This window comes from Streptomyces sp. NPDC002669, assembly GCF_042889165.1.
GTDB lineage: Bacteria > Actinomycetota > Actinomycetes > Streptomycetales > Streptomycetaceae > Streptomyces.
This window is the reverse complement of the sequence record NZ_JBIAQQ010000005.1, coordinates 1-114,473: the sequence shown is the minus strand read 5'-3', so window position 1 is coordinate 114,473 and position 114,473 is coordinate 1. Positions and strand designations below refer to the sequence as shown.

The following is a 114,473-nucleotide window of genomic DNA, read 5'->3' as shown; positions in this document are numbered from 1 at the left end:
GAGCGGCAACGGCGAAATCGACGTCCGCAGCGCGAACTAACCGGCCCGTGTGTTCGTCCTTACCTGGTGGGAGAATGTACCGGGCAGGGCGAGACGGCACGGGAGAGGGATGTGACGGCGACACACGCGCAGCCGCGGACGGGAGCGGGTGGGAATTCCGCCGTCAGGGATGTCCTCGGGCTGATGCTGTTGCCGGTGCCGCTGCTCGTGGCCGCGCTGCCCGCCGCCTTCGCCGGGGGTGGCACGAGACGGTGGTTCGGCGGGCGCGGGGAGGGCCAGCGCGCCGACGCGCAGGCCGCGAAGGACGCCGCCGCGGCGGCCTTCTACGAGCTGGACACGGCCCAGCGCGACCTGCGGATCTCCATCGAGACGATCACCGCGGTCGACAGTTCCCCCCGTGCCCGCAAGGCCGTGGACGACTTCGCCGCTCTCGGGCAGCGGATCGACGCGGTCAGTCATCTGTACATCACCGCCGTCGACGCGTACGACCTCGACCGGGACGATCTCGAACCGTCGGTCGCGGCCCGCGCCCGGACCGAGCTGACCACGGCCAGGGACGAGCTGATACGGGTCAAGGGCGAGCTGGACCGGTTCGCCCAGGGGCTCGGTCCGCTGCTGGGCAGTGCGGAGACGCAGCTCGCCCGGCTCGCGCCCGCCGTGGAACGGGCCCGGCAGGCGCTGCTCGGTGCGAGCAACGCGCTCGACGCGGTGCGGGCCTCCGGGCTGCGGGCGGATCATCTCGCCGCGCGGCTGGCCGCCCTCGCCCCCGAACTGACCAAGCTCAACGAGGGCGCGGGCCGGCACGGCGTCCAGGAGACCCTGCAACGCGCCGACCGCGTCCTGCGCGACGCCGAGGCCGTACGGGCCGAGGCGGACGAGCTGCCCGCGCGGGCCGCCGAGATCGACCACCGGCTGGTTTCGCTGCGCACCCGGGCCCAGGCGCTGACGAACCGGGCCGGCTCGGTGGAGCCGGTGCTGAGCGAGCTGCGACGGCGGTTCTCCGCGGCCTGCTGGCAGGACCTCCAGCCCGTTCCGGAGCAGGCGGTCGTCAATGTGCGGCGGGCCGAGGAGAAGCTGGAGGAGGCCGCTCGGGCCAGGGACGAGCAGCGGTGGGCCGACGCGACCTCCCGGCTGAGCACGGTCCGCGCCCTGCTGAACGCCACGGACGAGGCGGTGTCGGCGGCCGGTGACCGGCTGCAGCGGCTGGACGGCGTGGCCAAGGACCCGCAGCAGGAGATCCAGCGGACCCGGTTCGCGGTCCGCGACGCCCAGCGCCTCGCCATGGAGGGGCGCAGCACGCCCGATCCGCGCCATGCCCGTCCGCTGGACGACGCGGTGGCCCGGCTGGACCGTGCCGTCACCGCGCTGGAGGGGCGGCACCCCGACTACTGGCACTTCCTGACCGAGACCGAGACGGTACGGCGGACCGCCGCGCGGGTGGTCTCCGAGATCCGTGAGGAGCGCGGGGCCGGGACCGGGACCGGGGGCTGATTCCGGAACCTGATGTCGAGGTCCGGTCCTGGGGCCGGTTCCGGGACCCGGTTCCACGGGCCGGTTCCGGAGCCGGATTCCCGGGGCTGAACTCCTGGGGCCGAGTTCCCCGGGCCGCGTCTCGGGCCCGGGACCGGGGCTCTGATGTGCGGCGGCCGAGGCGTGGGCGGATCCTGGTGGTAGTACGCCCGAAGGAGGCCGGCATGGCCACCCACGCACTGCACCTTCCGGGGCGGCGCACTCCCCGTCGCCGCAAGACCACCGCGCTCGACAAGCACCTGCCGGTCGACCACCGGCTCAGCCGGGTCTACCGGGTCGGGGCGGGCCTGATGGGGCTGGTGCTGTTCGTCTTCGGGGTCCTGGGGCTGATCGACAGGATCGGCTTCTTCAGCACCGGCGGGGCCACCGTCGCGGGCCTCAACACCAACGGCGCCCTCAGCGTCCTGTCCATCTGCGTGGGCCTGCTCCTGTTCATCGGGATGGTGATCGGCGGCAACTTCGCCTCGACGCTCAACATGGTCCTGGGCGTCGCCTTCCTCCTGAGCGGCTTCGTCAATCTCGCCCTGCTGGAGACCGACTACAACTTCCTCGCCTTCCACCTCCAGAACGTGCTGTTCAGCTTCGTGGTCGGGCTGATGCTGATGGTCTTCGGGATGTACGGGCGGGTCAGCGGCGGTCTCCCGCACGACAACCCGTACTGGCGGGCCCGCCACCCCGAGGAGGCCGAGCGGGAGATGCGGCTGAGCCGGCGGGCGGCGACCTCGATGCCGGTGGTCCGTCGCCGTTAGCCTGGGGCCATGCCTCGTTACGAATACCGCTGCCGCTCCTGCGGAGACACGTTCGAACTCAGCCGCCCGATGGCGCAGTCCTCGGACCCGGCCTCCTGCCCCGCCGGGCACGAGGACACCGTGAAGCTGCTGTCCACCGTCGCCGTGGGCGGGTCGTCCGCCAAGTCCGCGCCCGCCGCTCCGTCGGCCGGTGGCGGGGGCGGGGGCGGTTGCTGCGGCGGGGGCTGCTGCGGCTGAGAACGGGTGGCCCCGGGGTCGCTCCCCGACGCGACGGCTCCGGGGCCGCGTGCCGAGGCGACGGCTCCGGGGTCGTCACCGTTCGCCGTTCGTCACCCGTCCGCTCACTTCCTGCGCGAGAGCGTCAGGCCGTCGGAGACGGTCAGCATCACACTGTCCATCCGCGGATCCGCGGCCACGTGCTCGTTGAATTCCTTGATCGCCGCCGCTCCGCCGGTGGCCCGCGGGTCGGTCACCCCGCCGTGGAAGAGCACGTTGTCCGTGACGAGCAGGCCGCCCTGCCGCATCCGGGGCACCAGCTCCTCCCAGTACGGGATGTAGTTGCCCTTGTCCGCGTCCAGGTAGGCGAGGTCGATGTGCGGCTCGGCCGGCATCGCCCGCAGCGTGTCGAGCGCGGGGGCGATGCGCAGCTCGATCCGGTCCGCGACGCCCGCCTTCTCCCATGCCTCCCGGCCGTACGCGGTCCACTCCTCCGAGATGTCGCAGGCGATCAGCCGACCGTCGGCGGGCAGCGCCTGCGCCATCGACAGGGCGGAGAACCCGGTGAACGTCCCGACCTCCACGATGTGCCGGGCCCCGGTCAGCCGGACGAGGAAGGCGAGCAGCGGGCCCTGCTCCTGCGCGGACTGCATGCCGGCCTGTTCGGGCAGGCGTGCGTACGTGGTCTCGATCAGTTCGCGCTGCACCGCGTCGAGCGGCGGGTTGTGCGCCAGCATGTAGGCGTACAGCTCGTCCGTGATCTTGGTTTCGTTGCCCTTGGTCATCCTGTGCTCCTCGTGCCTCGATCGGCCGGTGTGCCGGTTCCCGGCGCCAGGATGATCTTCCCTCCCCGGGGCCCGCAACGCCGCCTACACCCGGCGCGCCGCCTGTCCCCGGAGCGCCTCCGGTTCCTGGAACTCTTCCGGCACCCGGGTCCCGCCCGACGTCCGGAACTCCTTCGCCGTACGGAGGAAGCGCCGCAGGATCTCCTCGCCCGCGGCCACCCCGCGCTCGTCCGTCACCTCGACGTGCGGGGCGCTCCAGCCGGTGTCGGCCAGTTCGCCGTGGGCGGGGCGCCAGGCGCGGTCCGCGGCCAGGAGCAGATCGGCGTCGAGGAGGCTGTCGCCTGCGGCGAGGGTGAGCGCGGCGCCGGTTCGGCGGGCCACCTCGTCCATCGCGGCGCTCTTGGTGAGCGGTCCCGGTACGGCGTAGATCTTGCGGCCCTGGAGGGAGACCGTCCAGCCGCGGGTCCGCGCCCACTCCCCCAGTTCCTCGACCCAGCCCCCGGGCAGCAGCGCGCGTTCCACGACGAGGTAGGCGAAGAGGTCCTCGGCGACCCGTTCCTTGAGCAGCCAGGCGGGGTCGGCCGCGGCCAGGAGGTGTGCGCGCACCTCGGCGAGCGGGGCGCATTCGTCGGCGAGCCCGCGGGTCACCCGTCGCTGCCAGTCGGGGTCGGACTCGCCGTCGACGAGGAGGTGCCCGCCGTTGGCGCAGATCGCGAACCGCGGTGCGGGGCCGGGCAGATGGACGCGCCCGTACTGTTCGCGGGTGCGGGTGGTGGTCGGTACGAGGACCGTGGTGCGGGCCAGTTCGTCGAGCAGCGCCGCCGCCGTCTCGGTGAGGTAGGAGAGCGGCTTGTGGTCGTACACCTCCACACAGAGCAGCCGGGGGGCCTCGGCGTCCGGCACGGTGAGCTGGAGCGCCCCCGTGGAGTAGATCAGCGTGCGGTCGAGATCGCTGGCGACGAGCACCACGGGAGCGGAGGCGGAGGCGGAGGCGGGGACGGAGGCCGGGGCTCCGGCGGGCACCCGTGCGGCCGGGGCGGCGGTCACTTGGACTCCACCGCCCTGCCGTCCGCTCCCGTCGCTCCCCTGGTGTACTTCGGGTGGATCAACCCGACGCAGGAGTACGGGAGTTCGTCGACCTCTTCCACCGGTACGCCCCGCTGCTCGGCCAGCAGCCGGATGTGGTCGAGGTCCGCGCCCGCGCCGCGCTTGGCGAGGATCTTCCACGGAACGCGGCGCAGCAGTACCCGGGTCGTCTCGCCGACGCCCGGCTTGACCAGGTTCACGTCGTGGATGCCGTACTCCTCGCTGATGCGTTCCACCGCGGCCCAGCCCTCCCAGGTGGGTGCCCGGTCGGCCGTGAGCAGCTCCTTGGCCTCGGCGTCCACGGCGTCGGCGACCTCGTCGAAGTGGGCGGTGACGGTGTCGAGGAAGCGGCCGGACACATCGGCGTCCGCCAGCTCCCGGTAGAACTTCGCGCCGTGGAAGTCCTCGGGGCCGACCAGGTCGGCGCGGAGCACGGTCCGCGAGATCAGCCCGGAGACGGTGGAGTTCAGGCAGGCGGACGGGATGAGGAAGTCCTCGCGCGTGCCGTAGGTGCGGACGCAGCCGCCCGGGTCGGCGAGCACCGCGATCTCGGGGTCGAAGCCCTCGAACCCGGCGAGCGCCTCGGACAGTTCGCGGGTGATCGCGCCCTTCCCGGTCCAGCCGTCGACGAAGACGACCTCCGCCGGGTCGTGGTGGGCGGCCAGCCAGCGCAGGGCGTTGGCGTCGATGCCCCGGCCCCGGACGATGGAGACGGCGTAGTGCGGCAGGTCGATGCCGTGCCGGTGGCGGGCCCAGCGTCGCATGAGTACGCCGACGGGCGTACCGGCCCTGGCCAGCGAGACCAGGACGGGGCGGGGGCCGCGCTCGGCGAGCACCGTCTCGGTGACGGTGCCGACCGCGCGGGCGACCCGGGCGGCCGACAGCTCCAGCGCCGTCCCGAACAGTTCCTGGTACCGCTCGGACGGCTGGTACTCGACCGGCAGCGACTCGGCGTAGTGCGCGCCACCGCTCTGTATCGCCTCCTCGCGCTCCTCGGTGGGCGCCTCCAGTTCGGTGTCCGAGAGGTCCTGGAGCAGCCAGCCGACCTCGTCCGGCGCGTAGGAGGAGAAGGCGGGGCCGCGAAGGGGCTCGGGCAGCACGGTGGTTTCCTGCCGTTCGGATCCGTCGGAGGAGTGGGGGGCGGGAGGGGTGCCCTTCCGGGGGACCGGGGGCACGTACGAGGGGACGACTGCCAGCAGGACGTGGTCGGTGTGCGCGGCGAGCTGCGCCAACAGGCCGTCCGGTGCGTGCAGTTCGGGGGTGTCGGCGGCGGAGTCGACGGTCAGCACCACGGCGTCGAACCCGGCGCCCGCGACGTTGTACGCGTACCGGTCGCCGGGCCCGTCCGCCGGGTTGTCGTGCGCCGGGAAGACCAGCCGGCTGCGTATCGCGTAGCCGGGGTCGTCCACGGCGAGGACGGGGGACCGCGTCGTGGTGGAGTAACGCACCTCGGCGTCGAGGCGGTCCTCCAGCGCCGTGCCCAGGCGCAGGGGGGCGTACATCAGTTCCTCGAAGCCGAGGACCAGTACGCGGCGGGCGTCGCCCAGCGCCTCGGCGACGCGGTCGGCCATGGCGGGCAGGGCCGGTTCCAGCGCCGCGCGGTGGGCGGGGGTGAAGCCGTGCCGCCCGCCGTCGGGGACGCCCGCGGGCCACCGGAGGTCCACCCGGGTGCAGGGCCGGACCTCGGCCGCGGCAGAGGCCGGCCCGGCGTTCCGCGCGCGCCCGGCGCCGTCCGCCGATTCCGTTTCCGGCCCTTGCGCGGGTTCCGGTTCCGGCTTCCGTTCCTGTTCCGGCTCGTGGGCCTCGACCAGGGCCTGGCCCTTCTCCAGGACGCCCTCCGGGAGGAGGACCGTGCCCGCGCTCCGTGCCACCAGGTCGATGCGCGCGCCCGTCTCCTCGGCGAACCCGGTCAGCCTTTCCCGGTCGGCGGGTGACCGCATGTCCACGAGGGCGACGATGACGTAGCGGCTCCGCGGGTAGCGCTCGTGCAGCGCGCGGATGGTGTTGAGCACGGTGTTGCCGGTGGAGAACTCGTCGTCCACCAGCACCAGCGGCCCGTCGGGGGCCCGGTCGGCCGACGGGGCCGCCAGCAGCTCCGGGTCCTCCGGGAGCAGCAGGTGCGAGGTGGCGTGCGAGTGGGACTCCTCGAAGCCGGCCGCCCGCACCACGCCCTCGACGGGGCGGCGCGTGGAGTGGAGGTACGGCGCCGGGCCCAGGCCGTCGGCGACCGCGTGGCCGAGGCCGGTGGCCGTCTCCGCGTAACCGAGCACGACCGCCCGGGCCGCCTCGGCGTCACCGAGGAGTTCGCGCACCCGTCGGCCGAGCTCGAACCCGGCGCCGTACACGATGGAGGGCTTCTGCGGCACGTGCTTGCCGAGCACGTTCGAGACGAGGAGGTGGGCCCGCTTGGGGTTGCGGCGCAGGGCGAGGCCCAGCAGTTCTCTCAGCTCGCCGTCGCCGTCGGGCCTTCCGTCGCCGACGAGCTCCACGCCCAGCCGCTCCGTCACCCAGCTGCCCGACCACACCACGTTCGCCGTCTCTTTCCTCGCCGCGCGCTCGCTCATCGAGACACGCCCGTTCGCCGCCGGACTCCCGTACCGCGCCCTACGCCCGCGCCCGGCCGCATCGCTGTCCCCGGCCGCGCGGCTGCGCCTCGCCGGGTGCCCGCTTCTCGCCGTACGTCCGTCCCCCGTCGTGTCCCCGCCGCGCGTGCCGCGCTCATTCCGCGAGGCCCGCGGCCAGCAGTTCCACGAAGCCGACGTCCGCCTTCGCCACGCCGAACACCTCGGCCCGTCGCAGGGTCCGCTCGGCCCAGGCGCGGTGCGGCTTCACCTCGTTCATCTTGTTCGTGTAGGCGGAGCGCATCACTCCGCCGCCGCCCCGCTCCGGCCGCAGGATGTCCTGGGCGTCGCTGTACTCCTCGTGGCTGACCACGGACAGCGCGTGCACGGGCGCCACGTGCGACGGGTGGATGCAGGTCTTGCCGAGCAGGCCGTTCGCCCGGTCGAGCTCGATCTCGCGCAGCAGCCCGTCCAGGTCGTGCTCGATCAGCGCCGTGCGCAGCTCCTCGGCCCGGCCCTCCAGGAAGGGGCTGCGGCGCAGCTGCGGTTTGAACATGCGCTCCTGGAGCCGGAAGTACTCCCACACCGGGCCGGTGATCGTGAAGCCCGTGCCGTCCGCCCGGCCCAGCACGTTGACCACGTCGGCGATCACCGAGCCGACGATCTGCACGTCGTACGCCGTCATGTCGGGCGCCCTGCGCAGCCCGTACGCGGAGCAGAAGTCGGTGACGCCGAGCCGCAGCGCGAGGACCTGTTCGCGGTACGCGTCGACGGTGCGGGCTATCCCCCGGAGCGTCTCGCTCCGGCTCTCCAGGTACAGCAGCTCGGGCGACTCCAGGACGGGCATCGCGAACAGTCTCTGATCGCATGCCTTTTCGGCCTTGGCGAGCGCCTCCAGGAAGGGCACGCCACGCTCTTCCGTGAACTTGGGAAGTACAAAACCAGACAACATTCGGACAGTACGGCCGAGCCGGTGCACCAGGTCCACGATCTGGCCCGGCTCCCGGACCCGGATGAAGAGCAGCGGCCCCTCGACCCCGCGCGCGTCCAGCTCGGCGAACTGCCTGACCAGGTTCTCCTCGGCGTCGACGACCTCGGAGTCGTCGATGGAATCCTCCAGGCACAGCACCATGGAGACGACACCGCGCCCGGCCTGCTTGATGATGTCGTCGGCGAGCCGCGGCCTGGTGGCGGGGCTGTACAGAGTGGCACCCAAGGCCGCCGAAAGCATCCCGGGCGGCGATTCCGCCCCGAATTCGCACGGTTCCCGGAAGAACAATGCCTCCCTCACCGCGGGCGTGATATGCCCGAAATGACGCATGTAACTCCCCCGAACTGCCTGACCGGCCGGACAACGTATGGCCGGTAATAGTACGTACGGACGGGTGTCGGCAGTTCCCCACGTGCATGAATTCCGGGTAACTCGTCCATTTCCCGACGTGCCGGAGCCCGGCGGAGGGCTTGCCTCCGGAAGATCCGGTACGACCCCGCGTTGTCCGCGCGGGCAGCCAGCAGGCAGGATGACGGGCATGACGCACGCGATGGTGAAGGGCTCGAACGTCCCTCTGGACGCCATGGCCGTACGGGCCGTGCTGCGCTGGACCCCGGGCACCGGCGTCCCGGACGTGGACGCCTCGGCACTGCTGCTGGGAAGCGGCGGCCGCGTGCGCTCGGACGAGGACTTCGTCTTCTACAACCAGCCCCGCCACCCCTCCGGCCTGGTGCGACGGCTCCCGAAGCGCAGCGTCCCGGAGGGCCTCACGGACGCCATCGAGGCCGATCTGAACGGGCTCGACCCCTCGGTCGAACAGGTGGTGGTCGCCGCCTCCTCCGACGGGGCCACGTTCGCCCAGGTGCACGATCTGCGCATCCTGCTGTACGACGCGGCGACGGCCGACGGGGAGCCGCTCGCGGTCTTCGACGTGCGGCCGGAGACCGGTGAGGAGACCGCGATCATCTGCGGCGAGCTCTACCGGCGCGGTGATGGCTGGAAATTCCGGGCCGTGGGGCAGGGCTATCCGACCGGGCTGATCGGCCTGGCGACCGCGTTCGGCATCTCGGTCGACGAGGGGGAGGCCACGGCGGAGCCCTCGGCGGCCCCCGCACCCGGCTTCCCGCCGCCCGCGCCCGACTTCCCGCCGGCCCCGGCGCCCGACCCCGACTCGCAGGCCACGGTGCAGCACCAGCAGCCCGCGTACGGGTACCCGCCGCCCGCGGCGGCGCATACGACCCACCCGGCCGCTCCTCCCGTCCACCAGCCGGGGTACGGCTATCCGCAGCCCGCCCCCGCCCAGCAGCCCCCGGCCCGGCCCCCCGCCTACGGCTATCCGCAGCCCGCCGCTGCTGCGGCGCCCGCCCCGGACCCGAATTTCGTGCTGCCGCCGCAGGGCCCGCAGTTCGTCAGGTCCTGAGCCGCCCCGTCCGGGCCGGAATCCGGGCTCGCCCGCGCGAAGCCCCGAGGACCCGAAGACCCGAAGCCCCCGGGGCGGCCCGGCTGTCCGGTCTCAGGTCCGGGACTTGTAGCCGCGCCCCCACTGCATGCCGAAGCCGTACATCCGGTCCAGCTCCGACTGGAAGCCGTACACGAACTTCACCTCGCGCCGCACGATCAGCTCGCCCTTGACGTTCTCCACCGTGAACACGGCGCAGGAGCGGGCCTGCGGGGCGCGCTCGTCCAGTTCGATCTCGATCCGCGGGCCGCTGCCCGTCGGATAGAGCGTCACCATGGCGTGCGTGCGGTCGAACGCCGGCGTCTGGTCGTAGATGTAGACGAAGAACAGCAGCCGCTTGATCTCCTCGTGGTGGTCGAGGTTGACGTAGACGGTCTCGCCCGAGGGGGCCCCGAAGCGGTCGTCGCCGCTGAGCCGGATGTACGGCGGTGCGTTCAGGTCGCCGATGAGGTTGCCCAGCGGCTGGACGACGCCCTTGGTGCCGTCCTTCAGCTCGTACATGCAGCCCAGGTCGAGGTCGACGTTGACCATGCCCTGGGTGTGCGCCTGGACCACGTCCGGCTGGAAGAGCTTCAGCGGGCGCAGCAGCCGGCCGCTCTGCCGCGACCTTCCCTCGATGTCGGACGTGCGCATCCGCCAGGAGAGGTTGACCCGCAGCGTGCCGGCCACCGTGCCCTGTTTGCTCAGCGAGACCGTGGCGTGCCGTCGGGAGAGCACGATGGAGTCGGTGATCGCACCGCCCGAATCGAACGGTGACTCCCGCCCCGGCCACAGGTTGTCCCAGAACCCCATCCCCAGCCCCCACACGTATCGGTAGAAAAGTGCCCCGGTCCCACGGCCGCCCCGCACGTCGTACGGGGCGGCCACATCACAGCGGGGCGGCCGCCGGGCCGGGTCCGGATGTCTCCGGAGAACCGTCGCCGTACGGACCGCCCCGCTGAGAGCGTTCCTCAATCCCTACCGGGTCACACCCCGGACGGGACTTCCTCCTTGGAACCTTCGCCGCCCTCGGCCTCCAGCGCCTTGTTGCGCCGGACCGAGGACCAGAAGGACAGACCGATCAGCGCGACACCGATGAAGCCGGTGATGAGCTCGTTGATCTGGTACTGGATGGTGACCAGCAGGAGCACCGCGAGCGCGCCGATGGCGTAGTGGGCGCCGTGCTCCAGGTAGACGTAGTCGTCGAGCGTGCCCTGGCGAACCAGGTAGACCGTGAGCGAACGGACGTACATGGCGCCGATGCCGAGGCCGAGGGCCATCAGCACGATCTCGTTGGTGATGGCGAAGGCGCCGATGACACCGTCGAAGGAGAAGGACGCGTCGAGCACTTCCAGGTAGAGGAACATGAAGAACGCGGCCTTGCCGGCGAGGGCGACGGCCGAGACCTTCTTGCCGCTCCGCTTGGCCTCTTCCTCGGCCTCGTGCTCGCGCTCTTCCTCCTCCTCCAGCTTGTTCTCGAAGAAGCCGGAGAGGCCACCGACGATGAGGTAGGTGATCAGACCCGCGACACCGGAGAGCAGAACGGTTTCCGCCTTGTCGGCGTGGCCGCCGCCGTGCTGGTGCGCGCTGGTGGCGAAGGTCATGGCCGCGACCAGCAGCACGATGAGCGCGATGCAGACCGACAGCATGTCGACCTTGCCGAGCTTGGCGAGCGGACGCTCGATCCAGCGCAGCCACTGAATGTCCCGCTCCTCGAAAATGAAGTCGAGGAAGATCATCAGCAGGAACATGCCACCGAACGCGGCGATCGCCGGGTGGGCGTCGGTGACGAGTTCCTGGTAGCGCTCGGGCTGGTTGAACGAGAGGTCGACCGCTTCGATCGGGCCGATCTTGGCGGTGATCGCCACGATTACGACGGGGAACACCAGTCGCATACCGAAGACCGCGATGAGCACACCGATCGTCAAGAAGATCTTCTGCCAGAAGGCATTCATCTTCTTCAGGATCCCGGCGTTGACCACCGCGTTGTCGAAGGACAGCGAGATCTCCAGGACGGAGAGGATCGCGACCACCCCGAAGGCTTCCCACCCCCCGTAGAACGCAGCTGCGGCAAGGCCTAGCGCGGTGACCGCGAACGACCAGCCGAAGGTTTTCAGAAGCACTGGCTACCCCATCGTGTAAGTAACGGGTCTCCCCCGGTGTGTACGGGGCTCCCCCGCGCCGTGCGCGGTTTTACGAAACGTTGACCCCGAAGTCTAGAGCGATGCCCCGCAGCCCGGACGCGTACCCCTGTCCCACCGCCCGGAACTTCCACTCGCCGTTGTACCGGTAGAGCTCGCCGAAGATCATCGCCGTTTCCGTCGAGGCGTCCTCGCTGAGGTCGTAACGCGCGAGTTCCTGACCGTCCGCCTGGTTCACCACGCGGATGAACGCATTGCTGACCTGGCCGAAGGTCTGCCCGCGATTGTCCGCGTCATGGATCGAGACCGGAAAGACGATCTTGTCGCAGTGCGCCGGCACCTGCGTGAGATTCACGATGACCGACTCGTCGTCGCCGTCGCCCTCACCCGTGAGGTTGTCCCCGGTGTGCTCCACGGAGCCGTCGGGGCTCGTCAGATTGTTGTAGAACACGAACCATTCGTCGCCGAGCACCCGGCCCGACTGGCACAGCAGGGCGCTGGCGTCGAGGTCGAAATCCGCGCCCGTGGTGGATCGTGCGTCCCAGCCGAGCCCGATCAGCACCTGGGTGAGGTTGGGTGCGGCCTTGGAGAGGGAGACATTGCCTCCCTTGGCGAGCGTGACGCCCATGGTGTGTCCTCCCCGATTTGTTGAACCGTCTGTTGAGCCGCATCCGGCGCCGCACGGAAGTGCGGCGCCGGACGGAGTGTCTACTGGCGTGGACCGGGCCGCGCCCGGAGGGCGGGCCCTGTCGCGTCTTCTCAGACGTTGACGCCGAAGTCCTGCGCGATGCCGCGCAGGCCCGAGGCGTAGCCCTGGCCGATGGCGCGGAACTTCCACTCACCCGCGTTGCGGTACAGCTCGCCGAAGACCATGGCGGTCTCCGTCGAGGCGTCCTCGCTGAGGTCGTAACGGGCCAGCTCGGTGTTGTCGGCCTGGTTGACCACGCGGATGTACGCGTTGCGCACCTGGCCGAAGCTCTGCTGGCGGGTCTCGGCCTCGTAGATCGAGACCGGGAAGACGATCTTCTCGACATCGGCCGGCACACCGGCGAGGTTCACCTTGATGACCTCGTCGTCGCCCTCGCCCTCACCGGTGAGGTTGTCACCGGTGTGCTCCACGGAGCCGTCGGGGCTCTTGAGGTTGTTGAAGAAGACGAAGTTGCCATCGCTGCCGACCTTGCCCTCGGCGTTCGTCAGCAGGGCGCTGGCGTCGAGGTCGAAGTCACCACCGGTGGTGGTACGGGCGTCCCAGCCCAGACCGACGATGACCGCGGTCAGGTTGGGTGCGGCCTTGGTCAGCGAGACGTTGCCGCCCTTGCTGAGGCTGACTCCCACGAGTCCTCCCATTGGTTTCCTTGGGGGCCGGCGGACGCCGGCGCCTCCACGTTGCGTTGGCATCCGATCAACGACTGGATCCTAGTGACCGGTTCCCGGCCAAAGCAGGCTTTTGGCCGGGTCGGCCGCAGATCCGGCGGTCCCGGACCGCCGGATCTGCGGGATGAGGACCGCGGACCCGGACCCGGCCGGGAGTCCCGGTTCGGAAGTCGCCGATCGGGGGTTCGGTGGTTCCCGGCCGGGGTGCCCGTCCGGAGACCTCCGATCAGAGCGCGTCGAGCGCCTTGATGTAGTCGTTGAGGTCGCGCGCGTCGGGCAGACCGTTGACGACGGTCCAGCGCACCACGCCCTCCTTGTCGATGATGAAGGTGCCGCGCACCGCGCAGCCCTTCTCCTCGTCGAAGACGCCGTAGGCCCGCGAGGTCTCGCCGTGCGGCCAGAAGTCCGAGACCAGCGGGTACTCCAGGCCCTCCTGCTCGGCGAAGACGCGCAGGGTGTGGATGGAGTCGTTGGAGACGGCGAGCAGCTGGGTGTCGTCGTTCTCGAACTTCGGCAGCTCGTCACGGAGCGCGCAGAGCTCACCCGTGCAGACGCCGGTGAAGGCGAACGGGTAGAACAGCAGCACGACGTTCTTCTCGCCACGGAAGTCGGAGAGCTTCACGGTCCGGCCGTGGTTGTCCTTCAGCTCGAAATCCGGGGCCTTGGTGCCGACCTCGATCGCCATGAAAAGCGTCCCTTCGCTACGTTGACCGGGCTGGGCTGTCCGGGTGGCCCCCACCCTACGCAGAGCCCGTGCCGAGCCACACGGAGCCCACGGCCGACCGGCTCGGCCCCCGGGACCCCGAGGGCCGCGAAGACCGCGGAAATGCCCTGGGGCGGTACGGAAGACCCGCGAGGCCGTACGAAGACCGCCGCGGACCGCACGGAAGGGCCCGCGGACCGTGCGGAAGGGCCCGCGGACCGTGCGGAAGGGCCCGCGAAGAGCCCCGGCCCATACGAAGGCCCCCGGCCGGCTCTGTGCCGTCGGGGGCCTTTCGGGGCGAAACGCCCGGCGAGCGTGGCTCAGCGCTTGGACTTGGCAGCCTTCGGCGTGACCAGACGGCTGCCCGTCCAGTCCTTGCCCGCACTGATGCTCTTGGTCTGGGAGAGACCGGCCGTCTGGGCGGCCTCGTTGATGTCGCTCGGTTCGACGTATCCGTCACGGCCGGTCTTCGGCGTCATCAGCCAGACCGTGCCACCGTCCTCGATCAGACCAATGGCATCCACCAGCGCGTCCGTAAGGTCGCCGTCCTCGTCCCGGAACCACAGCAGCACGACGTCGGCGACGTCGTCGTAGTCCTCGTCGACGAGATCCTGGCCGATTGTGGCCTCAATGCCCTCACGGAGCTCCTGCTCGACGTCGTCGTCGTAGCCGATCTCCTGGACCACCTGTCCGGGCTCGAACCCCAGGCGTGCAGCCGGGTTGGTCCGCTCCTCCGCGTGGTCCGCGGTCGCGCTCACGGGTTGCCTCCTGATCATGTTTCGGAAAATGCTTCAGCCACGCGCGTGCGCGGGGCGTTGGCCGTAGTCCACACGGGAGCGGCGGATCGCGCAAGTACCCGGCGTGCGAGACCGCCTAAACGGTGACGTTCCCTACCACGTCGCCGCACTGTCGGCGGATCCTTCCGCGGGGTCCGGCACTGCCGTCCGCTCCCATTTACGTCCTTCCACAGCTTATGCCGTTTCGGTCCCCCATTCGGAGTCGAACATCCTTTGGGAACGCTTGGACGCCTTGGGCGTATGGTTGCGGTTTGGACCAGGCCATCCCCGTACTGCGGTCGCGATGTCTCACAACACGGCGGTTACCCCTCGGTAGAGATGACGTTTGCGCCCCCGCGGTACACGATGGTGATGGCGTACATGCATATATCCCGGGGGCGTGTTCTCCCTCAATCAGGCCCCGTAGAGCACCACCGAACAGCGAAGGAACAGCGTGGCTTCCGGATCCGATCGCAACCCGATCATCATTGGCGGCCTGCCGAGCCAGGTCCCGGACTTCGATCCCGAAGAGACCCAGGAATGGCTCGACTCGCTCGACGCCGCGGTCGACGAGCGCGGCCGCGAGCGGGCCCGTTACCTGATGCTTCGGCTCATCGAGCGCGCGCGCGAGAAGCGCGTCGCCGTGCCGGAGATGCGCAGCACGGACTATGTGAACACGATCGCCACGAAGGACGAGCCGTTCTTCCCCGGCGACGAGGAGATCGAGCGCAAGGTCCTCAACGCGACCCGCTGGAACGCGGCCGTGATGGTGTCGCGCGCCCAGCGTCCGGGCATCGGCGTCGGCGGCCACATCGCCACCTTCGCCTCCTCCGCCTCGCTGTACGACGTGGGCTTCAACCACTTCTTCCGGGGCAAGGACGACGGCCGCGGCGGCGACCAGATCTTCTTCCAGGGGCACGCCTCCCCCGGCATCTACGCCCGCGCCTTCCTGCTCGACCGGCTGAGCGAGGCGCAGCTCGACGCCTTCCGCCAGGAGAAGTCGAAGGCGCCCAACGGCCTGTCCAGCTACCCGCACCCGCGGCTGATGCCGGACTTCTGGGAGTTCCCGACCGTCTCGATGGGTCTCGGCCCGCTCGGCGCGATCTACCAGGCCCGGATGAACCGCTACATGGAGGCGCGCGGCATCGCCGACACCTCCGACTCGCACGTCTGGGCGTACCTGGGCGACGGCGAGATGGACGAGCCCGAGTCGCTCGGCCAGCTCTCCATCGCCGCCCGCGAGGGCCTGGACAACCTCACCTTCGTGGTCAACTGCAACCTGCAGCGGCTCGACGGCCCGGTGCGCGGCAACGGCAAGATCATCCAGGAGCTGGAGTCGCAGTTCCGCGGTGCCGGATGGAACGTCATCAAGCTGGTCTGGGACCGCTCCTGGGACCCGCTGCTCGCGCAGGACCGCACGGGCATCCTGGTCAACAAGCTGAACACCACGCCCGACGGCCAGTTCCAGACGTACGCCACCGAGTCGGGCGCGTACATCCGCGAGCACTTCTTCGGGGACGACCCGCGGCTGCGCGACATGGTCAAGGACATGACCGACGACCAGATCCTGCACCTGGGCCGCGGCGGTCACGACCACAGGAAGGTCTACGCGGCCTACGCGGCGGCCAAGGCCCACAAGGGCCAGCCGACGGTGATCCTGGCGCAGACGGTCAAGGGCTGGACCCTGGGGCCGAACTTCGAGGGCCGCAACGCGACCCACCAGATGAAGAAGCTCACGGTCGAGGACCTCAAGCGGTTCCGCGACCGGCTGCACATCCCGATCACGGACAAGCAGCTGGAGGACGGCCTGCCGCCGTACTACCACCCGGGCCGTGACTCGGAGGAGATCCAGTACATGCACGACCGCCGCAAGGGCCTGGGCGGTTACGTCCCGACCCGTGTGGTGCGCGCGAAGCCGCTGGTCCTGCCCGGGGACAAGACGTACGCGACCGCGAAGAAGGGTTCGGGTCAGCAGTCGATCGCCACCACCATGGCGTTCGTCCGCATCCTGAAGGACCTCATGCGGGACAAGGAGATCGGCAAGCGCTTCGTGCTGATCGCGCCGGACGAGTACCGCACCTTCGGTATGGACGCCTTCTTCCCGAGCGCGAAGATCTACAACCCGCTGGGGCAGCAGTACGAGGCGGTGGACCGCGATCTGCTGCTGGCGTACAAGGAGTCGCCGACCGGCCAGATGCTGCACGACGGCATCTCGGAGGCCGGCTGCACGGCGTCGCTGATCGCCGCCGGTTCGGCGTATGCCACGCACGGCGAGCCGCTGATCCCGGTGTACGTCTTCTACTCGATGTTCGGTTTCCAGCGCACCGGTGACCAGTTCTGGCAGATGGCCGACCAGCTCGCGCGCGGCTTCGTGCTGGGTGCGACCGCCGGCCGTACGACGCTGACCGGTGAGGGCCTCCAGCACGCGGACGGCCACTCGCAGCTGCTCGCCTCGACCAACCCGGGCTGTGTCGCCTACGACCCGGCGTTCGGCTACGAGATCGCGCACATCGTCAAGGACGGTCTGCGCCGGATGTACGGCGGGACCCCCGAGGAGAACGAGGACGTCTTCTACTACCTCACCGTCTACAACGAGCCGATCCAGCACCCGGCCGAGCCCGAGAACGTGGACGTCGATGGCATCCTCAAGGGCGTGTACCGCTTCAAGGCCGCCGACCGGGGCGAGATCCCGGCCCAGATCATGGCGTCCGGCGTGGCGGTCCCGTGGGCGGTCGAGGCGCAGCGGATCCTCGCCGACGAGTGGAACGTCCGGGCGGACGTCTGGTCGGCGACCTCCTGGAACGAGCTGCGCCGCGAGGCCGTGGAGGTGGAGCGGTACAACCTGCTGCACCCGGAGGAGGAGCAGCGCGTCCCGTACGTCACGCGGAAGCTCTCCGGCTCCGAGGGCCCGTTCGTGGCGGTCTCGGACTGGATGCGTTCGGTGCCGGACCAGATCGCGCGCTGGGTGCCCGGTGCGTACCAGTCGCTGGGCGCGGACGGCTTCGGCTTCGCCGACACCCGGGGCGCGGCCCGCCGGTTCTTCCACATCGACGCGCAGTCGATCGTCCTGGCGGTGCTCACCGAGCTCGCGAAGGAGAACCGGATCGACCGTTCGCTGCTGAAGCAGGCCATCGACCGGTACGAGCTGCTGGACGTCACGGCGGCCGACCCGGGCGCGGCGGGCGGCGACGCGTAAGCGCCTCCGACATGTGAAGGGCGGCGGGACCTCCTGGGTCCCGCCGCCCTTCGGTGTCCGGGGCCGGTGCTCCGGTTCGCCGACTTCCCGGTGCTCCGGCCCCGGCCCCGTCCCCGGTCAGTTCTCCCAGATCTTGAAGGCCCTGACCTGGTAGGGGGACCGGGGCGTCCAGGTGCCGCCGCCGGGATAGGTCTCGAACTCGCCGGTCTCGGCGCACTCCGCCGACTGGTAGGTGGTGACGGGGCGCCCGGTGCGGTTGGCGAGCGACTGGACGGCGGCGCCCTCGGGCAGCGGGACGCAGCTCTCGATGTCGACGGTGGACAGTTCGTGGGTCTGCCGGGCCCCGGTGAAGTCCGGCTTCGCCCAGAGGCAGAGCTGGCCGCTCCCGCAGCTCCCGAGCCCGGCGGACGCCGCGCCGTGCGCGGTGTGGGCGCTCGCGGGGCGCGGGGCGGTCTGCGGACCCGCGAGGCGGTCGGCGGCCGGCGGGATCAGGGCGGTGGCGGCCAGGGCCGCGGCGAGGAAGGTCGTACGCATGGTCATCAGCCCCCGTGGCTTGTGGATCGGTGGATCAGTCGTATGCACCCTGACCTGCGACGCGGCGCCCGGGGAAGGGGCCCCGGAGCACACCACCCTGATAGGCGACAGCCCCGCCGGAAGGCTCCGGCGGGGCTGTCGCGCACGCTGTGTTGACGTACGGGAACCCGGCGTCGGTGTGCGGACGCCGGGTTCCGGGGCGGGGCGGGACCGGTCAGATGTGGCCGGCGCCCGCTCCCGCGGCGGCGTTCTCGCCGCGCTTGGTGAGGGTGGCGACCACAGCGGCGCCCGCCGCGACGATGCCGGCGACCATGAACGCGGTGCTCATGCCCGACACGAAGGTGTCATGGGCGACGCCCGCGATCTTCTGCGCGATCTCCGGCGGGACGTCGCCGCCCACCGGCGGGATGCCGACCTCGACGGCCGAGGACGCCTGGTCCAGCTGCTCCGGGCTCAGCGGCGGAAGCTGCGCGGCCTTCCAGTTGCCGTCCAGCTTCGAGTCGACCTGGGAGGCCATGACCGCGCCCAGCACCGCCGTGCCGAGGCTGCCGCCGACCTGCATGGCGGCCTGCTGGAGACCGCCCGCGACGCCGGAGAGCTCCATCGGGGCGTTGCCGACGATGACCTCGGTGGCGCCGACCATCACCGGGGCGAGGCCGAGGCCGAGCAGACCGAACCAGATCGACATGGTCAGGGTGCCGGTGCCGATCTCCAGCTGGGACATCCCGAACATGGCGACCGCCGTGCACACCATGCCGCCGACCAGCGGGACCCGCGGGCCGAACTTGGTGATCAGGACGCCCGCGAGCGGCGAGGCGACGATCATCATGCCGGTCAGCGGCAGCAGGTGCAGACCGCTGTCGACGGGGCTCAGACCGTGCACGTTCTGGAGGTAGAAGGTGACGAAGAACAGGCCGCCCATGAAGGCGAAGGCCATCAGCACCATCAGGACCGTGCCCGCGGACAGCGGCAGGGAACGGAACATCGCGAGCGGGATCAGCGGCTCCCTGACGTTCTTCTGGGAGAGCGCGAAGACCACGAACAGGACCAGCGCGCCGCCCAGGAAGCCGATCGTCTTGTAGTCGCCCCAGCCCCACTCGGCACCCTTGATGAGCGCCCAGATCAGGCAGAACATCGCCTGCGACAGCAGCACGATGCCGCCGATGTCGAAGGAGCGCGGCGCGTTCTCGGCGCGGTGGTCCTTGAGGATCACCAGGCCCAGCACGAGCGCGATCACGCCGACCGGCACGTTGATGAAGAAGACCGACTGCCAGTTGACGTGCTCGACGAGCACACCGCCGAGGATCGGGCCGCCCGCGGTGGAGGCGCCGATCACCATGCCCCAGATGCCGATCGCCATGTTCAGCTTCTCGGCCGGGAAGGTGGCGCGCAGCAGGCCCAGCGCGGCGGGCATCAGCAGGGCGCCGAAGAGGCCCTGGAGCACCCGGAAGACGATCACGAGGGCGACGCTGTCGGAGAGGCCGATGGCCCCCGACGCCGCGGCGAAGCCCACGACGCCTATGAGGAAGGTCTGGCGGTGGCCGAACCTGTCACCGAGCTTGCCCGCGGTGATCAGGGAGACCGCGAGGGCGAGCATGTACCCGTTGGTGATCCACTGGACGTCGGCGAGCGATGCCTTCAGGTCCTGTTGGATGGCGGGATTGGCGATCGCGACGATCGTGCCGTCGAGCGCGACCATCATCACGCCGATGGCCACGGAGAAGAGCGTCAGCCAGGGGTGGCCGCGCAGCCCCTTGGCAGGTGCGGGATCGACGGAGCCGTTCGGCTCCCGCGACGCCTTTTCGACGGTGGTCTGACTAGTCATGCCGGGGACATTAGTGTCAGCCTCTGACAGTTGACAAACCAATTCACAAGCCAGTAACTGTCACGTAGCTCACAGGTACGCTGAGTCGGACAGAGCAGGAGAAAGAGGACCTTTCACGTGAGTACTGGGCAGCAGGCCGCGCGTTCGACCGGGCTGCGCGAACGGAAGAAGCGCCGCACCCGGGACGCCCTGCTGCACACCGCCCTCGATCTTTTCACCACCCGGGGGTACGAGGAGACCACCGTCGACGAGATCGTCGACGCGGTGGAGGTCTCCCAGCGCACCTTCTTCCGCTACTTCGCCAGCAAGGAGGAGGCCGTCTTCGCCATCCAGGAGATGGTCGAGTCGCGCTTCCTCGCGGAGCTGCGCCAACGCCCCGCCGAGGAGACCCCGTTCGAGGCGCTGCGCGGCGCGGTCCTGTGCGCCTGGAACAGCATCGGCGAGGTGATCGAGGCGATCGTCACGGTCGAACTCCACATGCGCACGTACCGGATGATCGAGTCGACGCCCTCGCTGCTCGCCGCCCACCTGCGGCGGAGCTGCCACCTGGAGAACCAGGTGGCGACGCTGATCGCCCGGCGCGAGGGCCTCGACGTGGACGAGGACCCGCGCCCCCGGGTCGCCGTGGCCGCGTTCTGCGGGGTGCTGCGGGTGACCGGACAGCTCTGGGGGCGGGGCCGGGACGCCGACGTGGACTCGCTGCGCGCGCTGACCGAGACGTACCTGGACCAGCTCGGCCCCGCCCTGGCGGGGGACTGGCGGGCCGGGGCCCGGGCCGTCCCGGGCGCCCGGCACGGCGAGCAGCCGACGCCGGCCGGACGGTGCGCGAGCGCCGAACGGCCGACGCCCCGCGACCGGTGGCGGACGGACGGGCCACGGACGGACGGGCATCCGACGGCCGGTGGTCGGTGACGGAGCCGGGCCACGGGCGACACGCGGCAGCGGCCCGGGCCGCCGCCCCGTGAACCGCCCGATGTGCCGCACGCCTCACCGCCGCACCATGACCGACCTCACAACAGCCGCGCCCCGGCGGCCACATGCGGCACCCGGGGCGCGCTCCGCGCACCTGAGCGTGCCCGCGACGACCACGCAGCGTGAGATCGGCGACCCCGAATTCCCTGCAGCCGAGTGATGTGCGTCACCCTCTCCACGCCTGCTGACGCGCGTCTCCTAATGTGGGCCTGAGTGACTTCCTTCGACTCCTCCCCCACGCTCACCGCCTGGCGCGCGCTGCTCGCCGTCGCGGTCGTATTCGTGATGCTGGCGACCACCGGCTGGACCGCCGTACGCCATCAACGCTCCGACGAGCCGCGCGAGATCGCGCTCGCCTCCTGGGCACGGGGCACGGTGGCGGGCCACGCGCTGCCGGGCGTCGACGCCCCGCCGTACCGGCTGGCCCACTTCTTCGCCTCGCTCACCGCCGCGCAGCGCACCGCACTGGCCGACAGGTATCCCTTGGTCGTGGGGAACCTGAACGGCGCCCCGGTCACGCTGCGCTACCGGGCCAACCGGCTGGCGCTGGTGCAGGCGCGGAAGGTCGAACAGCGGCGCACGCACGACGCGCGGCTCTCCCCCCAGGGACGCGAGGAGGCGGTCCGGCGGGCGCACCGCTTCACCTCGATGCTCTCCCGGGGCCGGCACTTCCTCGCCTTCGACCCGTCCGGAAGGGGCCGCGCCGCCGAGGTGTTCGGCGATCTCGACCGGGCCGAGCGGGTCTCCGTGATCGTCCCCGGAGTCGACACCGGCCTGCTCACGCTGGAGCGGTCCGCGCCGAGGACGAACGCCGCGCCGGTCGGCATGGCGAAGTCGCTGTACGCGGCCGAGCGCACCGCGCGGCCCGGCGTCCGTACCGCCGTGATCGCCTGGGCCGACTACACCACGCCCGCCGGCATCGGCGTGGACGCGGCCCTGGGCAACCTCGCCGCGCGCGGGGCGGTGCGGTTGAACGCGCTGATGGACGCCCTGCCCGGCAACGCCCCGGTCTCGTTGTTCTGCCACAGCTACGGCTCGGTGGTGTGCGGGGTCGCCGCGCGCGAACTGCCCTCCAGGGTCGACGACATAGCGGTCGCGGGCAGCCCCGGCATGCGGGTGGAGAGCGCCCACGAGCTGCGCACCGATGCCCGGGTGTGGGCGATGCGGGACCGCGGCGACTGGATCGCGGACGTGCCGAACCTGCGGCTCGGCATCCTGGGACACGGCGCCGACCCGGTCGATCCCGGCTTCGGCGCGCGCATCGTCTCGGCGGGCGACGCGATCGGGCACAGCGGCTATTTCGAGCCGGGGACCGAGAGCCTCGACAACTTCGCCGCGATCGGTGTGGGGGCCTACGAATCGGTGAGCTGCGCGGAGTCCGACGAGAGCTGCCGGGAACGAATCGCCGGATCCCAGGACATCTGACGGTCGCGGTGTACCGCAACCGTCCTGCACATCATGGTCTGCTCCGAGAGGGGACGAGTGAGCAAGTGCCGCATACGATGAGGCACATGGGTGATGTGCTGGCCGGAATTCAGGCCACCTGGGAGTTCGACGCCGACTCCGTGCTCATCCGCTTCGAACGGGGGATCCGCACACCGAAGCTCTTCCAGAGCCTGCGTGAGCGTCGCGTTCCGCACGCGGCGCTGTCATCGGTGACGCTGACCCCCGGCAAGCGGGGCACGGTGGTCCTGCGCGCCGTGCCGAGACCCGGTGCCGATCCGCTGATGGAGGCCGCCGCCGGGCAGCTGAAGGACAGCTGCGATCCGTACCGGCTGGTGCTGCCCGCCGAGCGCGAGACACTGGCGGAGTACTACGCGGACGCGCTGCGATCCGTGCTCGACGTGGACGCGGCGGAGCCCGCCGAGCGGTTCCTGGTCGCGGCCCCCGAGGCGCCGATGCAGTTCAAGGCGTACGACGGACGGGCCGGCTTCGACGGGCAGCGGGTCTCCTTCCGCTGGTTCTGGACGGGGGCCTCCACGGCGAAGTGGAAGGCCGGCGACCAGACGTTCGGGGTGACGGAGCTGAGCGGTGTCGAGTGGCGCTCGCCGGAGGGTGCGGAGGGCTATCTGCGCCTGGTCCCGAGGGGCTCGGAGAGCCTGGCGCCGGACGGCTGCGCCGGTGCCGGCCCGGGCATGGAACCCGGCCCGGTCGGCATGGGTGCGCAGCCGGGCCCGGACGGCACGGGTGCGGGGCTGCGGGGCCCGCAGTCGATGTCGCCCCGCCCCATGCGGGCGGACCAGGACCCGGCCGCGGTGGTCTTCGGCCTCGGCTACGGCCCGGTGCACGAGTCGCTGCCGTTCGCCGCGGCCGTGCTGGAATCCGTGCGCAGAAACCATTCGGCCGCCGCCCCGGTCACCGTCCTGGCAGGCGCGGGACGGCGCGACCCCTCGGACATCGCGGACCGCATCCGGCACCTCGGGGAGCTGCACCGGGCCGGTCTGGTGACGGACGACGAGTTCAGCGCCAAGAAGGCCCAGCTGCTCGCCGAGCTGTAGGACGGCCAGGACGTCCGGCGCCGAAAGGCCGCGGCCCCCGGACGGCGCGGGCCTTTTGCCGGGTCCTCCCGGGCCTCGCGGGCCTTCCGGTCCGGCCGGTAGTACCCCCGTACGAGAAGCCCGGCGGCGAACCGGAACCCGGGTATGACGCCACCGGGCCGGTCCGCTGCCTAGGCTGCTGCGGCCATGACCACTTCCCCTTCCCGCACCCCGGCCGAGGTGTCGCCGCGCCCGCAGCCCGCCGCCGACGGTCTGGTGAGTGCCGCCCGGCGCAATCTGCGCGAGATCGCCCACGGCCTGCGCCACCCCTCCCACCCCCCGGTCCCCCCGCTCGCGAACGCGTCCAAGCGGTGGCGGAGGCTGCTGCCGTACGTGGTCGTCGTCGCCCTCACGGCGCTCTTCCTCCCGGTCACGCTCAACATGCTGACCAACGAGTACGGGGTGGACGAAGCGGTGGCGGGCCTGCTGGCCGTCGCCCAGGCGGCGCCGCTGCTGATGCTGGCGCACCGCCCGTTGCAGGCGTGGTGGATCATCTTCCCCGCCGACGTCCTGGGCGCGCTGGTGCTGCTCGGGTACCCGGACCCGCTGCAGGGCATCTGGCCGTGGCCCCCGCCCACGCTGATCTCCTACTTCTTCGTGATGCTGGCGGTGGCCCTGCGCGAGACCCGGCGGACCGCGATCTCCGTCTGGGCGCTGACCGCCTCGGCGAGCCTGGTGCTGCACCTGGCCGCCACGGACCGCAGCAACGGCACCTCGGCGCTGCTCCCGGCGGTCGGCGCGCTGCTCATGGTGATCGGCGCGGTGATCCGGGAACGGGGCGACGCCCAGCGCCGGCTGGCCGAGCAGGAGACCATCAGCGAGGCCGAGCGGGCGCAGCGCACGCTGCTGGAGGAGCGCGCCAGGATCGCCCGCGAGCTGCACGACGTGGTCGCGCACCACATGTCCGTGATCACGGTCCAGGCCGACTCCGCGCCCTACCGGATCGACGGACTGCCCGAGGAGGCGCGCGAGGAGTTCGAGGCGATCGCGGCGAGCGCGCGGGAGTCGCTCACGGAGATGCGGCGGCTGCTGACGGTGCTGCGCAACGACGGCACGGAGGGCGAGCGGGCGCCGCAGCCGGGGCTCGACCGCCTCCAGCAGCTGGTGGAGGCGACGGTACGGGCCGGGCTGCCGGCCGAACTGTCGGTGCCCGCCCGGCTGCCGGACGTACCGCAGGCGGTGGACGTGTCGGCGTACCGGATCGTGCAGGAGGCACTGGCCAACGTGGTCCGGCACGCGCCCGGTGCGCTGACCCGGGTGTCGGTCGCGTCCGACGGCGCGCATCTGACCGTCCTGGTGGTCAACGACCGGGCGGTGCGGCCCGTCTCGCCGCTGGAGACGACCGGGACGGGGCACGGTCTGGTCGGCATGCGGGAACGCGTACGGTTGACGGGCGGCACGCTGGACACCGGACCACTGCCCGGCGGCGGCTTCCGGGTGGCCGCACGGCTGCCCCTGACCCCTGCGACGTCCAAGGCCCCGGAGGACTCTTGACCATCCGCGTGATCATCGTCGACGACCAGGCCATGGTGCGGGCGGGGTTCGCGGCGCTGCTCTCGGCGCAGAGCGACATCGACGTGGTCGGTGAGGCGCCGGACGGACGCCGGGGCATCGAGGTCAGCCGGGCCGCCCTGCCGGACGTGGTCCTGATGGACGTCCGGATGCCCGAGATGGACGGCCTGGCGGCGGCCCGCGAGCTGCTGAACCCGCCGACGGGGGTGGCGCACCGGCCGAAGGTCCTGATGCTGACCACCTTCGACGTGGACGACTACGTGTACGAGGCGCTGCGCGCCGGGGCGTCCGGCTTCCTGCTGAAGGACGCGCCGCCCGCGGACCTGATCTCGGCGGTGCGGGTGGTCGCGGCGGGCGAGGCGCTGCTCGCCCCGTCCGTGACCCGTCGGCTGATCGCCGACTTCGCCCGGCAGGGGCCCACCGGCGTCACCCGGAGCGGGCACGCGCTGCGGCTGAACGGGCTGACCCCGCGCGAGACGGAGGTGCTGGAGCTGATCGCGCGGGGCCTGTCCAACCAGGAGATCGCGGGGAAGCTGGTGCTGGCCGAGCAGACCGTGAAGACGCACATCGGACGGGTGCTGGCCAAGCTGGACCTGCGGGACCGGGCCCAGGCGGTGATCTTCGCGTACGAGTCGGGAGTGGTGGTGCCGGGCGAGGCGTAGGGCCTTCGTCCGGATCGCGCGGGCTTTCCGGTCCGGGCGGAACGCGGGTCCTTTCGCCCGGTTCGTACGGGTCCGGTCCCGGCCGGGCTCAGGACCTTTCGTCCGGATCGTGCCGGTCCGGTTCGGCTGGGGCACGGCTCCCGGACGCCTGCTGGTTCGTCTCGGTCCGGTGTCCTCCGGGCCGGTCTCGTAACACCCAGGTAGCACTTCGCACTTGGCTCCCCGGTGTGACGCCTCCGGCCCCGCCGACCTCCTAGTTTTCTCTCCGTCGCACCAGTTCGGTGTGCGGGAGTCCGGGTCGGCCGGAGGGGGAGAACGGGATGCGCCGTTACGCGAGGTCCCTGATATCGATCGCGCTGGCGATCACCACGGTGACGGGTACGGCCGGCTGGGCGACCGGGAACACGCAGCAGGCCGTGACCGGGCCGCCGCCCGGTACCGCCGCCTGGCGCGCGGACCGGTTGCCGGGCCTCCGGCTGCCCGACCCGGAACGGGCCACCCCCGCCGAAGTGAGCGGTTTCTTCCGGCGGCTGACCGCGGATCAGCAGCAGACCCTGGTGACGCGGCATCCGCTCGTCGTGGGCAATCTGGACGGGGTCCCGGTGCGGCTGCGCTACCGGGCCAACGCCCTTTCCCTGCGCGCCGACCACGACCCCCGGTACGCGCGGCTCGCCGCGCCGGGCCGGCAGATCCTGGCCTTCGACCCGCGCGGCCGCGGCCAGGTCGCCGAGGTCTTCGGGGACCTGGGCACCGCGCGTCACGTCGCGGTCGTGGTGCCGGGCTCGGACATCGACGCCGGGACCTTCGACCGTACGAACGACGTGTACGGCACCCCGGCAGGCATGGCGAAGTCGCTGCACGCCCGGACCGGTCCCGGCAGCGCCGTCGTCGCCTGGGCCGGGTACACCACCCCGGTGGGCGTCGGCATCGACGCCGCGACGGGCTCGCTCGCCGAGGCGGGGGCCGACCGGCTGACCCGGTTCGCGGACGGCCTCGCGGCCGACGGGGTGCCCGAGCCCGCCGTGTTCTGCCACAGCTACGGCTCCGTCGTGTGCGGGCTCGCCGCCTCCCGGCTGCGCGCCAGGGACCTGGTCGTGCTCGGCTCGCCCGGAATGCGTGCGGACGATGTCGCCGGTCTGCACACCGACGCCCGGGTCTGGGCCGCGAAGGACGCCACGGACTGGATCGACGACGTGCCGAACGTCGAGGTGGTGGGGGTCGGCCACGGCCCCGACCCGGCCTCCCCGGAGTTCGGCGCGCGTCACGTCCCGGCCGACGACGCCCGCGGGCACACCGGTTACTTCGCCCCGGGCACGGACTCCCTCCGCGCCTTCGCCGCGATCACCGAGGAGAGGGCGCGGTGAGCCCCGGCGGCCCACCGCCCGCACCGGACGCCACGGGGCCGGCTACTCGCGCGCGGCGGCCGTCGAGCTCATGTCCGGGTAGCGGTCCCCCTCCACCCGGTCCGCGATCGGCTCCAGCAGCGCCAGTTCCTCGTCCGTCAGCGTGAGCCGGGTCGCCGCCACGTTCTCCAGCAGCCGGCTGCTCCTGCGGGTGCCCGGGATCGGCACCACGGCCAGGCCGTGCACCCGGGCCCGTTGCTGCACCCAGGCGAGCGCCACCTGCGCGGCCGACGCGCCGTGCGCCGCCGCGATCTTGTGGACGGGTTCCAGCAGGGCGGCGTTCCGCTTCGCGTTGTCGCCGGTGAAGCGCGGCTGGTACGCACGGAAGTCCCCGGCCGACAGTTCCTTGGCCGCGTCCGTGAACGCCCCGGTGAGGAAGCCCCGGCCGAGCGGCGAGTACGGCACGAAGGTCACCCCGAGCTCGGCCGCCGCGGGCACGGCGCTGATCTCGGCGTCCCGGCTGAAGAGCGACCACTCGGACTGGATCGCGGCGATCGGGTGCACGGCGTGCGCCTCGCGCAGCTCCGCCCCGGTGACCTCGCTCAGCCCGAGCTGCTTGACCTTGCCCTGCCGCACCAGCTCGGCCATCGCCCCGACGGACTCGGCCAGCGGGACGGCCGGGTCGCGGCGGTGCATGTAGTAGAGGTCGATGACGTCGGTGTCCAGCCGACGCAGGCTGTCCTCGACGGCCCGGCGGATGTACGCGGGGTCGTTGCGCACGCCCCGGTAGTGCGGGTCGTCGTCCTTCCGCTCGATGGCGAACTTCGTGGCGAGGGTGATCTCGTCCCGGTGCGCCCCGACGAACGGGGCGAGGAAGGTCTCGTTGGCGCCGCTGCCGTAGACGTCGGCGGTGTCGAAGAGGGTGACGCCCGCCGCCAGCGCCGTCTCCAGCGTCTCGCGGGCGGCCTGCTCGTCCGTGGCACCGTAGAACTCGCTCATGCCCATGCAGCCGAGCCCCTGCACGCCGACCTGCGGGCCGCCCCTGCCGAGCTCCACCGTGGTGATCTTGTCCTCAGTCATCAGACGCAGGGCCTTTCCGGCGCCCTCCGGGCGCTCGCATAGAAGTCGATCTTGTAGTCGAGTACGGCGAGGGTGTCCTGGAGCTCCGCGATCCGCGTCCTCACGTCGCGGCGGGTCGCCTCCAGCAGCTCCTGCCGTTGCTCGAAGGTGTGCTCGCCCTCGCGCAGCAGTTCCGCGTACCGGACCATGTCGGCGACCGGCATCCCGGTCAGCCGCAGCTTGCCGACGAAGGTCAGCCAGTCCAGGTCACGGTTGGTGAAGCGGCGCTGGCCGGTGTGGGACCGGTCGACGTGCGGCATCAGCCCGATCCGCTCGTACCAGCGCAGGGTGTGCGCGGTGAGCCCGGTGAAGGCGGCGACCTCGCTGATGGTGTAGCGGTCCTGGCCGTCGGGGCGCGGGTGCGTCCTGGGGGCCGATGCGCATGCGTCCGTCCTCGTGGAAGTGCTCTCCATCACCGTCATGCCCTCCACGCTAGAACCTTGGAGTGCACTCGAAGCAAGTGCGAAAGGCAGCCGGTCGCTCCCGTTCCGCAACCGGGCGGGCCCGCGCGCGGCGGTGGGCGGGCCGGACGCGGAGCTCCCGGGCCTCAGGGGACGAGGACGATCCGCCCGCGCAGACCGCCTTCGGCCAGGCGCGCGTGGGCCGCGGCCGCCTGGGCGAGCGGGTAGGTCGCGGCGACGCGGGCCAGCACCTCGCCCCGGTCGGCGAGGCGGGACAGCGCGGCGAGCCGTTCGGCGTCGGCCCGTACGTCCAGGGCCCCGACCCGGATGCCGCGTCCGGGCGCCGGTTCCCGGCCGGGCCACAGGCCGACGTGGGCGCCGCCGTCGCGGACCGCGGCCGACGCCTCGTCCCCCAGCTGCGCGGCGTCGAGCACCCCGTCCCAGCCGCCGGGCGCGGGCTTCTCCCCCCGGGGCAGGAAGTGGTCGGCGCCCCTGGACCGGAGGAACTCCTCGTCGGCCGGCGAGGCGAGCGCGGTGACGACCAGCCCCCGCAGGTGCGCGAGTTCCACCGCGTGGGCCCCGACCGCCCCGGCCGCCCCGGTGATCAGCAGACTCTGCCCGGGGCGCAGCGCCAGGAGGGCCAGTGACTGGTCGGCGGAGAGCGTGCTGAGGGGGAGCGTCGCGGCGTGCGCGTCGTCGAGGCTCGCGGGCGCCGGGGCGACGGCCTCCGTGTCGAGCACCACGTACTCGGCGTGCGTGCCGAGCGGGGTGCGGTGGCCGGTGGACATGCCGATGACCCGGTCGCCGGGCCTCGCCCCCGCCCCGGGGCCCACGGCGTCGATCGTTCCGGCGACGTCCCAGCCCAGGCCGATCCGCTCGCCCTCACCGCCGAAGACGCCGGAGCGCATGGCCGCGTCCACCGGGTTCAGCGCTGCCGCCGCCACCTTGATCCGCACCTGGCCGGGCCCCGGGACGGGAACCGGGACCTCCGTGATCTCGACCGCCTCGGGACCGCCGAAGCGGGACACGGTCGCGGCATGCATCAACATCGTCGTTCTCCTGAAATGGCCGGTGAGAGGGATGGCGCGGGCGGGGAACGGGCCGTGCGTCCGGCCCCGCGCCCCGGGCCGGTTTTCCGCGCCCGTCGCCCGGCGTCATGATGGAACAGCACGGAATCCGTCACAAAAGGCACACGCGTGTGCGGAAGAGGAAGGCCGTACGCCATGGAAGCCGACCCCCGCCCCGTACCGCCGGGCCCCTGCTCCCGCTGGCCGGCCGAGAAGGGCGAGGTCATCCGGCAGATCGTCGAGCGGGCCGGCGACAAGTGGGCGGTGTTCGTGATCAGCGCCCTCCAGGACGGACCGCTGCGCTACACCGACCTCCAGCACGCCGTCCCGGGCGTCTCCCAGCGCATGCTGACGCACACCCTGCGCCAGCTGCGCCGCGACGGCCTCGTCATCAGGACCTCCTACCCCGAGGTGCCCCCGCGGGTGGAGTACACGCTGACCGGCCTGGGCGCCACCCTGCTCGACGCGGTGACCTCCCTGATCGACTGGGCGGGCACCCATCACGACGAGATCGCCGACAACCGCTCCCGCTTCGACGCCACCACCGCGACCTGATCCGCCCCCGGCCGCCCGGGGCCCGCCCGTCCGCGCCCGTTACGCTCGTACGCATGCAGAGCCTGGCGATGATCGACAACTGGCCCGTCCCCACCGCGGCGGCTGCCGTCGTACGAGCGGACGGCACCGTCGTCGGTACGCACGGCCCGACCGCGCACCGCTTCCCGCTCGCCTCCGTCACCAAGCCGATCGCGGCCTACGCGGCGCTCGTGGCGTACGAGGAGGGGGCGGTGGAGCTGGACGAGCCGGCCGGGCCCGAGGGGTCCACCGTGCGGCACCTGCTCGCGCACACCAGCGGGCTCGCCTTCGACGAGCACCGGACGACGGCCGCGCCGGGCACCCGGCGGCTCTACTCCAACGCGGGCTTCGAGGTGCTCGGCGACCACATCGCCGAGGCCACCGACATCCCGTTCCCGGAGTACGTGCGCCAGGCCGTGCTGGAACCGCTCGGGATGACGGCGACCGCGGTGGACGGCTCGCCCGCCAAGGACGGCGTCTCGACCGTCGACGATCTCGTGCGGTTCGCGGCGGAGGTGCAGACCCCGCAGCTGCTCGACCCGCGTACGGTGCTGGCCGCACAGACCGTCGTGCACCCCGGGCTGAAGGGCGTACTGCCCGGCTACGGGCACCAGAACCCCAACGACTGGGGGCTCGGCTTCGAGATCCGGGACTCCAAGTCGCCGCACTGGACCGGGAGTTCGTCGTCGCCCGCGACCTTCGGGCACTTCGGCCAGTCCGGCACCTTCCTGTGGATCGACCCGGTCGCGGGCGCGGCCTGCGTCGCGCTGACCGACCGGGCCTTCGGCCCGTGGGCGGTGGAGGTGTGGCCGCCGTTCACGGACGCGGTGCTCGCGGAGCTGGGCTCCGCCCGCTGACGTCGGCGAAGGGGCCCGGGGCGACCGCCGTCGCCCCGGGCCCCTTCCGTTTCCCCCGTCCCGTGCGGGACCGCCCTTCCCGGACCGTCCCGCACGGGCAGTGCTGTGCGGGCAGTGCTACGCCGAGTAGCCCCGCAGCGCGATCCAGTCCGCGAGCCGCTTCGTGGTCATCGTGTAGCGGTGGGTCTTGGAAGAGCTGATCGCGATGTCCTCGATGACCGCGTGGTCGCCGTTCTTCGCGTAGCCGACCACGGTGAGGTAGTGGCCCTGGTTGTAGGAGTGCTGCCGGTCCGCGGTGTCGGTCGCCGTGCCGTAGACGTTGGCCACGATGGCGCGGCCGTTGTTGATGTCGAACCTGATGTCCTTCTTCAGCAGCGCGACCTGGGCCTTGGTGGCCGTGTTGCCGCGGATCCACTTGTTCTCGTACCAGGAGCTCGACAGGCGCTTGTTGAGAACCTTGGTGACCAGACCGATGTTGTCGGTCTGCTTGCCGTTCTCCTCGACCCTCAGGTCCTTCGCCAGGGTCTTCTGACCGACCGTCCTGCCCCGCTGGGTCAGTGCGAGGCGGGTGGCGGCCGGACCGCAGTAGTAGTACGTCGACTGCGTCTCGAACTTGTACGTCGACAGCTTCTTGCCGACCGGGTAGTCGCCCGGCGGCGGCGGGAGGGCCGCCGAGGCGGTGCCGGCCGGGACGAGGACGCCCGCCGTGGCGAGCGCGGTGATCGTGAGCGCGGTGAACCGGGCGCCGCGGCGCGAGGCGGCCGTGCGCTTCCCGCCGGTGGTGGTGATGGTGTTCATGGACAGGTCTTCCTTCCCCCGTGCCGCGCCGCCGTCGTCAACGGCGGTACGGCATGCGTGCGTTGCTCCATTCATGCGTCGGAAGGCGCTGCTTCGTCCCCCTCGTCGCCCCCCGGCTGCCGTACCAGCATCGGGGCACCGGGCCCTCGGCGACGACGGCGTTCGGGCAGAACCGAATTCCGCCGGTCAGGCAGCGTCCCGCTGTTCGGTGACGCCGTGCAGCAGGGCTTCGCCGAGCGGGGTGAGGCTGTGGATGACGCAGCCGCCCACCCGGTTGCCCTGGACGAGTCCGGCCTCCCGCAGCGCGCGGACGTGCTCGCTCGCCGAGGCCGTCGAGATGTGCAGCACCCGCGCCAGTTCGCCGGTGGTCGCCGAGCCCTGGAGGGCCGTCAGCACCCGGGCCCGGGTGCGCCCGAGGAGGCCGCCGAGCTGTTTGAGCCGCCCGTCCGCGCCGAACGGCGCCGCGTCCGGCCCCTCCGTGCGCGCGATCGGGTACACCAGCACCTGCGGCAGCTCCGGGTCGGCGAGCGCGACCGGACCGCCGTGGCAGAAGAAGGACGGGATCAGGCACAGTCCCCGGCCTTCGAGGTGGATGTCCCGGTCCTCCGGGTAGCGCATGTGCAGCGTCGGCGCCCGCCAGTCCAGCGCCGGACGCAACGAGTCCAGCAGCCCGGCGACGCCCCCGTCGCGCAGGGCCCGCGCCCGGACCATCCGGTCGGCCTCCACCGTCGCCGCGGCCCGCGTCCAGTCCGGCCGGATGACGGCCTCGTACACGCACCGGATCGCGTCGGCCAGCTCGTCCAGATGCTCCCGCTCGCCCGCGGCGAGGCCGGCGAACCAGCGGGGCAGGCGGCGTACGTTCGCCGTCAGCGCCAGTTCCCGGCCCAGCCGGTCCGGCGGGGTGGCCCGCAGCGCCTCCAGACCGGCCGAGAGTCCGTGACGGCCCTCGGCCGGGGTCAGGAAGTCCGGGAAGTAGCTCGCCGGCGGTGCCGCCGCGCCCACCAGCCGGGCCGAGCCCTCGACGCCCCTGCGCCGCAGTTCCGTACGGGCCCGGCGGCGCCATTCCCCGAAGGATCTCGGACCGTTCCGGCACATCGGTTGTACCCCCAGGACCGTCTCCCAGAGCGGGTCCGGACCCGGTGCGACCCAGATCTTCGCCAGGTCCGCATCCGTGAAGTGCAGCCGTAACACATTGCCCCCGACATTCCGTGTGATCACCCGGGGAACGTCGCCAAGTGGCCCTCCGCTCCCCGTGGTTGAGGATCTTCGGCCCGCCCTCCGCGGTTCCCGGGACAGGTGCGAAAGCCCTCGTCCCGCGGAACGGGGGCGCCGCGGCCGGGCGCAGGGCCTACACTGCCCCGCCATGGCCGACATAGTCCGCGCGACCGCCGCCGACGTCCCCGCCCTCGCCGCCGTGCTCGCCGGTGCCTACGCCGAGGACCCCGTCTGGAGCTGGCTGATGCCGCGTGACCGGGACCGGCGGCTGCGCCTGCTGTTCGCCGCGCACCTGGCCCGGCAGGTTCCGGCCGGGCGGGTGTGGACCGATCCGGAGCGCACGGTCGCGGCGGTGTGGGCGGAGCCCGGGAAGTGGAAGCTGCCGGTGACGTACCTGCTGCGCAACACGGGCCCGCTGCTGCGCGCGGCGCGCACCCAGCTCCCGCGCACCGCCGGGAGGTTGTTCGCCATGGAGCACCGCCACCCGGCCGGGCCGGAGCACTGGTACGTCGAGTACATCGGCACCCGTGCGGACGTGCGCGGCACGGGACGCGGGGCGCGGGTGCTGAGCGGGCTGCTGGAGCGGGCGGACGCGGACGGGCGGCCGGTCTTCCTGGAGTCCAGCAACCGCCGCAACCTCCCCTTCTACCGGCGGCACGGTTTCGCCGTGCACGAGGAGATGACGTTCCGTGCCGGGCCGCCGATGTGGTCGATGTGGCGCCGGGACGGCGGCCGGTAGTCCGGCCGGTGGTCCGGCCGGGCGACTCAGGCCGGCAGTTCCCAGACCAGCACCTCGGCCGGTCCGGTCGCCACCAGTTCCGGCCCCGCCTCGCCGGTGATCCGTACCGAGTCGCCCGGCCCCAGCGCCTCGCCGCCGTCGCCGAGCCGTACCGAACCGGCCGCCACGTGCACGTACACCAGCGGCGCGGCCGGCAGCGCGACCCGCTCCCCCGTGGCCGGCCGGTGCACGCGGAGCGCCGCACCGGCCGCCGGGAGCGCGTACGGGGCGGCGTCGGCGAGGCCGGGGACGATCGTGTACGCGGGTTCGCCGCCCGCCTCCAGCGGTGCCAGCCACATCTGGACGAACGTCAGCGGGGTGTCCCCGTCGTTCCGTTCGACGTGGCGCACCCCGGACGCGGCGCTGAGGTGCTGGAGGTCGCCGGGCCGTACGACCGTGGCGCGACCGGTGGAGTCGCGGTGGGTCAGCTCGCCCTCGACGACCCAGGTGACGATCTCCGTATGGCTGTGCGGGTGTTCCTCGAAGCCCGCGCCGGGGGCGAGCCGTTCCTCGTTGACGGCCATGACCGGGCCGAAGCGGAGGTTGTCCGGGTCGTAGAAGGTCCCGAAGGAGAAGGCGTGCCGGGACAGGATGCCGGCGTCCCGGTCCCCGCCCTGGAAGCGGTCGTCGGCGCGGTGTACGGAGATCACGGGGCCACGGTAGCCGGGCGGGAGCGCGGGGGAATCCCCCGGCCGCTACCCGCCGGTACGACCCGCGGCGGCCCCGGCCCTCCGTGCCTGTCGCCCGATAAGGCAGTCTTGTTCTCGTGCCCCGACCCGATCCTGAGCAGCCCGCTGCGAACGACGCCCATCTGCATGCCGCGACCCTGAAACGGCTGGAGCAGTCCTCCGGCCGACTGGCCGCCAACGCGATCGCCCGCATGGACGAATCGCTGCCCTGGTACCGGGCGATGCCACCGGAGAACCGGTCCTGGATCGGCCTGGTGGCCCAGGCCGGCATCGCGGCGTTCACCGAGTGGTTCCGGCATCCGGAGACCCCGCAGGCCATCTCCACCGACGTGTTCGGCACCGCTCCGCGCGAGCTGACCCGGGCGATCACCCTGCGGCAGACCGTCGAGATGGTGCGCACCACGATCGAGGTCATGGAGGCCGCGATCGAGGAGGTCGCCGCGCCCGGTGACGAATCGGTGCTGCGCGAGGCGCTGCTCGTCTACGCCCGGGAGATCGCCTTCGCCACCGCCCAGGTGTACGCGCAGGCCGCCGAGGCCCGCGGGGCCTGGGACGCCCGGCTGGAATCGCTCGTGGTCAACGCGGTGCTGTCCGGCGAGGCCGACGAGGGCGCCGTGTCACGCGCCGCCGCGCTCGGCTGGAACTCCCCCGAGCACGTCTGCGTGGTGCTCGGCACCGCCCCGGACGGCGACAGCGAACTGACCGTGGAGGCGATCCGGCGGGCCGCCCGGCACGCCAAGCTCCAGGTGCTGACCGGGGTGCTCGGCAACCGCCTCGTGGTCATCGCGGGCGGCAGCGACAGCCCGCTGCACGTCGCCAAGTCGCTGATCGGCCCGTACGCGGCGGGCCCCGTCGTGGCCGGGCCCGTGGTGCCCGACCTGCTGGCGGCCACCCGGTCCGCGCAGGCCGCGGCGGCCGGGCTCCGGGCGTGCGGTGCCTGGCAGGACGCCCCGCGACCGGTACTGGCCGACGACCTGCTGCCGGAGCGCGCGATGGCGGGCGACCCCGCCGCGCGGGACCAGTTGGTGGAGGAGATCTACAGACCGCTGGAAGAAGCGGGTTCCGCCCTCCTCGAAACACTGAGTGTGTATCTGGAGCAGGCGAGCAGCCTGGAGGGCGCGGCCAGAATGCTCTTCGTTCACCCCAACACCGTGCGCTACCGGCTCCGACGTGTGACAGACGTCACCGGATGGTCGCCTTCCGACGTCCGCTCGGCGTTCACGTTGCGGATCGCCCTGATCCTGGGACGCTTGGCCGCCAGAGATCCACAGTCCTAGACTTTTGTCGGACATCAACAATTCCCCATACGGTTCTTGGTCCCTGTCCCCACGGGTGCTCCGGACCGTTCACAAGAGAGAGTGTGAGGGTGCTCGTACTCGTCGCTCCCGGCCAAGGCGCTCAGACGCCCGGCTTCCTGACTCCCTGGCTCGACCTCCCCGGTGCCGCAGACCGCATCGCGGCCTGGTCCGACGCCATCGGGCTCGACCTCGTCCACTACGGCACCAAGGCCGAAGCGGAGGAGATCCGTGACACCGCGGTGGCGCAGCCGCTGCTGGTCGCCGCCGGTCTGCTCTCCGCTGCCGCGCTCGACGCCTCCCCGGCTGTCGTCGCAGGTCACAGCGTTGGTGAGATCACCGCAGCCGCCCTCGCCGGAGTCATCGGCGACGATGCCGCGCTGCGCCTGGTGCGGACCCGCGGGCTCGCCATGGCCGAGGCCGCCGCGGTCACCGAGACCGGCATGTCGGCGCTGCTCGGCGGCGACCCCGAGGTGTCGGTCGCGCACCTGGAGAAGCTCGGACTGACCCCGGCGAACGTCAACGGCTCCGGCCAGATCGTCGCCGCCGGCACCGTCGAGCAGCTCGCCGCGCTGGCCGAGGACATGCCCGAGGGCGTGCGCCGCGTGGTCGCGCTCAAGGTCGCCGGCGCGTTCCACACGCACCACATGGCGCCCGCCGTCGACCGGCTGCGCGAGGCCGCCGCCGGGCTCGACGTCTCCGACCCGACCGTGACGTACGTCTCCAACGCCGACGGCAAGGCCGTGGCCACCGGCGACGAGGTCATCTCCAGGCTGGTCGGCCAGGTGGCCAACCCGGTCCGCTGGGACCTGTGCATGGAGACCTTCAAGGAGCTGGGCGTCACGGCTCTCATCGAGGCGTGCCCCGGTGGCACGCTCACGGGGCTCGCCAAGCGCGCGCTGCCCGGCGTGAAGACGCTCGCGCTCAAGACCCCCGACGACCTCGAAGCGGCCCGCGCGCTCATCTCCGAGCACGCGAGCGCCTAAGGAGCCCCGAAAGAGCATGTCGAAGATCAAGCCCAGTCAGGGCGCCCCGTACGCACGCGTCCTGGGTGTGGGCGGCTACCGTCCGACCCGGGTCGTGCCCAACGAGGTGATCCTCGAGACGATCGACTCGTCCGACGAGTGGATCCGCTCACGCTCCGGCATCGCCACCCGCCACTGGGCCTCCGCCGAGGAGACCGTGGCCACGATGTCCGTGGAGGCGTCCGGCAAGGCCATCGCGGACGCCGGGATCAGGGCCGAGCAGATCGGTGCCGTGATCGTCTCCACCGTCTCGCACTTCAAGCAGACCCCGGCCATCGCGACGGAGATCGCCCACAGGGTCGGGGCCGGCAAGCCCGCCGCCTTCGACATCTCGGCCGGCTGCGCGGGCTTCGGCTACGGTCTGACCCTGGCCAAGGGCATGATCGTCGAGGGCTCGGCGGAGTACGTCCTGGTCATCGGCGTGGAGCGGCTCAGCGACCTCACCGACAAGGAGGACCGCGCGACGGCCTTCCTCTTCGGCGACGGCGCCGGCGCGGTCGTCGTCGGTCCCTCCGACGTCCCCGCCATCGGGCCGACCGTCTGGGGCTCCGAGGGCGACAAGTCCGAGACGATCAAGCAGACCGTGCCGTGGGACGACTTCCACACCGGCGACGCCTCGAAGCTGCCGCTCGACCGGAACGGCGAGATCAAGTTCCCGGCGATCACGCAGGAGGGCCAGGCGGTCTTCCGCTGGGCCGTCTTCGAGATGGCGAAGGTCGCCCAGCAGGCGCTGGACGCGGCCGGGGTCAGTCCGGAAGACCTGGACGTCTTCATTCCGCACCAGGCCAACATGCGGATCATCGACTCGATGGTGAAGACCCTGAAGCTGCCGGAGAGCGTCACCGTCGCCCGCGACGTGGAGACCACCGGCAACACCTCCGCCGCCTCGATCCCGCTCGCCATGGAGCGGCTCCTGGCGACCGGTCAGGCGAAGAGCGGGGACACCGCGCTCGTCATCGGCTTCGGGGCGGGTCTCGTCTACGCCGCGACGGTCGTTACCCTCCCCTAGGCACACCAGGCCATTCCGGCCCGGACGTCCGAAACCCTGTAAATACACACCGAAGGAGCCATCATGGCCGCCACCCAGGAAGAGATCGTCAGCGGTCTCGCCGAGATCGTCAACGAGATCGCCGGGATCCCGGTCGAGGACGTCCAGCTGGACAAGTCCTTCACCGACGACCTGGACGTCGACTCGCTGTCCATGGTCGAGGTCGTCGTCGCCGCCGAGGAGCGCTTCGACGTGAAGATCCCCGACGACGACGTCAAGGGCCTCAAGACGGTCGGCGACGCTGCCGACTACATCCTCAAGCACCAGGGCTGACCAGCCCCGGCTCCTGTGTCGCCACCCAGCGGTGGCGCCGCTGATTCACGACCCTCTACACGTGGAGAAGATTTTCCAGTGAACTCGACCAATCGCACCGTGGTCGTCACCGGTATCGGCGCAACCACTCCGCTGGGTGGCGACTCGGCGTCGACCTGGGAAGGTCTGATGGCCGGTCGTTCCGGCGTCAAGCCTCTCGAGGGCGAACGTTTCGCCGAACTCCCTGTCCGGATCGCCGCCCTCGCGGCCGTCGACCCGGGCGAGGTACTGCCCCGCCCGCTCGCCCGCAAGCTGGACCGCTCGGCGCAGTTCGCGCTGATCGCGGCCCGCGAGGCGTGGGCGGACGCCGGCTTCACCGGCAAGGCCGGTGAGGACGAGAAGATCCAGCCCGAGCGGCTGGGCTCGGTCATCGCCTCCGGCATCGGCGGCGTGATCACCCTGCTCGACCAGTACGACGTGCTGAAGGAGAAGGGCGTACGCCGCGTCTCCCCGCACACCGTTCCCATGCTGATGCCCAACGGCCCGGCGGCCAACGTCGGCCTGGAGGTCAACGCCCAGGCCGGTGTGCACACGCCGGTCTCCGCCTGCGCCTCGGGCGCCGAGGCGATCGGGTACGCCGTCGAGATGATCCGCACCGGCCGCGCCGACGTGGTCCTCGCCGGTGGCACGGAGGCGGCGATCCACCCGCTGCCGATCGCCGCGTTCGCCAACATGATGGCGATGTCCAAGAACAACGAGGAGCCCGAGAAGGCCTCCCGTCCGTACGACACCGGCCGTGACGGCTTCGTCCTCGGCGAGGGTGCGGGCGTCGTCGTCCTGGAGTCCGCGGAGCACGCCGCGAAGCGGGGCGCCAAGGTGTACTGCGAGGTGCTGGGCCAGGGCCTGTCCGCGGACGCGCACCACATCGCGCAGCCCGAGCCGACCGGCCGCGGCATCGCCGCCGCGATGGAGAACCTGCTGGAGCAGACGGACCTCAAGCCGTCCGAGGTCGTGCACCTCAACGCGCACGCCACCTCGACGCCGCAGGGCGACGTCGCCGAGCTGAAGGCCCTGCGCAAGGTGCTGGGCGACGACCTCGACCACGTCGCGATCTCCGCGACGAAGTCGATGACCGGGCACCTCCTCGGTGGCGCCGGCGGCATCGAGACCGTCGCGACGGTCCTGGCGCTGCACCACCGGATGGCCCCGCCGACGATCAACGTGGACCACCTCGACGAGGCCGTGGAGGCGGACATCGTGCGCGACGAGCCGCGACCGCTGCCCGAGGGTTCGATCGCCGCGATCAACAACTCGTTCGGTTTCGGCGGCCACAACGTGGTCCTGGCGTTCCGCAGCGTCTGACCCCCGGCCCCCGGCCCGGTCACCGAAGAGGCCCGCCTCCCCCGAATTCGATTCGGGGGAGGCGGGCCTCTTCGGTCATGTCCGCGGTCGTGTCCCGTCCTGCCCCCGGTCGCGCCTTCGGTTGCACCGGAGCGTTCGGGGGCGCCCGGCGGGGATTTCTCCGGTTCCGCACGCCCCCGGGACCCGTTCCGGGCCGTTCGCGGCCCTCACACCACCTGGTGCAGCCACCGCACGGGCGCGCCCTCGCCCGCGTGCCGGAAGGACTCCAGCTCGTCGTCCCACGGCTTGCCGAGCAGTTTGGCGACCTCGGCCGCCAGCTCCGTCTCGCCCCGCGCGGAGCGCGCGAGCGCCGCCCGCAGCCGGTCCTCGGGCACCAGGATGTCGCCGTGCACCCCGGTGACGGCGTGGAAGATGCCCAGGCCGGGGGTGGAGCTGTAGCGCTCGCCCTCCGCGGCGGAGCTCGGCTCGGCCGTCACCTCGAACCTCAACAGGTCCCAGCCGCGCAGCGCGGAGGCCAGCTCGGACGCCGTGCCGGGGCGGCCCTGCCAGGAGAATTCGGACCGCCAGGTGCCGGGGGCCGCGGGTTGTCTGATCCAGTCCAGCTGGACCCGCACCCCGAGGACACCCGCCACCGCCCACTCGACGTGGGGGCAGAGCGCGCGCGGTGCGGAGTGAACGTACAGAACTCCACGTGTCGTCACCGGGACCTCCAGTGTGGGACGAAGTTCGCCTTCCCCAGCGGCCTCGCGCCCGTGCCGCCTCTTCCCGGCCGGCTCCCGAGGTCGTCATCAGTAAACAGCATCGGGGTGAAACTCCTGAAAAGGGAAAGTATGTGACGTGGTGTGATTTCCGGAATGCCACCCGAGTGGAGCCGGGCCGGGGAGGCGTCGCCGGTTCGACGAGGAAAAGCTACCGCGCGGGGGCGCCCGGGGTGTGACGTACGGTCGGTCCCGGGCACATCATTCGCGCAGCTTTCACCCGCCGGGGCGGCGGGGCCTTCCGACCGGTGCCGCGCAGAGGTGCCGGGGGCATGAGCGAAAGGACCCGAGGATGCAGGATCGTTCCGTCCGCCGTCGGTCGCGTACCGCGGCGGTCGTCCTGGCAGTGGCCTCACTGCTGGGCACGGCCGCTCTGTCCGGCTGTGACTCCGGGCACGACGGGACGACGAAGGGGGCGGCGGCCGGCCGGAAGCCGTCGGCCAGACCCGCTCCGGTCTGGGACCGCAGCCCCGGTTCGGTGGCCGCCGTGGGCGACTCCATCACCCGGGGCTTCGACGCCTGTTCGGTGCTGACGGACTGCCCGGAGGTGTCGTGGGCGACCGGTACGGACGGAGCGGTGCGCAGTCTGGCCGTGCGGCTGCTGGGGGCGTCGGGGGCCGCGGCCCGGAGCTGGAACCACGCGGAGACGGGGGCCCGGATCGCGCAGCTGCCGGAACAGATGGCGCTGGCCGCGGAGGAGAAACCCGATCTGGTGACGGTGATGATCGGTGCCAATGACGCCTGCCGGGACTCGGCGCGGCACATGACGCCGGTGGACGACTTCCGCACGTTCTTCGAGACGTCGATGCGCCGGCTGCGGGCCGGGGCCCCGAAGGCCCAGGTGTACGTGTCGAGCGTGCCGGACCTGAAGCGGCTCTGGTCGACGGGGCGCGGGAACCCGCTGGGCAAGCAGATCTGGAAGCTGGGGATCTGCCGGTCGATGCTGGGCGACGCGGACGACCTGGGCGCGGCGGCGGTGGCCCGCCGGGACTCGGTGCGCGAGCGGGTGGTGGCGTACAACGAGGTGCTCCGGGAGGTCTGTGCGAAGGACCTGCGCTGCCGCTACGACGGCGGGGCGGTCTTCGCCTACCCGTTCACCGGGGCACAGCTCAGCCGGTGGGACTGGTTCCATCCGGGGCGGGACGGGCAGGCGCGGCTGGCGGAGATCGCGTACCGCAACGTCACGGCGGCCCGGCCGCCCGCGTAGGGTCGTCGAACATGATCACTGGTTCGGGCACGGCTGTGCGCACGGAAGAGTTCGGCACCCTCGCGGACGGCACCCCGGTGCACCGCTGGACGCTGGAACGGGACGGCACGCGGGTGCGGGTGCTGACGTACGGCGGCATCGTGCAGTCGGTGGAGGTGCCGGACCGGGCCGGGGCGCGGGCGGACGTCGCGCTCGGGCTGCCGGACCTCGCCGGGTACGAGACGTTCACCGGGCCGTACTTCGGCGCGCTGGTCGGGCGGTACGCGAACCGGATCGGCGGGGCCCGGTTCGAACTGGACGGGTGTGTCCACCGGGTGACGCCCAACGAGGGCCGCAACCAGGTGCACGGCGGGGCCAGGGGCTTCGACAAGCGCGTGTGGCGGGCGCGGGAGGTGGCCGACGGCGTCGAGCTGCTGCTGGTCGCCGAGGACGGCGAGGAGGGCTTCCCGGGGCGGCTGACGATGTCGGCGGCGTACACCCTGGACGAGGGCGGGGCGCTGCGGATCACGTACCGGGCCACGACCGACGCCCCGACGGTGCTGAACCCGACCAACCACACGTACTGGAACCTGGCGGGCGCCGGCCGCGGCAGCGCGCTGGGGCAGGAGCTGCGGATCGCGGCGGGGCGGATCACCCCGGTGGACGCCGAGTCGCTGCCCACGGGCGGGTTCCTGCCGGTGGAGGGCACCCGGTTCGACTTCCGGGCGCCTCGTGCGCTCGGCCCGGCCTACGACCACAACTTCGTGCTGGACGCGGACGCTCCGGGGCCGGCGGCCGAGCTGTACGACGCGGGTTCGGGGCGCGTGCTGACCGTGACGACGACGGAGCCGGGCCTCCAGCTGTACACGGCGGACCACTTCGACGGGCGGCCGTTCGGCCCGTGCGCCGGGGTCGCGCTGGAGACCCAGCACTTCCCGGACTCCCCGAACCGGCCGGAGTTCCCGAGCACCGTGCTGCGGCCGGGCGAGGAGTTCGTCTCGACGACCGTGTACGGGTTCTCGGTGCGCTGAGCGGGCCGGTACGGCGGAACCCCCGGGCGGCGGCCGGTCGCCGCCCGGGGGTTCTCCGCTACTTCTCGATCTCGACGACCGCGGTGCGGCGCACGTCGCCGAGCGAGTGGGCCGCCTGCACCTCGTACGCGCCGGGGACCAGGACCCAGTCGTACGCCTCCTCGTCCCAGATCTCGTACGCGCGCCGCTCCAGCGCGATCACCGCGTCGGCGCTCTCGCCGGGGGCCGCCTCGACCCGGGCGAAGCCGGCGAGCCGGCGGGCGGGGCGGCCGGCGTCGGCGTGCCGGGGCGCCAGGTAGACCTGGACGGTCTCGGCGCCCGGCCGGGTGCCGGTGTTGCGGACGCGGACAGTGACGGAGTCCCGGCCGGCCACCAGGCTCTCGTACTCCCAGGTGGTGTAGCCGAGTCCGTGGCCGAAGGGGTAGGCGGGCGTGGTGCCGGCCCTCTCCCAGGCCGGGTAGCCGACGAAGACTCCCTCGTCGTAGTGGAGCCGGCCGTCGGTGGGGGTGGTGGAGGAGACGGGGACGTCGGCGAGCGCGACCGGCCAGGTGGTGGGCAGTCGGCCGCCGGGTTCCTCGGCGCCCAGCAGGACGTCGGCCAGCGCGTGGCCGGCTTCCTGGCCGGGGAACCAGCCGAGCAGTACGGCGGCCACCTCCTCGCGCCACGGGAGTTCCACCGGGGAGCCGGAGTTGACGACCACGACGGTGCGGGGGTTGACGGCGGCGACGGCGGCGACGAGTTCGTCCTGGTGGCCGGGGAGCCTCAGATCGGTGCGGTCGAAGCCCTCGGACTCGACGCGTTCGGTGGTGCCGACGACGACGATCGCGGCGTCCGCGCCGCGGGCGGCCTCGACGGCCTCGGCGATCAGCTCGGCGGGGTCGCGGCGCGGGCCGAGGTGGCAGAGGGAGAACGAGACGCCGAGGATCGGTCCGTCCTCGGCCAGGGTCTCGGGGACCTGGCGCAGCGAGACGTGGACGGGTTCGCCGGCGGCGAGGGTGATCCGGCCGCGCTCCAGGGGGTTGCCGAAGAACGCCTCGCCGGGATCGGCGGAGCCGGTGACCCGGTGGACGCCGTCGTACAGGGTCTCGTCCGCGACGGTGAGGGTGAGCGCCCCGGTGCCCCGGGTGCCGAAGACGTGCTCGCCGCTGTCGCGCGGGACGAAGGTGCCGGTGATCTCGACGCTGTGCAGCCGGTCGCGGGTGACGCCGGCGGGAAGGTCGTCGCCGAGCCACTGGAGGGTGCCGTCGTGCAGCGGGGCGGAGCCGATGACGGTGCCGTCGGCGTCGCGGCAGACGGCCCGGAGCTCGAAGCCCTTCTGGGCGGGGACGAGTTCGTCGTTCGGGTCGGCGCCGACCCGGTAGTCGAGCACCCCGTCGGGAAGGGCCGCGGCGAGGCCGTCCAGCGGGGTGACGACGTGGTGCGGGAAGACCTGGGCGGAGCCGCCGCCGAGGACCCGGGCGTCCCGGGCGAGCGCCCCGCTGAGCGCGATCCGGCGGACGGCGCCGGCGGCCAGGGGCAGGGCGGCGCGTTCGTTGCGGACCAGGACGAAGGAGCGGCGGGCGATCTCGCGGGCCAGGGCGTCGCCGTCGAGGGCGCCGGGGTACGCGGCCGGGTCGACGACGGGCGGGGCGCCGTCCAGGAGGCCGACGCGGGCGGCCAGCCGCAGCACGTTGCGCACGGCGCCGTCGACGACGGACTCCTCGACCTCCCCGGCCCGTACGGCGTCGGCGAGCGCCTTCCCGTAGACCGTCCTGGGGCCGGGCATCGCGACGTCGAGGCCGCCGCGGGCGGCGCCGACGGTGGAGCGGGCGGCCAGCCAGTCGGAGACGACGAAGCCGTCGTAGCCCCACTCGCCGCGCAGCACCGTGTTCTGGAGGTGGTGGTGCTCGGTCATGGTGGAGCCGTTGACCCGGTTGTAGGCGGACATGATGCCCCAGGGGTGGGCGTTCCTGACGATCCGTTCGAAGGGGGCCAGGTAGACCTCGCGCAGCGCGCGCGGGGCGACGACGTTGTCGACGGTGAAGCGGTCGGTCTCGGCGTCGTTGGCGACGAAGTGCTTGACGGTCGTGCCGACGCCGCCGTCCTGCACCCCGCGCACGTAGCCGGTGCCGATCTCGCCGGTGAGGTACGGGTCCTCGCTGTACGCCTCGAAGTGGCGTCCGCCGAGCGGGGAGCGGTGGAGGTTGACGGTCGGGGCGAGCAGCACGTGCACCCCCTTGCGGCGGGCCTCCTGGGCGAGCAGCCGGCCGGCCCGGCGGGCCAGTGCCGGGTCCCAGGTCGCGGCGAGCGCGGTGGGCGAGGGGAGCGCGACGGACGGGTTGTCGGCGCTCCAGGAGACGCCGCGGACGCCGATCGGCCCGTCGGACATCACCAGGGAGCGCAGCCCGACGGCGGGTATCGCGGGCAGGGACCACATGTCCTGGCCGGCCAGGAGCCGGGCCTTGTCGTCGAGTCCCAGCGCGGCGAGCGCCGCTTCGACCGCGGCCTCGCGGACCGCCTCGGGGTTGCTGGGTGTGGACGTGTCCGCCACGGCCGTACCTCCTCGTCGGGTTTTCTGCGCTGAACGCCTCCATACTCGCCCCCGCAACCGGTAGATCGGTAGGTTTCGTCATCGTTCCGTTATTTTTCGGGATGGCGTACGGTGCGGTCCGGGGGACGGGACCCATGGCGTGCCGGAAGGGGCCGGGGAGATGGCGCGGGCCAGAAGCGCGGAGCGGCGGGCGGAGATCGTCCGGGCCGCTCTCGAAGTGATCGCCGAACGCGGCTACCGCGGCGCCTCCCTGAGCGCCGTCGCCGAGCGGGTCGGCCTCAGCCAGCAGGGCCTGCTGCACTACTTCCCGACCAAGGAGGCGCTGCTCGTCGCGGTGCTGGAGGAGCGGGACCAGTGGGACACCGGCGGCGGCACGCGGAGCGACGGCGTCTGGCGGATCGAGCTGCTGGCCTCCCTCGTCGAGTACAACGCGATGCGCCCCGGCATCGTCCAGACGTTCTCGGCGCTGCTGGGCGAGAGCGTGACGGAGGGTCATCCCGCGCGGGAGTTCTTCACCCGCCGCTACACCCAGGTCCGGGCGAGCATGGCGGCGATACTGCGCGCCGAGTACGGCGAGCGGCTGCCGGGCGGGCTGACGCCGGAGCGCGCGGCGCCGCTGCTCGTGGCGGTGCTGGACGGGCTCCAGTACCAGTGGCTGCTGGACCCCGACTCGGTGGACATGCCCGCGGCGTTCGAGGACTTCCTGGCCCTGCTGCGGCCGGACGGACCGGCGGCGCCGCAGCCCCCTCCCCCGTGAAGTGCCCCTCGGGGGGAGTCAGTACGGCGAACCCGACGGAGCACCTGCGGGTGATTTCCGGCCGGTCAACGCGCGTCCGGGAGGCGGTCCGCCCGGATCGGCCACGGCGCGGCGCCCGAGGTGCTGCTCGAATTCAGCCGCCGCCGACGGGAGTTCGGAGGGAAGTGCTGAAGGGCCGGACCGGAGCGGATCGAGGGGGCGCCGGAGGCGCGCACCACCCAGGAGGCGCCGGGGCGGGGCGGTTCAGTCCCGGTCGGGGGCGTACGGGTTCGGCGCCGCGTTCCCGCCCCGCGGCCGATCCCCGGGGTCGTCGGCCCTGTCGTCCCCGGCCGCGCCGTCGGCCGGCACCAGGTCCCGTGCCAGCAGGGTGGCCCCGGCGACGGCGCCCGGCATCAGGAACACGGCGACGAACGGGATCAGGAAGACCAGCGCCAGCGGCACGCCGAAGCCGAGGACCAGTGCGCGGCGGCTGCGGAGCAGCACGAGCCGTTTCCTCAGCTCCATGCCGCGGCGCTGGAGCGCGACGGCGGTCAGCTCCTCGGCGAGGAAGTAGCCGGTGACGCAGAAGCCGAGCGCGGGGATGACGGTCTGGCCGATGACCGGGATGAATCCGAGGGCGAAGAGCAGCGCCGAGTAGAGCCCCACCCGCACCAGGACCCGGACGCTGTCACGGGCGGAGATCCACAGCTCCCGCCAGAGCGGCAGCCCGGACTCGGGGACCTCGCCGCCCTCGGTGCGGTCCACCTGCTCGGACAGCGACTCGTAGAAGGGCTGGCCCACCAGCAGCGTCACGGCGGTGAACGTGATCACGGCGAGGAACAGGCCGAGGCCGAAGACCAGCACGGTCAGGGTGGTGCGCAGCAGGCCCTGCCAGGGTGATGACCAGTCGTCGGCGAACGGGGTCGCCCAGCCCACCAGGTCGTCGGCGCCGTACCCGAGGCCGATGAACGCCGCCGCGTACAGCACGAGCGTGACGAGTCCGGGCAGCAGGCCGAAGCCGAACCAGCGCCCGTGCCGTCCGACCCAGCGCTGTCCCTTTATCAAGTAGCCGAAGCCCGCCCCAAGATCACGCATGGCGCCAGCGTACTGGGAGCGGCGGGGGCCTTCGAACAGGAAGCCGGGGCCGGGCGGTCCGGGGCTCCCCCGGCTCAAGCGGGCGGACGGGTCAGGCGACCGACAGCTCCACCTTGATGTTGCCGCGCGTGGCGTTCGAGTACGGGCACACCTGGTGGGCCTTCTCGACGAGGGCCCGCGCGGTGTCGGCGTCGACGTTCGGGATGGTCGCGGTGATCGCGACCTCCAGGCCGAAGCCGCCCTCGGCGGTCTTGCCGATGCCGACCGCGGCGGTCACCGTGGAGCCGGAGATGTCCGCCTTCTCCTGGCGGGCCACGACGCCCAGCGCGCCCTGGAAGCAGGCGCTGTAGCCCGCCGCGAAGAGCTGCTCCGGGTTGGTGCCCGCGCCGCTGCCGCCCATGGCCTTGGGCGGGTTGACGACGACGTCGAGGTTGCCGTCGTCGGACGAGACGCGGCCGTCACGGCCGTTCTCGGCGGTGGCGACGGCGGTGTAGAGCACGTTGATGTCCTGAATGGTCATGCTGAGGATTCCTCCTGCTGTGCGCCGCGACTCGCGCCCACGATCGCGACGGCCTGCCGATGAGAGTAACGGGTGTGCCGGAGCGGCTGTCAGGCGAGGGAGACGATCATCTTTCCGGTGTTCTCGCCGCGGAGCAGACCGAGGAAGGCGTCGAAGCCGTTCTCGATGCCCTCGACGGTGGTCTCGCGGTACTTCAGCTCGCCCGAGGCCAGCCAGCCGGCGACCTCCTGGACGAACTGCGGCTGGAGGTCGGAGTGGTCGCCGACGAGCATGCCCTGGATGCGCAGCCGCTTGCCGATGACGAGGGCGAGGTTGCGCGGGCCGGGCGTCGGCTCGGTGGCGTTGTACTGGGCGATCATGCCGCAGACGGTGACGCGGCCGTGCGTGTTGAGGACGGAGATCGCCGCTTCGAGGTGCTCGCCGCCGACGTTGTCGAAGTAGACGTCGATGCCGTCGGGGGCGGCCTCGCGCAGCTGGTCGACCACGGGGCCGTTCTTGTAGTTGAAGGCGGCGTCGAAGCCGTACTCCTCCACGAGAAGCCTGACCTTCTCGTCGGAGCCGGCCGAGCCGATGACCCGCGAGGCGCCCCTGAGCTTCGCCATCTGGCCGACCTGGCTGCCGACCGCACCGGCCGCGCCGGAGACGAACACGGCGTCGCCCTCCTTGAAGGAGGCGACGTCGAAGAGGCCCGCGTAGGCGGTGAGCCCGGTCATGCCGAGCACGCCGAGGTAGGCGGAGAGCGGGGCGACGGACGGATCGACCTTCACGGCGTGCTCGGCCGGGACGTCGGCGTACTCGCGCCAGCCGAGGCCGTGCAGAACGTGGTCGCCGACCTCGATGCCCACCGCGTTCGAGGCGATGACCTCGCCGACCGCGCCGCCGTCCATGGGCCGGTCGAGCTTGAAGGGCGGCACGTACGACTTCACGTCGTTCATCCGGCCGCGCATGTACGGGTCGACCGAGAAGTACCGGTTGCGGACCAGGACGCGGCCCTCGCCGGGGGCGGCGACCGGAACCTCACGCAGCGCGAGGTCCTCGGCCTTCGGCCAGCCGTGGGGGCGGGCGACGAGGTGCCATTCACGGCCGGACGCGGGAAGTGCTGCGGACATGGCTCGGGTTCTCCTCAATGGCTCACGGGGTGGGGGAACGCTCCGCCCGGGGGCCGGGCCCCTGGGGGCCGGGTCCGTGCGGGTCCGGTCCGGCCCGTCACCGGACCGGCGGACGAAATATTTCATGATGTGAAACAACCATGCTCCTGAATATTTCACCTTGTCAAGCAACCGGCTATCCTGGGTGTCATGCCCACCCCTCGCACAGACCCTCTGACCCTTGAGGTGGTCGAGCTCATCGGCACCGTCGTGGCGCGCTACCACGAGGAGTACGACGAGGCCGCCGCCGCCCACTCGCTCACCGGCGCGCAGGCACGCGTGCTCGGGCTGCTCGTGCTGGAGCCGATGCCCATGCGCCGGATCGCCCAGAAGCTGAAGTGCGAGCCGTCGAACGTCACGGGCATCGTCGACCGGCTGGAGTCCCGCGGCCTGGTGGAGCGCAGGCCCGACCCCGCCGACCGGCGGGTGAAGCTGGCCGCCCCGACGGAGCAGGGGGCGCGGATCGCGCGGGAGCTGCGCGAGTCGCTCACCTTCGCGCGGGAGCCGCTGGCCCGGCTGTCGGACGGGGACCGCGCGCTGCTGCGGGACCTGCTGCGACGGATGCTGGGCGGCCCGGCCCTCCTGCCGGAGCAGCCGGGCCCCTCCTGCGGCTGACAGTCTCCCCGCCGGGAGACCGGCTTCTCCCTGCGGCCGACGGATGAACGCGGGGCGGGCCGGTGGCACGGGGCCGACCGGTGGTGCGGGCCGTCGTGTGGAAGCGTGGTGCCATGACCGCGTCCGCGCCCTTCGGCCCCCGTGAGTTCCAGCTCGTCCTGCTGCGCCGGATGGCCGATCACCGGCCCGACCTGGTCGAGGACGCCCGGCGCGAACTGGGCGCCTCGTCCGCCGAGATGCGCGAGGCCAACCGCCGCTGGCAGGCCATGACGCGGGCGCCGCGCGGCCGGGGCGCCCCGCACCGCCACCGTTCGGTGCTCGGCGAACCCGAGTCGTCCGGGCGCCGCACGGTCGGCGACCTGGAGTGCGACGTACTGCGATGGCCGGTGCCGCTCTGGCCGGACCTGCGGTTCGAGGTGACGGTCGCGCCGGGCGGCGCCGTGTGGAACGAATGGCTGGTGCGGGCGCCGGGAGCGCCGGGCCCGCAGCTGCGCGCGATCGCGGACCTGCGGCCCTGGTCGGCCACGGTGGACGAGGTCGCGCGGGCCTTCCCGCCGGCCCGGCCGATGGAGGGCGGCGCGCCCACCAGGTGGGCCCTGGCGATCACCGGTCCGGGGACGGGGCAGCCGTACGTCGCCGAGTTCACCTGGGGGCTGTTCCAGCGACTGCTGCCGGGGTGAACCGGGGCGCGCGGCCCCGGAGCGGGCCGGGCCGGGGCGGACCGTCGCCCTTCCTGTCGGGGCGTCAGCTCCGTACCCTCCTCCGGCGCCTCCCAGCGCGCGCCGCGGCCGCGCAGGGCGCACCATGCGAGAGAGAACCGGCCGCAGCCCGGCCGGTGCCCACCCGTCCGCGCTCCCGGGAGAACCTGCCGTGACCGTCAGTCTTGAGCAGTTGCGCCGTTGCCATGTCGCCGTCGACCTCGGGGCCGCCCGGACCCGCGTGTACGTCAAGGGGCTGGGGCTCGTCGTGGACGAGCCGAGCGTCGCCGCGGTGAACACGCGTACCGGTTCGCTCATCGCGGTCGGCGCGCTCGCCGAACAGATGACGGGCCGCACCCCCGACTACATCCGGGTGGTCCGCCCGGTCTCCGGCGGAACCGTCATCGACATCGAGATGGCCCAGCGCATGCTCCGCCACCTGCTCGGCGAGAAGCTCCGCCGCCAGTTGCGCCGCAAGCCCTGGCTGCGGGCCGCCGCCTGCACCCCGCACGACAGCGATCCGCTCGCCCAGCGGGCCGCCGTGGAGACCCTGGTGGGGCTCGGGGCCCGGCGGGTCGAGCTGGTCGACACCCTGATCGCGGCGGCCGTCGGCTGCGGGCTGCCGGTGGAGCAGCCGACCGCGACCATGATCATGGTGTGCGGGGCGGCGACCACCCAGATCGCGGTGCTCTCGCTCGGTTCGATCGTGAGCGCCGTGCGCATCCCGGTCGGCGGCGACGCCATCGACCACGCGGTCATCCAGCACCTGCGCCAGCACCACGCGCTGATGCTGCCGAGCCAGTCCGTGCGCCCGCTGCAACTGGCGCTCAGCAGCAGCGGCCTGACCTCACGGGGGCCCGCCACGACCGAGATCCACGGCCGGGACGTGGCGACGGGCCTGGCCCGTTCGGTGCGGGTCGAGACGGCGGCCGTGCGCCAGGCCATCCACGCCCCGCTCACCGGCGTCCTGGACGGGCTCGGCAAGATCCTGCGCGACTGCCCGCCCGACCTGGTGGCCGATCTCGTGGACTGCGGGATCATGATGGTCGGCGGCAGCGCCCTGCTGCCCGGTCTCGACCAGATGCTGCGGGACGCGACGGGCATGCCGGTGCACATCGCGGAACGGCCGGACGTCTGCGCGGTGCTGGGGCTCGGCGCCATGCTGGACGGCCGGATCGAGCCGATGGTCCTCGACCCGCTCGCCTGCTGAGCACGAAGGGGGCGCGACCCGTGCCCGACGAGACCGAAGCCCCGCCCGCGGCGTCCGGGCTGCCGATGTTCCTGGAGGCGGTGCTCAGCATCGGTACCGACCTCGGGCTGCGGGCCACCCTCCAGCAGATCGTGGACACCACGACCACCCTGACCGGGGCCCGGCAGGGCGCGCTCGGCGTGCTCGACCAGGAGCGCGGCACCATCGGCGAGTTGTTCACCTCGGGCCTCGACGAGGACGAGCGGCGGCGCATCGGCGACTTCCCGGACGGGCACTCGGGGATGCTCGGCCTCCTCGTCGGCGCGTCGGAGCCGGTGCGCTCCGACGACCTGAGCACCGACCCGCGCTCCTGCGGGGTGCCGCCCGGCCATCCGCCGGCGCGGTCCTTCCTCGGGGCGCCGATCCGGGTGCACGGGCAGGTCTTCGGCAACCTCTACCTCACCAACAAGCGCGTCGGCGTCTTCACCGAAGCGGACGCGGCGGTGCTGAAGGCGCTGGCCTCGCAGGCCGGGATCGCGATCGCCAACGCCCGGCTGTACGAGGCGGCCCGGCAGCGGGAGCGCTGGATCGAGGGGGCCGCCGCCGTCACCAACGCGCTGCTGAGCGGCGGGAACCCGGCCGACGCGCTGACGACCGTCGCCGAGGGCGCCCGGGTGCTGGCCGACGCGTCCGCCGGGGTCATCCTCCAGCCGAACGCGGAGGGCGGCATGGAGATCGTCACCGCGTCCACGCGCGACGACCCGGCCGGCATCGTCGGCACGACCATCGCGCCCGGCTCCGACGTGCTGGTCCAACTGCTCGGCGGGGAGCCGGTGTTCATCGAGGACTCGGCCACCGATCCCCGGATGACGACGCATGTGCGGACCCGGTTCGGTCCCAGCATGATGCTGCCGCTGCGCAGCGGCGGCCGGCTGATCGGCACCCTCGCCCTGCCCCGGCGGCGCGGCGCCCGCCCGTACACGGCCGTGGACCGACTGCTGGCCTCCCAGTTCGCCTCGCAGGCCGCGCTCGCGCTGGTGCTGGCGGCCGCCCAGCACGACCGGGAGCAGCTGGCGGTGTACGAGGACCGGGACCGGATCGCCCGCGACCTGCACGACCTCGTGGTGCAGCGGCTGTTCGCGACCGAGATGATGCTGGAGTCGACCCGTCGCAGGGCCGTCGCCCCGGAGACGGACGAACTGCTCGGCAGGGCGGTCGACGAGCTGGACTCCACCATCCAGGAGGTGCGGACGACAATCTTCGCCCTCCAGCAGCCGCCCGCCGAGGCGCCCGCCACCTTTCGCGGCCGGGTGCTGCGGGAGACCGGGGGCGCCTCCGTCGTGCTCGGCTTCCAGCCGTCGGTGCACTTCACCGGGGCGGTCGACGCCCTGGTCCGGGACCCCTTGGCCGGCCGGCTGCTCACCGCGCTGCGGGGCGCCCTCGCCACCGCGCACCGGCGGGCCGGGGTGTCGGCGATCGAGGTGGAGGTGGACGCGACGGCCGCTCTCCCGGACGGGCGGACCGCGGTCCGGCTGACGGTCGCCGACGACGGCCGCGAGGAGGACGGCTCGCGCCCGGCGACCTTCACCTGGCAGGAACCGCTCTGACCGCCTCCCGCACGAGCACCGTCACGAGGCCCCCGTCACGTCACGCGGCCCCTCATCGTGCGGGCACCGCCGTCTCCTCATCGCGCGGGCGCCGCCCTGAGCGCGACCCGGGTGTTGGAGTGCGCGACGCCGGCCTCCCGCTTGAGCCTGCGCAGCAGCCCGTCCAGGGCCGCGGTGTCGGCGACGGCGGCCCGTACGAGATAGTCGTGGCCGCCGGTCACATGGACCACCTCGGTGATGCCGGGCAGGGCGAGCACCGCCCGCTCGAACACCTCGTTCGTCGTGTCGATCCGCAGCGTCACGTCGATGAAGACGACGAGGCCGGTGCGGGTGTCGGCGGCCGGATCGATGATCACGGTGAAGCCCCGGATGACGCCGTCCCGGCGCAACCGCCGCACCCGGTCGGCCGCGGCATTGGCGCTGAGCCCGACCCGCACGCCCAGGTCGCGGTACGAGATCCGGGCATCCTCCTGGAGGATGCCGAGGATTTCTCTGTCCAGCCGGTCCATACCGCGATTGTCTCAGCTTTGTCCGGTTCGCGACGGTGCGAGCCGCGGCCGGGGAGCCCGTCGACCGGGATGCCCGCCCCCGGCGGCGTTGCCCCGCATGGCCCCTTCCGGCAGGCCCGCGACCGTCGCACGCCCTTGACTGAGGGGGTGGACACCGCCGTCAAGCAGGCTTCCGCCCCGGTCGACGCACCGTCCGCGACCGCCTACCGCAACCTCGTGATGGCCACGATCGGATTCGGGCTGACCTTCTGGGCCTGGAATCTGATCGCGCCCCTGGCCGGGGACTTCAAGGAGCGGCTCGCGCTGTCCTCGTTCGAGCAGTCGCTGCTGGTCGCGGTGCCGGTGCTGGTCGGTTCGGTGGGCCGGGTGCCGGTCGGCGCGCTCACCGACAAGTACGGCGCCCGGCTGATGTTCCCGCTGGTCTCGGCGCTCACCGTCGTACCCGTGCTGCTGCTGATCCCGGCGAGGGACTCGTACGGCGCGATGCTCGCCGTGGGTTTCCTGCTGGGCCTGGGCGGCACCACGTTCGCGATCGGCATCCCGCTGGTCAACTCCTGGTTCCCCCCGGCCAAGCGGGGCCTCGCGCTCGGGGTGTTCGGGATGGGCATGGGCGGCGTCGCCCTGTCCGGGTACTTCACTCCGCGGATCGCCCAGCACGGCGACAACCTGCCGTTCCTGGTGGTCGCGGCGGCGCTCGTGGTCTACGCGGCGCTGGCCGCGGTGCTGGTCGGCGACCGGCCCGACCGGATGGTGCCGAAGGAGTCCCTCGGCCGCCGGCTGGCCGGCGCGGGGCGGCTGCGGGTCACCTGGGAGCTGTCCGCGCTGTACGCGATCGGCTTCGGCGGAATCGTCGCGTTCGGCGTCTACCTCCCCACGTACCTGAAGACCTGGTACGACCTGTCGCCCACCGACGCCGGCACGAAGGCCGCCGGGTTCGCCCTGGTCACGGTCGTCTTCCGGCCGATCGGCGGCTGGCTGTCGGACCGGGTCCACCCGGCCCTGGTCACGGCGGCGGCGCTCGGCCTGGCCGCCCTGATGGCGATCGTCCAGGCGTTCGACCCGCCACTGGCCCCGGGCGGCACGATCGCCCTGCTCTGCATGGCGGCCGGCCTGGGCACGTCGAGCGGCAGCGTCTTCGCCCTGGTCTCCCAGGTGACGCCGCAGGCGCAGGTGGGCAGCGTGACCGGGATCGTCGGGGCGATGGGCGGCCTGGGCGGTTTCGTTCCGCCCCTGGTGATGGGGGCGATCTACAGCGCGAAGGATTCGTACTCGATCGGCTTCATGCTGTTGTCGGACCTGGCGCTCGCGGGATGCGTGTACGCGTACGGCCGGATGCGGAACGTCCGGCGGGAGTGAGCCGCCCGGGGCGGCGGGCCCCGGAACCGCCGGGCGGGTCCGCCCGTCCCGCGCGCCCGCGCACGCGCTCCGGCCGGGGGCGTGTGCGCGGCGTCACGGAACGTACGACGGGTCGTGGGGACCGCCGTCTCGCTAGGGTGCGGTGGGTGACTCCTCTTCTGTCTGTGCCGTCCGACGGTTCGACCCGGGAAGCCGTCCGATTCGGCGAACACGCCATGACCTACGACCAGTTGGCCGCCGCTTCCACCGCGCTCGCCGGGCGTCTCGCGGGTGCCGGACGGGTCGCCGTATGGGCCACGCCCACCCCCGCGACGGTGGTCGCCGTCGTGGCCGCGCTGCGGGCCGGGGTGCCCGCGGTGCCGCTGAATCCGAAGACGGGCACCCGCGAACTCGCCCACATCGTGGCCGACAGCGCCCCGGCCGTGGTGCTGGCCGGGGCTGACGACACGCTCCCGCCGGTGCTCGACGCGCTGGACCGCATCGACGTCGACACGGCCGGCGGGGGCCCGCGCGCCGACTTCCCCGAGCCCTCCCCCGAGTCCCCCGCCCTGATCGTCTACACCTCCGGCACCACGGGCCCTCCCAAGGGGGCGGTGCTGCCGCGCCGCGCGATCGCCGCGTCGCTCGACGCGCTGGAGGACGCCTGGCGGTGGACCGGGGACGACGTGCTGGTCCACGCCCTGCCGCTGTTCCATGTGCACGGCCTGATCCTGGGCGTGCTCGGGCCGCTGCGCCGGGGCGGCTCGGTGCGGCACCTGGGCCGGTTCAGCACCGAGGGGGTGGCCCGGGAGCTGTCGTCCGGCGGCACCATGCTCTTCGGCGTGCCGACGATGTACCACCGGCTCGCCGAGGCCCTCGACGGCGCGGCGCCGGGCGCGGACGCGCTGGCGAAGGCGCTGGCCGGGGCCCGGCTGCTGGTGTCCGGCTCGGCCGCGCTGCCGGTCCACGACCACGAGCGGATCGCGGCGGCGACGGGCCGCCGGGTCATCGAGCGGTACGGCATGACGGAAACCCTGATGAACACCGGCGTGCGGGCCGACGGCGAACCGCGTCCCGGCACGGTCGGCGCGCCCCTGCGCGGCGTCGAACTCCGGCTGGTCGAGGAGGACGGCACCGTCCTCGCCGACCCCGGCGCCATCGGCGAGATCCAGGTACGCGGCCCGAACCTCTTCATCGGCTACCTGAACCGCCCCGACGCCACGGCCGCCGCACTCACCGCGGACGGCTGGTTCCGCACCGGCGACATGGCCACCCGCGACCCCGACGGCTACGTGCGGATCGTCGGCCGCAAGGCCACCGACCTGATCAAGAGCGGCGGTTACAAGATCGGCGCCGGAGAGATCGAGAACGCGCTGCTGGAGCACCCCCGGGTCCGCGAGGCCGCGGTCACCGGCGAGCCGGACCCGGACCTGGGCGAGCGGATCGTCGCCTGGGTGGTGCCGGCCGACCCGGCCGCTCCTCCGTCCGCCGACGAGCTGGCCGACCACGTGGCCGCCCAGCTGTCCCCGCACAAGCGCCCCCGCACGGTCCGCTACCTGGACGCGCTGCCCCGCAACGACCTCGGCAAGATCATGAAGAGGTCGCTCCATGCCTGAGCGGCTGACGGCGAGGGCGGCGATCGCGGCGCTCACCACGGAGTTCGAGGAGCTCACCGGCAACGGCCCCGGCGGCGTCGACGGCACCGGGGACGGGCCGCTGTCCTGGCGCGGGTACGCGGACTCCCGGGCCCGCGCCGCCGCCCGTACCGGCGAGGCCGAGTCCGTCGTGCACGGCCTCGCCACCGTCGGCGGGCAGCGCTGCGTCCTGGTCTCGTTCGAGTTCGGCTTCCTGGGCGGCTCGCTGGGGCAGCGCACCGGGGACCGGCTGGTGGCCGCGTACGAGGCCGCCCGGACCCGGTCGCTGCCGCTCGTCTCGCTCATCGCGACGGGCGGCAGCCGGATGCAGGAGGGCATGGTCGCCCTGACCCAGCTCCAGCGGGTGGCCGGGGCCTCGGCGCGGCTGCGGGCGGCGGGCCCCGCGCAGCTCGCGGTGGTGCGCGACCCGACGACCGGCGGCGGCTGGGCCACGCTGGGCGCGGGCGCCGACGTGATCCTGGCGCTGCCGGGCGCCCAGGTCGGGTTCGCCGGTTCCCGGGTGCGGCCCGCCGACGCCGACCCCCACGCGTACACCGCGGAGGGGCAGCTGGCCGCGGGCCAGATCGACGCGGTCGTCGCGCCCGGGGAGCTGCCGGGGACGGTGGCCGGCTGGCTGCGGGCGCTCGCCCCGCAGTCCGCGTCCCGGCCCGCCCCGGTGCCGGACGCCCTGTCCGCCACCGGTCTCCCGGCGACCGGCTGGGACGCGGTCCGGCAGGCGCGTGCCGCGTCCCGGCCGCGCGCCGAGGCGTATCTGGACGCGTACTTCGAGCACCGGCTCCCGCTGCGCGGCGACCGCTGCGGGGGCACGGACCCGGGGCTGCTGTGCGGTTTCGGGCGGCGCGAGGACCGCTCGGTGGCGTACGTCGCCCAGTGCGGCACCGCGACCCGCCCGGCCGGTTACCGCACGGCGGCCAGGGTGATCCGGCTGGCGGACCGGCTCGGCGTGCCCGTGCTCACCCTGATCGACACCCCGGGCGCGGCGAACGACGCGGCGGCGGAGCGGGCCGGGGCGGGCGCCGCCATCGCCGACGCGTTCGCGGCCGTGGCCGCGGCCCGGGTGCCCCTCACCACCCTGGTGATCGGCGAGGGCGGTTCGGGCGGCGCACTGGCGCTGGCCTCCCCGGAGAACACCCATGTCACCCGGGACAGCTACTTCTCGGTCATCGCCCCGGAACTGGCGGCGGCGATCCTGAAGCGCCCGCCGGAGGAGGTGCGGGCCACGGCGGACCAGCTGCGGCTGCGCCCCCAGGACCTGGTGGAGCTGGGCTTCGCCCGCTCGGTGGTGGGACCGGCGCCGGACGGAGGCGGGAACGGGGGCGCGTCGCGGGGGTGAGACGCGGGCGGGGTGGTCCCCCTCCCGTCCAGCGGCGTCACGGCTGCGGGTTCTGCGCGTCGTACCGTGCGAACCCGCGCCACCGCAGCCCCAGCAGGGTCACGGCGACGACACAGGCGATGCCGCCCCCGGTCACCGCCAGGCCGGGCGAGGCCAGGTCGGCGACCGATCCGGCCAGGAAGTCGCCGAGCCTGGGCCCGCCCGCCACGACGACGATGAACACGCCCTGGAGCCGTCCTCGCATCTCGTCCGGCACGGCCGCCTGGAGCATGGTGTTGCGGAAGACCATCGACGTGTTGTCCGCGCACCCGGCGAGCGCCAGGAAGATCAGCCCGAGCCAGAGCTGACGGGTCAGTCCGAAGACCGCGACGGCCGCGCCCCAGCCGGCCACGGCCAGCAGCACCGCGAGGCCGTGGCGCCGGACGCGGCCCAGCCATCCGGAGAACACCCCGCCGAGCAGCGCGCCCAGCGCGGGGGCGGCGACCAGCAGACCGGTGGTCTTCGCGTCGCCCCCGTACCAGAGGACGGCGACGACGGGGAACAGCGCCCGGGGGTGGGCCAGCACCATGGCGCACAGGTCGGTGAAGAAGGTCATCCGCAGATTGGGCCTGGTCCCCAGGAAGCGCAGCCCGTCCGCGACCGACGCCCGCTTGTCCCCCGAGCCCTCCTCGCGCTGCGGCAGCATCGCGGGCAGCCGCCACATCGCGTACAGCGAGGCGGTGAAGGTGATCACGTCGACGGTGTACGCGGCCCGGTAGCCCCACCAGCCGACGACGAGGCCGCCGAGCATCGGTCCGGCCAGCATGCCGGTGGTGCTGGTCATGGAGTTGAGGGCGTTCGCCGCGGGCAGCTGCTCGGCCGGCAGCAGCCGGGCGATCATCGAGCTGCGGGCCGGTGCGTTGACCGCGAAGCAGGCCGCCTGGAGGGCCACGACCGCGTACAGCAGGCCCACCTGCTCCACCCCGGCGACGGCGGCGGCGAGCAGGACGAGGGAGAGCGCGAACGAGCCGGACGCGCTGACCAGCCCCAGCTTGCGCCGGTCGAGGGTGTCCGCGACGGCGCCGCCGTACAGTCCGAAGACGACGAGCGGCAGGAACGAGCAGAAGCCGATGAGTCCGACCGAGAAGGCCGATCCGGTGATGTCGTAGACCTGGAGCGAGACGGCGAGCGACGTCATCCCCTGCCCGACCCAGGAGACCGTGTTCCCGAACCAGAGCCGCCGGTAGTCGGGAGAGGTCCTCAGCGGCGTCAGGTCGGCGAATATGCGGGTGCGGCGGGCGGGTCCTTCGGTCGTTTCGGTCACAGCGGATGGTAACGAGCGGTGTCCCGGCCGCTGCCGGGCACGGCCCGTTTCCGGCCGCGGGGCCCGCCCGGTCCGTCGGCGTCCCGCGGCGGCCGGCCCGTCGGGGGGTACGGTCCCTCAGCTCCAGTGGACTCCTGACGGTTCGGCGGACCGGGGCCCGGCCCCGTCGTGCTGCCGGGCGCGACGTTCGAAGAGCGTGGCGTACAGGCCGCTGTTGCCGAGGAGCTGGGCGTGTGTGCCGGACTCCACCAGCCGCCCCTCGTCCAGGACCAGGACGCGGTCGGCGTCCGCGGCGAGGGCCAGGTCGTGGGTGATCACGATGGTGGTGCGGCCGCGGGCCAGTCGCCGCAGCGGGGTGAGGATGCGCCGGGCGGCCAGCCGGTCCAGCCCGGTGGTGGGTTCGTCGAGCAGGAGCACGGGGGCGTCGCGCAGCATGGCGCGGGCGATGGCGATGCGTTGCAGCTGGCCGCCGGACAGCCGGGGGGTGCCGGTGGATATGACGGTGTCATACCCATCCGGCAGGGCGCGGATGAACGCGTCGGCATCGGCGGCCCGCGCGGCCTCCACGACGTCGTGGTGGCTCGCGTCCGGGCGCCCGCAGCCGATGTTCTCCTCGATGGTGTCGTGCAGCACGAGCGTGTCCTGGGGCAGCAGCGTGATGTTCCGGCGCAGGTGGGTCAGCGGCAGCCGGTCCGCGGAGACGCCGTCCAGCCGGATGCTGCCGGAGTCGGGGTCGTAGAACCTCAGCAGCAGCGCCGCCAGGGTCGACTTGCCCGCACCGCTGGGCCCGGTGATGACCAGGAGTTCCCCGGGGCTCGCGGTGAACGAGAGGTCCCGGAGCACCGGTTCGGCGCCGTTGGGGTAGCGGAAGAAGACGTGGCACGCCTCCACCTCGCCGAGTGCCCGGCTCCGGGGCGGCTCGGGCACGGAGGAGGCCGGGTCGGTGACGGCGGGCCGGGAATCGAGGATCTCCAGCAGTCGTTCGGCTCCCGCGGTCGCCGCGGTGGCGGTCAGGCCGAGCTGTCCCAGCGAGCGGATCGGCGGGTAGAGGTAGCCGATGAAGGCGGCGAAGGCGAGGAGTTCCCCGAGGGTCATCCGGCCCGCGGAGATCTCCCACGCCCCCAGGCCGATGATGGTCAGGACGCAGAGCGTTTCGAGGACCTCGACGAACTGCTCGTAGAACTCGGTGAGGCGGACGGCCTTCACGGCGGTCCGCAGCCGTACCCGCGCCTTGTCCGCGAGCCGCTTCTCCTCGTCCTGCTGCCGGTTGTACGCCTGGGTCATGACGACGTTGACCAGCGTCTCCTCGACCACCGCCGTGATGGCGCCGTCCGCCGCCCGGCCGCGCCGGGACACCGCGCGCAGCGGCCCGGCGAACCGGCCGGTGACGATCAGGAGCAGCGGGACCATGAGGAAGGTGGCGAGCGCCAGGTCCCAGCGCAGCATCAGGGCGGCGCCGGCGTAGAAGATGGTGCCGAACAGGGCCGAGGCCGTGCCGACGATGCCGGAGACCACCAGGGCCTCGATGGCCTCCACGTCGCCGGTCAGCCGTTCCACCAGGTCGCCGCGGCGGTTGCGCTGGAAGAAGTGCGGCGGCAGCGTCTGGATGTGGCCGAAGACGCGGGCCCGCAGCCGCAGGACGAAGCGTTCGGCGGTCCAGGCCGCGAGGGAGCTGCCCAGGTACCCCACCACGGCACCGGTGACCGCGACGGCGAGCCACTGGCCGGCGGGTTTCCAGAAGGCACTGACGTCGCCCCGTTGCAGGGCGGTGTCGGTGAGTTCGGCGAAGAGCAGGACCGTGATGGTCTCGGCGAGGGCGGCCAGGACGGCGCACACGAAGACCACGATCAGCCAGCGCCGGTCTCCTCTGGTCAAGGGCCAGAAGCGCCGGAACGCCATCATGATGCTGATGGGGTCGGTGCGGATCGGAATGTCCGTCACCGAGTCCTGGGGCGGCTCTTCGGTGCGGGCCGGACGCTGGAGTGAACTGCGAAGGCGCATGGGCGTCACGTCACAGAGGTACTGGGGGTCATGGACCGTCGCCGTGGACGGCGGGGCCGCGGCGCTCCCCCGCGGGCACGGGCCCCAAAAACACGAAGCGGACCCGCGCGATGCGCGCGAGCCTGCCTCGTACCAGGTTTGGCGTCAGGGAAGGGGGGTCAGCAACCCCACCCACGTCCACGGCCGCCATAGCCGTAGTCGTAGTCGTCATAGCCGTAGTCACGGAATCCGCGTCCACGTCCACGTCCGTATCCACGTCCGCGTCCGTATCCACGTCCGCCTCGACCGCGGCCCCTGTCCCTGTGGTCGAAGATGCTGCGTACGTTCATCTTCGTCTCCTTCGGAGGATGCTGTGCCACTCCTTGCTTCTGCAGCGGCACTTCCGACACTACGTCCACCCCCTACGACCAACAAGTCGTACAAGCCACAATCAGCATTAAAAGTCGTGAAACGTCACATTCCATCGGAGAGTTACCCATTGATGACTCTCCGAGCACCACTGCGGGCGGCACGCCCCGCCCCTTCCCACGCGCTTCGCACGGCCCGCGACGCCGCCCGGCCGCGGACGGCGGGACGCCCGGAGCGCGGGGCCGTCACGACGCCCGCGGCGGCCCGGACGGCTCCGGCCGCCGGGCGCTCGCGGCGCGGCCGGTGAAGTCCGGCGCACCCATCGGAAGTTGGCACACCGTCGCATGTGCCGCCGGGCGGCCCCGGCCGAAGTGCCCGTACCCGCCCGGCTCCTCCCCCACGGGCCGCGACGTCCCACCCGCGGGCCGCCCCGGACCCGCGGGCCCGCCGGACACCGGGCAGCCCCCCGCCCCGGGCAACGCAAAAGGCCCCCAGCAGACTGGGGGCCCTTATGTTTCACCAGGTCAGAACGATTCTGCCAGGGGAACTTCGGTGGGGCGGGTGGGACTCGAACCCACGGCCGACGGATTATGAGTCCGCTGCTCTAACCGGCTGAGCTACCGCCCCTTTTCGGCGTGGCGCGTACAAGTGTGCGCGCCGTCTGCCGCAGCATAGCCGGTCATACGATCTCTCGCTCCGGATGGTCGGCTTCGCCTGACCATGAGGACCGCGCCGACGGCTGCCCGGTTCCGGAAGGGGCGAAACAGACCTCGAAAGAGTCACATGCACCCCCCACGCATCACGGCGCCGAACGGCGACGGGCATGCGAAAGAGGACCCCGTGGGGCCCTCTTCCGTTCCGCTCCCCCGACTGGACTCGAACCAGTAACCCTCCGGTTAACAGCCGAATGCTCTGCCAATTGAGCTACAGGGGATCGCGCTCCCCCGACTGGACTCGAACCAGTAACCTGCCGGTTAACAGCCGGCTGCTCTGCCAATTGAGCTACAGGGGATTGCTGCATGTGCACCGAACCCTACCTGCCTGGCGGATGCCGGGCGGCGCGCGTTCGCTGCGACACATACATTAGCGCAAGCAGGGGGGTGCTTTGCCAATCGGTATCCCCGGGGTGATCTCCGGCGCCGTCCGGCAGCCGGACGGCACACGTCCGGCACACGTCGCACGAGCGTCGCACTGAGCAAGGAAGGGTGACAGCCATGCGGTACCGGCTCACGTTCATCGCCGGACTGGCCCTCGGATACGTGATCGGGACACGGGCCGGGCGCGAGCGCTACGAACAGATGAAGGAATCAGCGCGCCGGTTCGCCCGGAACCCGGCCGTGCGCAACACCGCCGAGTCCGCGGCGCAGAACGGCCGGCAGATGGCCGGAAAGGCGTACCACGCGATGAGCGACAAGGTCGGCGCCAAGGTGCCCGCCCCGGTCGCCGAGCGGATGCGCTCGCTGCGGGACCGCGCCCGCGACGGCGCCGAGGACGACTGGGGCACCTCCAACACCTGAGGCCCCGGGGCCGCTCGCGACGATGCCGCGTCATCCGGTACGGAAACGCTCCGGTGGTGCGGCAGAATCTTGTGCATGGGGATAGTCGCGGGCTTGGACAGCTCTTCCGCCTTCACGCACATCGTCGTCTGCGATGCGGACACCGGCGCCGTACTGCGCCGGGGGTACGCCGCGCACCCCGTCGACCCGAAGGCCACCGAGGTCGACCCGCAGGGCTGGCTGCTCTCGCTCGGCGAGGCCGCCGGCGGCGGGCTGCTGGAGGGCGTGCAGGCCATCGGCGTCTCCGCGCAGCAGCACGGCCTGGTGCCGCTGGACCAGCAGGGCAATCCCGTACGACCGGCGCTGGTCGGCAACGACAAGCGGGCGCAGGCCGCCGCCGCGGACCTGATCGACCTGTTCGGCGGGCGGCAGTCCTGGGCCGAGGCGGTCGGCTCGGTGCCGCAGGCGGCGCAGCCGGTGGCGAAGCTGCGGTGGCTGGCGCGGACCGAGCCGGAGGCGGCGCAGCGGGTGGCCGCGGTGCTGCAGCCGCACGAATGGCTGGTGTGGCAGCTGCTGGGGCGCCCCGCCCGGCGGACCACCGACCGGGGCGCCGCCTCCGGCACCGGCTACTGGTCGGCGGGCAGCGGCTCCTACCGGCCCGATCTGGTGGAGCTCGCGCTCGGGCACCGGGCCGCGCTGCCCGAGGTGCTCGCCCCCTCCGGGACCGCCGGGACGACGCCCGAGGGGCTGCTGATCTCCGCGGGGACCGGCGAGACGATGGCCGCGGCGTTCGGGCTCGGGGTCGGGGTGGGCGACGCGGTGGTGTCGCTGGGCGCCTCGGGCTCGGTCATGGCGGTGCACCACGAGGCGCTGTCCGACCCGGCCGGGATGATCACGTCGTTCGCGGACGCCACCGGGATGCACCTGCCGGTGGTGCACACCTCGAACGCGGTGCGGGCGCTGCGCGGGACCGCCGAGATGCTCGGCCTGGAGAACATCGAGGAACTGTCCGCGCTGGCGCTGAAGTCGACGCCGGGCGCCTCCGGGCTGGTGCTCCTGCCGTACCTGGAGGGCGAGCGCACCCCGCACCTGCCGCACACCGCGGGGACGCTGTGCGGGCTGCGGCGCGAGTCGATGAAGCCGGAGCACCTGGCGCGGGCCGCGTTCGAGGGGATGCTGTGCTCGCTGGCCGACGCGCTCGACGTGCTGCGCGGCCGGGGCGTCGAGGTGCGGCGGGTGTTCCTGCTGGGGGCGGCGGCCGAGCTGCCCGCCGTGCAGGGGCTGGCGCCCGCGTTCTTCGGTACGCAGGTGGTCGTGCCGCAGCCCGCCGAGTACGCGGCGCTGGGCGCGGCCCGGCAGGCGGCCTGGGCACTGGGCGCCTCGCAGGGCACGGTCGATCCGCTCGTCCCCCCGGCCTGGCAGGGTGCCGCGGCGCAGGTGCTGGAGCCGGGCGAGGAGCTGGCGGTCGGACAGGCGGTGCGCCAGCAGTACGTGACGACCCGGGACCGGATCCATCCGGGAGCGTTCGACGCCGCGCGCTGAGCACGCTCCGAGCGCGCGCGGGCGCGGTGGAACCGGGGGTGCGGCACCCGGTGGGACCGGGCGCGCGGCGGGGCTCCCACCGACTGTGTACTCGGTCTTTTTTTTGACCTGGTCTTGAGTAAAATTACTCGCAGTCGCGGCCGACGGTGCCGGAAAATGGGTCGACTCCCGCACTCTGCCGACACCCGAGAGACACGCGTGCTCATAAAACTCCTGCGGGCCCATCTCGGTCCGTACAAGAAACCCATCGTGCTGCTGGTCCTCCTCCAGCTGCTGCAGACCTGTGCCAGCCTCTACCTCCCCACCCTGAACGCCGACATCATCGACAACGGTGTCGTCGAGGGGGACACCGGCTACATCCTCGAATTCGGCGCCATCATGATCGCCGTCAGCATCGGCCAGGTGGTCTGCAACATGGGGGCCATCCACTACGGCGCCCGTACCGCGTCCGCGCTCGGCCGCGACGTGCGGGCCGCGGTCTTCGACCGGGTCCAGTCGTTCTCGGCACGCGAGCTCGGGCGGTTCGGGGCACCGTCGCTGATCACCCGTACGACCAATGACGTCCAGCAGGTCCAGATGCTGGTGCTGACGACGTTCACCCTCATGGTGTCGGCCCCGATCATGTGCGTCGGCGGCATCGTCATGGCGCTCGGCCAGGACGTCCCGCTGTCCGCGGTGCTGCTCGCGGTGGTGCCGGTGCTGGGCATCTCGGTGAGTCTGATCGTGAAGCGGATGCGTCCGCTGTTCCGCACCATGCAGGAGCGGCTCGACACGGTGAACCGGGTGCTGCGCGAGCAGATCACCGGCAACCGGGTCATCCGCGCCTTCGTCCGCGACGAGTACGAGGAGAAGCGCTTCCGCGGCTCCAACACCGAGCTGACGGACGTGGCGCTGGCCACGGGCCGGCTGATGGCGCTGATGTTCCCGACCGTGATGACGGTCGTGAACGTCTCGTCGATCGCGGTGCTCTGGTTCGGCGCCCACCGCATCGACAGCGGGGGCATGGAGATCGGCGCGCTGACCGCCTTCCTCGCCTATCTGATGCAGATCGTCATGTCGGTGATGATGGCCACCTTCATGTTCATGATGGTGCCGCGCGCCGAGGTGTGCGCCGAGCGCATCCAGGAGGTCCTGGAGACGGAGTCGAGCGTGGTCCCGCCGGTCGCGCCGGTCCGCGAGCTGCGCGCCCGCGGCCACCTGGAGGTGCGCGGCGCGGACTTCCGCTACCCGGGCGCCGAGGAGCCGGTGCTGCGGTCGGTGGACCTGCTGGCCCGCCCCGGCGAGACCACCGCGATCATCGGGTCGACGGGCAGCGGCAAGTCGACGCTGCTGGGGCTCGTGCCGCGGCTGTTCGACGTGACGGACGGCCAGGTGCTGGTGGACGGCACGGACGTGCGGACGCTGGATCCGGCCCTGCTGGCGAAGACCGTGAGCCTGGTCCCGCAGAAGCCGTACCTGTTCTCCGGGACGGTCGCGACGAACCTGCGGTACGGGAATCCGGACGCGACCGACGAGGAGCTGTGGCACGCGCTGGAGGTCGCCCAGGCCAAGGAGTTCGTCGAGGGCCTGGAGCACGGCCTGGACGCGCCCATCGCGCAGGGCGGCACCAATGTCTCCGGCGGGCAGCGGCAGCGGCTCTCCATAGCCAGGACGCTGGTGCAGCGGCCGGAGATCTATCTCTTCGACGACTCGTTCTCGGCCCTGGACTACGCGACCGACGCCGCGCTGCGGGGCGCGCTGGCGCGGGAGACCGCCGACGCGACCGTGGTGATCGTGGCGCAGCGCGTGTCCACCATCCGCGAGGCCGACCGGATCCTGGTGCTGGACGAGGGCCGGGTCGTCGGCTCCGGCACCCATCACGAACTGATGGCCGGCAATGAGACGTACCGGGAGATCGTGCTCTCCCAGCTGACGGAAGCGGAGGCCGCGTGATGGCCGGTCCTGGCGGACGCATGATGGCGGGCGGGGCGCCGACCGACCGTTCCATGGACTTCAAGGGGTCCTCGAAGCGGCTGCTGAGGCGTTTCGAGGCGGAGCGGCTCTCGCTCTACGCGATGCTGGCGGCCTGCGCGGTGAGCGTCACCCTGTCGGTGATCGGGCCGAAGATCCTCGGCCGGGCGACCGACCTGGTCTTCGCCGGGTTCATCGGCCGGCAGATGCCGGAGGGGGCGACCAAGGAGGAGACCATCGCGCGCATGCGCGCGGGCGACAGCGGCCTCGCCGACATGCTGTCCGGGGTGGACTTCGTGCCGGGGCACGGCATCGACTTCGGCGCGGTGGGCGACGTGCTGCTGGTGGCGCTGGCGATCTACGTCGGTGCCGGGCTGCTGATGCTGGTGGCCACCCGGCTGTCGATCCGGATCATCAACCGGGTCGTGTTCCAGCTGCGCGAGGACATCCAGACGAAGCTGTCGCGGCTGCCGCTGTCGTACTTCGACCGGGCCCAGCGCGGCGAGGTGCTCAGCCGGGCGACGAACGACATCGACAACATCTCGCAGACGTTGCAGCAGACGATGGGCCAGCTCATCAACTCCCTGCTCACCATCGTCGGCGTCCTGATCATGATGTTCTGGGTCTCGCCGCTGCTGGCCCTGGTGGCCCTGGTGACGGTGCCGCTCTCGGTGGTCGTGGCGACGAAGGTCGGCAAGCGCTCGCAGCCCCAGTTCGTGGAGCAGTGGAGGGTCACGGGCAAGCTCAACGCCCACATCGAGGAGATGTACACCGGGCACACCCTGGTGAAGGTCTTCGGGCGGCAGGCGGAGTCCGCGAAGGACTTCGCCGAGCAGAACGAGGCGCTGTACGAGGCGAGTTCCAAGGCCCAGTTCAACAGCGGGATCATGCAGCCGCTGATGATGTTCATGTCGAACCTGAACTATGTGCTGGTCGCCGTCGTCGGCGGGCTGCGGGTCGCCTCGGGCGCGCTGTCCATCGGTGACGTGCAGGCGTTCATCCAGTACTCGCGCCAGTTCTCGATGCCGCTGACCCAGGTCGCCTCGATGACGAACCTGGTGCAGTCGGGCGTCGCGTCGGCCGAGCGGATCTTCGAGCTGCTGGACGCCGAGGAGCAGGGCGCCGACCCCGCGCCCGGCAAGGGCGAGCGGCCCGGGAAGCTGCGGGGCGGGGTCTCGCTGGAGAAGGTGTCGTTCCGCTACGACCCGGACAAGCCGCTGATCGAGAACCTGTCGCTGGACGTCGAGCCCGGCCACACGGTCGCGATCGTCGGCCCGACCGGCGCCGGAAAGACCACCCTGGTCAATCTGCTGCTGCGGTTCTACGAGGTGACCGGCGGGCGCATCGCGCTCGACGGGGTGGACGTGGCGAAGATGTCGCGCGACGACCTGCGCCGGTCGATCGGCATGGTCCTCCAGGACACCTGGCTGTTCGGCGGCTCGATCGCGGACAACATCGCCTACGGCGCCTCGCGCGAGGTCACCCGCGAGGAGATCGAGGAGGCGGCGCGGGCGGCCCACGCCGACCGCTTCATCCGTACCCTCCCGGACGGCTACGACACGGTGATCGACGACGAGGGCACCGGGGTCAGCGCGGGTGAGAAACAGCTGATCACGATCGCCCGCGCGTTCCTGTCCGACCCGGTGATCCTGGTCCTCGACGAGGCGACCAGCTCCGTCGACACCCGGACCGAGGTGCTGATCCAGAAGGCGATGGCGCGCCTCGCGCACGGCCGCACGAGCTTCGTGATCGCGCACCGGCTCTCCACGATCCGGGACGCCGACGTCATCCTGGTGATGGAGAACGGCTCGATCGTCGAACAGGGCACGCACGAGGAGCTGTTGGCCTCCCGGGGCGCCTACGCCCGGCTGTACTCGGCTCAGTTCGCCCAGGCGGTCGCCGAAGTCGACTAGGGCCACCGCCCGTTCGGTCTTCGAGGGCCCGTGCCGCCACCCGGCGGCGCGGGCCCTCGCGCCGTCTCAGTCGAGGTAGCCGCGGAGCTGGTCGGCGAAGGCGTGGTCCCGCAGTTTGCCGAGCGTCTTGGACTCGATCTGGCGGATGCGTTCGCGGGTCACGCCGAAGATCCGGCCGATCTCCTCCAGGGTGCGGGGCCGCCCGTCGTCCAGCCCGTAGCGCAGCTGGACCACCTTCCGTTCGCGTTCGCCGAGCGTGGAGAGCACCGCTTCGAGGTGCTCGCGCAGCAGCAGGAAGGCGGCGGACTCGACCGGGGACGCGGCGTCGCCGTCCTCGATCAGGTCGCCGAGGGCGACGTCCTCCTCGCCGACCGGGGCGTGCAGCGAGACGGGTTCCTGGGCGAGCCGCAGGACCTCGCCGACCCGCTCCGGGGTGAGGTCGAGCTGGGCCGCGACCTCCTCGGCCGTGGGTTCGCAGCCGCGTTCCTGGAGCAGCCGGCGCTGGACGCGCACGACGCGGTTGATCAGTTCGACGACGTGCACCGGGACCCGTATGGTCCGCGCCTGGTCGGCGAGGGCGCGGGACATGGACTGCCGGATCCACCAGGTCGCGTACGTGGAGAACTTGTAGCCCCGGGTGTAGTCGAACTTCTCGACCGCCCTGATCAGCCCGAGGTTTCCCTCCTGGACCAGGTCGAGCATGGTCAGCCCGCGTCCGATGTAGCGCTTGGCGACGGAGACGACGAGGCGGAGGTTGGCCTCGATGAGGCGGCGTTTGGCCATCCGTCCCATGACCACCAGCCGGTCGAGGTCGACGGCCAGCCGGGTGTCGGGGTCCGGGGTGCGCGCGAGCCGTTCCTCGGCGAAGAGCCCGGCCTCGACGCGGCGGGCGAGCTCCACCTCCTCGGCGGCGCTGAGCAGGGGTATCCGGCCTATCTCCCGCAGGTACTGGCGGAGGAGGTCGGAGGAGGTGGTGCCGGTCTCCGGACGGTTCCGCGCCCCTTGTCCGGGCCCCGGTTCCGGTTCCGGGGCTTCGGACTCCTCCGTGAGCGCCTCCGGCGGTTCCTCGGCGAGCGCCTCGGGCGGGTCCGGCGGATCGACCGGTGCGGGCGGGGATCCCGCCGCGGCCTCCGGGTGCCGTGAGGCCCGGTGCTGCGCGGGGATGGCCGAGATGTGCTCGGTTTTGGTCCGGGTCTGCACGGGGGCGACCTCCAGGTGATCGCTGCCGGACCGCGGGTGCGGGCCACCGTTCGGTGGACCGGCCGCGTTCCGATGACTCAGGCACCGCCCTCAGTGTGGGGCACGACACATCTCCGTCACGAGGGGCGTGCGGGGACTTTCTGAGTCCGGTCCGTGACCGGGCGGTTACCCCGGGAGCACCCCGGGGGGCCTCAGAGCGCGGCGGCCCCGTGGCCGCGCAGGTTCTGGGCGTACTGCTGGAGGACCCAGACCTCGTTCTGCGCGGCGGCCAGGTGGTCCGGGGCGACGTTGCTGCCGAGCCGGGCCAGGCTGCTCTGGACGTCGGCGATCCGGCGGTCGACGGCGCGCAGCCGGACGTGGACGAGCTGCATGCCCGCGTAGGTCTCGTCGATGCTCTTGCCGTGGAAGACCTCGACGGCCAGTTCGGTGACGAGGTTGCGCACCGTCTCGTCGGGGGCCGCGTCGAGCACCCGGACCAGGTACTCGCGGCTGTCGGCGAGGCCCTGTTCGGCGCCGCCCGCCTCCTCGATGCACCGGCGCACGGCGGCATAGGGCGGGGCGGTGAACTCGTCGGCCCCGTAGGCGTCGAACGCGGGCGAGACCAGCTCGGGCTTCTGGAGGGCGAGCTTGAGCAGTTCGCGCTCGGTGCGGTGGGCCGGGCTGCGGAGGTTGAGCGCGGGGCCCGACGGGGGCGCGGGGGCCTGTGCCTCCTGGTGCTGTGCGCCGCCCCGCGCGGCGGGCCGGGCGCCGCCGCGCCGGTCGCCGCCCCGGCCGCGGGCCCACTGGGCGAGCTGGTTGACCCGGTGCACCACGTACTCCTGGTCCAGGATGCCGACGAAGCCGGCCAGCTGGACGGCGACCTCGCGCTGCACGCTGCCCGTCTTGATCTTGGCGACGACGGGCGCCGCCTCGTCGAGCGCGGCGGCGCGGCCCGCCGGGGTCTCCAGGTCGTACCTGGAGACGATCTGGCGGAGCGCGAACTCGAAGAGCGGGGTACGCGGCTCGACCAGGTCGCGCACGGCGTCGTCGCCCTTGACCAGCCGCAGGTCGCAGGGGTCCATGTTGTCCGGGGCGATGGCGATGTACGTCTCGGCGGCGAACTTCTGGTCGTCCTCGAAGGCGCGCAGGGCGGCCTTCTGCCCGGCCGCGTCGCCGTCGAACGTGAAGATCACCCGGGCGCTGCCGTTGTCCATCAGGAGCCGGCGCAGGATCTTGATGTGGTCGCCGCCGAAGGCCGTGCCGCAGGTGGCGATGGCGGTGGTGACCCCGGCGAGGTGGCAGGCCATGACGTCGGTGTAGCCCTCGACGACCACGGCCCGACTGGCCTTCGCGATGTCCTTCTTCGCCAGGTCGATGCCGTACAGCACCTGGGACTTCTTGTAGATCGCGGTCTCGGGGGTGTTGAGGTACTTCGGCCCGTTGTCGTCCTCGCGCAGCTTGCGGGCGCCGAAGCCGACGATGTCGCCGGAGGTGTCGCTGATCGGCCACATCAGCCGGCCGCGGAAGCGGTCGATGGGGCCGCGCCTGCCGTCCTGGGAGAGGCCGGAGGCGATCAGTTCCTTGTCGCTGAAGCCCTGGCCGCGCAGGTAGCGGGTGAGGTGGTCCCAGCCGGCCGGGCTGTAGCCGACGCCGAAGTGGGCGGCGGCGGCCTGGTCGAAGCCCCGCTCGGCGAGGAACTTCCGGCCGATCTCGGCCTCGGGGCTCTCCAGCTGCTCGACGTAGAACCGGGCGGCCGCCTTGTGCGCCTCGACCAGCCGGATGCGCTCGCCGCGCTGGTGGGAGGGGTTGTACCCGCCCTCCTCGTAGCGCAGGGTGATGCCCGCCTTGGCGGCGAGCCGCTCGACCGTCTCGGAGAACGAGAGGTGGTCGATCTTCATCACGAAGGCGATCGTGTCGCCGCCCTCCTGACAGCCGAAGCAGTGGAAGAGACCCTTGCTCGGACTGACCTGGAAGGAGGGGGACTTCTCGTCGTGGAACGGGCAGAGCCCCTTGAGGTTGCCACCGCCCGCGTTGCGCAGCTGGAGGTACTCGGACACGACGGCGTCGATCGGGACCGCGTCCCGTACCGCCTTCACATCGTCGTCATTGATCCTGCCTGCCACGGGTGAATTCTACGGGTGGGGGACGGACAGCCGGACCGCGCGGCACCGTGATCCGCGGAACCAGCCGGTCCGGTACGCCGGGCGCGGCCCGGGGGCCGGGCGGGGGCCGGCGTACCGGGCGCGGCTCAGCCCAGCGAGTCCAGCGGCACCGACGGGTCCGCCAGCGCGTCCGGGTCGACCTGCCGGCCGGACCTGATCAGCCCCTGCACGGTCTCGGTGACGTCCCACACGTTGACGTTCATGCCGGCCAGCACCCGGCGGTCCTTCAGCCAGAAGGCGATGAACTCGCGCTTTCCCGCGTCGCCGCGGATGACCACCTGGTCGTAGCTGCCCGGTGGCGCCCAGCCGGAGTATTCGAGGCCGAGGTCGTACTGGTCGGAGAAGAAGTACGGCACCCGGTCGTAGCTCACCTCCTGGCCGAGCATGGCGCGGGCCGCGGCGGGGCCGCTGTTCAGCGCGTTCGCCCAGTGCTCCACGCGCAGCCGGGCCCCGAGCAGCGGATGGGCCACGTTGGCGACGTCACCGGCGGCGAAGATGTGCGGGTCGCTGGTGCGCAGGGAGGCGTCCACGGCGATGCCGCCGCCGTCCGCGCGGGGGGCCATGGCGAGTCCGGCGGTCTCGGCGAGGGCGGTGCGGGGGGCGGCGCCGATCGCGGCGAGGACGTCGTGGGCGGGGTGCTCCTCGCCGTCGTCGGTGCGGACCGCGAGCACCAGGCCGTCCTGGCCGATGATCTCGGTGAGGCGGACGCCGAAGTGGAACCGGACCCCGTGGTCGCTGTGCAGGTCGGTGAAGATCTGGCCGAGTTCGGGGCCGACGACCTGGTGCAGCGGGGTCGGTTCCGGTTCGACGACGGTGACCTCGGCGCCGTATCCGCGGGCCGCCGCCGCGACCTCCAGCCCGATCCAGCCGGCCCCGGCGATCACCAGGTGGCCGTTGTCGCGGCCGAGCGCGGTCAGGACGTTGCGCAGCCGGTCGGCGTGGGCGAGGCGGCGCAGGTGGTGGACACCGGCCAGCTCCGTGCCCGGCACGGGGAGGCGGCGCGGTTCGGCCCCGGTGGCGAGCAGCAGTTTGTCGTAGTGGACGACGGTGCCGTCGCCGAGCCGTACGGAGCGGGCCGCCCGGTCGAGCGAGGTGACGGGCTGGCCCAGGTGCAGTTCGATCTCGGCGCCCGCGTACCAGGCGGTGTCGTGGACGAATACGCCGCTGCGGTCCTCCTTGCCGGACAGGTAGCCCTTGGAGAGCGGCGGCCGTTCGTACGGATGGTCGCGTTCGTCGCCGAGGAGGATCACCCGGCCGCTGAAACCCTCCGCCCGGAGGGTCTCCGCTGCCTTCGCTCCGGCCAGTCCTCCGCCGACGATGACGAACGTCCGATGTGCGTCGACCACTTGATGCCTCCTCGGTGCTTGCTTCGCGGCGCCGCCAACTGCGAGCGTCCCGCACGCAGCGTGATGACGAAAGAGGGTGTACCCCGATCAGGTCACCCCCAGTGGTCGGTCCCAGTCTGCGCCCGCGGCCCGCGGCCCGGGGTGCGGCTCGCAGGCGGGCCCGGGGGAAACGGTGACCGCCCCGGCCCGGCTGCGCCCGCACGCCGCGTTCTTCCCGGACTTCCTGACCCCGGGGCGGGGCGACACCGGTCCGGAGACCGGCATCGACCGGGTGCTGTCGACCCCGATGGCCGAACTGGACCGGGAGATCTCCATGCTCCACCCGCCGGGCCGGATGCCGGGCGGGGCGGCCGGTCGGCGGCGGGGGCCGCGGGGGCCGGTCAGCGGCGCAGGACGAGCGCGGCGTGCAGGGAGCGGGCCGACGCGTCGGTGAGGGCGGCGATCTGGTCGACCAGGACCCGCTTGCGGGCCCGGTCGTCGGGCGCGGCGTCGAACAGGGCCCGGAACTGCGGCTCCAGCCCCTTCGGGGCGCGCGCGGTCAGTGCGGCGGCCAGCTCGGCGATGACGATCCGCTGGTCGGCCCGGATCGCCTCCTGCTCGGCGCGCTGCATGACGTACCGGTCGGCGACCGCCTTGAGGACCGCGCATTCGTTGCGGGCCTCGCGGGGGACGACGAGTTCGGCGGCGTACCGGCCGAGGCGGCCCGTGCCGTACGCCTGCCGGGTGCCGCGCTCGGCGGCGAGGCAGAACCGGCCGATCAGCTGGCTCGTGGCGTCCTTCAGCCGGGCCTGGGCGACGGCGGTGCCGTCGTAGCCGTGCGGCCACCAGTCCTGGTCGACGAGCCGGTCGAGGGCCTCGGCCAGCTCCTCGGGGTCGGTGTCCGCCGGGACGTAGCGGCCGATGGCGACCGCCCAGATCTCGTCGCGCTCGGGCTCGGCGTAGAGGCAGCCGGGGTCGATGTGGCCGGCGTGCAGCCCGTCCTCGAAGTCGTGCACGGAGTACGCGACGTCGTCGGACCAGTCCATGACCTGGGCCTCGAAGCACGTGCGGTTCTCCGGCGCGCCCCTGCGGGCCCAGGAGAAGACCGGCAGGTCGTCCTCGTACACCCCGAATTTCGGTGAGCCGGGGTCGGTGGGGTGCGCGCCGCGCGGCCAGGGGTACTTGGTGGCGGCGTCCAGGGCGGCCCGGGTCAGGTTGAGGCCGACGCTGACCAGTTCGCCGGTCCGGGTGTCGGGCACGAAGCGCTTGGGTTCGAGCCGGGTCAGCAGCCGCAGCGACTGGGCGTTGCCCTCGAAGCCGCCGCAGTCCGACGCGAAGTCGTTGAGCGCCTGCTCGCCGTTGTGCCCGAACGGCGGGTGGCCCAGGTCGTGGGCGAGGCAGGCCGTCTCGACGAGATCGGGGTCGCAGCCGAGCGCGGCCCCGAGCTCACGGCCCACCTGGGCGCATTCGAGGGAGTGGGTGAGCCGGGTCCGCGGGCTGGCGTCCCAGGCGCGGCCGCGGGTGCCGGGGGTGACCACCTGGGTCTTTCCGGCGAGCCGGCGCAGCGCGGCGGAGTGCAGCACCCGGGCGCGGTCGCGCTGGAAGGCCGTGCGGCCCGGCCGTTTGTCCGGCTCGGTGTCCCAGCGCTCGGCGTCCGCCGGGCCGTAGGGGGTTGTGCGGTGGCCCCGCGTGTCGTCCGTGCCGTGGCCCTGCGTACCGTCCATGGTTCCGACAGTAGACGGCCGGTCCGGTGAACGGGCTCAGGCGGCCGCGCGGGCCGCCCGGCCGAACCCGTCCGTCCGATTCGCAACCCTTCGGGTCCGCCGCTCGTCCGATCAGGTGGGGGCGGCGGCCCCCGGCACGGCAGAAGAAGGGGCTCCCATGCGGATGAAACGGCCGGGACTGCGGTCGCTCGGGCGGTTGCGGCCGAGGTTTCCCCGGACGCGGCGCGGGCAGCGGCGGGCCGTGCAGGGGGTGATGCTCGCGTGCGTGGCCGCGCTGGCGCCCGCGACCTGGATGTACACCGTCGCCGACGCCCGCGTCAGGACTGTCGCGGACGCGCCCGCGCAGCAGGTGGCCGTGGTGTTCGGGGCGGGGCTGTGGCAGGGCAGGCCGTCGCCGTACCTGGCGAACCGGCTGCGGACCGCCGCCGAGCTGTACCGGGCGGGAAAAGTGAAGGTCGTGCTCGTGACCGGCGACAACAGCCGGAAGGAGTACGACGAGCCGGAGGCCATGCGCACCTTCCTCAGGGAGCGGGGCGTCCCGGACCGGCGGATCGTGAGCGATTTCGCGGGGTTCGACACCTGGGACTCGTGCGTACGGGCCAAGAAGATCTTCGGGGTCGACCGGGCGGTGCTGGTGAGCCAGGGGTTCCACATCCGCCGGGCGATCGCGCTGTGCCGGACCGCCGGTATCGACGCGTACGGCGTCGGCGTCGACGCCGTGCACGACGCGACCTGGTACTACGGCGGGACGCGGGAGGTGTTCGCGGCGGGGAAGGCGGCGCTGGACGCCGTGTTCAAGCCCGATCCCCACTTCCTGGGGCCGCGGGAGCCCGGGGTCGGCAAGGCGCTGGCGGCGGAGGGCGGCGAGTAGTCCCGTCCGCGCCACCGGGCCGTCCGCGCCACCGGGCCGTCCGCGCCTCCGTCCGTCCGTGCCGCCGGGCCGGTGTCACAGGGAGGTGAGCGGGGCGGTCCCGGCCGAGACCCAGGCGAGGTAGCGGGCGCTGCCCCGGAGGATCGGGATCGCGATGATCTCCGGGGTCTCGTAGTCGTGCGCGGCCTGGAGGTGCGCCTCCAGTTCGTCGTACCGCTCGGCCGTCGTCTTGAACAGCAGCTGCCATTCCTTCGCCGTCTCGATGGCGCTCCGCCAGTGGTAGACCGAGGTGACGGGCGCGGAGATCTGCGCGCACGCGGCGAGCCTCGCCTCCACCACGCCCCGGGCCAGGGCCTGGGCCTTCTCCTCGCTGTCCGTCGTGGTCAGTACGGTCAGCCATCCCGACGTCGTCGTCACTCTCGGCTCCTCGTGGGTCGGTCGCGGCCGGGCCGCCGCCCGGCGGCCCGGTCCCTGCCCCGATTGTCGTGCGGGAAACGGCCCGGCGCCGCGCGACCGGGACGACGGCCGGGTGCCGGACGACCGGACGACGGCCCGGCGCCCGGCCGTCGTCCGTGGTCAGTGGCCGTACGGGCGCACGGCCTTGGCGTCGCGCAGCGCGTGCCCCCACCAGACCAGCTGGTCGAGCAGCACCTTGGCCGCCGCGTCGCAGCCCGCCGGGTCCCGGTGCCGGCCCTCGTCGTCGAACAGGGCACCCGCGTTGTGGAAGGACACGGTCTCGCGGATGCCGACCGTGTGCAGCTCCGCGAAGACCTGCCGCAGGTGCTCGACGGCCCGCAGCCCGCCGGACACCCCGCCGTACGAGACGAACGCGACGGGCTTGGCCTGCCACTCCTCGCGGTGCCAGTCGATGAGGTTCTTCAGCGGGGCCGGGAAGGAGTGGTTGTACTCGGGGGTGATGACGACGAAGGCGTCGGCCGCCGCCAGCCTCGACGAGACGGCCGCGAGCCGGCCCTGTGCGTCGGGGTCGGGCCGGTGGGAGAGGGCGACCGGGAGGTCGAGCTCCGCGATGTCGACCACGTCGGTCTCGATGTCGGGGCGGTCCGCGACGCGGGAGAGGAACCAGTTGGAGATGACGGGGGCGAACCGCCCCTCGCGGTTGCTGGCGACGATGACCGCGACCTTCAGGGGCGCGGTGGAGCCTGTGGCGGAAACGGTGGACACGGGTGCTTGGGTGAGTTCCATGCGAAGAGACTCGTATGTCAACCATGGTTGAGGTCAAGCTCGTTCGGATCGGGCCGCGGGATTTCCCGTTCCTCCCCCTCATGGCCGGGTTGGCCGACAATCCGCCGAAACACGTGTTCCGCACGGAAGTTGTGCGTACCGTGATGCCCCGTAGAAGCCGGTTCGACGCGCACGACACATCGTCATGTCGCCGTCCGGGATCCGCGAGGGGCTGTCCATGGCTGTGTTACGGGGGAGCGACGCCCTGGAGGCGTCGCAGGCACGGGTGTACGCGGGCGACGGCAGGGTGGTCGGGGCCGGATTCCTGGTCGCCGGGGACGTGTTGTGCACCTGCGCGCACGTCGTCGCCAGAGCGCTCGGGCTGCCGGGGGCCGGGCCCGAGGAACCGCCCGAGCGGGTCGTCGAGGTCGACTTCCCCCTGGTCGCCGGGCATCCCCGGACACACGCGACCGTGGAGTCCTGGCGCGCGGGCGGTGGCGATGTCGCGCTGCTGCGGCTCGACGGGCCGGTCGAGGGCACCCGGCCCGCACCGCTGGTCGACGGGACGGACGTGTGGGAACACCCCTTCCGGACCATGGGGTTTCCCGTCGGCGCGGGGCACGGCGTCTGGGCCCACGGCACCCTGCGCGCCGGACTGGGGTCCGGCTGGGTGCAGATGGAGACCGAGGAGCCCGGTCCGCGTGTCGTGAAGGGCTTCAGCGGGGCGCCGGTCTGGGACGACGCGCAGAACGGCGTCGTCGGCATGACGGTCGCCGCCGACGTGGAGGAGCGCACCGCGTACCTGCTGCCCTCGGCCGATCTGGTCGACGAGGCGACGTTGGTGCCGCGTTGCCCGTTCCGGGGGCTGACCGCGTTCACCGAGGACGACGCCGAGTTCTTCCACGGCCGGGACGCCGACGCGGAGCGGCTGCTCGCCGCCGTCCGGGGGCGTTCCCTGACGCTGGTGGCCGGGCCGTCGGGGTGCGGCAAGTCGTCGCTCGTGAGCGCCGGGGTGCTGCCCCGCCTGCGGGCGGCCGGGGCGGGGGTGACGGAGCTGCGGCCCGTGCCGGGGGTGCGCCCCGCCGCGGTCGTCGCACGGGCGCTGGCCGGGGTGCTGGAGCCGGAACTGCGCGAGGTCGAACGCCTCGCGCGGGCCGAGGAGCTGGCGGACCTGCTGGAGGCGAACGGCGACTTCGCCGCCGAGCTGCGCGCCCGGGTACTGGCCCGGGGCGGGGGCACCGGCGGCCACGTCCTCTTCGTGGACCAGCTGGAGGAGTACGTGAGCGCCGGGCCCGATGCCGGCCGGACGCTCCTCGGTCTGCTGGACGGCCTGGCGGGCGGGGGCCTGCGGGTCGTCGCGACGGCCCGCCCCGGATCCCTCGACGCGCTGATCACGGCCGACACCTCCGACCTCGTCAGCGAGGCCGTCCGGTTCCTCGCACCGCTCGCCCCGGAGGACCTCGGGCGGGCGGTGACCGCACCGGTCGACGCCGTGCCCGGGCTGTGGTTCGAGGCGGGCCTGCCGGAGCGGATCGTCGCGGACGCGGGCGACGAGCCCGGCCGCATGCCGCTGGTCCAGTTCGCGCTGACCGAGCTGTGGCGGCGGCGCAGCCGGGCCATGCTCACGCACGCGGCGTACGACGGACTGGGCGGGGTCGCGGGCGCGCTGGTCGGCTCCGCCGACGACGCCTACGAGAAGCTGTCGAGGTCCGAACGGGACCTCGCCCGGCGGCTCTTCGTCCAGCTCGCCCGCCCGGGCGACGGCGACGCCTTCACCCGCAGGCCGACCCGTGCGGCCGACCTCGCCCCGGAACTCGTCGGGCTCGCGCGCAGGCTCGCCCCGGACAAGCTCGTCGTCCTCTCCCACGCGCCGGGCGGCGACGGGCACGAGGAGATCGTCGACCTGGCGCACGAGGCGCTGACCGTCCACTGGCCCCGCCTCCGGCGCTGGCTCACCGAGTCCCGCGACTTCCGCCTCTGGCAGGAACAGGTGCGCGCCGACCTGGACCGCTGGCGGTCCCAGCAGCGCGAGCCCGCCCGCCTCCTCAGCGGCACGGACCTGGCCGAGGCGGAACGCCGGCTGGTCGAGCACCCCGACCCGGAGGACATCCCGGCGGCCGAGCGGGAGTACGTCCGCCTCAGCAGGCGGCACGCGCGGCGCGGCGTCCGTCTGCGGCAGGCCGCCGTGACGGTGCTGGCCGCCCTGACCGCCCTCGCGGTCGTCCTGGTGTTCACCACGTACCGGAGCCTCCGGGACACCGAGCGGCAGCTGCGCACCCAGGCGGCCGGCCTCCTCGCCCAGACTTCGGAACAGCGCCCGCCCAACGACCCGGGCACGGCACTGCAGCTGGCCCTGGCGGCGTGGCACGCGGCGGACACCCCGCAGAGCCGGCAGGCGCTGGCGAACCAGTACGTGCGGGGGCAGTTCGTCACGGGCTCCCATCCGGCCCTGTGGAGCGGCAACGTCAGCGGCCTGGCCGCGAGCGACGACGGCCGGGTGCTGGTGGTGGAATCGGAGGTGTCGGGCGGTCGGTCGACGCTGACCGTGGTCACCGGTGCTCCGGGCGAGAAGCGCCGCGCGCAGGAACTCGCCGACGTCCCCGAGGGCGAACTGCGGGTCGCGATGAGCCCCGACGGGCGCTTTGTCGCGGCCACTGCCGGCGCCGGGGGTGTCCGCCTGTGGCGGACGGGCGGGGAAGACGCGAAGCGCCCCGCGGTCCTGACGAGCAGCCCCTACGAACTCCGCGGAGGCATGGACACGAGGCTGGACTTCAGCAGCGACAGCAGACGGCTCCTCCTGGGGATCATCCCCGCCGAAGGATGCGTCACCGCCGGGAACCGGTGCAGCAAGTCCCTCGTGGACGTGTGGGGGACCGATCCCGACGACGGGTCGCGGGCGACCCATCGGATCGCGCTGGGGAAGAGCCTGGGCGATGTGGTGTTCACCTCCGACGCGGACTCCGTGGCGGTCATTCCCGCTCCCGGGGAGGGCGAGGGAACCGTGGACGTGCGGGACCTCTCGTCCGGACGTCTGCTGTACTCCAGGAACGTGACCGCTTCGGGGCACGCGAGGTTCCGGGAGGGCGGAAACCTCGTCGCCCCCGACAAGGGCCAACCCGGAAAGGCGCTGGAACTCGGCCGGACACCGGGGCGTACGTACGAGGCGTCCAGCGCTTTCCAGTACGACGTCACCGAGCGCTACACCTACGACATGGTGACCGTCGAACCGGGCACGGGTGCGGAGCTGGAGTACGTGGAGCTCCTTCTGCTCGACGTACGCGGCAGCCACACGTACTACACCCGCATTCCCAGTGCCGGCTTCGGGAACTGGCCGGAGATCGCCGTGGTCCCGGGGAGGGGAAAGGAGCCGACGGTCCTGGCGGCCCTGGGGTCGACCCTGCTGGAGACCCGGGTCGAACCGGCCGGCGGAGAGCGCCTCCGGCCCGGCCAACTGGACGAGAGCGTGGAGACGCTGTCTCCGGACGGAAGGCTCCTCGCCCGTGTGGCGGACGGCCGGATCAATGTCCTGGACACTTCCCGCCGCGAACGGATTCGGTCCTTCCGCCTCCCCCGGCCGGTCCGGTCGAGGGGTTGGGCGGCGAAGTGGACCGCGGCATGGACCGCCGACTCCCGGCGGCTGGTGGTGTGGGGTGACAACGGCCGGCTCCTCCGTTCCCATTCGATGGACGACACCGAGTCCCCAGCCACTCCCCTGAACGACGTGCTGCCGGACTTCGACCGGGTCGAGGCCGTGGTCGGCGTCGGCGGCAGCGAGATCGCCGTCGTCTCCGCCGACGCCCGGCTGGCACGGGTGGACACCGCCACCGGGAAGGTGACGACGCGGCCCTTCCCGATCCACCGGGACGCACGTGACGGTGACAACGGGGACGTCCACTTCGGAGACATCCAGCTCGTCGCACGACCGAAGCATCCCGGGCAGGTCGCAACGGCGACGTTCGGTTCCACCATCGGGCGCAACGCGGTCCTGCTGTGGGACCTGCGCGGCTCCCGACTCGTGACCGCGCTGCGCGGGATGCCCGTCACCACGGCGCCACTCAGCGCCCGGTACCCCGCGTCGTTCGCCTTCGACCCGGCGGGCACGCGCCTCGCGGTCGTCAGCACCGATTCCCGGACAAGGGTCTGGAGCGTACCGAGCACGAAGCCGGTCGCACCGCCCGTGCCGTGGAAGACGGAGGACCAGCTCGCCGCCCTGACGGCGGACGGGCGCGTCGTCGCCTTCCGCGACAAGCGCCTCCACTTCATCGACCCGGAGGAGAGCGGGAACAACCTGTCGATGCCGATACCACCGGGCCTGCTCCACCTCGACGGGCACCGTCTGACCGTCGAGTCGAAGGGCGTGAAACAGCGCTTCGACCTGCGTCCCGAGGCACAGTTCCGGGCGCTCTGCGACGCCGCCGGGCGGGACTACACCGCCGCCGAACGCAAGCTGCTGCCCGAGGGCACGCCCGGCGAACCGCCCTGTTCCTGACCGCATCACGCGCACACCGGGAACCGCCCCGACCGGCCCCGGCCTACGGTGGGGGCATGACGACTCCCCCGCCCCAGCCCTTTCCGTACGCCGAGTTCGACGGGCGACCGGCCACCGAGGAGGACCTGCGGATTCCGGCCTTCCTCGGTTACGGCCATTTCACCGCCATGCAGGTCAGGGACGGGAAGACGCGCGGTCTCGCGCTGCATCTGGCCCGGCTGGACGCCGCGAACCGGGAGTTGTTCGAGCGGCCGCTGGACGGGGAGCGGGTCCGCGGGCTGGTCCGGCACGCGCTGGAGGGTGCCGGAGTGCGGGACGCCTCGGTCCGGGTGCACGGCTTCCTGCCCCCGGGCGACACGGAGACCACCGTCATGGTGACGGTGCGCGGTCCGGCCCGGAAGTCCGCCGAACCGCACGCCCTGATGTCCGTCCCGTACGTCCGCACCGCGCCGCACATCAAGCGTCCCGGGGAGTTCGGCCAGACGTACTACGCGCAGCGGGCCGCACGCGCCGGTTTCGACGAGGCCCTGCTGACCGCTCCGGACGGCACGGTGACGGAGGGGGCGATCACCAACATCGGCTTCTGGGACGGCACTTCGGTGGTCTGGCCCGACGCGCCCTGTCTGCTCGGCATCACCATGGCACTGCTGGAGCGGGACCTGCCCGGTGCGGGGCTGGGGTCCGTGCGGCGGCCGGTGGGGCTGGACGGGCTGGGCGCGTTCCGGTCTGCGTTCCTCACCAACTCGCAGGGCATCGCACCGGTCCGGCGGATCGACGACACGGAGTTCGCGGTAAACGAGGAGCTGATGGCGCGGATCGGGCGGGTGTACGACGCGGCGCCCCGGGACACGATCTGACGTTCCCGGGGCGGCCGGGCGGGACCGCCCCGGGACCAGGTGCGTGCGGGCTACTTCTCCCAGCCGATCGTCTCCGGCAGCGGGCTGTGGAAGATCGTGGCGCCGACGTTGGCGAGGCCCTTCTTCACGCTGTAGGTCGACGGACCGCTGAACAGCGGCAGGAAGGCGTACTGCCGGAGCGCCTTCCGCTCGACCTCGTTGGCCGCCGCGATCTGCTCGTCGAGGTCCGCGATGTCGGCGGTGGCGCGGATCTCCTCGTCCAGGGCCGGGGAGCCGGAGCCGGTGATGTTGGAGTCACGGTCCGAGCAGTAGAAGTCGCACAGGTAGCGGGCGCCGAACGGGTCCATGGAGCGGTTCCCCGACAGGAAGAGGTCGAACCTGCGCTCGCTGAGGACCTCGGAGAAGTCCGCGGGGTCGGCCTTCTTGACGACGAGTTCGACGCCGACCGGCTTCAGCATCGCGGTGAAGGCACCGGCGACGGCCTTGTCCAGCGGTTCGTCGCCGAGGATCGTGTAGCCGACCTGGAGCCGCTTGCCGTCCTTGACCCGGATGCCGTCGTCACCGGGCTTCCAGCCGGCCGCGTCGAGGGTCTTCCTCGCCTCGTCCGGCGAGTGCTTCAGCACGGCCGCGACGTTGTCCCGGTAGCCCTTCTGGAAGCTGTACAGGAACGCCGAGCCGGGCAGCGGCTCCTTGTGGTCCAGCCCCTGGAACTGGATCTTCGCGATCTGGGAGCGGTCGATGCTCTGCTGGATGGCCTTGCGGACGGCCTTGTCCGAGAGGTTCGCCGACTTCGTGTTGAAGTAGAGCGAGTACTCGAAGGGGCTGCCGCCGCTGCGGATCTCGGTCCCCTTGAGCCCCTTCACCTGCTTGAGGCTCTCCGCGTCGACGGCCGAGGTGTAGTCGAGCTGGCCGTTCTTGAAGGCGTTGACCGCGGCGGTCGACTCCAGGTTGACGTAGACGCGCTTGTCGAGCTTGCCCTTCTTGCCCCACCACTTCGGGTTGCGGACGAAGGTGATGCCGCCCGAGTGGGTGTCCCACTTGCCGACCGTGTACGGACCCGCGCCCCACTCCGGGTGGGCCTTCTTGACGTACGCCTTGTTGAAGTTGGCGACGGTGGCCGCCTTCGGGTGCAGGAAGGTGGTGAACAGGGGCGTCCAGGCGGCGTTGACGCCCTTGAACTCGATGACGGCCTGCTTGGCGTTCGCGCCCTTGTGGACCGAGGTGATCTGGTCGTAGCCGTCGGTGGACGAGGCGTCGTACGCCTTGTTCGAGCCGTTGTTGGCCCTCCAGGTGGCCTCGATGGCGGTCCAGTCGATCGGAGTGCCGTCGTTGAAGGCGGCCTTCTCGTTGATGGTCAGCGTGACCGTCTGCCGGCCGCCCTCGACGGAGACCTTCACATCGCTGTAGTAGTCCGGGTTGTACTGCACCTCTCCGGTGGGCGAGTACGTGATCGCGTCGGCGTTGTACCAGGCCCAGATCCGGGCCGCGGTCAGGGTGGCGTTGACGTTGAACGGGTTGCCCTGGTCGTCGAAGGTCCCGGCGGTGGTGTAGGTGCCGCCGTCCTTGATCCGGTCGTACGGCACCGGGTTGTAGTCGGCCGCGGCCGACGCGGTCTTCGGGGTGCCCTTCGTCGAGTCCGTCGCGTCCTTCCCGGCGGAGGAGTCGCACGCGGTGGCGGCGACCGAGACGGCGGCGACGAGGGCGATGGGCAGGGCGAGTCTTGCGCGCATGGCGGAAGGGTTCTTTCTGGTTCGGTGACGTGGGAGGGACGAGCCGTGTTCGTGGGCGGGGACGGCGCCCCGACGTGCCGCGGTCCGGGTCAGACGGCGTGACAGGCGTACCGGTGGCCGGGCCGCCCGGCCACCGCCGTCGGCGCGGGGCGCTCCGTGCGGCAGCGTTCGCGCACGTCCTCGCCGGCGAGTCGGTACAGCGGACAGCGGTCGACGAAGACGCAGCCCGCGGGCGGGCGGGCGGCGCTCGGCTGCTCGCCGCGCAGCACGACGCGTTCGCGGGTGCGTTCCCGCCGCGGGTCGGGCACCGGGATCGCCGACAGCAGGGCCCGGGTGTAGGGGTGCTTCGGGTCGGAGAAGAGGGCTTCCGTCTCCCCGGTCTCGACGATCTGCCCCAGGTACATCACCGCGATGCGGTCGGAGACGTACCGGACCACGGCCAGGTCGTGGGCGACCACGAGGTAGGCGAGGCCGAGTTCGCGCTTGAGCCGGGCCAGCAGGTTGATCACCCCGGCCTGCACCGACACGTCCAGGGCCGAGAGCGGTTCGTCCAGGGCGAGCAGTTTCGGCTCGGTGGCCAGGGCCCTGGCGATGCCGATCCGCTGGCGCTGGCCGCCGGAGAGCGCGGCCGGGAAGCGGTCGGCCACCGAGGCGTCCAGGCCGACCAGGGCGAGCAGTTCGTGGACGCGGGAGCCGATCGACTCGCGGTCCCGCCCGATGGCCCGCAGGGGTTCGGCGAGCAGCTGGAAGACGGGCAGCCTCGGGTTCAGGGCCCCCATCGGGTCCTGCATGACGATCTGCACGTCCCGCCGCAGCTCCCGGGCGCGCGCGGCGGCGCCGACCGTCGCGACGTCGGTGCCGTCGACCTCGATCCGGCCGCCCTCGGGCCGCTTCAGCCGGAGGACCTCCAGCAGGGTGGTGGTCTTGCCGCTGCCCGACTCGCCCACCAGCCCCAGGGTCTCCCCGGCGCGCAGTTCGAAGCTCACCCGGTCGACGGCGTGCAGCGTGCCGACCCGGCGCTTGAGGACGGCGCCCCTGGTGACCGGGAAGGTCTTGACCAGGTCCTCGACCTTGAGCACCACGTCGCCGATGGCCCGATCGCCCGGCCCGTCCGACAAGCCGGCGGGCGGGTCGGCCGGTCCGGTGTCCCCGGTGGGGTCCAAGGTCCCGTCGGCGATCTCGGCCGCGCGCAGGCAGGCCACGTGGCCGTGCCCGGTGATCTCCCGCAGCTCGGGCTCGTCGGCCCGGCAGTCGTCGCGGGCGACGGCACAGCGGTTCGCGAAGGGGCAGCCGGCCGGGAGGTCCACGAGGACCGGCGGCTCCCCGCCGATCGGGACCAGGGGACGGTGGACGCCGCTGTCGACGGTGGGCACGGCGGCGAGCAGCCGCGCGGTGTACGGCATCGTGGGCCGGCGGAACAGCTCGTCGGCGCCCGCCCGTTCCACGATCCGGCCCGCGTACATGACGGCGATGTCGTCCGCGTGCCCGGCGACGACCCCGAGGTCGTGCGTGATGAGGACGAGTCCGGCCCCGGTCTCCTTCTGCGCCAGCCGCAGGACGTCCAGGATCTGGGCCTGCACGGTGACGTCGAGGGCGGTGGTGGGCTCGTCCGCGACGAGGACGGACGGCCGGTTGGCGATGGCCAGCGCGATGACGACGCGCTGGCGCATGCCGCCGGAGAACTCGTGCGGGAACGACTTGGCCCGGCTCCTCGGGTCGGGGATGCCGACCAGGTCGAGGAGTTCGACGGCCTGTTCCCGGGCGGCCCGCCCGGTCAGGTCGCGGTGGACCCGCAGGGCGTCGGAGAGCAGTCTGCCCACGGAGAAGATCGGGGTGAGCGCGGACAGCGGGTCCTGGAAGACCATGCCGATGGAGTTGCCCCGTATCCCGGAGAGCTCCCTGTCGTCGAGGCCGATCAGGTCGCGTCCGTCGAGCAGCACCCGTCCCTGTACCTCGGCGGAGGGCGGCAGCAGGCCCATGACGGCCATCGCGGTGGCCGATTTGCCCGAGCCGGACTCGCCGACGATGCCGAGGGTCCGGCCCGGCAGGAGGTCGAAGCCGATGCCGCGCACCGCCTCGACGGGCCCGGCCTCCGAGGGGAAGGAGACCCGCAGGTCCCGCACCGAGAGCACGGGGGCGGGGCCGGTGGGTGCCGGGGCGTCGGGGCGGGTCGTCGTGGTGGTGGTGGTCATCGTCGGCCTCCTGCCGCTCCGGTCACGGACGTGGGGTCGAGGGCGTCGCGCAGGCCGTCGCCGACGAAGGTCATCGAGACGGTGAGCAGGACGACCAGTCCCGCGGGGAAGGCGAAGAGCCACGGGGCGCTGGTGACGGTGCCCGCCCCGTCCGCGAGCATCGTGCCGAGGGAGACGTCCGGGGTCTGGACGCCGAACCCCAGGAAGGACAGGGCGGTTTCGCCGAGCACGGTCGCGACGACGCCGAGCGTCAGGTTGACGATCAGCAGCGAGCCGAGGTTGGGGATGATGTGGCGCAGGATGATGCGCGGCGCGCCGATGCCCATGAACTCGGCGGCCTTCACGTAGTCCCGTTCCCGCAGCGAGGTCGTGAGGGACCAGATGACCCGCGCGGTGGACATCCAGCCGAACGCCGTGAGCACGACGACGAGGACCCGCCAGTCGCCGGCGAGGCGGTGGGAGACCAGGGCGAGGATGAGGAACGAGGGGACGACCAGCAGGAAGTGGATGACGGCGAGGACCGCCTTCTCCACCCGGCCGCCGAAGTACGCGGCGCTGGAGCCGATGACCGCGGCGACGACGACGGTCAGGACGGAGACGCTCACGGCGATCGCCAGGGAGCGCCGCAGTCCGTGCACGGCGGAGGCGTAGACGTCGTTGCCGCCCTGGTTGGTGCCGAACCAGTGGGTGCCGCTCGGTGGTCGGGTGAGCGCGGCGAAGTCGGCGTCGGAGTGGGTGTAGGGGGTGAACAGGCCGCCGAACACGCTGAACAGCACCAGCAGCACGAAGATCACCACCCCCGCCACGGCGAGGCGGTTGCGCAGGAAGCGTCGCAGGTAGAGCCGGCCGAGGCCGAGTCGGGGCGCGGCCTTCGCCGGGGCCGACGGCGCGTTCGCGGCCTGCGTCGTTTCGGTTCCGATGTCCGTCGCCACGTCAGTTCACCCTCACTCGGGGGTCGAGGAAGACCGTGGCGACGTCCGCGAGGATCGCGCCGATCGCGGTCAGCGCGGCGGCGAAGGCCGCCGTCGCCACCGTGCCGTGCACGTCGTTCTTGCCGATGGTCTGGATGAAGTAGCGGCCCATGCCGTTCCAGCCGAAGATCGTCTCGGTGATGACGGCGCCGGTGAACATGGCCGGGATACCGAACGCCACGGAGGTCGCCGTCGGGATGAGCGCGGCGCGCAGGGCGTGCCTGCGGACCGCCGCGGCCCGGGTGAGTCCGGTGGCCCGGGCGGTGCGCACGAAGTCCGCGTCGATCGTGTCCAGCAGTAGCGAACGCTGCGTCAGGTGGTAGCCGACGTAACCCATCAGCGTCAGGCTCAGGGTCGGCAGGATCAGGTGCAGCAGGCGGTCGCCGATCGTCGGGAGCAGCCCCTCGACGTCGGGCGAGTTCTCCCCGGCGACGTAGAGGAAGTCCATCCCGGCGTGCTGGTTCAGCCAGATGGCGACGAAGACCACGGCGAGCGCGGCGACGGACGTCGGAATGTTGAACACCGCGATGGACACGGCCTGCGAGACCCGGTCGGCCCAGCCGTACTGCCGCGACGCGGTGTACACGGCCAGCGCGACGCCGATGACCACGGACAGGACGGTCGCGACGATGACCAGCTCCCCGCTGATGAGCGCCCGGTAGCCGATCTCCCCGTTGACGGAGACGCCTGTGGGCGACTTCCCCCAGTCGAAGTGGAGGACCACCGAGGTGAGCCAGTCCCACCACCGGTGCACCAGCGGCTCCTGCGGGCTCAGGTTGTACGGTTCCAGGGCCCGGGCGATCTGGTCCTCGGTGCGGACCGGCCGCAGCTCCTTGAAGTTCGACCGCGGGTCCAGGAACCAACTGGCCAGGAAGTAGGTCGCGTTGGTCGCGACCACGATCATCAGGAGCCAGCCCGCCGCCTTGCGGGTCACATGGCGCACCACGAGCGGCACCTCCTCACCGCACGGAGGAGACGCACCCTCGGGGTGCCTGGTCTGGTGGGCGTGTACATGTGCGGCGGGGACTTTCTTCGTACGGAGCATGAGCACGAATGTGCGAACACCAGCCTGACCTGCGCCTTTGAGCGGACACCAGGTTTCGGGCGCTCCCGCCACGAGGTCGCCACGCGGACGAAACGTCGCCGCAGCAAAAGCCCGCCGCCGTGACGGAGCGTGTGCGATGCGGTCCGGACCGCCATGGAACGACTTCCCCGGTCGGCCCGGACCTCCACGGAGCGACCACCTCCGCCGGCCCGGGGGCGGCCCGCCGCCGGCCCGGGGCGACCCCGCCGGTCCGGGAACGGCTCCGCCCCCACCGGGTCCTGGGGGGACGGTCCCGATGGGGGCGGCGGCCGGGGGCGGCCTGGTGCACCGTCCCGTGGGGGGTGTCAGACATGTGCCCGACCCTCGCGCCATCATGCGTGTGACGTACGCCACATTTCCCCGAAGGGGCCGTCACCCGATCGGCACCGGGTGGCGCAAACCTCCTCCCACCACCTTCGACTACCGCCGTGACCTGCACGATCACGTTCTGGCAAGGCTGCCGCGCCGGTCCGATCGGGTGAAAGCTGACTCGATGTCAGCAGGCATGGATGGCGACACGCCCGTTAGCTCGGAGCCAGGACACACCGACTCGCCCCCATCGCCGGAGGAACCCCCCATGCGTCCTGTCCGCCCAGTGACCGGTACCACCGCCGCGGCGGTCACCATAGCCACGCTCGGCCTCTTCATCGCCGGTCCGACCGCGTACGCAGGTGACACCGAGGCACTCCGGACCGGCTCGGCGAGTGCCCTGTCCCGGACCGCCGAGGAGCCGGTGACGCAGCCCGCCGACGAGGAGGGCGCGGACGAGACGGTCGCCGGGCCGGGCGCGGACGCCCAGTTCGGGCTCGACGCCCCCTCGCTGCTCGACTCCGCGGGCGGTCTCGACGCCCTCTCCGGGCTCGGCCTGCCGGGCGTGCGCAACAACGCCTCCGGGGACGAGGAGAGCCAGGGCGGCCGCGACGAGAAGACGGACAAGGAAGAGAAGGGCGACAAGGGCGACGCGGAGTCCGGCGGGCGCGACAACCCGTCCGGGCACGACAGCTCCTCGTCGTCCGGTCGCGAGGGCTGGAGTTCTTCCGGCGAGGAGGATCCGGCGAAGCACGACGGTTCCTCGTCCGGGCGCGACGACTCGTCCTCGGAGTACGACGGCTCGTCGTCCGGCCACCGGCCCCCGACCGGCCCGACCGGGCACGTCAAAACAGGAGTCGGCGGCAGCGTCCGTTCCGACACCACCCAGATCGCGGCGGGCGCCGGCGTTCTCGCCGTGGCCGCCGTCGGCGGAGCCTGGCTCCTGCGTCGCCGGGCGAGCGGCACGCAGGGAGCCGGCTGACGGAGGCGGATTCACGTCTCCGTACCGCCCGGTGTTCCGTCCCGGTGGCCGCGCGCCACCGGGACGGGACCGTTCCCGTTTCCGTCATCCGGAGGACGACCGTGTCCCAGAAGGCCAAGGGCTGGCTGCTGGTCATCGCCGTGCTGGCCGGTGTCTGGCTGATCCGGAACGGCTCCGACACCCAGCTGGTGCCGCCCGGGCCGACCGCCGCCCAGGGCTTCGCGGGCGGCCCGGAGCTCCAGCCCGGTTCGCCGCTCGCCCAGCCGCTGCGGCCCTCGGAGCCCGTGCGCCTGCGCATCCCGAGCATCCGGGTCGACGCCCCGGTGATGCGCCTCGGGCTGGGTCCCGACGGCAGCCTCGACGTGCCGCCGGCCGGGAACCGCAACGTCGTCGGCTGGTACCGCGACGGCACTCCCCCGGGCTCCCTGGGCAGCGCGATCGTCGCCGGGCACGTCGACAACGCTCGGGGCAGATCGGTCTTCTACGACCTGGGCGCCCTGCAGAAGGGCAGCACGGTCGAGGTGGTCCGCAAGGACGGGCGCACCGCCGTCTTCTCGCTCGACGCGATCGAGGTCTACGAGAACGACGACTTCCCCGACAAGCGGGTGTACGGCGCCTCGCCCTACGCCTCGCTGCGGATGATCACCTGCGGCGGCGGCTTCTCGGAGAAGACGGGGTACGAGGGCAACGTGGTCGCGTACGCGCATCTGACCGCCGTGCGCTGAGCCCCGCCGCCCGCCCGGGGCCTGCCCGGCGGTCTCCGGCGGCCTGCGGCCCGGTGGCCGTCCGGGGGGCCTCAGCCCGCCCACTGGTCGAACGCCAGCTTCGCGACCAGCGAGAACACCACGACCAGCAGCACGCCGCGGACGAAGCCGCTGCCCCTGCTGAGCGCCATCCGTGCCCCGACGAGCCCGCCCGCCAGGTTGAACACCGCCATCAGCGCGGCCAGCTGCCACAGCACACTGCCCTGGTACGCGAACATCGCCAGCGCGCCCGCGTTGGTGCAGACGTTGACGATCTTGGCGGTGGCGGACGCGTTCACCAGATCGAGGTGGAGCACCGCGGTCAGGGCCAGCACCAGGAAGGTGCCCGTGCCCGGCCCGAACAGCCCGTCGTAGAAGCCGATCCCGCCGCCGACCAGCACGATGGCGGCGACGGTACGGGCCCGGCCGGCCTCGCGCCGCGCGTCGTCGTCCGCGGTCCTGCCGAACGAGGGCCGCAGCATCACGAACGCCGCGACGGCCAGCAGCACCACCATGATCACGGGGCGGAGCACATCGCTGCTGATCCCGGCGGCGAAGAACGCCCCGGCCATCGATCCGGCCAGGGCCGCGAGCCCGATCCGCAGGGCCGTCGCGACCTTGACCGGCGTCTTGCGCACGTACGTCACGGCGGCGCCCGTCGTGCCGACGATGGCGACCGCCTTGTTCGTGCCCAGCACCTGCGCGGCGGGTACCTGCGGCAGGCCCAGGAGCAGCGCGGGCAGCAGGAGCAGCCCGCCGCCGCCCACCACCGCGTCGATCCAGCCGGCCGCGGCGGCGGCGAGGCAGAGGACGATCAGGGCGGTGAGCGTTATGTCGGGCATGATCGCGACCTTATGGACGCGATGCGTGCTCCGTCCAACCACTTCGTCCCCGGACCGGGAAAGTTGAGCCGATTCTGAGGTTCCCGGGCTCTCCCGCCGCCCCCGCCCGGCGCACCGCCCTCGCCGCGCGCCCGTCCGCCCTGTTCCGCGCGGCCCCCGCCGGTCACGAGCCCCGGACCGCACCGGTCCGGCCGGGGCCCCGCCACCGTACGCTTGGGCCATGAGCAAGGGCTGGAACGCGAGCGACATCCCGGACCAGAGCGGCCGCACGGCCGTGGTCACCGGAGCCAACAGCGGGCTCGGGCTGTGCACCGCGCGGGAGCTGGCCCGGTGCGGCGCGCGGGTCCTGCTCGCCTGCCGCGACGAGGCGCGCGGCAGGGCGGCCGAGTCCCGCATCCGGACGGCCGTGACCGGCGCGGACGTGGAGTTCGTACCGCTCGACCTGGCCGATCTGGCGTCCGTGCGCGAGTTCGCCGGGAAGCGCGTGCCCGAGCGGATCGACCTGCTGATCAACAACGCGGGCGTGATGGCCCTCCCGTACGGGAAGACGGCCGACGGCTTCGAGCGGCAGTTCGGCGTCAACCACCTCGGGCACTTCGCCCTGACCGGGCTGCTGCTCCCGCGGCTCCTCGACACGCCGGGGGCGCGGGTGGTGAGCGTCTCCAGCGGGCTGCACGCCCTGTCGAACATCGACATGGGGGACCTCAACAGCGAGCGGAACTACCGCCGTTGGATCGCCTACGCCCGATCGAAGACGGCCAACCTGCTCTTCGTGCACGAGCTGGCCCGGCGGCTCGCGAGGGCCGGATCGGGTCTGGTGGCCGCCGCCGCGCACCCGGGATACGCGTCGACCAACCTGCAGACCGCCGCCGCCCGGATGGAGAACCGCAGGGCGGTGGAGCGGGTGTTCGGGTTCGGCAACCGGCTCATCGCCCAGCCCGCGTCCAGGGGTGCGCTGCCCACGCTGTACGCGGCCACCGCGCCCGGCGCGTCCCCCGATTCGTTCACCGGGCCGGGCCTGCTGGGCTGGCGCGGTGCACCGGCCCCGTCCCGGCGGGCGGGCTGGACGCTGGACGACGTGGCGAGCGAGCGGCTCTGGGTGGCGTCCGAGCAGCTCACGGGGGTGACGTACCCGGGTCTCTCCGCCTGAGGCCCGGTCCCCCGCCGGCCGTCGGCCGGCGTCCTCAGCCCTGGGCCTCGACGGCGGCCGGGTCCATCCACACGACCTCCCAGATGTGGTGGTTCGGGTCCTGGAAGGAACGGCCGTACATGTGGCCGTAGTCCATCGTCTCGTTGGCGGGCGAGCCACCGGAGGCGAGGGCGGCGTCGACCAGCCGGTCCACCTCCTCCCGGCTGTCGGCGCTCAGGGCGAGGATCACCTCGGTGGACTTCGAGGAGTCGGCGATCTCCTTCTTGGTGAACTCCTTGAAGCGCGGCTCGGAGAGGAGCATCGCGAAGATGGTGTCGCTGATGACGAGGCAGGCGGTCTTCTCGTCGCTGAACTGCGGGTTGCACGAGAAGCCCAGCTTGCCGAAGAAGGACTTGGTCGCTTCGAGGTCCTTGACCGGCAGGTTGACGAAGATCATCCGAGGCATGGCCGCTTCGCTCTCTGTTGTTGCCCGAACGCTGTTGTTCGAGCGTGTACGACAGGTAGACGGCCGGGCTCCCCGGAACTCATCGCCGTCGGCGAAGAAAATCCGCAGAAGCCCTCTCGCCACCGGCCGACGCCCCGCAGCCGCCGGGCCGCGGGCCCGGCCGTGAAACTGCGGTCCCCGCTCCGCCCGCGGGTCCGGCCGTGCGGTCGGCGGGGCCGGCCGCGGGGCTCAGGACATGGCGAGCGGGGCGCCGCCCCGGAGCAGTGATCCGCCCAGCGGGGTCAGCGTGTGCAGGACCGAGCCACCGTGCCGCATGGTGTGGATCAGGCCCGCCTCGCGCAGCACGCAGGCGTGCTGGCTCGCCGAGGCGAGGGAGACCCCGGCGCGCAGGGCCAGCTCGCTGGTCGTGCAGCCGTTGCCGATGGCGTTCAGGACGGTGGAGCGGGTGTTGCCGAGGAGCCTGCCGAGCCAGGGGCCGGGTTCGGGTTCGGCGAAGACGGGGGCCCGGGAGTGGGTGACGGGGTAGACGAGGACCGGCGGGAGCCGCGGATCGCGGTAGACGACCGGGGTGACGCGGCAGAAGTAGGAGGGCTGGAGCAGCAGCCCCCGCCCGTCCAGCCGGATCTCCCGGTCCACCGGGTAGTCCGCCTCCAGCACGGGCGCCCGCCAGCGGATCATGGGCGGCAGGGAGGCGAGCAGTTCGTGCGCGCCGCCGTCCAGGAGCGCGCGGCCGCGTATGGCGCGGTCGGCCTCGACGCTGGCCCGGATGTGTGGCCAGTACGGCTCGATCGCGGCGCGGTGGTAGCCGCGCAGGGCGCAGACGAGCCGGGCGATCTCCTCGTCGCCGCCGACCGGGCAGCGGGCCGCGTCGCGGCGTTCGGCGGACAGCAGGGCGAGCTCGGCGCGGACGCGGGCGGGGGACGTCCCGCGCAGGGCCTCCATTCCGGCGTCGATGCCATGGGGCTCGCTGCCTTCCTGAGAAGGCGTCAGAAAATCCGGGAAATAGCCGCGTGGTGGAATCACGGCGGCCAGCAGGCGCACTTCGGCACTCAGCCGGGGCCGGGTTTCCGTACGCCATTTCCCGAACACCGCGGAACCTCGACGGTCCCGCAGCCGGTGAAAACTCAGAATGGTTTCCCACAGCGCGTCCGGCCGGGTGGCCATCCGCACCTTGGAAAGGTCCACTCCGGACATATGGATACGCAGCACCGGGCCCCCACTTGTTGCACCTGCAATTACCCCCACCCAAGGGTATGCGACTGGTAACAGCACGTCACCACGGGGTTTCGGCCACAGGTGAAACGCCTCGCCCCAGGGCCCGCCACCCGAAAAGCTGTACGACGTCGGGTGCGTATCCGGAGCCACCGGAAGAGCGAGTGAAGGCCGTGGGGGGTTTTGCTCGTTCGGCGGCGGTGCGCGACGGTGCGGCTCCGTACCCGATGGGGGTAACCCCGGGGCGGTCCATGGGTGGGGATCCATGGACCGCGTCCCGGCCCCTTCCCGCCCATGTCTTTGCGTATTGAACGAACCGCTGATTGACCGAACCGGCGATTGGCCGAACCTCGTGAATGGGCGGAGAAAAGGCCGACCGTCGAACAGACATTGCCCCGGAACAAAGCGAGGCGGCGACACCCCCGCACAGGGTGTCGCCGCCTCCGGGGTTCCGGAACCGCCGCCGGACCGGTGAGGGTGGGTTCCGGCGGCGGCTCCGGGTCAGGGACCGCGGTGTCGGGTCAGCGGCTGTCGCTGCCCTGCGATTCCGCCGCCGCCCGGCCCGCCTCAAGACGGGCGACGGGGATGCGGAACGGGGAGCAGGACACGTAGTCCAGTCCCACCTCGTGGAAGAAGTGCACCGACTCCGGGTCGCCGCCGTGCTCGCCGCAGACTCCGAGCTTCAGGTCCGGGCGGGTGGCCCGGCCGGCCTCGACGGCGCTGCGGACCAGCGATCCGACGCCGTCCTTGTCGATCGTCTCGAACGGCGACACCCCGAAGATGCCCTTCTCCAGGTACGCGGTGAAGAACGACGCCTCCACGTCGTCGCGGGAGAAGCCCCACACCGTCTGGGTCAGGTCGTTCGTGCCGAAGGAGAAGAACTGCGCGGCCTCGGCGATCTGACCGGCGGTCAGCGCGGCGCGCGGCAGCTCGATCATCGTGCCGATGGTGAGCTTCAGCCGGGTGCCGGTGGCGGCCTCGACCTCGGCGATGACCTGGTCGGCCTCCTCGCGGACGATCTCCAGCTCCTGGACCGTGCCGACGAGCGGGATCATGATCTCGGCGCGCGGGTCGCCCTTGGCGTTCTTCCGCTCGGCCGCGGCCTCGGCGATCGCCCGCACCTGCATGGCGAACAGGCCCGGGATGACCAGACCGAGGCGCACGCCGCGCAGGCCCAGCATCGGGTTCTGCTCGTGCAGCTTGTGCACGGCCTGGAGCAGGCGCAGGTCGTTCTCGTTGGCGTCCTTGCGGGACTCGGCGAGCGCGACGCGCACCGACAGCTCCGTGATGTCCGGCAGGAACTCGTGCAGCGGCGGGTCGAGCAGCCGCACGGTGACGGGCAGTCCGTCCATCGCCTCGAACAGCTCGATGAAGTCGGCCTTCTGGAGCGGGAGCAGTTCGTCCAGCGCCGCCTCGCGCTCGACGTCGGTGTCCGCGAGGATCAGCTTCTCGACCATCTCGCGGCGCTCGCCGAGGAACATGTGCTCGGTGCGGCACAGGCCGATGCCCTGGGCGCCGAAGCGGCGGGCCCGCAGCGCGTCCTCGGCGTTGTCGGCGTTGGCCCGCACCCGCAGCCGGCGCACCCGGTCCGCGTACGCCATGATCCGGTGCACGGCGGCGACCAGTTCGTCGGCGTCGTCGGCGCCCGCGTGCATCCGGCCCTCGAAGTACTCGACGACCGGGGACGGCACGACGGGGACCTCACCGAGGTACACCTTGCCGGTGGAGCCGTCGATGGAGACGACGTCGCCCTCCTCGATGACCCGGCCGCCCACCGTCATCCGGCGGCGCTTGGTGTCGACCTCCAGGTCCTCGGCGCCGCAGACACAGGTCTTGCCCATGCCGCGCGCCACGACGGCGGCGTGCGAGGTCTTGCCGCCGCGCGAGGTCAGGATGCCCTCGGCCGCGATCATGCCGTCGAGGTCGTCGGGGTTGGTCTCGCGGCGGATCAGGATGACCTTCTCGCCGGAGCGGGACCACTTGACCGCGGTGTACGAGTCGAAGACGGCCTTGCCGACGGCGGCGCCCGGCGAGGCGGCGATGCCCCGGCCCAGCAGCTCCGGCCCCTTCCCGCCGGCGGCTCCCTCGTCGTCGAAGCGCGGGAACATCAGCTGCGCCAGCTGCGCCCCGTTCACCCGCTGGAGCGCCTCGGCCTCGTCGATCAGGCCCTGGTCGACGAGCTGGGTGGCGATCCGGAAGGCGGCACCGGCGGTGCGCTTGCCGACCCGGGTCTGGAGCATCCACAGCCGGCCGCGCTCGATGGTGAACTCGATGTCGCACAGGTCCTTGTAGTGCGTTTCGAGGGTTTCCATGATCTGCATCAGCTGGTCGTACGACTTCTTGTCGATCGACTCCAGCTCGGCGAGCGGCATGGTGTTGCGGATGCCGGCGACGACGTCCTCGCCCTGCGCGTTCTGCAGGTAGTCGCCGTAGACGCCCTGGTGGCCGCTGGCCGGGTCACGGGTGAAGGCGACGCCGGTGCCGGAGTCGGGGCCGAGGTTGCCGAAGACCATCGAGCAGACGTTGACGGCGGTGCCGAGGTCGCCGGGGATGCGCTCCTGACGGCGGTAGAGCTTGGCCCGGTCGGTGTTCCACGAGTCGAAGACCGCCTTTATGGCCAGGTCCATCTGCTCGCGCGGGTCCTGCGGGAAGTCGCGCCCGGCGTCCCGCACGACGATCTTCTTGAACTGCCCGACCAGCTTCTTGAGGTCGGCCGCGTCCAGGTCGACGTCGACCGTGACGCCCTTGGCCTCCTTCGCCGCCTCCAGCGCCTCCTCGAAGAGTTCGCCGTCGACGCCGAGGACGGTCTTGCCGAACATCTGGATGAGCCGGCGGTAGGAGTCCCAGGCGAACCGCTCGTCGCCGGCCTGCGTGGCGAGACCGGCCACGGACTCGTCCGAGAGGCCGATGTTGAGGACCGTGTCCATCATGCCGGGCATCGAGAACTTCGCGCCGGAGCGGACCGAGACCAGCAGCGGGTCGTCGGCCTGGCCGAGCTTCTTGCCCATCCGCGTCTCAAGGGCGTCGAGGTGCGCACTGACCTCGTCGCGCAGCTCCGCCGGCTCCGCGCCGCTCTCCAGGTAGACCTTGCACGCCTCGGTGGTGATGGTGAAGCCCGGAGGGACGGGGAGACCGAGGTTGGTCATCTCGGCGAGGTTCGCGCCCTTGCCGCCGAGGAGATCCTTCAGATCCTTGTTGCCCTCGGTGAAGTCGTAGACGAACTTCTGGCCCTGGGTCTCCGGGGTGGTTACCTGGGGATCTTTGTTTTCCGACACGGGTCTCGACTCCTCGAGGACGCGGTGGCTGCCCTGACGGCGAGGAACATACCCAGATCGAAGGTTCCTGGGTACGTCCACTTGCGCGTCATGAGGTCTCAACCACCCGTCCGCCAGCAGATCGAAAGTAACGCGATCTTCCTCCCGATCCGCTCCATGCATTCAACTTCTGAACACATGAACACCCAACGCCATCGATTTCCCCCATTTCAGTGACGTTGCGCAACGGAATCGTCGATCGATCAAAGTGAGACCTTCTGGCACCCAGTGCCATCATTTGAGAAATGCAGCTCTCGAAATTGCGCTCATCTGAGCGATGAAGTTCTCAGGGTGGCGAGAATCACTCTACGGGCGATGCTCAGATGTCACCATCCGGACGCCTGATCGGCGAGTGGATATCACTTAGTGATCATCAGGAGTGAGCCGAGCGTGAGACGAGCCGGAGCATGATGCCCGTTCCCGATGAGTTCGAGGCGCGCCCCGACCGAACCATTGCCGAATCCGGCCGGATGAAGCGCTCAGATGAGCGAGGCAAAAGAAGAGGCACGCGGTGCCCATGGCGCCGCGTGCCCAGAGGGACGGGAGAAGGCCCGGGGAGAGCCCGGAGAAGGCCCGGGAAGGGTCGGAACGGGTCCGGAGAAGGCCCGGGAAGGCCCGGGAAGGCCCGGAGAATGCTCGGAACGGGAAGCGGGGCCCGGGAACCCTCCCCGGACCCCGCTCCCGGCCGCCCTCGCTCGCCCTCGGCAACCCTCGGCCGCCCTCAGCCGCCCTCAGCCGCCCGAGGTGTCCAGCTCCGCGTCCGGGCTGACGCCCGCGCAGTCGTACGGGTCCTTCAGCCAGCCGTCCGGCAGCACCACGCGGTTGTTGCCCGAGGTGCGCCCGCGCGGCCCGTCCGCGCCGTCCGGCCACGACTGGTCCAGGTCCAGCTCCGCGAGCTGTCCGGCCAGCTCCTCCAGCGAGGAGGTGATCGCGAGTTTCTTGCGCATCTCGGAGCCGACCGAGAAGCCCTTGAGGTACCAGGCGACGTGCTTGCGGAAGTCGATCACACCCCGCGTCTCGTCGCCGATCCACTCGCCGAGCAGCGTCGCGTGCCGCACCATGACGTCGGCGACCTCGCGCAGCCCCGGCGCCTCGCGCTTCCCCGTGCCCTCGAAGGCGTTCACCAGGTCGCCGAAGAGCCAGGGCCGGCCCAGGCAGCCGCGCCCCACGACCACGCCGTCGCAGCCGGTCTCGCGCATCATCCGCAGCGCGTCGTCCGCGCACCAGATGTCGCCGTTGCCGAGGACGGGGATCTCCGGGACGTGCTCCTTGAGCCGGGCGATGGCGTCCCAGTCGGCGGTCCCGCCGTAGTGCTGGGCGGCCGTCCTGCCGTGCAGGGCGACGGCCGTGACGCCTTCCTCGACCGCGATCCGGCCCGCGTCCAGGTAGGTGGTGTGGTCGTCGTCGATGCCCTTGCGCATCTTGATGGTGACCGGCAGGTCGCCCGCGTTGGAGACCGCCTCGCCGAGGATCGCGCGCAGCAGCGGCCGCTTGTACGGGAGGGCCGATCCGCCGCCCTTGCGGGTCACCTTGGGGACCGGGCAGCCGAAGTTCAGGTCGATGTGGTCGGCGAGGTCCTCGTCGACGATCATCCGGACGGCCTTGCCGACGGTGACCGGGTCCACTCCGTACAGCTGGATCGAGCGCGGGGTCTCGCTCGCGTCGAAGTGGATGAGCTGCATGGTCTTCTCGTTGCGCTCGACCAGCGCCCGCGTGGTGATCATCTCACTGACGAACAGCCCCTTGCCGCCGGAGAACTCCCGGCACAGGGTGCGGAAGGGGGCGTTGGTGATGCCGGCCATGGGGGCCAGCACCACGGGCGGCTGCACCGTGTGCGGGCCGATTTGGAGCTGCGGGAGCGAGGGGGCGAGCGTGGTCATTGCTCCATTGTCGCGTACCGGGCGACGCGGCCCACCGGCGGAGTTCGTTAGTTAAACGTACTATCCATGTATGCCTGAGCTGAGCCCCCGCCGACGGCAGTTGGTACTGGCGATCTGCTGCATGAGCCTGCTGATCGTCAGCCTCGACAACACCGTGCTCAATGTCGCCCTGCCCGCCATGCAGAAAGAGCTGCACGCCACCGTCGCGGGCATGCAGTGGACGATCGACGCCTACACCCTCGTCCTGGCCTCGCTGCTGATGCTCGCGGGCTCCACCGCCGACCGGATCGGACGCCGGAAGGTCTTCCAGGCCGGGCTCGTCCTGTTCACCCTCGGTTCGCTGCTCTGCTCGCTGGCGCCGAACCTGGAGTCGCTGGTGGCCTTCCGGATGGTGCAGGCGGTGGGCGGCTCGATGCTCAACCCCGTCGCGATGTCGATCATCACCAACACCTTCACCGACCCGCGCGAGCGGGCCCGCGCCATCGGGGTGTGGGGCGGTGTCGTCGGCATCTCCATGGCCGCCGGGCCCATCGTCGGCGGTCTGCTGGTGGACTCGGTCGGCTGGCGGTCGATCTTCTGGGTCAATCTGCCGGTCGGGATCGTCGCGTTCCTGCTCACCTGGCGCTACGTCCCCGAGTCCCGCGCCCCGCGGCCGCGCCGCCCCGACCCGGTGGGACAACTGCTGGTGATCGGGCTGCTCGGCTCGCTGACGTACGCGATCATCGAGGCGCCCTCGGCGGGCTGGACCTCGGCCCGCATCCTGGTCTTCGCCGCGCTCGCCGCGGGCTCGCTCGCCGGACTGCTGCTGTACGAGCCCCGCCGCGCCGACCCCCTCATCGACCTGCGGTTCTTCCACAGCGCCCCGTTCAGCGGCGCCACCGCCATCGCGGTCTGCTCGTTCGCCGCGCTGAGCGGGTTCCTCTTCCTCAACACCCTGTACCTGCAGAACGTGCGCGGGCTGAGCGCCCTGCACGCCGGTCTGTACATGCTGCCGATGGCGGCCCTCACCTTCGTCTGCGCGCCGCTCTCGGGGCGGCTCGTCGGCAGCCGCGGGCCCCGGCTTCCGCTGCTCGTGGCGGGCGTGGCCATGACGGCGTGCGGGGTGCTGTTCGCCGCGCTCGACGCGGAGACGGACGACGCCCTGCTGTTCACCGGCTTCGTGCTGTTCGGGCTCGGCTTCGGCATGGTGAACGCGCCGATCACCAACACCGCCGTCTCCGGGATGCCGCGCGCGCAGGCCGGGGTGGCGGCCGCGGTCGCCTCGACCAGCCGGCAGATCGGCGGGACGCTCGGGGTCGCCGTGATCGGCGCGGTGCTGGCGGCGGGGGTGGCGGGCACCGGGTCGCCGCGCGGCGCCGCGTACGCCGCCGCCTTCGCGGAGGCGAGCAGGCCCGCCTGGTGGATCATCGGCGGGTGCGGGCTGTGCGTGCTGCTGGTGGGGGCGCTGACCAGCGGGCGCTGGGCGCGGGAGACGGCCCGGCGGACCGCGGAGCGACTGGAGCCGAAGTCCGCCCCGGCCGGGGGGCTGACCTCGGCGGACTCCAGGTCCTGAGGGTCCGCCGGACGGCCTCTCCCGGGTGGCCCCCGGCAGGGCGCGAACGCCCGGTCGGAGGTCGTCCGGTCAGAGGCCCTCCGGCCGGAGCTCGTCCGACAGGCTCCGAAGGCGCCGCAGCCGCTGCGCCGTCTCCTCGTCGGCGGGGGCGTACGTCACCATGCGCGGCCCGGACGAAGGGCCGAGCCACAGATCGGTGTGTTCCAGGCGGAGCAGTCCGACGTGGGCGTTGCGGAAGACCTTGGTCCGGGAACCGGCGCCCACCACCTCGTGCCGTGCCCAGATCTCCCGGAACTCCGGCGAGAGCTCCAGCCGCTGGAGGAGTGCCTTCCACGCGGGCTCGGCCAGGTGCTCGGCCATCGCCCTGCGGAACTTGGCGGCCATCAGCCGGGTCACCCCGGGGAGGTCCACGACGGAGGAGCGCCACTGCGGGTCGGTGTACGCGAGGATCATGCAGTTGCGGTCCTCGGGGGCGACCGCGTCCAGGTCGCAGAGCAGCCGGGCGTAGGTCCTGTTGTACGCGAGGATGTCGTAGCGGCTGTTCTGGACGCAGGCCGGGATGGGGTCCAGCTGTTCCAGCATCCGGCGCAGCGCCGGGGTCACGCTCGGGCACTCCGTGCCCGGCGACGGGTCGACCGCCGCGGCCAGCGAGAAGAGGTGACCGCGCTCGCCGGGGTCGAGCAGCAGGGCGCGGGCGAGGGCGTCGAGGACCTGCGGCGAGACCTGGATGTCGCGGGCCTGTTCCAGCCAGGTGTACCAGGTGACGCCCACGGCGGAGAGCTGGGCGACCTCCTCGCGGCGCAGTCCGGGGGTGCGCCTGCGCGGTCCCCGGGGCAGCCCGACCTGTTCGGGGGTGATCCGCTCGCGGCGGCTGCGCAGGAAGCCCGCGAGCTCGTGCCGGCGGATCTCGGGCGCGGACGGCTCCGCGGGGCGCGGGAGGTCGTGCCCTGCCGGGGCCGGCCGCGTCCCCGGTGCCCCGGGCCGGTGCTGTGCCATCGTCGTCATACCTCCAGCGTGCCGAACGGACCGACGCCGTACCGGGTGCTCCTGGTACCAGGATAAGGACACTCTGGTACCAGGCTGGGCGAACGACGACGCTCGATGGCGTGAGTCAATCAACCGTACGGATCCAAGGCATCGCCTCCTCCCCCGCCGTGGTGCGGCACGACCGCCCCGCGCCGGTCCTCGGCGCGCTCGGGCTGTTCACCGTGCTGCTCGGGGCGGCGCTGCCGCTCATCGACTTCTTCATCGTGAACGTCGCCCTGCCGACGATCGACCGCGACCTGGCCGCCGGTCCCGCCGTGCTCGAACTGGTCGTCGCGGGGTACGGCCTGGCCTACGCCGTGCTCCTCGTGGTCGGCGGCCGGCTCGGCGACATGGCGGGGCGCCGCCGGCTCTTCCTGCTGGGCATCGCCGCCTTCGGCCTCACCTCGCTCGCCTGCGGGCTCGCCCCGGACGCCTGGACGCTCGTCGGCGCGCGGATCGCGCAGGGCGCCGCGGCCGCGCTGATGCTGCCGCAGGTGCTCGCCACCATCCAGGCGGCCACCTCGGGGCACCGCAGGGCACGGGCGATGAGTCTGTACGGGGCGACCGCCGGGCTCTCCATGGTCGCGGGCCAGATGCTCGGCGGGGTCCTCGTCGCCGCCGCGCCGCTGTCCTCGGTGTTCGGCCAGAGCGCGGGGTGGCGTTCGGTGTTCCTGGTGAACGTGCCGGTGGCGGCGGTGGGGCTGGTGCTGGCCGCCCGTGCCGTGCCGGAGACCCGCTCGGACCGGCCCGCGCCCGTCGACGTGCCGGGCACCCTGCTGCTGACCGCGTCGCTGGTGACGCTGCTCGCCCCGCTGACGGAGGGGCGCGCGGCCGGGTGGCCGGTGTGGACCTGGGTCAGCCTGGCCCTGTTCCCGTTCTCCGCGTACGCCTTCTACCGCGTCGAGCGGCGGGCCGACCGGCTCGGACGGGATCCGCTGGTGCCGCCGAGTCTGCTGCGGCTGGAGTCGCTGCGGCGCGGGCTGGCCCTGGTGGTGCCGTTCTCGATCGGCTTCGGCGGCTTCATGTTCGTCATCGCGGTCGCCCTCCAGCAGGGGTTGCGGCTGGGTCCGGCGGCGGCGGGGCTGGCGCTGGCCCCGATGGCGGCGGCCTTCTTCGCCGCGTCGCTGGCCGGTCCGCGGCTGGTGCGGCGGTACGGCAGCCGGGTCGTGACGGCCGGCGGGCTGATCCAGGCGGCGGGTGTGCTGGTGCTCGTGCTCACGGTGTGGGGGCGGTGGCCGGGGCTCGGGCCGCTGGGGCTGCTGCCGGGCATGGCGGTCGCCGGGCTGGGGCAGGGGCTCCAGCTGCCCGTCCTCTTCCGCATCGTGCTCTCCGGCGTACCGGCCGCGCGGGCCGGGGTGGGCGGCGGGGTGATGACGACGACCCAGCAGGCGTCGCTGGCGCTGGGCGTGGCCACGCTCGGCACCCTGTTCCTCTCCCTGGTCCCGGGCTCGGGCATGCGGGACGCGCTGGTCGTGACGCTGCTGGTGCAGCTGGCCGCGGTCGTGCTGACGATGCTGCTCAGTCTGCGACTGCCGCGCCGGGTGGTGTGAGCGCGGAACGTCGGGCAACGGGCGTGGGCCCGGATCACCAGGTGATCCGGGCCCACGGTCGTACGGGTGATGCGGAGGCGTCAGCTCCGGTCCGACGCGTCCTGACCGGCGGCGTCCGGCTGCGCGGAGGCGTCCGCGGTGTCCGGCTGCGCCTCGGGCGACGCGGGGGCCGTGTCCGCCTGCGCGCGCTCGCGCATCCTGCGCAGCAGCTCCTGCTTCTGGTCGGCCGCCGCCTTGCGGTCGGTGACGCGGGCGGAGCCCACGCCCTGCTGGTCGGCGCGGGACAGCTTCTTGCGCTGTCCGCCCACGCCGAGGAGGTTGTTGCGGCTCTTGGCCACGGTGTTCTCCCATTCATGGTGCGAAGTGAGGTCTGGGGCGACCTGGGTTCAGTCCGGTGGGCGGCGGGCGGCGGACCCGCCGCGCTCTCACTCGTAGATCTGGAAGAACGAATACATGGCGGCACCGTACCCCGGCCCGCTCCGTCGTCGCACCCGCTTTTCGCCCGGTCGGGCGCGGGCCCGGCGCGCACGAAGCCCCGGCTCCGTACGGGAGCCGGGGCTTCGTGCGTGGTGCGGTGGATCAGCAGCCGATGAGGCGGGCGGCGAGGTACGCCTGGATCTGGTCCAGGGAGACGCGCTCCTGCTTCATGGTGTCGCGCTCGCGCACGGTCACCGCGTTGTCGTCGAGGGTGTCGAAGTCGACGGTGACGCAGAACGGGGTGCCGATCTCGTCCTGACGGCGGTAGCGGCGGCCGATGGCGCCCGCGTCGTCGAACTCGATGTTCCAGTTCTTCCGCAGGTCGGCCGCGAGGCCCTTGGCCTTCGGCGACAGCTGCTGGTTGCGCGACAGCGGCAGGACGGCGACCTTGACCGGCGCCAGGCGCGGGTCGAGACGCATCACGGTGCGCTTCTCCATGACGCCCTTGGCGTTGGGCGCCTCGTCCTCGATGTAGGCGTCGAGGAGGAAGGCGAGCATCGCGCGCCCCACACCGGCCGCCGGCTCGATGACGTACGGGGTCCAGCGCTCGCCGGCCTCCTGGTCGAAGTAGAGCAGGTCGGTGCCCGATGCCTCGGAGTGCGCCTTGAGGTCGTAGTCCGTGCGGTTGGCGACGCCCTCCAGCTCACCCCACTCGCTGCCGCCGAAGCGGAAGCGGTACTCGATGTCGGCGGTGCGCTTGGAGTAGTGGGAGAGCTTCTCCTTCGGGTGCTCGTACCAGCGCATGTTCTCCTCGCGCATGCCGAGGTCCGTGTACCAGTTCCAGCGCTGGTCCATCCAGTACTGCTGCCACTCCTCGTCCTCGCCCGGCTTGACGAAGAACTCCATCTCCATCTGCTCGAACTCGCGGGTGCGGAAGATGAAGTTGCCCGGCGTGATCTCGTTGCGGAAGGACTTGCCCATCTGGGCGATGCCGAACGGCGGCTTCTTGCGCGAGGTCTGCAGGACCTGGCCGAAGTTGGTGAAGATGCCCTGGGCGGTCTCGGGGCGCAGGTAGGCGACCGAGCCGGAGTCCTGGGTCGGGCCGAGGTGGGTGGAGAGCAGGCCCGAGAACTGCTTGGGCTCGGTGAAGGTGCCCTTGTTGCCGCAGTTGGGGCAGTTGAGCTCGGCCAGGCCGTTCGCGGGCGCGTGACCGTGCTTCTCCTCGTACGCCTCCTCCAGGTGGTCGGCGCGGAAGCGCTTGTGGCAGGAGGTGCACTCGGTCAGCGGGTCGGTGAACGTGGCGACGTGGCCGGAAGCGGACCACACCTCGGGCGCCAGGATGACCGACGAGTCGATGCCGACCACGTCCTCGCGCGCGGTGACCATGTAGCGCCACCACTGGCGCTTGAGGTTCTCCTTCATCTCGACACCCAGCGGCCCGTAGTCCCAGGCGGCCCGCTGGCCTCCGTAGATCTCGCTGCAGGGGTAGACGAAGCCACGGCGCTTGCTCAGGCTGACGATGGAGTCGATCTTGTCGGCGGCCACGGTGCTCTCTTCATTACGACGACGAAAACGGACAGGGGTGACGCGAAGCGCCTCGGTGGGGGGTGGTGTTCGGGAGGCGGGTGGGCGAATACCTCAGATTACCGGCGGGCACGCCCCTCCGATCAAATCGGTACCGGCACGGCCGGTCACCACAGCCGGTCACATGGTCATCTCATCGGGCTTGTTGACAATCGTTTCCAGTTTTGTTGAAAATGACTGTCATGAACGTAAGCCGCCTCATACCCACCGCCGCCGTCGCCGGAGCGGTCGCCCTCGGCCTCACGGCCCTCACCGCCTGCTCCTCCTCGGACGCCGCCGACCGCAAGAACGGCGACAAACTGGACGTGGTGGCCTCGTTCTATCCGATGCAGTTCCTGGCCGAGCGCATAGGCGGCGACCACGTCTCCGTCACCACGCTGACCAAGCCGGGCGTCGAGCCGCACGACCTGGAGCTGAGCCCCCGGCAGATCGGCGGACTCACCGACGCCGACTACATCCTGTACCTCAAGGGCATCCAGCCCGCCGTGGACGACGCCATCGCGCAGTCCGGGGCGAAGGACGCCGTCGACGCCGCGAAGCTCACCACGCTGGAGAAGCACGGCACCGAGGCCGGCGCCGACGACCACGACCACGAGCACGGGGCCGAGGGCGACGACCACGGTCACGAACACGGCGACGAGGCCGGCGGCGATCCCCACATCTGGCTGGACCCGGTGAAGTACGCCGAGGTCGCCGAGGGCGTCGGCAAGTCCCTGGAGAAGGCCGACCCGGACCACGCCGCGGACTACCGCAAGAACACCCGGACCCTGGTCACCGAGCTCAATGGCCTGGACAAGGCGTTCGAGGACGGGCTGCGGAACACCGCCACCAAGACCTTCATCACCACCCACTCCGCCTTCGGCTACCTCGCCGAGCGCTACGGCCTCGTCCAGGAGGGCATCGCCGGCGTCGACCCCGAGGCCGAGCCCAGCCCCGCCCGGATCGACGAGATCCACACCATCGCGAAGAAGGACAGGGCCACCACCGTGTTCTTCGAGACGCTCGCCAGCGACAGGACCGCGAAGACCCTCGCCCGGGACACCGGCCTGAGGACCGACGTCCTGGACCCGCTCGAAGGAATCACGGACAAGTCCGAGGGCGCCGACTACACCGAGGTCATGCGGGCCAACCTCGCGGCCCTCCAGAAGGCGCTCGGCGCGAAGTGACCCACGCAACACCCGCCACAGCAGCATCGGAGGCGTCCATGTCCGAGTCCGGAAGCACCACGCCCGACCCCGTGATAGCCCTGCGGGGCGCCACGGCCACGCTCGGCGCGCGCCCGGTGCTGCGCGGCATCGACCTGACCGTCCACCGCGGCGAGGTCGTCGCCCTGCTCGGCGCCAATGGCTCGGGCAAGTCGACCGCCGTGCGCTCCGTCATCGGCCAGGTCCCGCTCACCGGCGGCTCCGTCGAACTGTTCGGCACCCCGCTGCGCCGCTTCCGCTCCTGGGCACGCGTGGGCTACGTGCCCCAGCGCACCACGGCGGCCGGCGGCGTCCCCGCCACGATCCGCGAGGTCGTCTCCTCCGGGCGGCTGTCCCGGGCCCGGCTGGGTCTGCTCCGCAGGGCCGACCGGGCCGCCGTCGACCGGGCCATCGAGCTGGTCGGCCTCGCCGACCGCGCCAGGGACTCGGTGGACGCCCTCTCCGGCGGCCAGCACCAGCGGGTGCTGATCGCCCGGGCGCTGGCCGCCGAACCGGAGCTGCTGATCATGGACGAGCCGATGGCCGGCGTCGACCTGGCCAGCCAGGAGATCCTCGCCTCGACCCTGCGCGAACAGGTCGCGGCCGGCACCACGGTCCTGCTCGTCCTGCACGAGCTGGGCCCCCTGGAGCCGCTGATCGACCGCGCGATCGTGCTGCGCGACGGCTGCGTGCTGCACGACGGGCCGCCCCCGAAGGCGCTGGGCCAGCACGCCCTGCCCGGCCACGACCACGTACACCCCCACGCGGCCTCCGAGCCCGTCCGGACGGGACTGCTGAGCTGATCATGGAATTCCTCGAACCCCCCTTCATGCAGCGGGCCCTGCTCGCCGCCGTACTGGTCGGCGTCATCGCCCCCTCCGTCGGCGTCTACCTCGTCCAGCGCCGCCAGGCCCTGATGGGCGACGGCATCGGGCACATCGCGATGACCGGTGTCGGCCTCGGCTTCCTGCTCTCCACCAGCCCGGTGTGGATGGCCACGGCCGTCGCCGTCGCGGGCGCCGTCGTGATGGAGCTGATCCGCTGGTACGGGCGCACCCGCGGCGACATCGCGCTGGCCATGCTGTTCTACGGCGGCATGGCGGGCGGCGTGCTGCTGATCAACCTCTCCGACACCGGCTCCAACGCCAACCTCACCTCGTACCTCTTCGGCTCCCTGGCCACGGTCTCCCCCGAGGACATCACCGCGATCTGCCTGCTGGCCGCCTTCGTGCTGCTGGTGACGCTGGGGCTGCGGCGGCAGCTGTTCGCGGTCAGCCAGGACGAGGAGTTCGCCCGGGTCACCGGACTGCCGGTGCGCGCGCTGAACCTGCTGATCGCCGTCACCGCCGCGGTGACCGTCACCGTGGCGATGCGGGTCGTCGGGCTGCTGCTGGTCAGCGCCCTGATGGTGGTGCCGGTCGCGGCCGCCCAGCAGATCTCCCGGTCCTTCAAGGTGACGTTCGTGCTGTCGGTCGCCATCGGTACGGCGGTGACCCTGGCCGGCACCGTGACCTCGTACTACCAGGACGTCCCGCCCGGCGCGACGATCGTGCTGCTGGCCATCGCGGTCTTCGTCGCCCTGACGGCGCTCGCGACCCCGCTGGCCAGGAGGCGCGCCCGGCACGACGACGCGGCGAGCCGGGAGTGCACCCTGGAGGTGGCGGCCGCGGAGGTGCCGGACGCCCGGCCCGCCGCGGACGATCTCCGGGTCTGAGGCCCCGGAGGGCTGGCACAATGGCCCGACACAGGTACGGGCGACACGAGGAGGCTGCTGTGGCGACGGCGCCGATCAGTGGAACGAACGCGGCCCCGGTACGCGGCCGGTCCACCCGGCAGCGGGCGGCGGTGGCCGCTGCGCTCGACGAGGTGGACGAGTTCCGCAGCGCCCAGGAGCTGCACGACGTGCTCAAGCACCGCGGCGACTCCGTCGGGCTGACCACCGTCTACCGCACGCTCCAGTCCCTCGCCGACGCGGGCGAGGTGGACGTGCTGCGCACCACGGACGGCGAGTCCGTGTACCGCCGCTGCTCGACCGGGGACCACCACCACCATCTGGTGTGCCGGATGTGCGGCAAGGCCGTGGAGGTCGAGGGTCCCGCCGTGGAGCAGTGGGCGGAGACGATCGCCTCCCAGCACGGGTACGTGAACGTCGCGCACACCGTGGAGATCTTCGGTACGTGCGCGGAGTGCGCGGCCGCCGGGGAGTGACGGCACGGACACGGCCGAGGAGCCCGGGGCGGCGCGCCCCGGGCTCCTCCGCGTTCACCCCGCGGGCTGCTGCGGCGCCTCCACCGCGCCGCCGAAGCGGCGGTCGCGCTGGGCGTACTCCAGGCAGGCCCGCCACAGGTCGCGGCGGTCGAAGTCCGGCCAGAGCACGTCCTGGAAGACCATCTCGGCGTAGGCGCTCTGCCAGATCAGGTAGTTGGAGGTGCGCTGCTCGCCGCTGGGGCGGACGAAGAGGTCGACGTCCGGCATGTCCGGGTAGTAGATGTACTTCGCGAAGGTCTTCTCGTTGACCTTGGACGGGTCCAGCTTCCCGGCCGCGACGTCCCGCGCGATGCGCTGCGCGGCGTCGGCGATCTCGGCCCGGCCGCCGTAGTTGACGCAGAAGTACAGCGTCATTTTGTCGTTGTCCTTGGTCTGCTCCTGGGCGACCTGGAGCTCCTGGACGACGGACTTCCACAGCTTGGGCATGCGGCCCACCCAGCGGATCCGGATGCCCAGCTCGTCCATCTCGTCGCGGCGGCGGCGGATGACGTCCCGGTTGAAGTTCATCAGGAACTTCACCTCCTCCGGGGACCGCTTCCAGTTCTCGGTGGAGAACGCGTACAGCGAGAGGTTCTTGACCCCCATCTCGATGCAGCCCTTGAGGACGTCCATGACGACGCCCTCGCCGACCTTGTGGCCCTCGGTGCGCGGCAGGCCGCGCTCCTTGGCCCAGCGGCCGTTGCCGTCCATCACGACGGCGACGTGCCTGGGCACCAGTTCGCCGGGGATCTTCGGGGGCGTGGCACCGGACGGGTGCGGCTCCGGGGTCTTGTATTCGCGCCGGTTACGGCCGCCGAGCATCCCGCGTACTGCCATGAAACTGTCTCGCTCCCTGTGCCTGATCTGCCTGTGTCACTTCTCTACGTACCGCAGCGAGCGCAGCCCGCGCTCCAGATGCCAGTGCAGATAGGCGGACACCAGTCCGCTCCCCTCCCTGACATGACGCGGTTCGCACGCGTCCGCCGTGTCCCAGTCGCCGCTGAGCAGGGCGCTCAGCAGGGTGACGGCCTCAGCCGAGGGTACGACGCTGCCGGGCACCCGGCAGTCGGCGCATATGACGCCGCCCGCCGCGACGGAGAAGAACCGGTTGGGTCCGGGCATTCCGCACCGCGCGCAGTCCCCGAAGCTGGGGGCGTAGCCGTTGACGGCGAGGGAGCGCAGCAGGAACGCGTCGAGGACCAGGTGCGGCTCGTGCTCGCCGCGGGCCAGCGTGCGCAGTCCGCCGACGAGCAGCAGGTACTGCTGGACCGCGGGTTCGCCCTCGTGGTCGGTGAACCGCTCGGCGGTCTCCAGCATCGCGGTGCCCGCGGTGTAGCGGGCGTAGTCGGTGACGATGCCGCCGCCGTACGGGGCGATCGTCTCGCTCTGGGTGCACAGCGGCAGGCCGCGGCCGATCAGTTCGCTGCCTCGGGCGAAGAACTGCACGTCGACGTGGGAGAAGGGTTCCAGCCGCGCGCCGAACTTGGACTTCGTGCGCCGCACCCCGCGGGCCACGGCCCGCACCCGGCCGTGGCCGCGGGTCAGGATCGTGATGATCCGGTCGGCCTCGCCCAGCTTCTGCGTGCGCAGCACCACGCCGTCGTCCCGGAACAAGCTCATGGGTCCATTGTCCGGTACGGAAACGGTTCCCCGGCCCGTTCTCCGCCCGGCCGGGGCGTCAGGAGGGGGTGCGGGCCGCCTCGGCGAGGAGCCGGGCGGTGTCCTCGGCGCCGATCCGCAGCGCGCCGCCGATCGTGGTCAGCACCTCGCGCTCGGCCGGTCCGTAGGGGCCGTCGGCGAGTGCGACCCGGGCGGCCTGGAGCAGGATCGATTCGCGTCCGGCGGCGGCCAGGTGCGGGGCGAGGGGGCCCAACGCCTCGTGCAGTTCGATGACGAGGGCCGCGCCGCACGCCTCGGCCGTGGGGTCGAGGGCGGGGCCGTGGCCGATGTCGGCGGCGAGGACCTCCACGACGGTGCGCAGCTGCTCCTCGGTGCAGTCGTCGAATCCGGCGCCGCGCACGATGGCCGCCGCGGTCTCCAGGACCGGGCGGGAGGTGGTGCCGCCCGCGGTGAGGACGCCGAGCACGGCGGTGTGGACGGCTTCCCTGAGCATGGTGGAGAGCCGGGTGGTGGTGGGGTGGTCGAGGGTGTCGGTGCCGAAGCGGTCCTGGCAGGCGGCGCATTCGACGACGGGGCCCACGGTGCCGCGCCGCAGCACCGGTACGCCGAGGACCGCGAAGCGGCGCCGGCCGACGACCCGGCGGTAGTTGCGGTCGCCGCCGCAGCCGGGGCAGAAGAACTCGCCGTCGCCCACGGGATCCCAGGCCGTGCGGATGCCGCAGATGCGCAGCTTCATGGCACGTCGTCCCAGGACCGTCCGCACGTCGAACACCTCCGTAACTCCCCCGTGGCCCGAAGGGCACGGGAGGTGCCCCCTCCGGCAACATTGCCGCGTGAACGTGATGTTAACCACAGTCGTGATGTGACGTCAGTACCCCGATCGCGACAACCACCCGGAGATGGCCGAACCCCGCCCACCGGACAGGGGTGGACGGGGTTCGGACCGGGCGGCTCACCGCCGCCGGAGCAACCGGGTCAGCGGGCGGCGCGGTTGACCGCGGAGACGACCGCCTCCAGCGAGGAACGCGTGGTGTTGGCGTCGATGCCGATGCCCCACAGGACCTTTCCGTCGATCGCGCACTCGATGTACGAGGCGGCCTGGGAGCTGGCGCCCTCGCTCATGGTGTGCTCGCTGTAGTCCAGCAGGCGGACGTCGATGCCGATGGCCTGCAGCGCTTCGAAGAAGGCGGAGATCGGACCGTTGCCGGTGCCGGTCAGCACGGTGTCCGTGCCGTCCACCGTCGCCTCGACGGTGATCGTGTCCCGGCCGTCGGTGCCGGTCGTGACCTGTCCGGTGCGGATGCGCACCCGGCCCCAGGTGTTCTCCGGGTTCGGCAGGTACTCGTCCTGGAAGGTGGCCCAGATCTGCGTCGGGGTGACCTCGCCGCCCTCGGCGTCCGTCTTGGCCTGAATGATCCGGGAGAACTCGATCTGCATCCGGCGCGGCAGGTCCAGCTTGTGGTCGTTCTTCAGGACGTAGGCGATTCCGCCCTTGCCGGACTGCGAGTTGACCCGGATGACGGCCTCGTAGCTGCGGCCGACGTCCTTCGGGTCGATCGGCAGGTAGGGCACCGCCCACTCGATGTCGTCGACCGTCTTCCCCCGGGCGGCCGCGTCGGCCTCCATGGCGTCGAAGCCCTTCTTGATGGCGTCCTGGTGGGAGCCGGAGAAGGCGGTGTAGACCAGGTCGCCCGCGTAGGGGTGGCGCGGGTGGACCTCCATCTGGTTGCAGTACTCGCTGGTGCGGCGGATCTCGTCGATCTGCGAGAAGTCGATCTGCGGGTCGACGCCCTGCGAGAACAGGTTCATGCCCAGGGTCACCAGGTCGACGTTGCCGGTGCGCTCGCCCTGGCCGAACAGGCAGCCCTCGACGCGGTCCGCGCCGGCCATCAGGGCCAGCTCGGCGGCGGCGACGGCGGTGCCCCGGTCGTTGTGCGGGTGGACGGACAGGCAGACGAACTCGCGGCGCGACAGGTTGCGCGACATCCACTCGAACCGGTCCGCGTGCGTGGAGGGCGTCGAACGCTCCACGGTGGCGGGCAGGTTGAGGATGATCTCGCGGCCCTCCTCCGGCTGCCAGACGTCGCAGACGGCCTCGCAGACCTCCAGGGCGAAGTCCAGCTCGGTGTCGGTGAAGATCTCGGGGCTGTACTGGTAGCCGAAGGTCGTCTCCGGGCCCAGCAGCTTCTCCGCGTACTCCATGACCAGCCGGGTGCCGTCCACGGCGATCTGCTTGATGTCCTCCTTCGAGCCGCGGAAGACGACCCGGCGGAAGGTGGGTGCCGTGGCGTTGTACAGGTGCACGGTGGCGCGGTGGGCGCCGACCAGGGACTCCACGGTCCGCTCGATCAGGTCCTCGCGGGCCTGGGTCAGGACGGAGATGGTCACGTCCTCGGGGATCGCGCCCTCTTCGATGATGGAGCGGACGAACGCGAAGTCGGTCTCGCCGGAGGACGGGAAGCCGACCTCGATCTCCTTGTAGCCCATGCGTACGAGCAGGTCGAACATCTCGCGCTTGCGGGCCGGCGACATGGGGTCGATCAGGGCCTGGTTGCCGTCGCGCAGGTCGGTGGACAGCCAGCGGGGGGCGACGGTGATCCGGTTGTCCGGCCAGGTGCGATCGGGGATGTCGACGGCCTCGTACACGCCGTACTTGTGGATCGGCATCCCGGAGGGCTTCTGCAGCCGCGTCGCGTTGGTGATCGGCGTGGGGCGGCCGACGGGGGCTGCGGCGGTGGTCTGGGCGGGATCTGCGGCGGTCATGGCGTAGGGCTCCTCGGGGTCCAACCGATGGGACGGCCGACTGTGTCGCTGCAACACAAGACTCCGCGGGGAGGGGGTCGGCCTACGACTACAGGCCCTCGCCGCGGCAGCTAAGAAGAAGCAGCCCGAAACGCATGATGCGACGAGGTTAACCGAGAGGCTCCTGATGCGTCGGTCCCGTATCAGTATGCGGGACCGGCGACAGGAAACGCCCAACAGTGACGGATCACTCCATTTCGTCAATCCTGGGCCGTTTCAGTGACATCGCCGTCACCCGGTGTCACAGTCGACCGTATGCCGACTCAGTCTCAGCACGGGTTCCACCCCGTCTTCTGCACCATCGTCCCGCCCCACCTCCTCGACAAGCTGTCCCAGTCCGACAACCCCGATCTCGCCGGTCCCGCCCGCCGCACCCTGGAGGCCGACGCTGCCCGCCGCACCCGGCGCCAGATGGCCACGGTCGTCACCGTGCCCGCCTCCCCCGAGGCGGACGGCGAGGTGTCCGACAAGCCCGACCGCACGCTCTACGACTGCCGCAACGGCACCCAGCTGCCCGGTACCAAGGTCCGCGGCGAGGGCGAGGACCCGACGCAGGACGCCAGCGTCAACCGCGCGTACGCGGGCCTCGGCTCCACCTTCGAACTGCTGCTCAAGGTGTACGGCCGCCGTTCGATCGACGGCAACGGACTGCCGCTGATCGGTTCCGTGCACTACGACGAGAAGTACAACAACGCCTTCTTCGACGGCGAGCAGATGGTCTTCGGCGACGGGGACGGCGAGATCTTCGTGGACTTCACCGTCGCCATCGACGTGATCGCCCACGAACTGACCCACGGCCTGACCCAGTACACCGCCAACCTGAGCTACTACGGCCAGTCCGGCGCGCTCAACGAGTCGATGTCCGACGTCTTCGGTTCCCTGGTCAAGCAGTACACCCTGGGCCAGAGCGCCGACCAGGCCGACTGGCTGATCGGCGCCGAGCTGCTGGCGCCGGACGTCCAGGGCGTCGCCCTGCGCTCGATGAAGGCGCCGGGCACCGCGTACGACGACGACGTGCTCGGGAAGGACCCGCAGCCGGCGTCGATGGAGGACTACATCCACACCGGCGACGACAACGGCGGGGTGCACCTCAACTCCGGCATCCCGAACCGCGCGTTCTACCTGCTGGCGACGGCGCTCGGCGGCAACGCGTGGGAACGCGCCGGACAGCTCTGGTTCGATGTGCTCACAGGTGGTCAACTGGCCGTGGACGCCGACTTCGCGGACTTCGCCCGGCTGACGGTCGCCGCGGCCCGCAGCCGCTTCGGGGAGGGCGACGAGACCGAGGCCGTCCTGAAGGCGTGGTCGGAGGTGGGCGTCCCGACCGCGTAGGGCGATCCGGCCCGCGCGGCCCCGCCCGGCGACGAAGGACACAGCACATGCGGATTCAGGTGAGCAGGACCGGCGGTTTCACCGGTGTCGCGCGGCGACGCGAGGTCGACACCGCCGGACTGACCGACGCGCGGGAGTGGGAGGCACTGGCCGAGTCGGCCCTCGCCTCGGGCCACGACGCCCCGCCCGACGGCGTGCCGGACGGCTTCCGGTACCGGATCACGGTCGGCGACCGTACGGTCCACTGCGCGGACCCGAAGCTGACCGACGCGCAGCGGGCGCTGGTCTCCCGCGTGCTGAAGGAGGGCGCGTGAGGCCGGTTCCTCCCCGGCCGCGCGTGGGGCCGGTTCCTCCCGGCTGACGCCGTCGGGGGGGGGGGGGGGGGCCCCCCCCCCCCCCCCCCCGCCCGGCGGGGCCCCCCCCGGGGGGGGGGGCCCCCGCCCCCCCGCCCGGGGGCGGCCCTGTCTACCTGAGCCACGAGCTATAGGGGGGACCTATGTTGTATCTCCGCTATCTACTGCACACCCCCCCCGCCCCGGGCGCGCCGCCGGGCCCCGTCGCCCTGGTGGCCCGGGGCGACCGGGTCGAGGTGGTGGCGGTCGGCGACG

95 protein-coding genes, 3 tRNA genes and 1 pseudogene (1 of these 99 running past the window's edge) are annotated in these 114,473 nt (G+C 72.2%); 48 read left to right on the top strand and 51 right to left on the bottom strand.

The genetic code is table 11. The features are described 5' to 3' along the window. From ACFYW1_RS09530 to ACFYW1_RS09515, 4 genes are all read left to right on the top strand, one after another. Positions 1–40, top strand: the end of a protein-coding gene (locus ACFYW1_RS09530) for a DUF4097 family beta strand repeat-containing protein (RefSeq protein WP_388989574.1). Its footprint begins 725 nt before the window's first position; only the last 40 of its 765 coding nucleotides appear in the window; its start codon lies beyond the left edge, outside the window; it ends in the stop codon at positions 38–40. 71 nt (positions 41–111) lie between these two features. After that, positions 112–1,491: a hypothetical protein gene (locus ACFYW1_RS09525; RefSeq protein WP_388989571.1), complete on the top strand. Its 1,380-nt coding sequence runs from the start codon at positions 112–114 to the stop codon at positions 1,489–1,491. A 203-nt stretch (positions 1,492–1,694) separates the two neighbouring features. Continuing rightward, positions 1,695–2,279: a DUF4383 domain-containing protein gene (locus ACFYW1_RS09520; protein WP_388989568.1), complete on the top strand. Its 585-nt coding sequence runs from the start codon at positions 1,695–1,697 to the stop codon at positions 2,277–2,279. Between the two features lie 9 nt (positions 2,280–2,288). Further along, positions 2,289–2,516: a zinc ribbon domain-containing protein gene (locus tag ACFYW1_RS09515; RefSeq protein WP_388989564.1), complete on the top strand. Its 228-nt coding sequence runs from the start codon at positions 2,289–2,291 to the stop codon at positions 2,514–2,516. Positions 2,517–2,620: 104 nt separating this feature from the next. Here ACFYW1_RS09515 and ACFYW1_RS09510 read toward each other — a convergent pair whose 3' ends face one another. The 4 genes from ACFYW1_RS09510 to ACFYW1_RS09495 all read right to left on the bottom strand — a co-directional run bounded on the left by ACFYW1_RS09510 (position 2,621) and on the right by ACFYW1_RS09495 (position 8,248). Beyond that, a complete protein-coding gene (locus ACFYW1_RS09510; protein WP_388989561.1) occupies positions 2,621–3,280 on the bottom strand; it encodes an O-methyltransferase in 660 nt (219 codons plus the stop codon). Positions 3,281–3,364: 84 nt separating this feature from the next. Continuing rightward, on the bottom strand, positions 3,365–4,303 hold the full coding sequence (locus tag ACFYW1_RS09505; protein ID WP_388990159.1) for an HAD family hydrolase: 939 nt from the start codon (positions 4,301–4,303) through the stop codon (positions 3,365–3,367). Positions 4,304–4,323: 20 nt separating this feature from the next. Further along, complete coding sequence (locus ACFYW1_RS09500) at positions 4,324–6,930, bottom strand: phosphoribosyltransferase (protein WP_388989558.1); 2,607 nt, start codon at positions 6,928–6,930, stop codon at positions 4,324–4,326. Between the two features lie 154 nt (positions 6,931–7,084). After that, positions 7,085–8,248, bottom strand: coding sequence for an HpcH/HpaI aldolase/citrate lyase family protein (locus ACFYW1_RS09495; protein WP_388989555.1), 1,164 nt, complete (start codon positions 8,246–8,248; stop codon positions 7,085–7,087). Positions 8,249–8,456: 208 nt separating this feature from the next. Between ACFYW1_RS09495 and ACFYW1_RS09490 the strand changes: the two genes are divergently transcribed. Continuing rightward, the gene (locus ACFYW1_RS09490) at positions 8,457–9,338 is read left to right on the top strand and encodes a TerD family protein (protein ID WP_388989552.1); all 882 of its coding nucleotides are present in this window, start codon (positions 8,457–8,459) and stop codon (positions 9,336–9,338) included. 93 nt (positions 9,339–9,431) lie between these two features. On the opposite strand, the gene ACFYW1_RS09485 is transcribed toward ACFYW1_RS09490, so the two are convergent. The 6 genes from ACFYW1_RS09485 to ACFYW1_RS09460 form a co-directional block, all read right to left on the bottom strand. Beyond that, positions 9,432–10,169, bottom strand: a complete 738-nt coding sequence (locus ACFYW1_RS09485) for a Tellurium resistance (RefSeq protein WP_388989549.1) — start codon at positions 10,167–10,169, stop codon at positions 9,432–9,434. A gap of 173 nt (positions 10,170–10,342) precedes the next feature. Then, complete coding sequence (locus tag ACFYW1_RS09480; RefSeq protein WP_388989546.1) at positions 10,343–11,479, bottom strand: DUF475 domain-containing protein; 1,137 nt, start codon at positions 11,477–11,479, stop codon at positions 10,343–10,345. A 70-nt stretch (positions 11,480–11,549) separates the two neighbouring features. Beyond that, the gene (locus tag ACFYW1_RS09475; RefSeq protein WP_148834890.1) at positions 11,550–12,125 is read right to left on the bottom strand and encodes a TerD family protein; all 576 of its coding nucleotides are present in this window, start codon (positions 12,123–12,125) and stop codon (positions 11,550–11,552) included. Positions 12,126–12,256: 131 nt separating this feature from the next. Then, positions 12,257–12,832, bottom strand: a complete 576-nt coding sequence (locus tag ACFYW1_RS09470) for a TerD family protein (RefSeq protein WP_148835649.1) — start codon at positions 12,830–12,832, stop codon at positions 12,257–12,259. A gap of 265 nt (positions 12,833–13,097) precedes the next feature. Beyond that, the gene (locus tag ACFYW1_RS09465) at positions 13,098–13,556 is read right to left on the bottom strand and encodes a peroxiredoxin (RefSeq protein WP_189541777.1); all 459 of its coding nucleotides are present in this window, start codon (positions 13,554–13,556) and stop codon (positions 13,098–13,100) included. Between the two features lie 338 nt (positions 13,557–13,894). Next, positions 13,895–14,332: a DUF3052 domain-containing protein gene (locus tag ACFYW1_RS09460; protein ID WP_148834892.1), complete on the bottom strand. Its 438-nt coding sequence runs from the start codon at positions 14,330–14,332 to the stop codon at positions 13,895–13,897. A 472-nt stretch (positions 14,333–14,804) separates the two neighbouring features. Between ACFYW1_RS09460 and aceE the strand changes: the two genes are divergently transcribed. Continuing rightward, a complete protein-coding gene (gene aceE, locus ACFYW1_RS09455; RefSeq protein ID WP_388989541.1) occupies positions 14,805–17,546 on the top strand; it encodes a pyruvate dehydrogenase (acetyl-transferring), homodimeric type in 2,742 nt (913 codons plus the stop codon). 117 nt (positions 17,547–17,663) lie between these two features. Here the strand turns inward: aceE and ACFYW1_RS09450 are convergent, their stop codons facing one another. Continuing rightward, entirely contained in the window at positions 17,664–18,080 is a 417-nt protein-coding gene (locus tag ACFYW1_RS09450; protein WP_388990156.1) for a peptidase inhibitor family I36 protein, read from the bottom strand. 214 nt (positions 18,081–18,294) lie between these two features. Then, complete coding sequence (locus ACFYW1_RS09445; RefSeq protein WP_388989538.1) at positions 18,295–19,905, bottom strand: MFS transporter; 1,611 nt, start codon at positions 19,903–19,905, stop codon at positions 18,295–18,297. 117 nt (positions 19,906–20,022) lie between these two features. On the opposite strand from ACFYW1_RS09445, the pseudogene ACFYW1_RS09440 reads away from it, so the two are divergent. From ACFYW1_RS09440 to ACFYW1_RS09415, 6 genes and pseudogenes are all read left to right on the top strand, one after another. Then, positions 20,023–20,667 (top strand): annotated as a pseudogene (locus ACFYW1_RS09440) (TetR family transcriptional regulator); the annotation flags it as partial. Between the two features lie 423 nt (positions 20,668–21,090). After that, on the top strand, positions 21,091–22,302 hold the full coding sequence (locus ACFYW1_RS09435; protein ID WP_388989535.1) for an alpha/beta hydrolase: 1,212 nt from the start codon (positions 21,091–21,093) through the stop codon (positions 22,300–22,302). An 86-nt stretch (positions 22,303–22,388) separates the two neighbouring features. Then, the gene (locus tag ACFYW1_RS09430) at positions 22,389–23,375 is read left to right on the top strand and encodes a DUF4429 domain-containing protein (RefSeq protein ID WP_388989532.1); all 987 of its coding nucleotides are present in this window, start codon (positions 22,389–22,391) and stop codon (positions 23,373–23,375) included. Between the two features lie 186 nt (positions 23,376–23,561). Next, the gene (locus tag ACFYW1_RS09425; RefSeq protein ID WP_388989529.1) at positions 23,562–24,908 is read left to right on the top strand and encodes a sensor histidine kinase; all 1,347 of its coding nucleotides are present in this window, start codon (positions 23,562–23,564) and stop codon (positions 24,906–24,908) included. Further along, entirely contained in the window at positions 24,905–25,588 is a 684-nt protein-coding gene (locus tag ACFYW1_RS09420) for a response regulator (protein WP_388989526.1), read from the top strand. Before ACFYW1_RS09425 ends, ACFYW1_RS09420 begins: the two co-directional genes overlap by 4 nt. Positions 25,589–25,908: 320 nt before the next feature. Beyond that, on the top strand, positions 25,909–26,952 hold the full coding sequence (locus ACFYW1_RS09415; protein WP_388989523.1) for an alpha/beta hydrolase: 1,044 nt from the start codon (positions 25,909–25,911) through the stop codon (positions 26,950–26,952). A gap of 42 nt (positions 26,953–26,994) precedes the next feature. On the opposite strand, the gene ACFYW1_RS09410 is transcribed toward ACFYW1_RS09415, so the two are convergent. The 3 genes from ACFYW1_RS09410 to ACFYW1_RS09400 all read right to left on the bottom strand — a co-directional run bounded on the left by ACFYW1_RS09410 (position 26,995) and on the right by ACFYW1_RS09400 (position 29,494). Then, complete coding sequence (locus ACFYW1_RS09410; protein WP_388989520.1) at positions 26,995–28,011, bottom strand: aldo/keto reductase; 1,017 nt, start codon at positions 28,009–28,011, stop codon at positions 26,995–26,997. Beyond that, complete coding sequence (locus ACFYW1_RS09405; protein ID WP_388989517.1) at positions 28,011–28,472, bottom strand: MerR family transcriptional regulator; 462 nt, start codon at positions 28,470–28,472, stop codon at positions 28,011–28,013. Before ACFYW1_RS09405 ends, ACFYW1_RS09410 begins: the two co-directional genes overlap by 1 nt. 125 nt (positions 28,473–28,597) lie before the next feature. Further along, a complete protein-coding gene (locus ACFYW1_RS09400) occupies positions 28,598–29,494 on the bottom strand; it encodes an NADP-dependent oxidoreductase (protein WP_388990154.1) in 897 nt (298 codons plus the stop codon). Between the two features lie 180 nt (positions 29,495–29,674). Here ACFYW1_RS09400 and ACFYW1_RS09395 point away from each other — a divergent pair, with 180 nt between their 5' ends. After that, complete coding sequence (locus tag ACFYW1_RS09395; protein ID WP_388989514.1) at positions 29,675–30,073, top strand: winged helix-turn-helix transcriptional regulator; 399 nt, start codon at positions 29,675–29,677, stop codon at positions 30,071–30,073. Between the two features lie 53 nt (positions 30,074–30,126). Further along, on the top strand, positions 30,127–30,948 hold the full coding sequence (locus ACFYW1_RS09390) for a serine hydrolase domain-containing protein (RefSeq protein ID WP_388989511.1): 822 nt from the start codon (positions 30,127–30,129) through the stop codon (positions 30,946–30,948). 117 nt (positions 30,949–31,065) lie between these two features. On the opposite strand, the gene ACFYW1_RS09385 is transcribed toward ACFYW1_RS09390, so the two are convergent. Continuing rightward, positions 31,066–31,746 (bottom strand): C39 family peptidase, encoded by a 681-nt coding sequence (locus ACFYW1_RS09385; protein ID WP_388989508.1) that lies wholly within the window; start codon positions 31,744–31,746, stop codon positions 31,066–31,068. 186 nt (positions 31,747–31,932) lie between these two features. Continuing rightward, the gene (locus tag ACFYW1_RS09380; protein ID WP_388989505.1) at positions 31,933–32,964 is read right to left on the bottom strand and encodes an ArsR/SmtB family transcription factor; all 1,032 of its coding nucleotides are present in this window, start codon (positions 32,962–32,964) and stop codon (positions 31,933–31,935) included. A 145-nt stretch (positions 32,965–33,109) separates the two neighbouring features. On the opposite strand from ACFYW1_RS09380, the gene ACFYW1_RS09375 reads away from it, so the two are divergent. Then, positions 33,110–33,700: a GNAT family N-acetyltransferase gene (locus ACFYW1_RS09375; RefSeq protein WP_388989502.1), complete on the top strand. Its 591-nt coding sequence runs from the start codon at positions 33,110–33,112 to the stop codon at positions 33,698–33,700. Between the two features lie 26 nt (positions 33,701–33,726). On the opposite strand, the gene ACFYW1_RS09370 is transcribed toward ACFYW1_RS09375, so the two are convergent. Further along, positions 33,727–34,389 (bottom strand): pirin family protein, encoded by a 663-nt coding sequence (locus tag ACFYW1_RS09370; protein ID WP_388989499.1) that lies wholly within the window; start codon positions 34,387–34,389, stop codon positions 33,727–33,729. Positions 34,390–34,505: 116 nt separating this feature from the next. Here ACFYW1_RS09370 and ACFYW1_RS09365 point away from each other — a divergent pair, with 116 nt between their 5' ends. The 5 genes from ACFYW1_RS09365 to fabF all read left to right on the top strand — a co-directional run bounded on the left by ACFYW1_RS09365 (position 34,506) and on the right by fabF (position 39,410). After that, positions 34,506–35,705, top strand: a complete 1,200-nt coding sequence (locus ACFYW1_RS09365; protein ID WP_148834933.1) for a CdaR family transcriptional regulator — start codon at positions 34,506–34,508, stop codon at positions 35,703–35,705. An 89-nt stretch (positions 35,706–35,794) separates the two neighbouring features. Further along, positions 35,795–36,709 (top strand): ACP S-malonyltransferase, encoded by a 915-nt coding sequence (locus ACFYW1_RS09360; RefSeq protein ID WP_384220312.1) that lies wholly within the window; start codon positions 35,795–35,797, stop codon positions 36,707–36,709. Positions 36,710–36,725: 16 nt separating this feature from the next. After that, positions 36,726–37,757 carry a ketoacyl-ACP synthase III gene (locus ACFYW1_RS09355; protein ID WP_388989494.1) on the top strand — a complete coding sequence of 344 codons (1,032 nt, stop codon included), beginning with the start codon at positions 36,726–36,728 and terminating at the stop codon, positions 37,755–37,757. Positions 37,758–37,820: 63 nt separating this feature from the next. Next, the gene (locus ACFYW1_RS09350; RefSeq protein ID WP_124717844.1) at positions 37,821–38,069 is read left to right on the top strand and encodes an acyl carrier protein; all 249 of its coding nucleotides are present in this window, start codon (positions 37,821–37,823) and stop codon (positions 38,067–38,069) included. Between the two features lie 78 nt (positions 38,070–38,147). Continuing rightward, a complete protein-coding gene (fabF, locus tag ACFYW1_RS09345) occupies positions 38,148–39,410 on the top strand; it encodes a beta-ketoacyl-ACP synthase II (RefSeq protein ID WP_388989491.1) in 1,263 nt (420 codons plus the stop codon). 206 nt (positions 39,411–39,616) lie between these two features. Here fabF and ACFYW1_RS09340 read toward each other — a convergent pair whose 3' ends face one another. Further along, entirely contained in the window at positions 39,617–40,111 is a 495-nt protein-coding gene (locus tag ACFYW1_RS09340; RefSeq protein ID WP_388989488.1) for a DUF3145 domain-containing protein, read from the bottom strand. A 349-nt stretch (positions 40,112–40,460) separates the two neighbouring features. Here ACFYW1_RS09340 and ACFYW1_RS09335 point away from each other — a divergent pair, with 349 nt between their 5' ends. After that, a complete protein-coding gene (locus ACFYW1_RS09335; protein ID WP_388989485.1) occupies positions 40,461–41,375 on the top strand; it encodes an SGNH/GDSL hydrolase family protein in 915 nt (304 codons plus the stop codon). Positions 41,376–41,386: 11 nt separating this feature from the next. Next, positions 41,387–42,385, top strand: coding sequence for an aldose epimerase family protein (locus ACFYW1_RS09330; protein ID WP_388989482.1), 999 nt, complete (start codon positions 41,387–41,389; stop codon positions 42,383–42,385). A 58-nt stretch (positions 42,386–42,443) separates the two neighbouring features. Here the strand turns inward: ACFYW1_RS09330 and ACFYW1_RS09325 are convergent, their stop codons facing one another. Further along, positions 42,444–44,915, bottom strand: a complete 2,472-nt coding sequence (locus ACFYW1_RS09325; RefSeq protein ID WP_388989479.1) for a glycoside hydrolase family 3 protein — start codon at positions 44,913–44,915, stop codon at positions 42,444–42,446. A gap of 160 nt (positions 44,916–45,075) precedes the next feature. Here ACFYW1_RS09325 and ACFYW1_RS09320 point away from each other — a divergent pair, with 160 nt between their 5' ends. Then, positions 45,076–45,672 carry a TetR/AcrR family transcriptional regulator gene (locus ACFYW1_RS09320; protein ID WP_388989476.1) on the top strand — a complete coding sequence of 199 codons (597 nt, stop codon included), beginning with the start codon at positions 45,076–45,078 and terminating at the stop codon, positions 45,670–45,672. Between the two features lie 243 nt (positions 45,673–45,915). Here the strand turns inward: ACFYW1_RS09320 and ACFYW1_RS09315 are convergent, their stop codons facing one another. From ACFYW1_RS09315 to ACFYW1_RS09305, 3 genes are all read right to left on the bottom strand, one after another. Beyond that, positions 45,916–46,746, bottom strand: a complete 831-nt coding sequence (locus ACFYW1_RS09315) for an EI24 domain-containing protein (RefSeq protein ID WP_388989472.1) — start codon at positions 46,744–46,746, stop codon at positions 45,916–45,918. Between the two features lie 91 nt (positions 46,747–46,837). After that, the gene (locus ACFYW1_RS09310) at positions 46,838–47,266 is read right to left on the bottom strand and encodes an organic hydroperoxide resistance protein (RefSeq protein WP_388989469.1); all 429 of its coding nucleotides are present in this window, start codon (positions 47,264–47,266) and stop codon (positions 46,838–46,840) included. Positions 47,267–47,355: 89 nt separating this feature from the next. Beyond that, on the bottom strand, positions 47,356–48,375 hold the full coding sequence (locus ACFYW1_RS09305) for an NADP-dependent oxidoreductase (protein WP_388989465.1): 1,020 nt from the start codon (positions 48,373–48,375) through the stop codon (positions 47,356–47,358). 189 nt (positions 48,376–48,564) lie between these two features. On the opposite strand from ACFYW1_RS09305, the gene ACFYW1_RS09300 reads away from it, so the two are divergent. The 4 genes from ACFYW1_RS09300 (at position 48,565) to ACFYW1_RS09285 (ending at position 52,523) form a co-directional block, all read left to right on the top strand. Continuing rightward, a complete protein-coding gene (locus ACFYW1_RS09300) occupies positions 48,565–49,029 on the top strand; it encodes a MarR family winged helix-turn-helix transcriptional regulator (protein ID WP_388989462.1) in 465 nt (154 codons plus the stop codon). A gap of 113 nt (positions 49,030–49,142) precedes the next feature. Continuing rightward, positions 49,143–49,709 carry a hypothetical protein gene (locus ACFYW1_RS09295; protein WP_388989459.1) on the top strand — a complete coding sequence of 189 codons (567 nt, stop codon included), beginning with the start codon at positions 49,143–49,145 and terminating at the stop codon, positions 49,707–49,709. A gap of 190 nt (positions 49,710–49,899) precedes the next feature. After that, positions 49,900–50,937, top strand: a complete 1,038-nt coding sequence (locus tag ACFYW1_RS09290) for a rod shape-determining protein (RefSeq protein ID WP_388989456.1) — start codon at positions 49,900–49,902, stop codon at positions 50,935–50,937. A 65-nt stretch (positions 50,938–51,002) separates the two neighbouring features. After that, positions 51,003–52,523, top strand: a complete 1,521-nt coding sequence (locus tag ACFYW1_RS09285; protein WP_388990152.1) for a GAF domain-containing protein — start codon at positions 51,003–51,005, stop codon at positions 52,521–52,523. 77 nt (positions 52,524–52,600) lie between these two features. Here the strand turns inward: ACFYW1_RS09285 and ACFYW1_RS09280 are convergent, their stop codons facing one another. Next, positions 52,601–53,032, bottom strand: coding sequence for an Lrp/AsnC family transcriptional regulator (locus ACFYW1_RS09280; protein ID WP_383762678.1), 432 nt, complete (start codon positions 53,030–53,032; stop codon positions 52,601–52,603). Positions 53,033–53,179: 147 nt separating this feature from the next. Between ACFYW1_RS09280 and ACFYW1_RS09275 the strand changes: the two genes are divergently transcribed. From ACFYW1_RS09275 to ACFYW1_RS09265, 3 genes are all read left to right on the top strand, one after another. Further along, positions 53,180–54,388, top strand: coding sequence for an MFS transporter (locus ACFYW1_RS09275; RefSeq protein ID WP_388989452.1), 1,209 nt, complete (start codon positions 53,180–53,182; stop codon positions 54,386–54,388). A 215-nt stretch (positions 54,389–54,603) separates the two neighbouring features. Next, positions 54,604–55,983 (top strand): acyl-CoA synthetase, encoded by a 1,380-nt coding sequence (locus ACFYW1_RS09270; protein WP_388990150.1) that lies wholly within the window; start codon positions 54,604–54,606, stop codon positions 55,981–55,983. Next, complete coding sequence (locus ACFYW1_RS09265; RefSeq protein WP_388989449.1) at positions 55,976–57,355, top strand: carboxyl transferase domain-containing protein; 1,380 nt, start codon at positions 55,976–55,978, stop codon at positions 57,353–57,355. The genes ACFYW1_RS09270 and ACFYW1_RS09265 overlap by 8 nt, the downstream gene beginning before the upstream one ends. A gap of 37 nt (positions 57,356–57,392) precedes the next feature. On the opposite strand, the gene ACFYW1_RS09260 is transcribed toward ACFYW1_RS09265, so the two are convergent. The 5 genes from ACFYW1_RS09260 to ACFYW1_RS09240 all read right to left on the bottom strand — a co-directional run bounded on the left by ACFYW1_RS09260 (position 57,393) and on the right by ACFYW1_RS09240 (position 62,019). Next, positions 57,393–58,658, bottom strand: a complete 1,266-nt coding sequence (locus tag ACFYW1_RS09260; protein WP_388989446.1) for an MFS transporter — start codon at positions 58,656–58,658, stop codon at positions 57,393–57,395. A 117-nt stretch (positions 58,659–58,775) separates the two neighbouring features. Beyond that, positions 58,776–60,560, bottom strand: a complete 1,785-nt coding sequence (locus ACFYW1_RS09255) for an ABC transporter ATP-binding protein (RefSeq protein WP_388990148.1) — start codon at positions 60,558–60,560, stop codon at positions 58,776–58,778. A gap of 1,000 nt (positions 60,561–61,560) precedes the next feature. Next, positions 61,561–61,634 (bottom strand) — tRNA-Ile (locus ACFYW1_RS09250). A gap of 234 nt (positions 61,635–61,868) precedes the next feature. Next, positions 61,869–61,941 (bottom strand) — tRNA-Asn (locus ACFYW1_RS09245). Between the two features lie 5 nt (positions 61,942–61,946). Next, positions 61,947–62,019: transfer RNA gene (locus ACFYW1_RS09240), tRNA-Asn, on the bottom strand. A 202-nt stretch (positions 62,020–62,221) separates the two neighbouring features. On the opposite strand from ACFYW1_RS09240, the gene ACFYW1_RS09235 reads away from it, so the two are divergent. From ACFYW1_RS09235 to ACFYW1_RS09220, 4 genes are all read left to right on the top strand, one after another. Continuing rightward, positions 62,222–62,524 (top strand): YtxH domain-containing protein, encoded by a 303-nt coding sequence (locus ACFYW1_RS09235; RefSeq protein ID WP_388990146.1) that lies wholly within the window; start codon positions 62,222–62,224, stop codon positions 62,522–62,524. Between the two features lie 75 nt (positions 62,525–62,599). After that, positions 62,600–64,045 (top strand): FGGY family carbohydrate kinase, encoded by a 1,446-nt coding sequence (locus tag ACFYW1_RS09230; protein ID WP_388989443.1) that lies wholly within the window; start codon positions 62,600–62,602, stop codon positions 64,043–64,045. A 198-nt stretch (positions 64,046–64,243) separates the two neighbouring features. Further along, a complete protein-coding gene (locus ACFYW1_RS09225) occupies positions 64,244–65,977 on the top strand; it encodes an ABC transporter ATP-binding protein (protein WP_388989440.1) in 1,734 nt (577 codons plus the stop codon). Next, positions 65,977–67,908: an ABC transporter ATP-binding protein gene (locus ACFYW1_RS09220; RefSeq protein WP_388990144.1), complete on the top strand. Its 1,932-nt coding sequence runs from the start codon at positions 65,977–65,979 to the stop codon at positions 67,906–67,908. The genes ACFYW1_RS09225 and ACFYW1_RS09220 overlap by 1 nt, the downstream gene beginning before the upstream one ends. Before the next feature lie 66 nt (positions 67,909–67,974). Here ACFYW1_RS09220 and ACFYW1_RS09215 read toward each other — a convergent pair whose 3' ends face one another. The 4 genes from ACFYW1_RS09215 to ACFYW1_RS09200 form a co-directional block, all read right to left on the bottom strand. Beyond that, positions 67,975–69,108: an RNA polymerase sigma factor gene (locus ACFYW1_RS09215; protein ID WP_388989437.1), complete on the bottom strand. Its 1,134-nt coding sequence runs from the start codon at positions 69,106–69,108 to the stop codon at positions 67,975–67,977. Positions 69,109–69,299: 191 nt separating this feature from the next. Then, the gene (dnaG, locus tag ACFYW1_RS09210; protein WP_388989434.1) at positions 69,300–71,210 is read right to left on the bottom strand and encodes a DNA primase; all 1,911 of its coding nucleotides are present in this window, start codon (positions 71,208–71,210) and stop codon (positions 69,300–69,302) included. Positions 71,211–71,335: 125 nt separating this feature from the next. Further along, entirely contained in the window at positions 71,336–72,595 is a 1,260-nt protein-coding gene (locus ACFYW1_RS09205) for an NAD(P)/FAD-dependent oxidoreductase (protein ID WP_388989431.1), read from the bottom strand. Positions 72,596–72,975: 380 nt separating this feature from the next. After that, complete coding sequence (locus ACFYW1_RS09200; protein WP_388989428.1) at positions 72,976–74,298, bottom strand: deoxyguanosinetriphosphate triphosphohydrolase; 1,323 nt, start codon at positions 74,296–74,298, stop codon at positions 72,976–72,978. 163 nt (positions 74,299–74,461) lie between these two features. On the opposite strand from ACFYW1_RS09200, the gene ACFYW1_RS09195 reads away from it, so the two are divergent. Further along, positions 74,462–75,169 (top strand): vancomycin high temperature exclusion protein, encoded by a 708-nt coding sequence (locus ACFYW1_RS09195; RefSeq protein WP_388990142.1) that lies wholly within the window; start codon positions 74,462–74,464, stop codon positions 75,167–75,169. Between the two features lie 75 nt (positions 75,170–75,244). Here ACFYW1_RS09195 and cutA read toward each other — a convergent pair whose 3' ends face one another. Next, the gene (gene cutA / locus ACFYW1_RS09190) at positions 75,245–75,586 is read right to left on the bottom strand and encodes a divalent-cation tolerance protein CutA (protein WP_388989425.1); all 342 of its coding nucleotides are present in this window, start codon (positions 75,584–75,586) and stop codon (positions 75,245–75,247) included. Positions 75,587–75,745: 159 nt separating this feature from the next. After that, a complete protein-coding gene (locus tag ACFYW1_RS09185; RefSeq protein ID WP_388989422.1) occupies positions 75,746–76,372 on the bottom strand; it encodes an NADPH-dependent FMN reductase in 627 nt (208 codons plus the stop codon). 217 nt (positions 76,373–76,589) lie between these two features. On the opposite strand from ACFYW1_RS09185, the gene ACFYW1_RS09180 reads away from it, so the two are divergent. Further along, entirely contained in the window at positions 76,590–80,840 is a 4,251-nt protein-coding gene (locus ACFYW1_RS09180; protein WP_388989419.1) for an AAA family ATPase, read from the top strand. Positions 80,841–80,896: 56 nt separating this feature from the next. Beyond that, entirely contained in the window at positions 80,897–81,697 is an 801-nt protein-coding gene (locus ACFYW1_RS09175) for an aminotransferase class IV family protein (RefSeq protein ID WP_388989416.1), read from the top strand. Positions 81,698–81,747: 50 nt separating this feature from the next. On the opposite strand, the gene ACFYW1_RS09170 is transcribed toward ACFYW1_RS09175, so the two are convergent. The 4 genes from ACFYW1_RS09170 to ACFYW1_RS09155 all read right to left on the bottom strand — a co-directional run bounded on the left by ACFYW1_RS09170 (position 81,748) and on the right by ACFYW1_RS09155 (position 87,536). Continuing rightward, the gene (locus ACFYW1_RS09170; protein ID WP_388989413.1) at positions 81,748–83,427 is read right to left on the bottom strand and encodes an ABC transporter family substrate-binding protein; all 1,680 of its coding nucleotides are present in this window, start codon (positions 83,425–83,427) and stop codon (positions 81,748–81,750) included. 89 nt (positions 83,428–83,516) lie between these two features. Next, positions 83,517–85,619, bottom strand: coding sequence for a dipeptide ABC transporter ATP-binding protein (locus ACFYW1_RS09165; protein ID WP_388989410.1), 2,103 nt, complete (start codon positions 85,617–85,619; stop codon positions 83,517–83,519). Then, on the bottom strand, positions 85,616–86,551 hold the full coding sequence (locus ACFYW1_RS09160) for an ABC transporter permease (protein ID WP_388989406.1): 936 nt from the start codon (positions 86,549–86,551) through the stop codon (positions 85,616–85,618). The genes ACFYW1_RS09165 and ACFYW1_RS09160 overlap by 4 nt, the downstream gene beginning before the upstream one ends. A 1-nt stretch (position 86,552) precedes the next feature. Further along, positions 86,553–87,536, bottom strand: a complete 984-nt coding sequence (locus tag ACFYW1_RS09155) for an ABC transporter permease (RefSeq protein ID WP_388989403.1) — start codon at positions 87,534–87,536, stop codon at positions 86,553–86,555. 733 nt (positions 87,537–88,269) lie between these two features. Between ACFYW1_RS09155 and ACFYW1_RS09150 the strand changes: the two genes are divergently transcribed. Together ACFYW1_RS09150 and ACFYW1_RS09145 are read left to right on the top strand one after the other, a co-directional pair. After that, positions 88,270–88,965 (top strand): hypothetical protein, encoded by a 696-nt coding sequence (locus ACFYW1_RS09150; RefSeq protein WP_388989400.1) that lies wholly within the window; start codon positions 88,270–88,272, stop codon positions 88,963–88,965. 101 nt (positions 88,966–89,066) lie between these two features. Beyond that, a complete protein-coding gene (locus tag ACFYW1_RS09145; protein WP_388989396.1) occupies positions 89,067–89,690 on the top strand; it encodes a class F sortase in 624 nt (207 codons plus the stop codon). Between the two features lie 71 nt (positions 89,691–89,761). Here the strand turns inward: ACFYW1_RS09145 and ACFYW1_RS09140 are convergent, their stop codons facing one another. Beyond that, positions 89,762–90,550 carry a sulfite exporter TauE/SafE family protein gene (locus ACFYW1_RS09140; protein WP_388989393.1) on the bottom strand — a complete coding sequence of 263 codons (789 nt, stop codon included), beginning with the start codon at positions 90,548–90,550 and terminating at the stop codon, positions 89,762–89,764. A 220-nt stretch (positions 90,551–90,770) separates the two neighbouring features. Here ACFYW1_RS09140 and ACFYW1_RS09135 point away from each other — a divergent pair, with 220 nt between their 5' ends. Continuing rightward, positions 90,771–91,700, top strand: coding sequence for an oxidoreductase (locus ACFYW1_RS09135; protein WP_388989389.1), 930 nt, complete (start codon positions 90,771–90,773; stop codon positions 91,698–91,700). Positions 91,701–91,734: 34 nt separating this feature from the next. Here the strand turns inward: ACFYW1_RS09135 and ACFYW1_RS09130 are convergent, their stop codons facing one another. From ACFYW1_RS09130 to dusB, 4 genes are all read right to left on the bottom strand, one after another. Then, positions 91,735–92,145 (bottom strand): VOC family protein, encoded by a 411-nt coding sequence (locus tag ACFYW1_RS09130; protein ID WP_388989386.1) that lies wholly within the window; start codon positions 92,143–92,145, stop codon positions 91,735–91,737. A 228-nt stretch (positions 92,146–92,373) separates the two neighbouring features. After that, entirely contained in the window at positions 92,374–93,354 is a 981-nt protein-coding gene (locus ACFYW1_RS09125; protein WP_388989383.1) for an ArsR/SmtB family transcription factor, read from the bottom strand. A 524-nt stretch (positions 93,355–93,878) separates the two neighbouring features. Continuing rightward, on the bottom strand, positions 93,879–96,632 hold the full coding sequence (gene ppdK / locus ACFYW1_RS09120) for a pyruvate, phosphate dikinase (RefSeq protein WP_388989380.1): 2,754 nt from the start codon (positions 96,630–96,632) through the stop codon (positions 93,879–93,881). A 770-nt stretch (positions 96,633–97,402) separates the two neighbouring features. Next, positions 97,403–98,551, bottom strand: coding sequence for a tRNA dihydrouridine synthase DusB (dusB, locus tag ACFYW1_RS09115; RefSeq protein ID WP_388989377.1), 1,149 nt, complete (start codon positions 98,549–98,551; stop codon positions 97,403–97,405). Between the two features lie 70 nt (positions 98,552–98,621). On the opposite strand from dusB, the gene ACFYW1_RS09110 reads away from it, so the two are divergent. Continuing rightward, the gene (locus tag ACFYW1_RS09110; RefSeq protein WP_388989374.1) at positions 98,622–100,103 is read left to right on the top strand and encodes an MFS transporter; all 1,482 of its coding nucleotides are present in this window, start codon (positions 98,622–98,624) and stop codon (positions 100,101–100,103) included. Positions 100,104–100,172: 69 nt separating this feature from the next. Here the strand turns inward: ACFYW1_RS09110 and ACFYW1_RS09105 are convergent, their stop codons facing one another. Beyond that, entirely contained in the window at positions 100,173–101,108 is a 936-nt protein-coding gene (locus tag ACFYW1_RS09105) for a helix-turn-helix transcriptional regulator (RefSeq protein ID WP_388989371.1), read from the bottom strand. 149 nt (positions 101,109–101,257) lie between these two features. On the opposite strand from ACFYW1_RS09105, the gene ACFYW1_RS09100 reads away from it, so the two are divergent. Beyond that, positions 101,258–102,679 carry an MFS transporter gene (locus tag ACFYW1_RS09100; RefSeq protein WP_388990140.1) on the top strand — a complete coding sequence of 474 codons (1,422 nt, stop codon included), beginning with the start codon at positions 101,258–101,260 and terminating at the stop codon, positions 102,677–102,679. Between the two features lie 80 nt (positions 102,680–102,759). Here ACFYW1_RS09100 and ACFYW1_RS09095 read toward each other — a convergent pair whose 3' ends face one another. Both ACFYW1_RS09095 and ACFYW1_RS09090 read right to left on the bottom strand, forming a co-directional pair. Further along, positions 102,760–103,017 carry a DUF6243 family protein gene (locus ACFYW1_RS09095; RefSeq protein ID WP_388989368.1) on the bottom strand — a complete coding sequence of 86 codons (258 nt, stop codon included), beginning with the start codon at positions 103,015–103,017 and terminating at the stop codon, positions 102,760–102,762. Between the two features lie 241 nt (positions 103,018–103,258). After that, the gene (locus ACFYW1_RS09090) at positions 103,259–104,641 is read right to left on the bottom strand and encodes a glycine--tRNA ligase (RefSeq protein WP_356931357.1); all 1,383 of its coding nucleotides are present in this window, start codon (positions 104,639–104,641) and stop codon (positions 103,259–103,261) included. A gap of 221 nt (positions 104,642–104,862) precedes the next feature. On the opposite strand from ACFYW1_RS09090, the gene ACFYW1_RS09085 reads away from it, so the two are divergent. Genes ACFYW1_RS09085 through ACFYW1_RS09070 form a run of 4 tightly spaced genes read left to right on the top strand, consistent with a single transcriptional unit; the run spans position 104,863 to position 108,072 of the window. After that, positions 104,863–105,846 carry a metal ABC transporter substrate-binding protein gene (locus ACFYW1_RS09085; RefSeq protein ID WP_388989364.1) on the top strand — a complete coding sequence of 328 codons (984 nt, stop codon included), beginning with the start codon at positions 104,863–104,865 and terminating at the stop codon, positions 105,844–105,846. A 38-nt stretch (positions 105,847–105,884) separates the two neighbouring features. Continuing rightward, positions 105,885–106,667: a metal ABC transporter ATP-binding protein gene (locus tag ACFYW1_RS09080; RefSeq protein WP_388989361.1), complete on the top strand. Its 783-nt coding sequence runs from the start codon at positions 105,885–105,887 to the stop codon at positions 106,665–106,667. 2 nt (positions 106,668–106,669) lie between these two features. Continuing rightward, the gene (locus ACFYW1_RS09075) at positions 106,670–107,578 is read left to right on the top strand and encodes a metal ABC transporter permease (RefSeq protein WP_388989358.1); all 909 of its coding nucleotides are present in this window, start codon (positions 106,670–106,672) and stop codon (positions 107,576–107,578) included. A gap of 59 nt (positions 107,579–107,637) precedes the next feature. Beyond that, positions 107,638–108,072: a Fur family transcriptional regulator gene (locus tag ACFYW1_RS09070; RefSeq protein ID WP_388989355.1), complete on the top strand. Its 435-nt coding sequence runs from the start codon at positions 107,638–107,640 to the stop codon at positions 108,070–108,072. Between the two features lie 54 nt (positions 108,073–108,126). On the opposite strand, the gene ACFYW1_RS09065 is transcribed toward ACFYW1_RS09070, so the two are convergent. From ACFYW1_RS09065 to leuA, 4 genes are all read right to left on the bottom strand, one after another. Beyond that, complete coding sequence (locus tag ACFYW1_RS09065; protein WP_388989352.1) at positions 108,127–108,948, bottom strand: isoprenyl transferase; 822 nt, start codon at positions 108,946–108,948, stop codon at positions 108,127–108,129. Between the two features lie 36 nt (positions 108,949–108,984). Continuing rightward, complete coding sequence (gene recO / locus ACFYW1_RS09060) at positions 108,985–109,731, bottom strand: DNA repair protein RecO (RefSeq protein ID WP_148835028.1); 747 nt, start codon at positions 109,729–109,731, stop codon at positions 108,985–108,987. A 58-nt stretch (positions 109,732–109,789) separates the two neighbouring features. After that, positions 109,790–110,467, bottom strand: coding sequence for a TerB family tellurite resistance protein (locus tag ACFYW1_RS09055; protein ID WP_388990138.1), 678 nt, complete (start codon positions 110,465–110,467; stop codon positions 109,790–109,792). A gap of 239 nt (positions 110,468–110,706) precedes the next feature. After that, complete coding sequence (gene leuA, locus ACFYW1_RS09050) at positions 110,707–112,494, bottom strand: 2-isopropylmalate synthase (RefSeq protein ID WP_388989348.1); 1,788 nt, start codon at positions 112,492–112,494, stop codon at positions 110,707–110,709. Between the two features lie 294 nt (positions 112,495–112,788). On the opposite strand from leuA, the gene ACFYW1_RS09045 reads away from it, so the two are divergent. Beyond that, on the top strand, positions 112,789–113,865 hold the full coding sequence (locus ACFYW1_RS09045; RefSeq protein ID WP_388989345.1) for a M4 family metallopeptidase: 1,077 nt from the start codon (positions 112,789–112,791) through the stop codon (positions 113,863–113,865). Between the two features lie 47 nt (positions 113,866–113,912). Beyond that, positions 113,913–114,179 carry a protealysin inhibitor emfourin gene (locus ACFYW1_RS09040; protein ID WP_388989342.1) on the top strand — a complete coding sequence of 89 codons (267 nt, stop codon included), beginning with the start codon at positions 113,913–113,915 and terminating at the stop codon, positions 114,177–114,179. Positions 114,180–114,473 lie beyond the last annotated feature (294 nt).

What these genes read in the sequence shown, in the direction of transcription:
- ACFYW1_RS09520 (WP_388989568.1), top strand. Translation starts at nt 1,695, where the DNA reads ATGGCCACCCACGCACTGCACCTTCCGGGGCGGCGCACTCCCCGTCGC.
- ACFYW1_RS09515 (WP_388989564.1), top strand. Translation starts at nt 2,289, where the DNA reads ATGCCTCGTTACGAATACCGCTGCCGCTCCTGCGGAGACACGTTCGAA.
- ACFYW1_RS09510 (WP_388989561.1), bottom strand. Translation starts at nt 3,280, where the DNA reads ATGACCAAGGGCAACGAAACCAAGATCACGGACGAGCTGTACGCCTAC.
- ACFYW1_RS09500 (WP_388989558.1), bottom strand. Translation starts at nt 6,930, where the DNA reads ATGAGCGAGCGCGCGGCGAGGAAAGAGACGGCGAACGTGGTGTGGTCG.
- ACFYW1_RS09495 (WP_388989555.1), bottom strand. Translation starts at nt 8,248, where the DNA reads ATGCGTCATTTCGGGCATATCACGCCCGCGGTGAGGGAGGCATTGTTC.
- ACFYW1_RS09490 (WP_388989552.1), top strand. Translation starts at nt 8,457, where the DNA reads ATGACGCACGCGATGGTGAAGGGCTCGAACGTCCCTCTGGACGCCATG.
- ACFYW1_RS09485 (WP_388989549.1), bottom strand. Translation starts at nt 10,169, where the DNA reads ATGGGGTTCTGGGACAACCTGTGGCCGGGGCGGGAGTCACCGTTCGAT.
- ACFYW1_RS09475 (WP_148834890.1), bottom strand. Translation starts at nt 12,125, where the DNA reads ATGGGCGTCACGCTCGCCAAGGGAGGCAATGTCTCCCTCTCCAAGGCC.
- ACFYW1_RS09465 (WP_189541777.1), bottom strand. Translation starts at nt 13,556, where the DNA reads ATGGCGATCGAGGTCGGCACCAAGGCCCCGGATTTCGAGCTGAAGGAC.
- ACFYW1_RS09450 (WP_388990156.1), bottom strand. Translation starts at nt 18,080, where the DNA reads ATGCGTACGACCTTCCTCGCCGCGGCCCTGGCCGCCACCGCCCTGATC.
- ACFYW1_RS09445 (WP_388989538.1), bottom strand. Translation starts at nt 19,905, where the DNA reads ATGACTAGTCAGACCACCGTCGAAAAGGCGTCGCGGGAGCCGAACGGC.
- ACFYW1_RS09430 (WP_388989532.1), top strand. Translation starts at nt 22,389, where the DNA reads ATGGGTGATGTGCTGGCCGGAATTCAGGCCACCTGGGAGTTCGACGCC.
- ACFYW1_RS09425 (WP_388989529.1), top strand. Translation starts at nt 23,562, where the DNA reads ATGACCACTTCCCCTTCCCGCACCCCGGCCGAGGTGTCGCCGCGCCCG.
- ACFYW1_RS09415 (WP_388989523.1), top strand. Translation starts at nt 25,909, where the DNA reads ATGCGCCGTTACGCGAGGTCCCTGATATCGATCGCGCTGGCGATCACC.
- ACFYW1_RS09410 (WP_388989520.1), bottom strand. Translation starts at nt 28,011, where the DNA reads ATGACTGAGGACAAGATCACCACGGTGGAGCTCGGCAGGGGCGGCCCG.
- ACFYW1_RS09405 (WP_388989517.1), bottom strand. Translation starts at nt 28,472, where the DNA reads ATGACGGTGATGGAGAGCACTTCCACGAGGACGGACGCATGCGCATCG.
- ACFYW1_RS09400 (WP_388990154.1), bottom strand. Translation starts at nt 29,494, where the DNA reads ATGCATGCCGCGACCGTGTCCCGCTTCGGCGGTCCCGAGGCGGTCGAG.
- ACFYW1_RS09395 (WP_388989514.1), top strand. Translation starts at nt 29,675, where the DNA reads ATGGAAGCCGACCCCCGCCCCGTACCGCCGGGCCCCTGCTCCCGCTGG.
- ACFYW1_RS09390 (WP_388989511.1), top strand. Translation starts at nt 30,127, where the DNA reads ATGCAGAGCCTGGCGATGATCGACAACTGGCCCGTCCCCACCGCGGCG.
- ACFYW1_RS09385 (WP_388989508.1), bottom strand. Translation starts at nt 31,746, where the DNA reads ATGAACACCATCACCACCACCGGCGGGAAGCGCACGGCCGCCTCGCGC.
- ACFYW1_RS09375 (WP_388989502.1), top strand. Translation starts at nt 33,110, where the DNA reads ATGGCCGACATAGTCCGCGCGACCGCCGCCGACGTCCCCGCCCTCGCC.
- ACFYW1_RS09355 (WP_388989494.1), top strand. Translation starts at nt 36,726, where the DNA reads ATGTCGAAGATCAAGCCCAGTCAGGGCGCCCCGTACGCACGCGTCCTG.
- ACFYW1_RS09350 (WP_124717844.1), top strand. Translation starts at nt 37,821, where the DNA reads ATGGCCGCCACCCAGGAAGAGATCGTCAGCGGTCTCGCCGAGATCGTC.
- ACFYW1_RS09335 (WP_388989485.1), top strand. Translation starts at nt 40,461, where the DNA reads ATGCAGGATCGTTCCGTCCGCCGTCGGTCGCGTACCGCGGCGGTCGTC.
- ACFYW1_RS09330 (WP_388989482.1), top strand. Translation starts at nt 41,387, where the DNA reads ATGATCACTGGTTCGGGCACGGCTGTGCGCACGGAAGAGTTCGGCACC.
- ACFYW1_RS09320 (WP_388989476.1), top strand. Translation starts at nt 45,076, where the DNA reads ATGGCGCGGGCCAGAAGCGCGGAGCGGCGGGCGGAGATCGTCCGGGCC.
- ACFYW1_RS09315 (WP_388989472.1), bottom strand. Translation starts at nt 46,746, where the DNA reads ATGCGTGATCTTGGGGCGGGCTTCGGCTACTTGATAAAGGGACAGCGC.
- ACFYW1_RS09310 (WP_388989469.1), bottom strand. Translation starts at nt 47,266, where the DNA reads ATGACCATTCAGGACATCAACGTGCTCTACACCGCCGTCGCCACCGCC.
- ACFYW1_RS09305 (WP_388989465.1), bottom strand. Translation starts at nt 48,375, where the DNA reads ATGTCCGCAGCACTTCCCGCGTCCGGCCGTGAATGGCACCTCGTCGCC.
- ACFYW1_RS09300 (WP_388989462.1), top strand. Translation starts at nt 48,565, where the DNA reads ATGCCCACCCCTCGCACAGACCCTCTGACCCTTGAGGTGGTCGAGCTC.
- ACFYW1_RS09295 (WP_388989459.1), top strand. Translation starts at nt 49,143, where the DNA reads ATGACCGCGTCCGCGCCCTTCGGCCCCCGTGAGTTCCAGCTCGTCCTG.
- ACFYW1_RS09285 (WP_388990152.1), top strand. Translation starts at nt 51,003, where the DNA reads ATGTTCCTGGAGGCGGTGCTCAGCATCGGTACCGACCTCGGGCTGCGG.
- ACFYW1_RS09280 (WP_383762678.1), bottom strand. Translation starts at nt 53,032, where the DNA reads ATGGACCGGCTGGACAGAGAAATCCTCGGCATCCTCCAGGAGGATGCC.
- ACFYW1_RS09270 (WP_388990150.1), top strand. Translation starts at nt 54,604, where the DNA reads ATGACCTACGACCAGTTGGCCGCCGCTTCCACCGCGCTCGCCGGGCGT.
- ACFYW1_RS09265 (WP_388989449.1), top strand. Translation starts at nt 55,976, where the DNA reads ATGCCTGAGCGGCTGACGGCGAGGGCGGCGATCGCGGCGCTCACCACG.
- ACFYW1_RS09255 (WP_388990148.1), bottom strand. Translation starts at nt 60,560, where the DNA reads ATGATGGCGTTCCGGCGCTTCTGGCCCTTGACCAGAGGAGACCGGCGC.
- ACFYW1_RS09235 (WP_388990146.1), top strand. Translation starts at nt 62,222, where the DNA reads ATGCGGTACCGGCTCACGTTCATCGCCGGACTGGCCCTCGGATACGTG.
- ACFYW1_RS09230 (WP_388989443.1), top strand. Translation starts at nt 62,600, where the DNA reads ATGGGGATAGTCGCGGGCTTGGACAGCTCTTCCGCCTTCACGCACATC.
- ACFYW1_RS09220 (WP_388990144.1), top strand. Translation starts at nt 65,977, where the DNA reads ATGGCCGGTCCTGGCGGACGCATGATGGCGGGCGGGGCGCCGACCGAC.
- ACFYW1_RS09200 (WP_388989428.1), bottom strand. Translation starts at nt 74,298, where the DNA reads ATGGACGGTACGCAGGGCCACGGCACGGACGACACGCGGGGCCACCGC.
- ACFYW1_RS09195 (WP_388990142.1), top strand. Translation starts at nt 74,462, where the DNA reads ATGAAACGGCCGGGACTGCGGTCGCTCGGGCGGTTGCGGCCGAGGTTT.
- ACFYW1_RS09185 (WP_388989422.1), bottom strand. Translation starts at nt 76,372, where the DNA reads ATGGAACTCACCCAAGCACCCGTGTCCACCGTTTCCGCCACAGGCTCC.
- ACFYW1_RS09180 (WP_388989419.1), top strand. Translation starts at nt 76,590, where the DNA reads ATGGCTGTGTTACGGGGGAGCGACGCCCTGGAGGCGTCGCAGGCACGG.
- ACFYW1_RS09175 (WP_388989416.1), top strand. Translation starts at nt 80,897, where the DNA reads ATGACGACTCCCCCGCCCCAGCCCTTTCCGTACGCCGAGTTCGACGGG.
- ACFYW1_RS09170 (WP_388989413.1), bottom strand. Translation starts at nt 83,427, where the DNA reads ATGCGCGCAAGACTCGCCCTGCCCATCGCCCTCGTCGCCGCCGTCTCG.
- ACFYW1_RS09165 (WP_388989410.1), bottom strand. Translation starts at nt 85,619, where the DNA reads ATGACCACCACCACCACGACGACCCGCCCCGACGCCCCGGCACCCACC.
- ACFYW1_RS09140 (WP_388989393.1), bottom strand. Translation starts at nt 90,550, where the DNA reads ATGCCCGACATAACGCTCACCGCCCTGATCGTCCTCTGCCTCGCCGCC.
- ACFYW1_RS09135 (WP_388989389.1), top strand. Translation starts at nt 90,771, where the DNA reads ATGAGCAAGGGCTGGAACGCGAGCGACATCCCGGACCAGAGCGGCCGC.
- ACFYW1_RS09130 (WP_388989386.1), bottom strand. Translation starts at nt 92,145, where the DNA reads ATGCCTCGGATGATCTTCGTCAACCTGCCGGTCAAGGACCTCGAAGCG.
- dusB (WP_388989377.1), bottom strand. Translation starts at nt 98,551, where the DNA reads ATGACCACGCTCGCCCCCTCGCTCCCGCAGCTCCAAATCGGCCCGCAC.
- ACFYW1_RS09110 (WP_388989374.1), top strand. Translation starts at nt 98,622, where the DNA reads ATGCCTGAGCTGAGCCCCCGCCGACGGCAGTTGGTACTGGCGATCTGC.
- ACFYW1_RS09105 (WP_388989371.1), bottom strand. Translation starts at nt 101,108, where the DNA reads ATGACGACGATGGCACAGCACCGGCCCGGGGCACCGGGGACGCGGCCG.
- ACFYW1_RS09085 (WP_388989364.1), top strand. Translation starts at nt 104,863, where the DNA reads ATGAACGTAAGCCGCCTCATACCCACCGCCGCCGTCGCCGGAGCGGTC.
- ACFYW1_RS09080 (WP_388989361.1), top strand. Translation starts at nt 105,885, where the DNA reads ATGTCCGAGTCCGGAAGCACCACGCCCGACCCCGTGATAGCCCTGCGG.
- ACFYW1_RS09075 (WP_388989358.1), top strand. Translation starts at nt 106,670, where the DNA reads ATGGAATTCCTCGAACCCCCCTTCATGCAGCGGGCCCTGCTCGCCGCC.
- ACFYW1_RS09065 (WP_388989352.1), bottom strand. Translation starts at nt 108,948, where the DNA reads ATGGCAGTACGCGGGATGCTCGGCGGCCGTAACCGGCGCGAATACAAG.
- recO (WP_148835028.1), bottom strand. Translation starts at nt 109,731, where the DNA reads ATGAGCTTGTTCCGGGACGACGGCGTGGTGCTGCGCACGCAGAAGCTG.
- ACFYW1_RS09055 (WP_388990138.1), bottom strand. Translation starts at nt 110,467, where the DNA reads ATGAAGCTGCGCATCTGCGGCATCCGCACGGCCTGGGATCCCGTGGGC.
- leuA (WP_388989348.1), bottom strand. Translation starts at nt 112,494, where the DNA reads ATGACCGCCGCAGATCCCGCCCAGACCACCGCCGCAGCCCCCGTCGGC.
- ACFYW1_RS09045 (WP_388989345.1), top strand. Translation starts at nt 112,789, where the DNA reads ATGCCGACTCAGTCTCAGCACGGGTTCCACCCCGTCTTCTGCACCATC.
- ACFYW1_RS09040 (WP_388989342.1), top strand. Translation starts at nt 113,913, where the DNA reads ATGCGGATTCAGGTGAGCAGGACCGGCGGTTTCACCGGTGTCGCGCGG.